Here is a 97,994-nt window from a genome sequence, read left to right as displayed (position 1 = left end):
CACCGCTCCCGCCGGCAAGCCGTGCTGCTACGGGGCGATGAGTTAGCGGAGCAGGCACAAAAAAGCCCGTCACATGGACGGGCTTTTCGGTCGGGCAGGGCGCCTGTCAGTGCGTGCGGGCCACTGCGAACTCGCTCAGTTCGATCAGCGCGTCGCGGTATTCGCTGGCTGGCAGGGCGTCGAGGCAGGCGATGGCGCGGGCAGCGTAGTCGCGGGCCAGCTTGGCGGTGTAGTCCAGCGAGCCGGACTGCTCGACCGCCTCACGGATGCTCTCCAGATCTTCCAGGCCGCCTTTCTGAATCGCCTTGCGCACCAGCGCCGCCTGTTCGGCCGTGCCTTCACGCATGGTGTAGATCAGCGGCAGGGTCGGTTTGCCTTCTGCCAGGTCGTCACCGATGTTCTTGCCCATGGTCTCGGCGTCGCCGCGGTAGTCCAGCAGATCATCGACCAGCTGGAACGCGATACCCAGGTGATCGCCAAAGGTGCGCAGGGCTTCGCTCTGCACATCGTTGGCCTGGGCCAGGGCGGCGGCGCTGTGGGTCGAGGCTTCGAACAGCATGGCTGTCTTGCCGCGAATCACTTCCATGTAGGTTTCTTCGGTGGTGCTGGCGTCGCGCACCTTGGACAGCTGCAGCACTTCGCCTTCGGCAATCACGCGGGTGGCCTTGGACAGGATCTTCATGACCGGCATCGAGCCCAGCTCGACCATCATCTCGAAGGAGCGAGAGTAGAGGAAGTCACCGACCAGCACGCTTGGCGCGTTGCCCCACATGGCGTTGGCGGTCGAGCGGCCACGGCGCATGCCGGACATGTCGACGACGTCGTCGTGCAGCAGGGTCGCGGTGTGCAAAAATTCGATGGTCGCCGCCAGCAGGCGCAGATCGTCGCCGCCATGGCCCAGTGCCTTGCCGCACAGCAGCACGAGCAGGGGACGCAGGCGTTTGCCACCGGCGGAGGTGATGTAGTCGCCGATTTTGGAGACCAGCGGCACGCGCGACGTCAGCTGCTTCTTGATAATGTGGTCGACGGCTGTAAAGTCGTCAGCCACAGCGCGATAGAAGGCTTGAGGTTGCATCTGCAAGGCGTGCTCCATAAGGGTTGCGCGGCATGCTAGGTGGCAGGCCCCACCCTGTCAAGGCGTGACGTAAGGCCCCTTGCAAGGCGTTCGCCGCTTGCGTACAATCGCGCACCCTAACTTTCCTGGGCAGCACCTGCCTTACGCAATTGCATGACCGGCCTTTCCAGCCCCATGCAGCCATGCCAGCCGATACTCTTCTTATAAAGAGCTGGGTGAGCAGGATTTTCGGAGATATACCATGTCGTACGCAGTAATCGTTACTGGTGGCAAGCAGTACAAAGTCGCCCCAGGTGAATACCTGAAAATTGAAAAACTGGAAGTCGCCACCGGCGAAACCGTTACCTTTGACCGCGTTCTGTTGGTTGCCAACGGTGACGACGTCAACATCGGTGCTCCAGTTGTCGCCGGCGCTACCGTTGTGGCTGAAGTGATCTCCCAAGGTCGTCACGATAAAGTCCGCATCATCAAGTTCCGCCGTCGTAAGCACCACATGAAGCGTATGGGCCACCGCCAGTGGTTCACCGAGATCAAAATCACCGGTATCCAGGCCTGATTTTTCAGCCTGATACCCTAATAGGAGTATTGAACTCATGGCACACAAAAAAGCTGGTGGTAGTACCCGTAACGGTCGCGACTCAGAAGCCAAACGCCTTGGCGTGAAGATGTATGGCGGCCAGGTAATCGTTCCGGGCAACATCATCGTGCGTCAGCGCGGCACCCAATTCCACGCTGGCTACGGCGTTGGCATGGGCAAGGATCACACCCTGTTCGCTAAAGTCGAAGGCGTGATCAAGTTCCAGGTTAAAGGCGCCTTCGGTCGTCGCTATGTAAGCATCGTGCCAAAGACTGAAGTCGCGGCATAATCTTGCTTTAGCAACAAAAGGCCCTGTCGTTGACAGGGCTTTTTTGTTTGTAGCAGTCTTGGTTTGGTGAGTCTCTTGCAAAGCTGTTTGTGTGGGCCGTTGTGGTGTGAGGCGCTGGTTTCTGATCGGTATCGCAACGCTCATCTTTGCAAGAGCCTTATGAATTTATGTTGTTTGCTCGTCTTTGTGACGGGAGGCGTGCGTTATGAAATTTGTTGATGAAGTATCCATTCGGGTGAAGGCCGGTGACGGCGGCAACGGTTGCATGAGCTTCCGTCGCGAAAAATTCATCGAAAACGGTGGTCCCAACGGCGGTGATGGTGGTGATGGCGGCTCGATCTACATGGTCGCCGACGAAAACCTCAACACCCTGGTCGACTACCGCTACACCCGCCACTTCGATGCCGAGCGCGGTTCCAACGGTGGCAGCACCGATTGCACCGGCCGCAAGGGTGAAGACCTGGTGCTGCGCGTGCCGGTCGGTACCACGGTGATCGACGCCAGCACCCAGGAAATCATCGGTGACCTGACCAAGGCCGGTCAGCGCCTGATGGTGGTGCAGGGTGGTTGGCACGGTCTGGGCAACACCCGTTTCAAATCCAGTACCAACCGTGCGCCGCGCCAGACTACGCCAGGCAAGCCGGGCGAGCAGCGTGACCTGAAGCTTGAAATGAAAGTGCTGGCCGACGTTGGTCTGCTGGGTTTGCCGAATGCTGGCAAGAGCACCTTCATCCGTTCGGTTTCGGCCGCCAAGCCAAAGGTTGCGGACTATCCGTTCACCACGCTGGTGCCAAACCTGGGCGTGGTCAGCGTCGATCGCTGGAAGAGCTTCGTCATCGCCGACATTCCCGGCCTGATCGAAGGCGCATCCGATGGCGCAGGCCTGGGCATTCGCTTCCTCAAGCACCTGGCGCGTACGCGTCTGTTGCTGCACCTCGTCGACATGGCGCCGCTTGATGAAAGCGATCCGGCCGATGCCGCCGAAGTGATCGTCAACGAGCTGCTCAAGTTCAGCCCGGCGCTGACTGATCGTGATCGCTGGTTGGTCCTGAACAAGTGCGACATGCTGCCGGAAGAAGAGCATGAAGCGATCAAGCAGCGGATTGTCGAGCGTCTGAACTGGGAAGGTCCGGTCTATATGATCTCGGCGATTTCCAAGCTGGGCACCGAGCGCATCAGCCACGACATCATGCGTTACCTGGAGGATCGTGCCGATCGCCTGGCTAATGACCCGGCCTACGCCGAAGAGCTGGCCGAGCTGGATCAGCGCATCGAAGACGAAGCCCGTGCCCAGTTGCAGGCGCTGGACGATGCCCGTGCCCTGCGTCGCAGCGGCGTGAAGAGCGTGCATGACATCGGCGATGACGATGATTGGGATGAAGATGATGTGGACGATGAAGATGGTCCGGAAATCATTTACGTCCGTGAGTGATCGAGTGAAGTAAACTACAGCGCCGCTCCCAGAGCGGCGTTTTAGTATCTTGGATTTGTACTTTCTGGCTTAAGGTTGAAAGATCATGCGGAGCAAGGTGACAGGTGCCCAGCGTTGGGTTGTGAAGATCGGAAGTGCGCTGCTGACGGCGGACGGCAAGGGTCTTGATCGCAACGCGATGGGTGTTTGGGTCGAGCAGATGGTGGCGCTGCATGAGGCGGGCGTCGAACTGGTTCTGGTTTCTTCCGGTGCGGTGGCCGCCGGTATGAGTCGACTGGGCTGGGCTGCGCGACCGAGTGCCATGCATGAGCTTCAGGCGGCGGCGGCGATTGGCCAGATGGGCCTGGTGCAGGCCTGGGAGTCGAGCTTTGCCGAGCATGACCGGCACACCGCGCAAATTCTGCTGACCCACGACGATTTGTCCGACCGCAAGCGCTACCTCAATGCCCGCAGCACCTTGCGCACGTTGGTGGAGCTGGGCGTGGTGCCGGTCATCAACGAAAACGACACGGTGGTCACCGACGAAATCCGTTTTGGTGACAACGACACGCTGGCGGCGCTGGTGGCCAATCTGGTCGAGGCGGACTTGCTGGTGATCCTGACGGACCGCGACGGCATGTTCGACGCCGATCCGCGCAACAACCCCGAGGCGCAGCTTATCTACGAAGCCCGTGCCGATGATCCTGCGCTCGACGCCGTGGCAGGCGGTACCGGTGGTGCGCTGGGGCGCGGCGGCATGCAGACCAAGCTGCGTGCGGCGCGTCTGGCGGCCCGTTCGGGTGCTCACACGGTGATCGTCGGTGGTCGTATCGAGCGCGTGCTGGCACGCCTCAAGGCCGGTGAGCGGCTGGGCACGCTGCTGTCGCCTGAGCGCGGCATGCTGGCGGCGCGCAAGCAATGGCTGGCTGGGCACCTGCAGACGCGCGGCACTCTGGTGCTGGATGACGGTGCGGTCAAGGCGCTGACGGAAAGCAACAAGAGCCTGCTGCCTGTGGGTGTGAAAGTGGTTCAGGGCAGTTTCCGTCGCGGCGAGATGGTGGTGTGCGTGGCAGCGGATGGTCGCGAGATCGCCCGGGGCTTGAGCAACTACAGTGCCCTCGAGGCGCAGAAGATCATCGGTCAGCCCTCCGACGCCATCGTCAAGGAGTTGGGCTACATGGCCGAGCCCGAGCTTGTGCACCGCGATAACCTGATTCTGGTCTGATCCTTCATATAAGGAAGCTGCAATGCGAATCGTGAAAGGGATAGTGGGCGCGCTGCTGATGCTGCCTTTGCTGGCGTCGGCCGAAGAGATTGGCCAGGTGTCGACGGTGTTCAAGTTCGTCGGCCCCAATGACCGGATCGTGGTCGAGGCGTTCGATGATCCCAAGGTCGATGGCGTGACCTGCTACCTGTCTCGTGCCAAGACGGGCGGCCTCAAGGGTGGGCTGGGTCTGGCGGAAGACCGTGCCGAGGCGTCCATTGCCTGTCGCCAGGTCGGGCCGATTCACTTCAAGGGTGAGTTGAAGGACGGCGACGAAGTGTTCAAGGAGCGCACCTCGCTGGTGTTCAAGACCATGCAGGTGGTGCGTTTCCTGGACAAGAAGCGCAATACGCTGGTGTATCTGGTGTACAGCGACCGCGTGATCGAGGGCAGCCCGCAGAATGCGGTGACAGCGATTCCGATCTTGCCTTGGGCGCCTGCGCCGGCTCCGTGATTGAGTGAGGAGGCTGGGCGAGGGGTTGGCTTGGGATTGTTACCCTGATGCCCTTCGGGCCTTTCGCGGGCAAGCGCGCTCCTACATTTGTTGCAACGTGCCATCGTCTGTTGCAGCGTGCCTCGCTCTTGTAGCAGCACGGCTTGCCGGCGGGAGCGATTTTGAGTCGGCGGTGGTCTTGAGAATGTCCCCGCCGGCAAGCCGTGCTGCTACGGGGATCAAATCGCGGGCAATAAAAAACCGACCCTGAGGTCGGTTTTTTAATAAGCGGTCGCTTAGGCTGCAGCTTGGTTCAGAGCCTTGACGTGACCGTTCAGGCGGCTCTTATGACGAGCGGCCTTGTTCTTGTGGATGATGCCTTTATCGGCCATGCGGTCGATAACTGGCACAGCCAGAACATAAGCGGCTTGCGCTTTGGCAGCGTCTTTAGCGTCGATGGCCTTAACTACGTTCTTGATGTAGGTACGAACCATGGAACGCAGGCTGGCGTTGTGGCTGCGACGCTTCTCAGCCTGTTTTGCACGTTTTTTGGCGGAAGGTGAGTTGGCCACCGTCGAGCTCCTCGAAAGACTTGGGAAATAGCTAACAAAATAGGCCGCGAATCATGCCGATGAGTTTGATGCTTGTCAAGGGCGGATGATGCGTTCCGCTGAGTGGTCGCCGTGTGATGCCAGGGTTGTTTCATTCCGGCGTACGACCTGTAAACTCGCGGGTTTTGGCTCAGTGCTGTTTTGCGGCGCGGAGTATCGCATAAATGGACAGCGCTTACGCGCATCCTTTGGTCGGGCGCACACACTTTAGATGAATCTACTCAAATCGCTTGCCGCCGTAAGCTCTATCACGATGCTTTCGCGGGTCCTGGGTTTTATCCGCGACACGATCATCGCCCGGGCTTTCGGGGCTGGAATGGCAACGGATGCCTTCTTCATCGCATTCAAGCTGCCCAACCTGCTGCGCCGGATTTTCGCCGAGGGCGCCTTCTCCCAGGCCTTCGTGCCGATCCTGGCCGAATATAAAAGCCAGCAGGGCGAGGAAGCCACCCGCACCTTTGTCGCTTATGTCACCGGCCTGCTGACGCTGGCCCTGGCGCTGGTCACGGTACTGGGCATCGTCTTCGCGCCGTGGGTGATCTGGGCCACCGCGCCGGGCTTTGCCGACACGCCGGAAAAATTCCAGCTGACCTCCGACCTGCTGCGCGTCACCTTTCCTTATATATTGCTCATCTCGCTGTCATCGCTGGCGGGGGCGATCCTCAACACCTGGAACCGCTTTTCGGTGCCGGCCTTCGTGCCGACGCTGCTCAACCTGTCGATGATTGTGTTCGCGCTGTTCCTCACGCCGTATTTCCATCCACCGGTCATGGCCCTGGGCTGGGCGGTGCTGGCGGGCGGTCTGCTGCAATTGCTCTATCAACTGCCGCATTTGAAGAAGATCGGCATGCTGGTCCTGCCACGCCTCAATCTTCGCGATACCGGTGTGTGGCGGGTGATGAAACAGATGCTGCCTGCCATGCTCGGCGTGTCGGTGAGCCAGATTTCGCTGATCATCAACACCATCTTTGCCTCCTTTCTGGTGGCAGGCTCGGTGTCCTGGATGTACTACGCCGACCGCCTGATGGAATTGCCATCCGGTGTGCTGGGTGTCGCGCTGGGCACGATCCTGCTGCCGATCCTGTCGAAAACCTACGCCAACAAGGACCGCCACGAATATTCGCGCATCCTCGATTGGGGGCTGCGCCTGTGTTTCGTGCTGGTGCTGCCCTGTACGCTGGCGCTGGGGCTCCTGGCCGAGCCGTTGACCGTGTCGTTGTTCCAGTACGGCAAGTTCGACGGCCATGACGCACTCATGACCCAGCGTGCATTGATTGGTTACGCGGTGGGGCTGTTGGGTATCATTGTGGTCAAGGTGCTCGCGCCCGGCTTCTACGCGCAGCAGAACATCCGCACCCCGGTGAAGATCGCAATCTTCACCCTGGTGGTGACTCAGGCGTTCAACGTGCTGTTCGTGTTCGGCATCCACCTGGCCCACGCGGGCCTGGCGCTGGCGATCAGCATGGGGGCCTGCCTCAATGGCCTGCTGCTGTTCTGGCAGTTGCGCAAGCAGGACCTGTTCCAGCCGCAGCCGGGCTGGCCGGTGTTCCTCGTCAAGCTGCTGGTCGCCGTGTCGGTGATGTCGGCGGTGCTGCTGGGCTTGATGCATGTCATGCCGGCCTGGTCGGATGGTCAGATGCTCGACCGCTTCCTTCGTCTGGGCGGGTTGGTTATCGCCGGTGTCGTTGCGTATTTCGGCATGTTGCTGTTGCTGGGCTTCCGCCTGAAAGACTTCGCCCGCAAGGCGATCCTGTAGGATCAGTCGTCGGTTTATGCCGGTTAACGTCGATTGTTGCGTTTTGCCTGGGTGTGTCGCCTGTCGTTGAGGGCGGTGTGTGGTTATAATCGGCCACTTTATGAGCAAGAAGCGCGTTATGCAGCTGGTTCGAGGTCTTCACAACCTGCGCCCCCAGCATCGGGGCTGCGTCGCCACCATTGGCAACTTCGACGGGGTTCACCGTGGCCACCAGGCTATCCTGGCGCGTCTGCGTGAGCGTGCCGTCGAGCTGGGCCTGCCCAGTTGCGTGGTGATTTTCGAGCCGCAACCGCGCGAGTTCTTTGCCCCCGAGACGGCGCCAGCGCGTCTGGCGCGCCTGCGCGACAAGCTGGATCTGCTGGCGGGCGAGGGCGTCGACCTGGTGCTGTGCCTGGCGTTCAACCAGCGCCTGAGCAAGCTCTCCGCCGCCGAGTTCGTCGACACCGTACTGGTCGACGGCCTGGGCGTGAAGCATCTGGAGGTCGGTGACGATTTCCGTTTCGGCTGTGACCGGATCGGCGATTTCGACTTCCTGCAAAAGGTCGGCGCCGAAAAAGGCTTCACCGTGGAAGCGGCACAGACCGTCGAAATCGACGGCGTGCGCGTCAGCAGCACCAAGGTGCGAAATGCCCTGGCCGCCGCAGACTTCACCCTGGCCGAGCATCTGCTGGGCCGTCCGTTCGAGATATCCGGCCGTGTGCTGCACGGTCAGAAGCTGGCGCGACAGTTGGGCACGCCCACTGCCAACGTGCAGCTCAAGCGTCGTCGCGTGCCCCTGACCGGTGTCTACCTGGTCAGCGCCGAGATCGACGGCAAGGTCTGGCCAGGCGTCGCCAACATCGGCGTGCGACCGACCGTGGCGGGGGATGGACGCCCGCACCTTGAAATACATCTTCTGGATTTTGCCGGTGATATCTATGGCCGGCGTTTGACGGTGGTCTTCCACCAAAAGCTGCGCGATGAGCAGCGTTTTGCCTCCCTGGAGGCGCTCAAGACGGCGATCGATGCGGATGTCGCTGCCGCCCGTGCCCATTGGGGCATGGTCAACCGCTAATTTAGAGCCTGAAATGACCGACTACAAAGCCACGCTTAATCTTCCGGACACCGCCTTCCCGATGAAGGCCGGCCTGCCCCAGCGCGAGCCGCAAACTCTGCAGCGCTGGGACAGCATTGGCCTGTACCAGAAGCTGCGCGAAATTGGCAAGGATCGTCCAAAGTTCGTCCTGCACGACGGTCCTCCGTACGCCAACGGCAATATCCACATCGGTCATGCGGTCAACAAGATTCTCAAGGACATGATCGTGCGCTCCAAGACCCTCTCGGGCTTCGACGCACCTTATGTTCCGGGCTGGGACTGCCACGGCCTGCCGATCGAGCACAAGGTCGAGGTCACTCACGGCAAGAACCTGCCTGCCGACAAGACCCGCGAGCTGTGCCGCGCCTACGCCGCCGAGCAGATCGAAGGCCAGAAGGCCGAGTTCATTCGCCTGGGCGTCCTGGGTGACTGGGCCAACCCGTACCGCACCATGGACTTCGCCAACGAAGCCGGGGAAATCCGTGCGCTGGCCGAAATGGTCAAGAACGGTTTCGTGTTCAAGGGCCTCAAGCCTGTGAACTGGTGCTTCGACTGCGGCTCGGCCCTGGCTGAAGCGGAAGTCGAGTACCAGGACAAGAAATCCTCGACCATCGACGTCGCCTTCCCGGTGGCCGATGCCGACAAGCTTGCTGCCGCCTTCGGCCTGCCGAGCCTGGCCAAGCCTGCCGCCATCGTGATCTGGACCACCACCCCGTGGACCATCCCGGCCAACCAGGCGCTCAACGTTCACCCTGAATTCAAGTACGCGCTGGTCGATACCGGCGAGCGCCTGCTGGTGCTTGCCGAAGAGCTGGTAGAATCCTGCCTCAAGCGCTGGAACCTCGAAGGCACCGTGCTGGCCACCGCGCCAGGTGCGGCCCTTGAGCTGGTCAACTTCAGCCACCCGTTCTACGAGCGCCTGTCGCCGGTGTATCTGGCCGAGTACGTCGAACTGGGCGCGGGCACCGGCGTGGTTCACTCCGCGCCTGCCTACGGCGAGGACGACTTCTCGACCTGCAAACGCTACGGCATGGTCAACGACGACATCCTGACCCCGGTGCAGAGCAACGGCGTCTATGCGCAGTCGCTGGAGTTCTTCGGCGGCCAGTTCATCTGGAAGGCCAACCCGGCCATCGTCGAGAAGCTGCAGGAAGTCGGCGCGCTGTTGCACACCGAAACCATTTCCCACAGCTACATGCACTGCTGGCGCCACAAGACTCCACTGATCTACCGCGCCACCGCGCAGTGGTTCGTGGGCATGGACCGCCAGGCGGCCTCGGGCGCCACCCTGCGCGAAACCGCGGTCAAGGCCATCGAGGACACCAAGTTCGTACCGGCCTGGGGCCAGGCGCGCCTGCACTCGATGATCGCCAACCGTCCTGACTGGTGCATCTCCCGTCAGCGCAACTGGGGCGTGCCGATCCCGTTCTTCCTGGACAAGGCAACCGGCGAGCTGCACCCGCGCACCGTCGAGCTGATGGAAGAAGTCGCCAAGCGTGTCGAGAACGAAGGCATCGAAGCCTGGTTCAAGATGGACGCCGCCGAACTGCTGGGCGATGAAGCCGCGCAGTACGACAAGATCTCCGACACCCTGGACGTCTGGTTCGACTCGGGCACCACCCACTGGCACGTGCTGCGCGGATCGCACCCGATGGGCCACGAGAGCGGCCCACGCGCGGACCTGTACCTGGAAGGTTCGGACCAGCACCGCGGCTGGTTCCACTCCTCGTTGCTGACTGGCAGCGCGATCGATGGCCATGCGCCGTACCGCGAGCTGCTGACCCACGGCTTCACCGTGGACGAGAACGGCCGCAAGATGTCCAAGTCGCTGGGCAACGTCATCGCCCCGCAGAAGGTCAACGACACCCTGGGCGCCGACATCATGCGCCTGTGGGTTTCGGCCACCGACTATTCGGGCGAGATGGCTGTCTCCGAGACCATCCTGCAGCGCAGCGCCGACGCTTACCGCCGCATTCGCAACACCGCGCGTTTCCTGCTCTCCAACCTGAGCGGCTTCAACCCGGCCACTGACATCCTGCCTGCCGACGAAATGCTGGCACTGGACCGTTGGGCGGTGGATCGCGCCCTGCTGCTGCAGCGCGAGCTGGAAGAGCACTACGGCGAATACCGTTTCTGGAACGTCTACTCCAAGGTGCACAACTTCTGCGTGCAGGAGCTGGGCGGCTTCTACCTGGACATCATCAAGGACCGCCAGTACACCACTGCGGCCAACAGCAAGGCCCGCCGTTCGTGCCAGACCGCGCTGTTCCACATCTCCGAAGCGCTGGTGCGCTGGATCGCTCCGATCCTGGCCTTCACCGCCGACGAGCTGTGGCAGTTCATGCCGGGCGAGCGCAACGAGTCGGTCATGCTCAACACCTGGTACGAAGGCCTGAGCGAGCTGCCGGAAGGCTTCGAACTGGACCGCGCCTACTGGGAGCGGATCATGGCGGTCAAGACGTCGGTCAACAAGGAACTGGAAAACCAGCGCGCAGCGAAAGCCATCGGTGGCAACCTGCAAGCCGAAGTGACCCTGTACGCCGAGAACGACCTGACCCTGGACCTGAACAAGCTGGGCGACGAGTTGCGCTTCGTGCTGATCACCTCCAAGGCCAGCGTGGCGCCGTTCGTCGATGCCCCGGCCGATGCCGTGGTCACCGAGGTGGCGGGCCTGAAACTCAAGGTGGTCAAGTCCGGCTACGCCAAGTGCGGCCGTTGCTGGCACTTCCGCGAGGACGTAGGCGTGCACGCCGAGCATCCGGAAATCTGCGGTCGTTGTGTCGACAACATCAGCGGTGCGGGCGAGGTTCGTCACTATGCCTAATGCGTCGGCTGGCCGTATGGGCCGTTTGAGCTGGCTGTGGTTGAGCGTGCTGGTGCTGATCATCGATCAGGCCAGCAAGTACTACTTCGAGAACTCGCTGAGCCTGTACCAACAGATCGTGGTCATCCCCAGCTATTTCAGCTGGACGCTGGCCTACAACACCGGCGCTGCCTTCAGCTTCCTGGCTGACAGCTCCGGCTGGCAGCGCTGGCTGTTCGCCCTGATCGCCGTGGTGGTCAGTGCGGTACTGGTGGTCTGGCTCAAGCGCCTGGGGCGCAACGAGACCTGGCTGGCCGTCGCCCTGGCCCTGGTGCTGGGCGGCGCGCTGGGCAATCTGTACGACCGCATCGCAATCGGTCACGTCATCGACTTCGTGTTGGTGCACTGGGATAACCGCTGGTACTTCCCGGCCTTCAACTTTGCCGACAGTGCCATCACTGTAGGCGCGATCATGCTTGCCCTGGACATGTTCAAGAGCAAGAAAACCGGAGAACCCGTTCATGACTGAACACGCTATTGAAGAAGTCCGCATCGGTCAGAACACGGAAGTTACCCTGCACTTCGCTTTGCATCTGGAAAACGGCGACACTGTAGACAGCACCTTCGACAAGGCCCCGGCCACGTTCAAGGTGGGTGACGGCAGCCTGTTGCCGGGCTTCGAAGCCCTGCTGTTCGGCTTCAAGGCCGGCGACAAGCGCACCCTGCAGGTCCCGCCAGAGAACGCCTTTGGCCAGCCCAACCCGCAGAACGTGCAGATCATGCCGCGTTCGCAGTTCCAGAACATGGATCTGGCCGAAGGCCTGCTGGTGATCTTCAACGATGCGGCCAATACCGAGCTGCCGGGCGTGGTGAAGGCGTTTGACGACGATCAGGTGACCGTCGACTTCAACCATCCGCTGTCGGGCAAGACGTTGACGTTCGAAGTGGAAATCTTCGAGGTCAAATCGCTGTAACCGACCAGGCAGATGACCTGTAGGAGTGAGCTTGCTCGCGATGACTGAGCATCATTCAACACCTATGTTGAAGGAAAGGTCCTCATCGCGAGCAAGCTCACTCCTACAATTGTTTTTATCGTTTTCGCTATTTCTTGCGCGCAAGACACGAGGCACATCATGCAAATCAAACTCGCCAACCCACGTGGCTTCTGCGCCGGGGTGGACCGTGCGATCGAAATCGTCAATCGCGCGCTGGAAGTGTTTGGCCCGCCGATCTACGTGCGCCATGAAGTGGTTCATAACAAATTCGTCGTCGAAGACCTGCGCAGCCGTGGCGCGATCTTCGTCGAAGAGCTCGACCAGGTGCCGGACGACGTCATCGTCATTTTCAGCGCCCACGGAGTGTCCCAGGCCGTGCGCAGCGAAGCGGCAGGCCGTGGCCTGAAAGTCTTCGACGCCACTTGCCCACTGGTCACCAAGGTTCACATCGAGGTTGCCCGTTACAGCCGCGATGGTCGCGAATGCATCCTGATCGGCCATGAAGGCCACCCGGAAGTCGAAGGCACCATGGGCCAGTACGACGCCAGCAATGGCGGCGCGATCTATCTGGTCGAGGATGAAGAAGACGTTGCCAACCTCAAGGTGCAAAACCCCGAGAAGCTCGCCTTCGTGACCCAGACCACGCTGTCCATGGACGACACCAGCCGCGTGATCGACGCCCTGCGTTCTCGTTTCCCGGCCATCGGCGGGCCGCGCAAGGACGACATCTGCTACGCCACGCAAAACCGTCAGGATGCCGTGAAACAGCTGGCTGACGAGTGCGACGTGGTGCTGGTGGTCGGCAGCCCCAACAGCTCCAACTCCAACCGCCTGCGCGAGCTGGCCGAGCGCATGGCGACCCCGGCCTACCTGATCGATGGCGCCGAAGACATGCAGCGCAGCTGGTTCGACGGCGTCGAGCGGATCGGCATCACCGCAGGGGCTTCCGCACCTGAGGTGCTGGTGCGCGGCGTGATTCAGCAACTGCAAGCCTGGGGTGCCACGGGCGCTGACGAGCTGGCAGGGCGCGAAGAGAACATCACCTTCTCGATGCCCAAGGAACTGCGCGTCAAGCAGGTCCAGTAAGCGCAACGCCAGCGGGCTCAGGTGCAGGGCTCGCTGCTGAAGCCCTCGTCGCGCAGGATGATCCGGCCGGTGACGGCGATCACCACCTGGTAATGGCTGGCGGGCGAATCATCGCGACACACCGCCAGCGTGCCGTTGGCACTTTCCAGCGGCCTTCCGGCGCGGTCGAAACCTACCCGCTCGGCCACCTTGCTGTTGCCTATCACCTTCACGTTCCGGTGGCCGCTGAACTCGGCCAGCAGGTACTCGGCATCGCCCGGCAACTGCTGGCGTCGGTTGTCTACGAACACGCTCCAGCCCTTGCTCCAGTTGCCGTCGTTTGCCTGCACCACCACCGGCTGATTGCGCAGGATGGCCTCGGCGCGGGCCATGCGCAGGCTGCTGGTGAGCTGCTGCGCGGTGTCCTGGCGTCGCTGTGAATCGATGAACGCCCCAAGGCTCGGCGCGGCCAGGGCGGCCACGATGCCGAGCAGCGCAAGCCCGGCCAGCAACTCCAGCAGCGTCAGTCCGTCTTGCCTCATGTTTCAGCCCTCCCTTGCCTCAGCGCGCCCTAGAAGACTCCTGTTGCGAGGGATAGACAATCTCCGGATTGTCAGCCGGTGTGTCCGCAAGCTGCGGTTACACACCCGTCGGGCAGGACGTCGCGGATCGGCTTCAATGGTCACTGCACAGGGACTTGCGGAGGTGAGCGATGGGGGCAGGAGCAGGGCAGGCGGGGGCAACCCTGATCGAAGTGATGGTCGCATTGCTGGTGCTCGGTGTCGGCATTCTGGGCGTGGCGTTGTTGCAACTCAATGCGCTGAAACACTCCGACAGCGCGATGCGCAGCACCCAGGTGAGCTTCGTTGCCCAGGACTTGCTGGAGCGGGTTCGCGCCAACCCCGACGGCCATTATGCGCTGGCATCCCTCAGCCAGGCGCCGTCTGCCGCCAGCCTTGAAAGTCCACGAGACCAGGACCTGTTCGACTTCGCCGATCAGTTGCGGCGCATGGCCGGCAGTAACGTTCAGGCGTCCATCGCCGTGGCCGGCAGCCGAGTGACGGTCACCGTGGACTGGAACGACTCAAGGGCCCAGGGCTCCGAGGGTTATACCCGCACATTGTCCCTGAGCAGCCTGGTCAAACCGCTGTGGGGTGTCCAGCCTTGAAGCGCGTAACCCGCGGCTTCGGCTTGGTCGAAATCATGCTGGCGCTGTTGCTGGGGCTGGTGATTTCGCTGGCCCTGATGCAAATCTTCATCACCTCCCGCAGTACCTTCCTGAGCCAGGCGGCGTCGGCCAGCCTGCAGGAGGACGCCCGGTTCGTGCTGGCCAAGATGATTCAGGAGGTGCGTCTGGCCGGTGCGTTCGGCTGCCTGGCCAGCGTGCGGGACGAGAGCACTGGCGCAGCGTTCTCGGCGGCCTTTCGCTCACCGGTTCAGTGGGATGCACCCCAAGGCGCGTTGACGCTCAACACCACTGCACCCGCCGACAGCGGTTCGTGGCACAACTGGGAAATCCACACCGATTGCACGTCCACGGCCACTGCCTGGACACGAGGGCGAGCGCCGAAACCTGCCGAAGGCGAGAACGTGCTGGCGATTCATCAACAGGTCTACCGATTCAATCAAGCCGCTGGCGAGCTGACCCTCAACGGCCAGCCGCTGATCAGCAACGTGGGTGCGTTCGAGGTGCTGTTCGGTGTCGCCAGCGCCGCCGACGCACCGGGCATTGCCCGCTACACCGCGCAACCCGACCACGCGTTGATTCGCAGCGTGCGCCTGGCATTGACGCTGCTCGACCCCGCTGACCGCACCCGGGAGCAGACCTTCAGCGTCGTCGCCGCCATTCGTAACCGTACCGGTTGAGGAGAGCGCAGATGAATGCTGAACGAGGCGCGGTGCTGATCGCCGCCCTGGCATTTCTGGTGCTGGTGACTTTGCTTGCCACCTCATCGATGCAAAACGCCACCCTGCAGGAGAAGGTGGCGGGCAGCCTGCAACGACGCAACCTGGCGTTGCAGGCGGCCGAGACGGTTTTGAGAACCGGTGAAGCGCAGGTGGCCGCCCCCGGCTTTCTCCTGCCCCAGTGCTCCGGCCCGGTCACCTGCATGCCACCACCGGAGGCCTTGACGCTTTCAGGCGCTGGCAGCGGTGGAGGTTCAGGTGTGAACTGGCTGGCGGGCGCGGGTGGGCTCTACGGCATCCAGCACCTCGGGCAAACCGAAGATCCGGCCCATGGCAACGGAACTGCTTCGCTCTATCGGATCACGGCGGTGGTGATACAGGGCAGCTCTCGCACGGTGCTTGAGAGCATCCACACCGCCGAGCGGCGGATCATGTGGCGACAACGGCAATGAGGAGGCAGGGAGATGGCAGCCAGCAACAGGGGATTCTCGATGATCGAACTGCTGATCGCCGTGGCGATCGTCGCGATTCTCGCCGGCGTCGCCTATCCGGCGTACACCGAGTATTCGAAGAAAGCCCGCCGCTCGGAAATCGCGGCGCTGCTGGTTGAAGAGGCACAAAGGCTGGAGCGTTTCCATTCACGCGCAGCCCAGTACGCAGATGTCATCGGGCCGCCCGCGCACAGGCATGAGGTCACGGCTGGCAACGGCTTCTACGCCATCGAGGCCGAGCGCTCCGAAGACAGATTCGTGCTGGTGGCGACGCCTTCAGCCAGCGCGCTCATGGCAGGGGATCGCTGCGGCGCGTTCGTGCTGGAGAACACTGGCAAGCGCGACAACCTTGGGATGTCGGGTGATGCCAGTGTCCAGCAATGCTGGGGGCGATAAGGCCGCCCGGTCATTTCCAGCAGGTGGTGGTGCTCGGGTCCGGAGTCTTGGCGCCTGCCTGATTGAGGGTGTAGGTGCCGCAGCTGTCGCTGGCCTGGTTGCCCTGGGGGGTGCTGGTGAGGGTATAGCTGGTGGTGTCACTGGTGATCGTCAGCGTATACCGGCCGGTGGTGGACGCAGCAGCCGTGCCGATCTTGGTCAGGTCCGAGCCTACGTCGTATTTGTTGTTCTGCGCGTAGAAGCGCTCCATGCGGGCCGCGGCGTCGTTGAGCTGTGCAATGGCCTCGGAGCGATAGCCGCGTTTTACATAGTTGGTGTACGACGGGTAGGCGACCGCCGCGAGGATACCGATGATCGCGACGGTGACCATCAGTTCGATGAGGGTAAAGCCACGCTGTGGCCGTTCAAGATTGTGCATGCCTGCCACCTTATGGATAGGGAATGGAGCGCCAGGTCTGGCGCCCGTTGAATTTCAAGCCTGTGTTGACTTTGATCGGGTTGTTGCTGCCCCCAACGCCACCACCGCCACCACTGGAGTCGGTCAGATACTTGTCGCCGGTGACCGTGCTGATATCGGTGCCGCCACCGGCAATGGCCATGCCGCTGACCACGTTGTTGGTGCCGTTGCCATCGGTGTAGTTGTCGGCGCTTGAGATCGTGCCGTTGCGGCGCAGGTTGAAGACCGTGAAGGTGGTTCGCCCGCCGGTGCCCGGGTCCAGGCCATAGACCCAGCCTGTCACGCCCGGGCTGCAGACGTCGGTGCTGGGCGTACGGGTCGTCGCGAATAATACGCCGCCACTGATCGTCAGTGGGTCCACCAGACGCTCGCCGAGCAGGCTGCCACCCACCGAGAAGTTGATATACCAGCCTGACTTGCTGGTCCAGTCCACGGTGTTGGTGCTGACCAGCCTGATGGTGCTGGTCGATGTGCCGAAGCTGGCATTGTTGACCTGGGAAGTGATGGTCTGCTGCTGCAGGCTCGCCCTGCTGAGCACTGGCGTGGAGCTTGCCGTTTGCGCTGCGGTCTGTTTGTCCCAGATACCGTATAGCGTCTGCAGGTCGGTACTGGTCTTGTCGGCCGAGGCGAAGTAGCGCCCGGTGCCGAAAATCACCAGGATGCCTGCCGCTGTCGGGTGCGCCCTGACCGAAGGGGCCGCAGTGATGGACTGGGCCGCCGAGCCTGCGGTGTCACTGACCGTGGCGGTATACAGCGGCTTGTTGGCGAATGCGACCTTGAAGCTGGCGGCGGTAGTGTCAGCGGTCAGCGATGAGCCGATCAGGTCGAACCGCCACATGTTGCCCAGCAGGTCGCCGGCATAGACGTAGTCGGCGATGCCGTCGGCGTTGGCGTCCAGGATGGTCGGGGACGACAGGCCGTTGTTGCCGGTAACCGAGGTGGTCAGCTTGCTGATGACCGCGCCCGTCGCGGCATTGAGCACGAACAGTGAGGCGTTGCCGTTGTTGCCGTTGTACCCGTTGCCAAAAATGACCCCCCAATCACCGGTGTGCAGTTTGACGATCTTCGGAATCGAGAAGGTCGAACCCAGATCGACGTCGTTCTGCGAGGTGAACTCCCACAACAGGCTGACGCTGTCGGGGTTGGTGATGTCCAGCGCAAAGACTTCACGCCCGCCTGCGCCCAGCGTGCCGACCAGGATAGTGCGCCATCCGGTGCCGATGAAAACGTCCGCGACCACCGGCGTGCTGTCCACGAAGTAGCGGTGCAGCGAGGAGTTGGAGTTGTAGTCCTTGTTGGTCAGGGCGCTGAGGTTGGAGATGACGGCCGAGGGTATGAACGCGAACTTCTCGACCCCTGTCGCGGTGTCGAACCCGTGCAGCATCCCGTCGTTGGCGCCGACATAGACCTGCCCGCGGCGGGTGCTCTGGGCGGTGGTGAACGCTGCGTAGGTGCCCGGCGTGCCATTGAGCGTGTCGGCAACGTTGGCGTCGTAGAGGGCGGTATCGACCACCACCGGCGAGGAGTTCACCAGGTCACCGATCAGCGAGGCGCGGCGTCGGAAGTTCGAAGTCGCCTTGCTGGTGTCGCCCTTGATGAAGTCCACCTGATCGGACGTCAGGGTGGTCTGCAGGGCAACACCGGCGAAGGTCCGGGTGCCGAGGTTGGTGAATGTGAACGGCAGCAGTGCGTTGCCAGCCTGGTTCGCCATCTGGATGTTGCGCTGGTTCCAGAGCGGCATCTGCGCCGAGGCGGACCAGTTCTGCACCGTGCTGCCGGTCGGGTTGGTGGAAGTGAACGTGGTGGTGGTCTTGATGAGGTCACCGCTCCAGGTCGCCACGTTCAGGCTGTTGAGGTAGGTCGACGCCGAACTGCTGGTGCCCAGCGCCGGGACTACCGACGGGGTCGAAACCGAGCTGTTGGCCTGCAGGATCTGGTTGAACGCGGAGGACAATTGATCCTTCAGGGTCGCAGCGTTGCTGACCAGGAAGTAGTTGTTGGGCGTTCCGCTGTTGTTCGAATCCCACTGTCCGCTGACCGGCACGCTAGTGCTGGTGTTGCTCGAGTCACCGAAGCCGCCCCACTTGGCCGCATACCACAGTGGATCATTGAGGTTGGTCACCGAGCGTGTGGAGGATGGGGTAAAGATGCGCGTGTGCGAGGTGCTGCCGTTGACCTGGGTGCTGCCTGACTTCATGCCGGGCAGCAGGGGGCAGGTCACGCCGATGCACGAGCCTGGCGCCTGGGAACCTGGGGTGTCGAACGAATAGCGGGTGTTGCCGTTGCCGCCCCCCGTCACTTCCAGATAGATGCCGTCGGCCGTGGTGCCGGAAATCGTGTAGCCCATGTGCGATTCGAAGCCGGCCACCGAATACACGGTCTCCGAGGTCACGCTGAGGGTGGCGGTAGCGCCGGAGCCGATGACGGACACCGTGTACAGCACGATGGCGTCCATGTCGTAGTCGCCGCCCTGGCCGCTGTCGTCGTAAACCACGCGGAATACCGCCTGGGCGCGGCCGCCGTTGACCGTGTTGTCGGTCGGCTGCCCCGGCATGTTGTACATCGAGTCGATGTAGAAACCGGTGAGCTGTTCGTTGGTGTCGTTGTTGGTCACCTTGCCGAAGGGCAGCAGGGTGATGGTGCCGTTGCCGACCGGCATCTGGATGCGTGGCAGGGTCGACGACAGGGCGATGGAGAACGTCTGGACTTTCTGGTTGCCCAGCGAGGTGATCGGGTTGGTGTTGGCAAAATACGCCACGGAGCCTGCGTTGAAGGTGCCTTGCTTGGTCGCTTCCTCCGGAAGCCCGCGAATGTTGCCCAGGCTCGAAGCCACCTTGGCGGTCGGCGCAGTATCGCTGACGGTCGGGGTCTGGCCGATGTTGATGTTCTTGTTGCCGGCGCCGACGTCGGTGTTCCAGATCGTCTGCCCCTGGGTCTGTGCGCTGTAGCCGTTCAACGCGGTCGGTACGGGCGGGGAGGCGGCGGTGCTGTAGGCGCTGCCGGGCAAGTCGGAGTCGTAGCTTGGGTTCACGTCGCTGAACAACGTCTGGAAGGGCTTGGAGCAGCTTGGGTAGGTCGGGTTCGTGGCGTTGGCATCGGGGGTGGACGAATAGGGGTTGGTCCAGCTGGTCAGGCTGCTCAATGCCAGGTTGGTGTCACCCAGGCCTGCGGCGTAGCTGGCAGTCGGATTCGTCTCGCCGCTGAAATAGCGCAGGGTCTCGAACATCATCTCGGCCAGCGGGTTGCCCCACGACTGGCAGGAGCCGTTGGTGATCGAGTTGCCCTGGCTGGTGCAGCCGGTGTTGGTGAGGGTCAGACCGTCGAGGGTACCGACGATGCCGGTCCTGAAGTTCAGCGCGTTGCGCGTGATGAACACGCCGGTGGACGCGTTGATCTCGTTGGCGAAGCTGCTGATCGCCTTGCGCAGCACGCCGCCTTGCAGGTTGTTCTGGTAGGTGCCGGTCATCAGCCCGAAGTACATCTGGTTACCTTCACCGAAGTCGTGAAGGATGCCGGTTGGCTTGTATTTCCCGTTGGGGTAGAGCTTGCAGTTGCTTTCCAGAAAGTTGGTCTTGCACGCCTGCACGCGGACGATGTAATCGGTGGGCGTGACGGCGATGTCCCTGAAGGAGGTGTTGGTGGCCGTGGAGCCGCCCTGCACGGACTCGCGGGACACCCAGCCGAAAATCCGCACGTTGGCGATGTTGGGCAGCACCCGCAGCAGCGGGCCGACCAGCGTCGACTGCGTGTTGTTGGCGAACAGTGTGCGGTTGCCGGCAGCGGGGTTGGAGAATGGGGTGTAGTCGGACAGGTCGTATCCGTCCACGGTGCGGCTGGTGTATTCCTTGCCCCAGGTGTGCGCGTCGGTCGGGATGTAGGCCCGCTCCAGGATCGTCGAGTCGTTGTCGGTGCTGCGATAGCCGCCGTAGAGCACTTTGCGCAAGGCATCGGCGCGGGAAGTGGTCAGGTAGTTCAGGTAGTCGCCGCTCCAGTTGCCGCTGCAAGTCTTGTTGGTGGCCGCAGCAGTGGCGGTGAAGTAGCTGCCGTTATGGGTGTAGCAGGTGTTGGAGTCGAAATAGCCCAGGTAGGTGATCGAAGGCTTGTAGCGAATGTCGATGGAGCCGTCGCCGTCCAGGTCGGAGGCGTCGTTGTAGGCCGGGAAGAACAGCTTGTGGTCGCGCCCGACCACCAGCATGTTCAAGGGCGGCACCGAGTTGTTGACGAACAGAGGCAGTTGCGCCGGAACCTGGCTCACGGCTGCCTGCGCCGCCGGGAAGGGCAGCAGGCAAGCGAGGGCAACGATGAAACTGCTGAGCGTGTTGGGCTTATTCATGGTCGGTCGCTGTCGGTGTGCACTCATGAGTCGGATACGGCAAAAATGCTGCGCAGGATCACCCGCTGGGTCACGTTATCGCTGGTGCAGAGTACCGTGGAGGCGCAGGCGGTGATTTCGTAGTAACGCTGCCCGCAGGGCTTTTTCGTCAATCCACAGCCGTCCTGGGCCGGGCCATCGATGAACTTGAGGTCGGTGACGTACCACTGCACCTGCACTTCGTAGCCGTTCACGGTATTCAGATAGGCGTTGTTGGCTGCCGTGAACGCGGCCGGATAGTCACCATTGACCGCAACAGCAGGCTTGGCCATGCACGGCTTGTTCGTGTTGCCGGCCATGGCGGTGCACTCCCATGACTCGATGCTTTGCTCACCGATACGCAACGCGGCCTCTGCGGCGTTGGTCAGTGTCTTCTGCTGCTTGAGGTTGCCGGTGATGCGTGACTCCAGCGAAACCCCGCGCATGCTGGAGACGGCCAGCAGGGTGATGATCAGCAGCATCATGATGGCTACGAGCAGTGTCGCGCCTTTTTGTCCGCGGGCAGGGGAGTGGAAAGGGTGTGCGAGTGCGCGGCTCATGGCATCTGATTCCTGACCATAATGGTGCCCTGGACGATCTGGTAGATACTGCTCACGTCGTTATAGGTGGTGCCGTAGCGCGTGTTCCAGTCCGCCAGCGCAGGTGAAATCTGCGCGGTCGAGTCCCGGATGGTTGCGGTACCCGGGCTTTGCATCAACGCGCTGTAGCGCACCGCGCCAATGGGCGCGTTGGCGTCGGGAGTGCTGCTGAAAGTGCTGACGGTCTTCTCGAGTGTGCCGGTGCCGTATTCGAAACGCAGGTCGCGAACGCCGGTCACCAGTTGCTGTGTCGTTGTGCCGTTGGTGCAGGTGATGGAGTTGGTGCTGGAGTCGAAGGTTATCTTTTCGACAATCTTGGGACGTGAGGCGACGTTCTCGGGCTTTACCGAATAGGGAGTGAGGATGCTGTCCTGATCGGCAGAGGCCAGCGCGGTGCCCTGGCAATTGACGTCGCGTTTGCCGGTCGCCTGGTACTGGATGCACAGTGAGGTCGCGGAGACTGCCGCCACCGAGCTGCCTTCATTGAACGAGCAGTTGGCCAGCGTCGTGGTGTCCCTCGGAATGAGGACGCCCAGGTTGCTGCGATAGCCCGCCTTGAGCAACTCCTGGCTGAGGAGCGCCAGGGTGAACCTGCCGTTTTCCTGGTTGCCCACCTGGCCCTGTTGAAACAGATAGCTGCGCTGGTTGCTGATGAAGATCTGAGTGACGCCCAGGATCAGGAACAGCCCGATCACCATCGCCACCATCAACTCGATGAGAGACAGGCCGCGCTGGCGGCTGCGCATCACGGCTGCATTCATTGGACTCGGGTCCTCAATCGGTAGGTACAGATGCCGGGAGTCGTGGCATTGTTGCCGTTCAGACATTCCGCCGCGCTCTTCACGGTCCAGGCCACCTGAATCTCCAGGTCGGTATTAGTGGTGTTGGTGGTGGCGCAGGAACTGGTGCCTTCATCCCCGGGGATGAGGCTGCGGCAGATGAAGAAGCTGCTGCTGGCCAGCAGCGCACCCGCACCGGGCAATGCCGCGCTGGCCCTTTGTGCCCAGCAGCCGATCTGATCGCTCACCGCCGTCGGCGTCGGAATGCAGGCAACGCTCGGAGTGGTGAAGGATGCGCCCGGCGCCTTGAGGCAGGAATTCGCGGTGCCGCAGTCCTGGGGCGCGCTGCGAATGATCTCCACCAGATCGTCCACCAGCATGATCGCGGTATTGCGCTGTACCGAGTCCTGGGTGTACGGGATTGCCTTGCTTTGCAGGGCCACCATGCCCAATACGCCAATCACGATGATGATCAGGCTCACCAGCACTTCGATCATGCTGAAGCCCTGGCAACGCTGGCGGTTGAAGGTCTTCATCAGCACCCCGATGGCCGTGTCGTGGCAGGCGCGGTCACGCGGCCGCTGGACTGCAGGTTGATGAATTGGGTGGTGACGCCGGCATCGTTCGGGTAGCTGATCTGAAAGCACGCCGACGCCGACGCCGTACCGGTCGGGGAAAAGGCGACGCTGCCGACGGATGTGGTGACCGCGATGCCTGATTGCAGGCCTGAGCTGCCCACCTGGCGCAGGTTCGCGCCGCTGGACGTGATGTTGACGGTGATGTTGCCGGTCCAGTTGGTGCTGGTGGCGCCCGGGGCCTGGATGGTCACGGACGTGCCGCGGGTCACGGCCTCTGCGCGGGCGTACTGGAGTAGATCGTAGAGTTCGTCCGAGGCTGCCCGTACGTTCATGCGGTGCAGCATGGAGGTCAGGCTGGGCATGGCGAAGGCCGCAAAGATGCCCACGATCACCACGACCAAGATCAGCTCGATCAGGGTAAACCCGCCGCTATTGCCCCCGGAAGGACCTTGCCAGCTGCGACGCGAATGCAGGCGCGTAAGACCAGAGCTGAAACCCATCAAGGAAATTCCATTTTTCGTTTGAAATATGGTGATACTACTCAGGTTGAAAGTCGCTATGTAGTGGATGTCCGGGGCTATTCGCCGGATCAGCGGCATGGTACTGATTTTTGACGGTAATGGAGTCGGTTTGTCCGCAGGAAGTCGGGCAGTGGCCGGCGATTGTTTCCTCTTGATGATCGGGTTCTGCATGTCCAGGCAACACGTGGTAATCGTCGGTGGTGGCGTCATTGGTCTGCTGACGGCCTTCAATCTCGCGGCAAAGGTTCAGAGCGTGGTGTTGCTCGACCGTTCCGGTGTCGGTCAGGAGTCTTCCTGGGCGGGCGGCGGTATCGTTTCACCGCTTTATCCCTGGCGCTACAACCCGGCGGTCACGGCGCTGGCGCATTGGTCCCAGGATTTCTATCCGCAGTTGGGCGAGCGTCTGCTCGATGCCACGGGGATCGATCCGGAAGTCCACCGTACCGGTTTGTACTGGCTGGATCTGGACGACGAACAGCAGGCGCTGGAATGGGCTGCACGGGTCGGGCGGCCGCTGGCCTCTGTGGATATCTCGGCGGTCTACGACGCAGTGCCGGTGATGGGCGGCGGTTTTACCCGGGCGATTCACATGGCCGACATCGCCAACGTGCGCAACCCGCGACTGGTCAAATCCCTGAAGGCGGCACTGCTGGCGCTGCCTAACGTGACCCTTCACGAGCAGTGCGAAGTCAGTGATTTCGTGCGCGATGGCGACAGGATCATCGGCGTAAGCACACCGCAAGGCGACATCCTGGGTGACAGCGTAGTGCTGGCTGCCGGTGCCTGGAGCGGTGATCTGCTCGCCAGGCTCGGGCTGCAATTGCCGGTTGAGCCGGTCAAGGGCCAGATGATTCTGTACAAATGCGCATCCGACTTTCTCCCCAGCATGATCCTCGCCAAGGGCCGATACGCGATTCCTCGCCGTGACGGCCACATTCTGATCGGCAGCACGCTGGAGCACGAAGGCTACGACAAGACCCCCACAGATGTGGCGCTGCAAAGCCTGAAAGCGTCGGCAGTGGAACTGATCCCGGCCCTGGCCGATGCCGAGGTGGTCGGGCACTGGGCAGGGCTGCGCCCGGGGTCCCCGGATGGCATTCCGTTCATCGGCCCGGTGCCGGGGCATGACGGGCTGTGGCTCAACTGCGGGCATTTCCGCAACGGCCTGGTGCTGGCGCCGGCGTCGTGCCAGTTGCTGACGGATTTGCTGGTGGGCGACGTGCCGATCATCGATCCGGCGCCGTATGCGCCAGCGCTCGCAGCCCTTGGCCAACAAACGGTCGAGACCCCGTAGCAGTCCGGCTTGCCGGCGTCAGCGATCTTGAGAACGCTCCCGCCGGCAAGCCGGACTGCTACGGGATTGCTATGTGATTGTGAGTATTGTCCGGCTCAGAACTGTGGGAGCGGGCTTGCCCGCGAAGTTGGCGGATCAAGCGCTACCAAAGCGCCAGACGTGACGCTTTCGCGGGCAAGCCCGCTCCCACAAGTCAATCGGTCCAGCCCACGGACTGCTAGGGGCCCTTTGGAAACTACTCCAACCCCAACTTCTTCAACCGATAGCGCATCGACCTGAACGTCAGGCTCAACCGTTGCGCGGCTGCCGTGCGGTTCCAGCGGGTCTCTTCGAGGGCCTGGAGGATCAGCTTGCGCTCGATGCTCTCCAGGTAATCTTCCAGATTGTCGATGTCGGCCAGGCTCGGGCCGTCCTGTTCGTTGACCGTGACCGGTTCTGCCAGGCGCAGGTCGTCGGCGTTGATCTGGTCGTTTTCGCACAGGGTGTAGGCCCGTTCGAGCATGTTCTCCAGTTCGCGAACGTTGCCGGGAAAGCGGTAGCCCTTGAGCGCCGTCAGTGCCGGCGAGGCAAGGCGGGCAGGGGGCTGGGCGGCGCCTTCGGCCAGGCGGCGCAGGACATTGTTGGCGATTTCCTCGATGTCTTCGCGGCGTTCGCGCAGCGGCGGCACGCGCAGTTCGATGACGTTGAGGCGGTAATACAGATCCTGTCGGAAGCGCTGGGCCGCGACTTCGACGCTCAGGTCCTTGTGGGTGGCGCACAACACGCGCACATCGACCACTTGCTCCTGCTGCCCGCCCACCGCGCGGATGGATTTCTCCTGGATGGCGCGCAGCAGTTTCACCTGCATCGCCAGCGGCAGGTCGGCCACTTCATCGAGAAACAACGTACCGCCGTTGGCCGCCTGGAACAGCCCCGGCTTGTCTTCGTGGGCCCCGGTGAAGCTGCCTTTGCGATGGCCGAAGAATTCGCTTTCCATCAGTTCCGTAGGAATCGCGCCGCAGTTGACCGGCACGAATGGCTTGTCGATCCGCGGGCCTTGTTCGTGGATCAGCCTGGCGACCAGTTCCTTGCCGCTGCCTGACTCGCCGCTGATGTAGATCGGCGCCTGGCTGCGCGCCAGCTTGCCGATCTGCTTGCGCAAGGCCTGCATGGGCGGTGAATTGCCGAGCAGGCGGTTGTCGATGCTGTTTTCGTTGGACGGCGCCATGTGCAGGCGCAGCGCGCTGCCGACCAGCTCGCGCAGGCGACCCAGGTCCACGGGCTTGGTGAGGAAGTCGAAGGCACCGGCTTTCAGGGCATGGATCGCTGTGTCGAGGCTGCCGTGCGCGGTGATCATCGCCACCGGCACCTGGGTGTGGCGCTTCTGGATGTGCTGCACCAGTTCCAGGCCGTTGCCGTCTGGCAGGCGCATGTCGGTCAGGCACAGGTCGAAGGGTTCGCGGGCGAGCCAGTCTTGAGCTTCCTTGACGTTGCGCGCACTGCGAGTGTCCAGCTTCATCCGCCCCAGAGTGATCTCCAGTAATTCGCGAATGTCCGGCTCATCGTCGACGATCAGGATCTTTTGCCGTTGGCTCATCTTCAACTCAATTTGAACGGATGGGCGAAGGTGATCCGCATACAGCTTCCGCCACCTTCCCGTGGTGTGTAGTCCAGGTTCGCCTGATTGCTTTCGCACAGTTCCCGCGAAAGATACAGGCCCAGGCCGGTCCCTTTGCTTTCAGTGGTGAAAAATGGTTCGAAGAGCTTGCTCAGGTGCTCTCTGGCGACACCGGGACCATTATCCAGCACCTCAAGGCTTGGCAGCTCGCTGTGGGGTGCGTGAAACAGTCGCAGCCAGACTTGAGCGCGTGCATGCATCTGACCACTGTAGCGCAAGCCGTTCTGGGTCAGGTTAGTCACGACTTGCACAAGCTGCTCGGCATCCATGCGGGTGGTGAGGGCGCCGGGGCCGATTTCCAGATGCACTGCCTGGTCTTCGGGCAGTCGGGAACGCAAGTCGCTGACGAATCCTTCGAGCCACTGCCTGAGGTCAAGCAGGTGCGGTTCGGTCTGACGTCGGCGGGACAGCTGCAAGACGTTCTCGATCACCAGATTCATCCGTCGCGATTGATCTTGAATGATTTCACTCAGACGCCGGTCGGGACCGGTCAGTTCCTCGGATTCATGGAGCAGCTGGGCCGCGTGGCTGATGGCGCCCAGCGGGTTGCGGATCTCGTGGGCGATGCCGGCGGTCAGCCTGCCCAGGGCCGCGAGCTTGAGTTGCTGGGCCTGCTGGGAGATTTTTGACAGGTCATCAATGAAGATCAGGGTGTGGCGCTGGCTGTCACGGTTCAAGGCAATGAAGCCGGGGCGCAGCACAGGGCCGATTGCCGAAGTGGTAATGCTTCGCGGCGCCATGGACGGGTTGATCTGCCATTGCCGCAGACGCTCGACCAACTGCGGAGAGTAGGGGTCGATGATTTCGCCAAGCAGATGCTCGTGGCCCAGTAGCGCCAAGGCGCTGTGGTTGGCCAGCAGCACCTTGCGCTCGGCGTCGAGTACCAGAATGCCGGTGCGCATGCGCTGCAGGATCAGCGCGTTGAGTTCTTCGAGGTTGTCGACGTCGGCCGCGCGCCGTTCGGCGATGTCTTCGCTGGCCTGCAGCCGGCGCGCCAGTGCCTGCACCAGCAGGGCGGCGGCGAAGCACAGGGCGCCAAGGGACCCGGCCTGGACGAAATGATTGGCCGCTGCAGGCTTGTTGTAGCTGATGAAAAACGTCAGGTAGATGATGCCGATGGCTGAAATCGCGGCGATCAACAGTCCGGTACGTTTGCGCAGCAGCACGTTGCTGATCGCCACCGAGGCCACGATCAGGTTGCCCAGGCCGCTGGGTGCGCCGCCTCCGGCATAGAACAGGGCGCACAGCATGCAGGCGTCGGCCAGCGCCAAAGTGAACAGATGGCCTTGGCGCGTCGGCCGTTCGAGCAGTACGACCACCAGAATGTTGAACACCAGATAGAGCCAGCAGCCGGTGCGAAACAGTTCGATATCGGCCATTTGCAGCAGTTCGGCATCCAGGCTGCTGGAAATCAGCAGCACCAGCAGAATGCCGATGCTCAGGCGGTAGAGGTGGTAGAGCCGCAGGATACGCTGGGCCTGCGCCGTGACCAGCGACAGGGTTTCAGCGGTCACGTGCTGCCGGGCCCTGTAGCCGGTGGGCTTCGGTGCAGTACCACTGTTCGTTCTGGCTCAGCGCGCGGTCACGGGGCAGGTGCACGCCGCACTGGGCACAGCGCACCATGGGCGCGGCATCGATGGGCGGCGCGGCAGGCCGTGGTCGGGGCGCAGGGCGTTTGGTCACGCGTTTGAAGAACCAGATCGCCAACCAGATCAGGGCGACCCACATAATCAAGCGAATCATGTCTACCAGCTTATTGAGTGAGGATGCCGCAGTTTAGCCAAGGCACTGGCGGGCGCACAGTCGTCTACGGCGCCTTGGCGTGTCAGAAACGAAAAAGAGGTCCCGTAGGACCTCTTTCTCAGTGACTCAGGGGCTGCGACTGAATCAGTCGAACAGGCCGAAGGTCATGTAGCTGAAGATCGAGCGGCTTTTCGGGGTGCCGTCCGCGTCGTCGTTCTTCGGCTCTTCCGTCTGGTTTTCAGGCAGCAGGTCGGCCGGGATGGCGTCCTTGGCGTCCTGGTACTGCTTGATCACGTCCTGGTTGGCGCGGGTTTCTCCCGGCGGCAGCGGCGGACGGCTCTCGATCAGGCCCAGGGTGGCCTTGGACAGCCACGAACGGTTGTCAGGATCCGGGGTACGGGCTTCGAACTTGCCATCGGCCAGTTGCGGGTGATCCGGGTAGTTGGCTTTCAGGACTTGCAGGCTGGTGTCGGCCAGGTCGTCCAGGTGCAGACGCTGATAGCCTTCGACCATGACCGCCAGGCCGTCGCCGACCGATGGGGTTTCCTGGAAGTTTTCCACCACGTAGCGGCCACGGTTCACGGCGGCGACATAGGCCTGACGGGTCAGGTAGTAGTCGGCCACGTGGATTTCATAGGCCGCCAGCAGGTTACGCAGGTAGATCATGCGTTGCTTGGCGTCCGGCGCGTAGCGGCTGTTCGGATAGCGGCTGGTCAGCTGTGCGAACTCGTTGTACGAGTCACGGGCGGCGCCCGGGTCACGCTTGGTCTGGTCCAGCGGCAGGAAGCGCGCAATGATGCCCACGTCCTGGTCGAACGAGGTCAGGCCCTTGAGGTAGTAGGCGTAGTCGACGTTCGGGTGCTGGGGGTGCAGGCGGATGAAACGCTCGGCTGCGGATTTCGCGGCCTCAGGCTCACCGTTCTTGTAGTTGGCGTAGATCAGCTCCAGCTGCGCCTGGTCGGCGTAGCGACCGAACGGATAGCGCGATTCCAGCGCCTTGAGTTTTTCGCTCGCGCTGTTGTAGCTGTTGTTGTCCAGGTCGGCCTGCGCCTGCTGGTACAGCTCGACTTCACTGAGGTTTTCGTCGATGACTTCTTTCTTCGAAGAACAGGCAGCGGTAAGTCCGAGGATGGCTATCAGCAGCAGGTGTTTCACTTGCATGGCGGCTTGCGTCCCTATAACGGCCTGCTGTCTTGCGCAGGACCGTCCTGTTATGATGGGCGCCCCGTGGAACCCCCGGGACAAAAGACGCCGTATTTAACCACAAGCGCACAGCCGAAACCAAAGGCCAGTGCCACCTCCTAGTTTGAGCATGTCTGAGATCATTGAACTTCGCGCAGAGGTGCCGTCCGAATTGGGCGGTCAACGCCTCGACCAGGTCGCCGCCCAACTCTTCGCCGAGCACTCGCGCTCGCGCCTTTCCGCCTGGATCAAAGACGGCCGCCTGACCGTGGACGGAGGCGTTCTGCGCCCGCGTGACATCGTTCATGGCGGTGCCGTTCTGCTTCTGCAGGCCGAGCAGGAAGCTCAGGGAGAGTGGGTGGCGCAGGACATCGAACTGGATATCGTCTATGAAGACGACCAGATTCTGGTCATCAACAAACCGGCCGGGCTGGTCGTGCATCCGGCGGCAGGCCACGCTGATGGCACCCTGCTCAACGCCTTGCTGCACCACGTGCCGGACATCATCAACGTCCCGCGTGCCGGCATCGTGCACCGTCTGGACAAGGACACCACCGGCCTTATGGTGGTGGCCAAGACCATTCAGGCGCAGACCCAACTGGTCACCCAGTTGCAGGCGCGCAGCGTCAGCCGGATCTACGAGTGCATCGTGATCGGCGTGGTGACCGCCGGCGGCAAGATCAACGCGCCGATCGGGCGTCACGGCCAGCAGCGCCAGCGCATGGCGGTAATGGAAGGCGGCAAGCCAGCCGTCAGCCACTATCGCGTGCTGGAGCGTTTCCGCTCCCACACCCATGTGCGGGTCAAGCTGGAAACCGGCCGTACCCACCAGATTCGCGTACACATGGCGCACATCAATTTCCCGCTGGTGGGCGATCCGGCCTACGGCGGCCGCTTCCGCATTCCGCCTGCGGCCAGCGTGACGATGGTCGAATCCTTGAAGAACTTCCCCCGCCAGGCGCTGCACGCGCGCTTCCTGGAGCTGGATCATCCGACGACCGGTCAACGGATGAGCTGGGAGTCGCCGCTGCCGGATGATTTCGTCTGGCTGCTGTCGCTGCTCAAGCAGGATCGCGAGGCGTTCATCGGATGAGTGACTTCGTGACGCAATGGCTGACTCCCGACTGGCCTGCGCCGGTCGGCATCAAGGCGTGCGTCACGACGCGAGCGGGCGGCGTCAGCGTCGCGCCATTCGACAGCTTCAACCTGGGCGATCACGTCGATGACGATCCAGCCGCGGTTGCCCACAACCGTTCGCTGCTGACCTCCCGGCTGAACGTACAGCCCGCCTGGCTGAAACAGGTACACGGCATTGATGTGGTTCAGGCCACGCCGGGCCAGGTAATGCAGGCTGATGCCAGCTGGAGCAAGATCCCGGGCGTTGCCTGCACCATCATGACGGCCGATTGCCTGCCTGCGCTGTTCTGCAATCGCCAGGGCACCCAGGTTGCGGCGGCCCACGCCGGGTGGCGGGGGCTGGCGGCGGGTGTGCTGGAGGCGACGGTGGACAGCTTTGCTGATACTCCTTCGGACATTCTGGTCTGGCTCGGCCCGTCCATCGGTCCGCAAGCCTTTGAAGTCGGCCCGGAAGTGCGCGATGCCTTCATGGCCACCCATCCTGATACGGCAGAAGCCTTTGTGCCGAGCGTCAATGCCGGCAAGTTCATGGCCGATATCTACCAACTGGCGCGTTTGCGCCTGGCAGCCCACGGCGTCACGGCGGTGTACGGCGGCGGCTGGTCGACCTACAACGACGAGCGTTTCTTCTCCTATCGCCGCGGCGCACGCACCGGGCGTTTTGCGTCCTTGGTGTGGATCGAGCAGTAGCCGCACGCCTGGCGTGATCCTGTAGGAGTGAGCTTGCTCGCGATAGCACAAGATCAGTCCCCACAACACTGAATGAACAAACGCCATCGCGAGCAAGCTCACTCCTACAGGGATGCGCGCAAGTTGCGAAGAGGCCATTGCTGCTTCAAATTCCCCGCCAACAAGCTAAATTGATCTCTGTCAAGCACTCACCGCTTGAATCCTGTGCAATCGGCCACATCTAAGGGCTATCTGGCAGGTTTTCTTTATTAAGGTGTGTTCATTGCTCCGGCCTGCCCATTAGGAAGGTGACCAATGCGTATTGACCGTTTAACCAGCAAATTACAGCTCGCTTTATCTGATTCCCAATCCCTGGCGGTGGGCATGGACCATCCCGCCATCGAGCCTGCGCACCTGATGCAGGCGCTGCTCGAACAGCAGGGTGGTTCGATCAAACCCCTGCTGCTGCAGGTCGGCTTCGACATCAACAGCCTGCGCAAGGCGTTGAGCAAGGAGCTGGACCAACTGCCGAAAATTCAAAACCCTACCGGCGACGTCAACATGTCGCAGGATCTGGCGCGCCTGCTCAACCAGGCCGACCGTCTGGCCCAGCAGAAGGGCGACCAGTTCATCTCCAGCGAGCTGGTGTTGCTAGCCGCCATGGACGAGAACAGCAAGCTGGGCAAGCTGCTGCTCGGTCAGGGCGTGAGCAAGAAGGCGCTGGAAAACGCCATCAGCAACCTTCGCGGCGGCGATGCGGTCAACGACCCGAACGCCGAAGAGTCACGCCAGGCGCTGGACAAATACACCGTCGACCTGACCAAGCGAGCCGAGGACGGCAAGCTCGACCCGGTGATCGGCCGTGACGACGAGATTCGCCGCACCATCCAGGTGTTGCAGCGTCGGACCAAGAACAACCCGGTACTGATCGGTGAGCCTGGGGTGGGTAAGACCGCCATTGCCGAGGGTCTCGCCCAGCGCATCATCAATGGCGAAGTGCCTGACGGCCTGCGCGGCAAGCGTCTGCTGTCCCTGGACATGGGCGCGCTGATCGCCGGTGCCAAGTTCCGCGGTGAGTTCGAAGAGCGCCTGAAGGCCGTGCTCAACGAGCTGTCCAAGCAGGAAGGCCAGATCATCCTGTTCATCGACGAGCTGCACACAATGGTCGGCGCGGGCAAGGCTGAGGGTTCGATGGACGCCGGCAACATGCTCAAGCCGGCGCTGGCCCGTGGCGAGCTGCATTGCGTGGGCGCCACGACCCTCAACGAATACCGCCAATATATAGAGAAGGATGCGGCCCTCGAGCGGCGCTTCCAGAAAGTGCTGGTGGACGAGCCGAGCGAAGAGGACACCATTGCGATCCTGCGTGGCCTCAAGGAGCGCTACGAGGTCCACCACAAGGTGGCGATCACCGACGGCGCGATCATCGCGGCGGCCAAGCTCAGCCATCGCTACATCACTGACCGGCAACTGCCGGACAAGGCCATCGACCTGATTGACGAAGCCGCCAGCCGCATTCGCATGGAGATCGACTCCAAGCCCGAAGTGCTGGACCGCCTCGAACGCCGTCTGATTCAGCTCAAGGTTGAATCCCAGGCGCTGAAGAAGGAAGACGACGAGCCCGCGATCAAGCGCCTCGAAAAACTCCAGGAAGAAATCATCCGTCTGGAGCGTGAGTACGCCGATCTGGAAGAGATCTGGACTTCGGAAAAAGCCGAGGTCACAGGTTCTGCGCAGATCCAGCAGAAGATTGAACAGTCCCGTCAGGAGCTGGAAGCGGCGCGCCGCCGTGGCGACCTCAATCGCATGGCCGAGCTGCAATACGGGGTGATTCCGGATCTGGAGCGCAGCCTGCAGATGGTCGACCAGCACGGCAAGCCTGAGAACCAGTTGCTGCGCAGCAAGGTGACCGAGGAAGAAATCGCCGAGGTGGTTTCCAAGTGGACCGGCATTCCTGTGTCGAAGATGCTCGAGGGCGAGCGCGACAAGCTGCTGAAGATGGAAAGCCTGCTGCATGAGCGGGTGATCGGGCAGAACGAGGCCGTGGTGGCGGTTTCCAACGCCGTGCGTCGTTCCCGTGCCGGGTTGTCCGACCCGAATCGCCCCAGCGGCTCGTTCATGTTCCTGGGCCCGACCGGCGTGGGCAAGACCGAGCTGTGCAAGGCGCTGGCGGAGTTCCTGTTCGACATCGAAGAGGCGATGGTGCGCATCGACATGTCCGAGTTCATGGAGAAGCATTCCGTGGCACGGCTGATCGGTGCGCCACCGGGCTACGTCGGCTATGAAGAGGGCGGCTACCTGACCGAGGCGGTGCGTCGCAAGCCGTATTCGGTAATCCTGCTGGACGAGGTCGAGAAGGCCCATCCGGACGTCTTCAACATTCTGTTGCAGGTGCTCGAAGATGGTCGCCTGACCGACAGCCACGGCCGCACTGTCGATTTCCGCAACACGGTGATCGTCATGACCTCCAACCTGGGCTCTGCACGCATCCAGGAGCTGGTGGGTGATCGCGAGGCGCAGCGTGCTGCTGTGATGGACGCCCTGACGACGCATTTCCGTCCGGAGTTCATCAACCGGGTCGACGAAGTGGTGATCTTCGAGCCGCTGGGCCATGACCAGATCGCGGGCATTACCGAGATCCAGCTGGGCCGTCTGCGCCAGCGTCTGGCCGAGCGTGACCTGAGCCTTGAACTGGCGCCTGAGGCGCTGGAGAAACTGATCGCGGTGGGTTACGACCCGGTGTATGGCGCACGGCCACTTAAGCGTGCGATCCAGCGCTGGATCGAAAACCCGCTGGCGCAGTTGATCCTGTCGGGCAGCTTCATGCCAGGCACCAGCATCAAGGGCACGGTAGTGGACGACGAGATCGCGTTCGTCTGATTGGCTTCTATATAGAAAGACGAGGGCGCTCCTGATGGGCGCCCTTTTTATTGCCCGCCGGCAAGCCGTGCTGCAACGGACAAGATCTGCGCTTGTCTCGGACCTGTTTTTTGCGGCCAGGAGGCCTTCTCGAAAAAAAGTTGCAAATCATTGGATTAAAAGCAATTTAGAGGGTTGACACCTGTTTCTGGGAATGTAGAATAGCGCGCCTCAGAGACGTGAACGCAGCGATGCAGACAGGTCGAAGAGGCTGAAAATGCAGTAGATTCAGGGCAGTAGGTGCGGGATTCGTTTCGCAAAGAAGTACTGAATTTGTTGTATCGAAGCGCGTCAAACGCTGCATCTGAAATTGAATAGTTCCGTGATAGCTCAGTCGGTAGAGCAAATGACTGTTAATCATTGGGTCCCAGGTTCGAGTCCTGGTCACGGAGCCAATTTCCAGAAGTAGTACCGTCGGGGTATAGCGCAGTCCGGTAGCGCGCCTGCTTTGGGAGCAGGATGTCAGGAGTTCGAATCCCCTTACCCCGACCATTTTTTGGGTCGTTAGCTCAGTTGGTAGAGCAGTTGGCTTTTAACCAATTGGTCGTAGGTTCGAATCCTACACGACCCACCATTTTTGGCCTGGCTTCATCGGGTTGAATCTTAGGGAGTGACGTCAGTTGCGTCACCCGCTTGAAATACGCCCCAAGGGGCGTATTTTTGTAACACCGGGGTATAGCGCAGTCCGGTAGCGCGCCTGCTTTGGGAGCAGGATGTCAGGAGTTCGAATCCCCTTACCCCGACCATTTTCGCCCAGGCTGTATCCGGGTAGAAAACAAGGTCACAGCGCCACTCGCGCTGAGCCAACAAAAAAGGCGTCCTTCGGGGCGCCTTTTTTCGTTTCCGGCTTTTCAATCCCCGCACCCGTTAGCCTTTGCGCCGTTGATGGCGGCACTGCCTGGCATTCTGCCGCTTTTCGCTATATGAAAATATATACAGCGCTAGGTATCATTGGCAGCCATTCGACGGCTTCGCCTGCTTGCGAGGCGTCTATCACGCAGAAAACCTCATCAATGAGACACCACCATGAGGCACAGCAGAAACATCCGCAGCTATCCCTACACCGCCTGGGTGTTGACCCGCAGCTTCGTCGTGCTTGAAGTCGAATTGGTCGGCCCTACGGCGGACGGCCAGAACGACCGCTCCATCAAGGGCAAATGGTACGCACCAGACAGCCTGTTTGATTCCCACGAGGCTGCGGTGGAGGCAGGGCGCTCGCGCATCGAGCAGGCACGCGCGGAAATCGCCAGGAAGTCCGCAGTGCTGGAAGAGAAGAGCGCGTTGCTCGACCGATTGTCTGGGCGGTGAGCGCAGGGTTTCTGCGCTCACCTGGTCAATCTGCGGTTTATTGCGCCTTGGGGGCGTCGCCCCAATAGGCTTCGATCTGGTTCTTCAGGTCACCGGGGATAGGTGCGAAGTCCAGCGCCCGTGCGTGATCCTGACCGCTTTCCAAAGTCCAGCGGAAAAAGTCCTGCACGGTTTTCTGACGATCGGCGTTCTTGGGCTGCTTGTACATCACGATGAACGTCGCGGCGGTGATGGGGTAGGCGTTGTCGCCCGGCGCGTTGAGCATCGACAGGTCGAAATCCTTGGCGCTTTTCCAGTCGGCCGTGGCGGCAGCGGCCTGGAAGCTTTCAGTGCTCGGCGCAACGAAGTGCCCGGCGGCGTTCTGCAACAGGCCGAAGTTCAGGCCCTGCTGTTTGATGTAGGCGTATTCGACGTAGCCAATGGAGTTCGGCATCTTCTTCACGTAGGACGCCACGCCCTCACTGCCTTTGCTGCCGATGCCCACCGGCCACTTCACCGAAGTGCCCGAGCCCACCTTGCTCTTCCAGTCGTTGCTGACCTTGGACAGGTAGCTCGCCCAGTTGAACGTGGTGCCCGAATCATCCGAGCGGTACACGACGTTGATCTTGTCGGCAGGCAGCTTCATCTCCGGGTTCAGCGCCGCCAGGGCAGGGTCGTTCCACTGGGTGATCTTGCCCAGGTAGATGTCGGCCAGCACCGGGCCGCTGAACTTGAGGCTGCCGGGTTTGATCGACGCCACGTTGATCACCGGCACCACACCGCCAATCACCGACGGGAATTGTTGCAGGCCCAGCGTCTGCAGATCGGCCGAGCGCAGTGGCATGTCGGTGGCGCCGAAGTCCACTGCGCCTTCCTTGATCTGAGCCACGCCAGCGCCTGAACCGATGCTCTGATAGTTCACTTTGACGCCGGTCTTCTGGTCGTAGTCAGTGGCCCACTTGTAGAGCACCGGATAGATGAAGGTGGAGCCCGCGCCGGTCACTTCCTGTGCCGCGCTGGCGCCGTTCATCAGAGAGAGGTTCAGTGCAATGCCAAGGCCGGTAGCCAGCATCAAGCGGGAGCGTTGAAACATGAATGTTTTCCTGTGATCGAACGATTCGGGTGTGATGTCTCAATGGGATCACAGTAAACAGAACGTTTTTATGACAGGAAGTAACCGAGTGCACCCTTCGGGGCGCGGGCCTCTGATCCGTGCGCATTGCCGGCACCCGGTATAGACTCCAGTCAGTCTTTTCAGGACCGGCCCATCGATATATGAAAGCGCCCACTCCTCCATACGAAACAGAGCGCCTCGAAGCGCTTCGCAATCTTGAAATCCTCGACACGCCAGCGGAGGCCTCGCTGGACCGCATCACCCGCCTGGTCGCCCGTGTGCTCGACGTGCCCATTGCCCTGGTTTCGCTGGTGGATGAAGACCGCCAGTGGTTCAAATCCCGCGAAGGGCTGGAGGCCAGCGAGACGCCTCGGGAAATGGCCTTCTGCGCCCACGCCATCCTGCAAACCTCCCCGTTGGTGATACCGGACGCCGCCGAAGACGACCGTTTTCGCGATAACCAGTTGGTGACCGGCGCGCCGCACATCCGCTTCTATGCCGGCGTGCCGATCCGCACCAGCAAGGGCTTTGCCGTGGGCACCCTGTGCGCCATCGACGAGCGGCCCCGGCAACTGACCCAGGAAGAAATCGACACCCTGCGTGACCTGGCCGACATCGTCAGCCGCGAGGTGCAACTGCGGGAAAACCTGATGCTGGCGCGCAGGCAGCGCAACCGCTCCGAGGCGCTGTTCCGCGCCAGTGAGGCCGGCTATCGCTCGATGTTCGAACTGGCGTCGGTGGGCATCGCCCTGGTCGCGCCCGATGGTGGCTGGATCAACGTCAACCGCGCGCTGTGCGAAATCATCGGCTACAGCGCAGCGGAGCTTGAACTGCTGACTTTTCAGGACATCACCCACCCCGACGACCTGAACACCGACATGGAGCATCTGCAGCAGTTGATCGACAGCAAGATCGATCATTACCAGATGGAAAAGCGCTACCTGCGCAAGGACGGCAATTCGGTGTGGGTCAACCTGAGCGTGACCAAGAAGCTGTCAGGCGAAGGGGATCTGGAATACTTCATCTCCATCATCCAGAACATTCAGGCGCGCAAGGAGCTCGAGCAGGAAGCCCGGCATGATGCGCTCACCGGGCTGTACAACCGCCGTGCGCTGGAGGCGCTGCTGCCGATCGCCCAGGCCCGTGCCGACCGCTCGATGCTGCAAATGGCGCTGATGTTCATCGATCTGGATGGTTTCAAAGGGATCAACGACACCTACGGCCACGATGCGGGGGATGACTTGCTGCGTACCATCGCCGTGCGCCTGCAAAGCTGCGTGCGACGGACCGACAGCCTGGTGCGTCTGGCGGGAGACGAGTTCATCGTGATTCTCGAAGGGATCGTGCCGGGTGCGGATGAAGCGCGGGAAGTCGCGAAGAAACTGCTGGCGGCCATTGGCGAGCCGATCATCATCAAGGGCGACGTGATCCGCAGCAATGCCAGCGTGGGGTTCGCGATGTACGAACCCGGCTCCGGCAAGGAGCAGGACGAACTGATGCGCGAGGCCGACCGGTGGATGTACAAGGCCAAGCATCTGGGCAAAGGGCGGGTAATGCCGTAGTTCGCCTGCATGAATACCTGTGGGAGCGGGCTTGCCCGCGAAGGCAATGGCACTCACTGCATCGTGGCCGGCTGACTTGACGCAATCGCGGGCAAGCCCGCTCCCACAGGGATGTTGCACTGGCCCCGTAGCAGCACGGCTTGCCGGCGGGAGCGATTTCGAAGGCGCCCCCGCCGGCAAGCCGTGCTGCTACCCAAGCATCTATATCAGTGCAGCTTCATCCGCGGCTCGGTGCCGCGTCCGATCCGGCTGCCGAGCATCAGCATCAAGGTGCGGAACGTGCCGTACAACGCCATCTGGTGCATGCGGTACAGCGAGACGTAGAACATCCGCGCCAGCCAGCCCTCGAGCATGACGCTGCCGGTCAGGTTGCCCATCAGGTTACCCACCGCCGAGAACTTCGACAGCGAAATCAGCGAGCCGTAGTCCTTGTAGCTGTACTCCGGCAACTCGCCGCCCTCGATCCGCAGCTTCAGCGATTTCACCAGCAGGGACGCCTGTTGGTGCGCGGCCTGGGCCCGTGGTGGCACGTTGCGGTCGGTGCCTTTTTGCGGGCAGGCGGCGCAATCGCCGAAGGCGAAGATGTTGTCATCGCGAGTGGTTTGCAGCGTCGGGCGCACCTGCAACTGATTGATGCGGTTGGTCTCAAGCCCGGCGATGCCTTCCAGAAACGCCGGAGCGCGGATACCCGCCGCCCAGACCTTCAGCGTCGCCGGAATCAACTGGCCGGTGTTGGTGACCAGGCCTTCAGCCGTCACTTCGCTGACCGCCGAGTTGGTCAGCACCGTGACCCCCAGCTTCTCCAGGGTCTTGTGCACTGGCCCGCCAATACGCTCAGGCAGCGCTGGCAACACGCGAGGGCCCGCTTCGATCACAGTGATGCGCAGGTTCTCGGGCTTGATCTGGCCCAGCCCGTAGGCGGCCAGTTCGTGGGCGGCGTTGTGCAGTTCGGCGGCAAGCTCGACCCCGGTCGCACCGGCGCCGACGATGGCCACGTTGATTTCTTCAGTGGCCGCCAGCTCGCTTGCGTGGGCGCGCAGGTAGCGATTGAGCAGTTGCTGATGGAAGCGCTCGGCCTGCTTGCGCGTGTCCAGGAACAGGCAGTGTTCGGCCGCACCCTTGGTGCCGAAATCATTGGTGGTGCTGCCGACCGAAATCACCAGCGAGTCGTAATCCAGGCTGCGCGCCGGAACCAGTTCGTCGCCGTTTTCATCCAGCGTGGCCGCCAGGTGGATCTGCTTGTGCTCGCGATCCAGCCCCGTCATGCGGCCCAACTGGAACTGGAAATGATTCCACTTGGCCTGCGCCACGTAGTTCAGCTCGTCCTCGTAGGAGTTGAGCGAACCTGCGGCCACTTCGTGCAGCAGCGGTTTCCAGATGTGCGTCAGATTGGCGTCCACCAGCGTGACGCTGGCCGTGCCTTTCTTGCCCAGGGTTTTACCCAGGCGGGTAGCCAGCTCCAGACCACCAGCGCCTCCGCCGACGATCACGATACGATGAGTCATGGGGATATCTCATAAGGCTTAAGGAATTCTCTTTGGGCGCAATCTGCGCGAGCGCAAGGCAGCTCATAGCGTCAGATAGCTCAGCAGGCGGCTCAGCAAGCCCAGCCCGATCACCACCGCAAGCACCACCACAAGGAGCAGCCAGGGCCGAAAAGGCCGGCGCTCGACTTGGTGCTGGGGCGCGCGAAGGTACTCTTCGACACGCTTTTGGTCTTCGGGGTTCAGGCGGCTTGTCATATGAGCCTCGTCATGAACAATTGACCGACGTCAAACGCTGGCGTCGTGCAAAGCATTACATTCGTTGACGCCCTGCTGCGGCTTTTCGATACAGCAGATTTCGCGTCGGATTCCGCTTTGTAACATTCGCACGGGAAATCCGCCATCACAGGCTGATGCCCACATCGAACACCACGCTGCGCCCCAGGTTGGTCCGCAGAAAATCCGGTGCATCGGGGTGGGCGAACAGCACGCGGGCGAAGGTCGGCCCCACCAGCGACAGCGAACGCCAGCCCTGGCGCAGGTACTCGGTGGGCGGGGGGAAATGGCTGTTCAGGTCCAGCACTTCGCGCTTGAGGCTGGCGAAGGCGATGATGTCCAGCTCGCTCAGGTCCAGGCCGCGTTCCTTGTAGTTGTGGGCCTTCTTGCGCAGGGTCGGGCCCAGGCGCCGCAACAGGTCCGAGGCCGGAATACGCTTGGGCTTGGCCTCGCGGCGTACCAATTGACTCAGGGAAAACGCACTGCGCCGACGCTGCAGCTCTTCGCGCCATTCGTCGTTGAGCCTGCGACCCTCATCGAGCACGAAGAACACCTCGAAACAGGCATCGCGAAACAACACGTCCGGGGGTTCCTGGCCGGCTGGCAGGAAGTCTTCGTTGCGATGAGGGATGTTCAGGCCCTGCAGCAAACGCTGGCACACCCAGCGCTCGCGCTCCCATTTACGCGCGTTGGACAGGAAGGTGTTGGCCTGCTCGGCCTGGATCGTCAACAGACGCAGGTAATCGGAGTCATCCATGAGGAAGAGCTTAGCGCTCTGGCGTGAAGATGGAACCTAAATTCAGCACATCCCTGTAGGAGTGAGCTTGCTCGCGATAGCGGTGGGTCAGCAAGCATCGATGTGTCTGACACACCGCAATCGCGAGCAAGCTCACTCCTACAGGTCCGTGTTCGTGATTTACAGGTCGCGTTGCTTGCGGAATTGCCCAGGTGGCATCCCGTGGGCGTGGCGAAAGCGCCTGGAGAAGTAGGCCTCATCGGCAAATCCGCACAACCTTGCGACCTCTCCCACAGGCTTGCTGCCATTGAGCAGCAGCGTGCGCGCCAGGTGCATGCGTCGCTCCAGCACCAGTTCGCTGAAGGTCTTGCCCACTTCCTTGCTCAGCCAGTGGGTCAGGTAATTGGGGGAGAGAAACGCCGCAGACGCGGCTTTCTTCAGGCTCAAATCCGGGTCACTGAGGTTCTTGCGCACGTACTCGGACATCCGCCCCAGGGCGTCACGCCGGCTGCGCTCGGCGGCATTGTCGTCGGCCATGAGTTTGATCGGTTCGGCATAGAGTTCGCAGACCGTGCCGATCAATTGCAACAGGCAACCCTTGAGGATTTCCCGAGTGCCGAACTGGCGGTTCTGATCGAGTCTGCGCATGCGGTCGAGCAAGCGCTCGATTTCGGCGAATTGCTCGGCGTCCAGGGTGAAGTCCAGATGCTCCTGAAAGCGAAACGGCGACAGCTCCGGCGCCAGCGCGATGGCGACGTCTTCCAGATCCAGCGGGTCGCACTGCAACTGCGGCAGCAGGAAAGTCTGGGCAAAGTTGATGAGCAGGAAGTTGCCTTCCGGCGGATGAGGGATCAGATGCAGTTTGTGCGGCAGGATGAACGCCAGCGTATTGCGCGGAAAGGGCCGAACCACGCCGCCGATGTGCTGCACCGTATCGCCGCCCAGGTTGATCTGGATCTGAAAATACTCATGGCGATGGGGCGCGGTTTCCGGCTTGCCTTCGGTCTTGCCACGGATGTAGAAGTCCGGGCGCTCGCTGCGTTGCTGCATGCCATAGGTGGGGGCGCGGGTCGCTGAATCCATCGTGCGGTTCCTCGTTGTTCTGGATGCATTGTCGGTTGTCCTATGACTTCCTTCAAACCTTTCTTTTGACACCGTCAGGATTTTCTGTCCAAAAAATCCACTTTCACCTAAGCCACTAAAAACGGCTCTAGCACGGTGTTTGCGAGCGAAATTTCAAGCTTTCAGCCGCGCTTTGTCCTTCAGAAATTTCTTGGACAAACAATAAGCCGCCATCTCTGAAATTTAAAAACGTTCTAAGCGGCGTCTTGTTTAAAACCAGTCGTACGATAAGTTAAAGGGGCGCTTCATCACTCGATTCCAATAAAAACAACGAGGAATTCTCATGTCGAGCAACCCTGACATTCAGGCGATGGATGCGGTCGTGGCCGCTCCAAAAGCCGCCGCTCCCGCCCGCCCGACCACCCACCGGCGCTGGTTCATGCTCTCGCTGCTGCTGATCGCGACGATCATCAACTATGTGGACCGGGTCAACATCTCCATCGCCGCGCCATTCATGGCCAAGGACCTGGGACTGGATAAGGTCCAGATGGGCCTGATCTTCTCCGCATTCGCCTGGACCTACGCCTTCGCCCTGGTGCCCGCAGGATTTATCGCCGACCGCTTCGGATCGCGCCTGACCTATGGTGTGTCGCTGATTTCCTGGTCGGCGGTCACCGTGTGCCAAGGGCTGGCGGGCGGCTTTGCCTCGCTGTTTGGTCTTCGTCTGGCCGTTGGCGCGATGGAAGCGCCTGCATTTCCGGCCAACAGCCGCGCGGTGACGGTCTGGTTTCCGGCCCGTGAGCGGGGCATGGCCAGCAGTATCTACGTCTGCGGCCAGTACCTGGGCACGGCGTTGTTTACTGGCCTGTTGCTGTGGCTGGCGACGACCTACGACTGGCGCCACGTGTTCTATAGCACCGGTATCGTCGGCATCCTGTTTGGTATCGCCTGGCTTTACCTGTACCGCGATCCGCTGAACTGCAAGAAGGTCAGCAAGGAGGAACTCGAATACATCGAGGCGGGCGGCGGCCTGGTCAAAAGCAGCCAGGACAAGAACAAATTCAAATGGGCGCAGATCGCCGAGCTGTTTCAATATCGTCAGGTCTGGGCTATCTGCATCGGCAAATTCGCCAATACCTCGGTGCTGTATTTCTTCCTGACGTGGTTCCCCACCTACCTGATCGAAGAGCGTCATCTGACCATGGTCAAAGTCGGCATCTTCGCGGTGTTGCCATTCATCGGCGCCACGGTGGGGGTGTTGTTGGCGGGTATCGTGTCCGACTGGCTGATCCGGCGCGGTGTTTCGCTGTCCTTCGCTCGCAAATTGCCGCTGGTGGTGGGCTCGGCGCTGGGCATGTCGATCATGCTGGTGAACTTCACCGACTCCAACACGGTGTGCATCGCGCTGTTGACCATTGCATTCTTCGCGCAAGGCATCGCTTCGGCTTCGTGGGCCGCAGTGTCTGAAATCGCCCCGAAACAGCTGATCGGCCTGACCGGTGGCGTCACCAGCCTGGCAGCGAACATTGGCGGCATCGTCACCCCCATCGTCATCGGTCAGATCCTGCATGTAACCGGTGGTTTCGCCTGGGCGTTCTGGTTCATCGGCGGTCTGGCGTGCATGGGTTCGCTGTCGTATTCACTGCTGCTGGGGCGCATTTATCGCATTGAATTGAAGGCTCGCTGAGTCTTGAGAATGTGTGTGTGACTTTCTGCCGAATTGGGCAAAGGCGTACGTGAGTGCGCCTTTTTTCTGCCCTCGACATTGAGTTTTTTAGTCCAGCGCGAACACGGTTTTGTCCAACTTTCACCCGTTTGCATCCCGTAGTCTCTGGATGAAACGGGCCCCCAAGGAACACCCATGAACAACTTCGTATTCGAACCCCTGCGCACTTCCAGCCTGCCGGTTGCCGACAGCGACGCGCGCTTTCCCGTTGCCCGGGTGTTTTGCCTGGGGCGCAACTATCACTGGGGCGATTCGCTGAATGCCGCCCGGGAAGTGCCGGCGTTTTTCATGAAGCCTGCCACTTCGGTGATCGATGCCACCGGAGAGCTGGGGTTTCCCTCCCAGACCGACCAGTTCTGCCATGAAATCGAACTGGTGGTGGCCATCGGCAAAGACGGGTTTCAGATCAGTGAAGCCCAAGCCCTTGAACACGTCTGGGGCTATGCCGCAGGCCTGGACCTGACCCGCCGTGATCTGCAGATGGCGGCCAAGGCGGTTGGCAACCCGTGGGAGCCGGCCAAGGCGTTCGACGGCTCCGCGCCGATCACCCCAATCCGCTCGGTGCAAGTCCATGGCCATCCGCGGCAAGGCGCGATCTGGCTCAGCGTCAACGGCGTCGAGCGCCAGCGTTCGGACCTTGAAAGCCAGATCTGGTCGGTGGCCGAGATCGTCAGCCAGCTCTCTCATTCGGTCGGCCTGCGCGCGGGCGACCTGGTCATGACCGGCACGCCGCCTGGCGTCGCGTCCCTGCAAGAGGGCGACGTCATCCAGGGCGGTATCGACGGTATTGGCACATTCGAAGTTCGGGTCGGCAGCCGTCGCGCAGCCTGACCCATTCCCACAGGCAAAAGGAGAACAACAATGACAGAACAATCTCTCTCGAAAATCGCTCTGGTCACCGGCGCAGGCAGCGGTATCGGTCGTGCCGTGGCGTTGGGCCTCCTGGAAGACGGCTACAAGGTAGTGGTAACCGGGCGTCGCATCGAGCCGCTGGAAGAGCTGGTCGCACTGGCTCGCGAGCAGGGCGGCGAGGCGCTGGCGGTGTCCACCGATGTTCGCGATCCGGCCAGTGTCGACCGCCTGTTTGCGACCATCGAGGAGGTCTACGGCCGGCTCGATGTGGTGTTCAACAACGCAGGCGTCAATGCCCCTGCGGTGCCGATGGACGAGCTGCCGGTGGAAAAGTGGCTGAGCGTGATCGACACCAACGTCACCGGGGTTTTCCTGTGCAGCCGTGGCGCCTTCGGCCTGATGCGCAAGCAGTCGCCTCAGGGTGGCCGGATCATCAACAACGGTTCGATTTCGGCCCACGTGCCTCGTCCGTTCACCGCGCCTTATACCGCCAGCAAACACGCCGTGCTGGGCCTGACCAAAAGCCTGGCGCTGGATGGCCGCGAGTTCAATATCGCCTGCAGCCAGATCGACATCGGCAACGCGCTCACCGAGCTGTCGGTGCGCATGACCAAAGGCGTGCGCCAGGCCAACGGCACGACCGCGGTCGAGCCTATGATCGACGTCAAGCACATCGCCGATGCCGTGCGTTACATCTCGGCGCTGCCGCTGTCGGCCAACGTCCTGAACATGACCGTGATGGCCACCAACATGCCTTTCGTGGGCCGTGGCTGAACCTGTCTGAACCGATATGAGCGAGGCATCGATGAAACCAGAAATCCTGCAACTGAGCCCCATTCTGATCCCGGAAGTCAACGCGCGCCTGAACGAGCTGTACACCGTGCGCCCGTACTTCCAGCAGACCGACAAAGCTGCCTACCTGCGTGAGCATGGCGCCAACATTCGTGGTGTGGTCACTGGCGGACACACTGGCATCACTCGTGCTGTCATGGAGCAACTGCCCAAGGTGGAAGTGATCGCGGTCAACGGCGTTGGCACTGATGCGGTCGATCTGGCCTATGCCCGGGACCGTGGCATCCGCGTGACTGCCACCATCGGCGCGCTCACCGAAGACGTCGCCGACCTTGCCATCGGCTTGCTGATCTCGGCCTGCCGCGGCCTGGGCACGGGCGACCGATATGTGCGCTCAGGGGAGTGGGCCAGAACGTCGACGCCGCTGGTGCCGCTGCCTCTGGCAAGGCAGTTCAGCGGCATGCGCGTGGGCATCGTCGGGCTGGGCCGGGTAGGGCGCGCAGTCGCCACTCGCGCCGCGGCGTTCGGCTGCCCGATCAGCTACACCGACCTCAACGAAATGAGCGACGTACCCTACACCTTCGTCAGCGATCTGGTGGAACTGGCTCGTCAAAGCGACGCGCTGATCGTCGCGGCGGCGGCTGACAAGGCCAAGGGCATCATCAACGCCAATGTGCTCGCGGCGTTGGGGACTGAGGGTTACCTGATCAACGTGGCCCGTGGCAGCCTGGTCAACGAGCCCGCGCTGATCGCAGCTCTTGAGTCCGGGTCGATTGCCGGTGCGGGACTGGACGTATTCGTCGACGAGCCCCACGTGCCAGAGGCATTGTTCGGGCTGGAAACGGTCATCCTGCAACCCCACCGCGCCAGCGCAACCGTGCAGACGCGCACGCGTATGGGCCACATGGTGCTCGCCAGCCTGGCAGCGGTATTGAACGGCCAGGAGCCCGTCGGCGCCGTCGCGTGAAACGCCGACCCGTAGCAGTCCGGCTTGCCGGCGGGGGCGCCCTCAAGATCGCTATCGCCGGCAAGCCGGACTGCTACGGGATTTGTGGGGTACTGGATAGGGTCAGAATCCCGCCGACCCCAACGCCAATTCCTCGACCAGAAAATCAATGAACGCGCGGGTTTTCATCGGCACACGGCGTGCCGACGGATATACCGCGTTCACCGAAATCGCCGGCGCCTGCCATTCGCACAACACCGGCTTGAGCCGGCCATCGGCCACAGCCCTTTCGACGATGAAGTTGGGCAGCAGCGCGATGCCCATCCCCGACACTGCCGCTTGCGCGAGGATATCCCCGTTGTTGGCGTGAAGCGGGCCGCTGACCGTCACGCGCTGGGTTTCCTTGCCGTTGCACAGTTGCAGGCTGATGCCGCTTTGCAGGTAGCCGTAGCTGAGGAACTGATGGCTGGCCAGGTCCTTGGGCGACTGCGGCGTGCCGTGCCTGGCCAGATACTCCGGCGAGGCAACCATCACCCGTGGCGCCGGTGCCAGGGAGCGGGCCACCATGGAAGAGTCGGGCAGGCTGGCAATCCGGATGGTGACATCAAACCCGCCTTTCACCGGATCGACCTGCTGGTCACTGAGCACAATCTGCAGCTCGACATTGGGATGCAATTCGTTGAAGCGCGGCAGCAACGGCCCCAGCCGGCTCAGGCCAAACGACATCGGCGCGTTGACGCGCAGCACGCCGCGGATCTCGCCCATTCCGGTGCGGGCGCGCTGTTCGGCTTCGTCCAGCGAGGCGATGACATCACGACAGGCGTCGTAGTACTCGGCGCCGGCTTCGGTGAGATGCAGGCTGCGTGTAGTACGTTGCAACAATTGCACGCCGATGGCTTCTTCCAGCGCCTGGATCTGTTTGCTGACTTTCGAGCGGGGCACGTCCAGTGCGCGGGCGGCTGCGGCGAAACCGTTGGCGCCCACCGTGGCGACGAACGCGCGCATGCATTCGATGCGATCCATAGATGTCTCTTGGCTGGAAACAATGAGCGCCAAGTCTATGGATTCATACTCAAAAATGAAACTGGCCAAGGTAAGGCTTTGCGCCACTACACACATCTGCTTACAGCTGCGAGGGTGAATAAACCGAGGTTTTGCGGTGTTATCGGGTTTGACACGCAGGCTTTTTCAAAAGGTGTAGGCTGCCCTTAATCCGAACCCATAAAAAGAAGTCGTCGCCATGATCGGAGCACAAGTTCTCACCCCCGAAACCATGATCCTGGGCTGGATGCTCTACCTTCCCCTCATTGCATGGGCGCTGTGGCGTTGTCCGTGGGTCGAACTGATCACCGACACCCGTCGCCAGCACGTGTTCTTCGGTACGGTGTTCGCCCTGTTTCTGCTCTGGTTGCTGCGCCGCGACTTCGACACCGGCGTGTCTTATCACTTCATCGGCATGACGGCCGTGACCCTGCTGCTGAACTGGCCGCTGGCGATTGTCGGTGGGTTGATGGCCCAGTTGGGCATGCTGTCGATGGGGCATCAGGACATGGCGTCGATGGGCGTCAACGGCCTGCTGCTGGTGGGCATTCCGGTCATGGTGACCGAAGCCTGCTGCCTGTTGGTCGAGCGCGCCCAGCCCAAGAGTCCTTTTACCTACATCTTCTGTTCCGGATTCTTCGCCGCAGCGCTGACCGCGCTGCTCTGTCTGCTGCTGGCGATGGGTTTACTATGGGTGGGTGGATTGTTCGCCATGCCGGAGTGGCTGGGGGACTTCATCGGCTACCTGTGGCTGATCATCTTCCCCGAGGCGTTCATCAACGGCGTGATCGTGACGGCGTTGGTGGTGTTCTGCCCCGAGTGGCTGGAAACCTTCAACCGCTCGCGGTATCTGTCCGAACCCTGGGTCGATGACGGTGACACCTGACGGCAACGCATCAGGTGCCACGCCCGGTCAATGCTGACGCGGGTCCAGTTCACCCGAAAACAGCTCGTCCTCGGCATCCGGCGCGACCGGAATCGCATGCTCTTCAGCAGCCCAGGCGCCCAGGTCGATCAGCTTGCAACGGTCGGAACAGAACGGCCGGAACTTGCTCGCTGGCGTCCATTCCACAGGCGCTCCGCAGGTTGGGCAATTGACGGTCATTGGTTGGCTCATCATTGGCCTCCACGCAAAGTTAGATAAAAGTGATGCAGGCGCTCGACCTCGCTTTTCAGCCACGCAGGGTCACGGTCATTGACGATGACATCGTCAGCCTGGCTCAGGCGATGCTCGCGGGTGGTCTGGGCCTTGAGGATCGCCCGGACCTGCTCTTCGTTGGTCTTGTCGCGCAGCACCGTGCGCTCGATTTGCAACGCCTCTGGCACATCGATCACCAGCACTCGCTGAACCATCTGGTGCTGAGTGGTTTCCAGCAACAGCGGCGACACCAGGATCGCATAGGGTGATTCGGCGCGGGCCAGGTAGTCGCGAATCTCTTCGCGAATCAACGGATGCAGCAAGCCCTCGAGCCAGGCCCGCTGCTGCGGGTCCTTGAAGATCAGCTCGCGCAAGGCCGCCCGGTTCAGCCTGCCATCGGCCTGCAGTACGCCCGCGCCGAAGTGCTCGGCGATCCGTGCCAGGGCAGGGCGCCCGGGCTCGACCACCCAACGCGCGGCGTTGTCGGCATCGACCAGGTGTACGCCCAAATCGACGAAACACTGCGCAGCGGCGCTCTTGCCACTGCCAATGCCGCCCGTCAGGCCCAGAATCCAGGGATTTGTTGCGTGAGAGGTCATCTGAAACCGGCGATCTGCAAATACGAAGTGGTTATTTGAGCACCCCAGAGCAATGCGATCCAGCCCGCAATGGCCAGATAAGGCCCGAAGGGGATCGGCGTGCTGGTCTGGACATTGCGAACGCGCAGCAAAATCAGCCCCAGCACCGCCCCGACAATCGACGACAACATGATCGTCAGCGGCAGGATCTGCCAGCCACCCCAGGCGCCGAGCATGGCCAGCAGCTTGAAGTCGCCGTAACCCATGCCGTCCTTGCCGGTGAGCAGCTTGAACACCCAGAACACCGCCCACAGCACCAGATAACCCGCCACCGCGCCCCACAGCGCGTCAGTCAGGGTCGCGAACAGGCCGAACCCATTGACGATCAGCCCCAGCCACAGCAGTGGCAGTACGATGGCGTCGGGCAGCAACTGATGGTCGGCGTCGATCAGGCTCATCGACAGCAACCCCCAACTCAACACCAGCACCGCACCCGCCTGCCAGCCAAAACCGAAATGCCAGGCCACGAACGCCGACATCACCCCGCATGCCAGCTCTACCAGCGGATAACGCTTGCTGATAGGCGCCTTGCAGCTCGAGCACTTGCCGCCCAGGAACAGATAGCTCACCACCGGCAGGTTTTCCCATGCGCGGATCCTGTGCGAACAGTGCGGGCAGCGGGAGTGGGGGAGGATCAGGTTGAAGGTTTCTGCCTGCGGTTCAGGCGGCAGCTCCAGCACTTCACGCGCCTGGATCTTCCAGTCACGCAGCATCATCTTCGGCAGGCGGTAAACCACCACGTTGAGGAAACTGCCCACGAGCAGGCCCAAAACCAGGGTGCATAAAACAAAGGCCAGCGGGGAGCTGGCCAGGAGTTCGGGGAGGGACATGGCTAGACGACGTTTCCGAGCTGGAAGATGGGGAGGTACATGGCGATAACGAGGCCGCCGACGACAACGCCCAGAACGGCCATGATCATCGGTTCCATCAGGCTGGTGAGACTGTCGACCATGGTGTCGACTTCTTCCTCGTAATAGGTCGCGACCTTGTCGAGCATGGAGTCCAGTGCACCTGACTCTTCGCCAATGGCCGTCATCTGCACTGCAAGCATCGGGAAGACGCCGGTGCTGCGCATGGAAAAGTTGAGCTGCATGCCGGTGGAGACGTCCTGTTTGACCTTCTGTACGGCGTTGCGGAATACCACGTTGCCGGTGGCCCCGGCCACCGAATCCAGTGCGTCGACCAATGGCACGCCGGCGGCAAACGTTGTGGCAAGTGTCCGCGCGTACCGCGCCACCGCCGACTTGTAGAGCAGAGGACCGATCACCGGGATCTTCAGCATCATCCGGTCCATTCGGTCGCGAAACTTCGCTGAGCCTTTATAGGCCCGCTTGAATGCGACGATCGCAATCACTACCGCAAGAATAAAGATGTACCAGTAGCTCTGTACCGCTTCGGACAGGCCAATGACCATCAGCGTAAAGGCCGGCAGTTTCGCGCCAAATCCGGCAAAGACGGACTGGAACTGTGGGACCACCTTGATCAACAGAATGCCGGTCACGATGAAGGCGACGACGACGACCGCAATCGGGTAGGTCATGGCCTTCTTGATCTTCGACTTCAGCGATTCGGTCTTTTCCTTGTAGGTCGCCACGCGATCGAGCAACGACTCCAGGGCACCGGCCTGCTCACCCGCATCGACCAGGTTGCAGAACAGATCGTCGAAGTATTGCGGCTTCTGGCGCAGCGCAGTGGCGAAACTGTGTCCCGCTGCCACTTCCTGTTTGATGTCATCGACCAGCTTGCGCATGTTCGGGTTCGCCGAGCCCTCGCTGATGATGTCGAAGGACTGCAGCAACGGCACGCCGGCTTTCATCATGGTCGCCATCTGGCGGCTGAAAAACGCGATATCCAGCGGTTTGATCTTTTTGCCGGAACCGAACAGCGAGGCGGTTTTCTTTCTGACTTTGGTCGGGTTGATACCCTGCTTGCGCAACTGTGCCTTGATCAGCGCCGGGTTGTGGCCGGTCAGTTCCCCGGTCACTTTGGTGCCTTTCTTGTCCAGGCCTTCCCAAGTGTAGGTGCCGACTTTTACTGCTTTGGTCGCCATGCTCAGTCCTTGGTGACGCGGTTGATTTCCTCAAGGCTGGTAACGCCTTGCATGGCCTTCATCAGGCCTGAGGTGCGCAGGTCATTGAACCCATCCTTGCGCATTTGCTCGGAAATCTCGATGGAGTTGCCTTCTTCCATAATAACCCGCTCGAGTGCCGGGGTGCTTTTCACCACTTCGTAGATACCCACGCGGCCTTTGTAGCCTGCGTTGCATTGTTCACAGCCCACGGGAGAGTAAAGCTTGAACGAGCCGATTTTCGACTCGGGGAAACCTTCTGCAATCAACGTGTCCTTGGGAATGTCGACTTCTTTCTTGCAATGCGGGCAGAGCTTGCGGGCCAGACGCTGGGCGATGATCAGGTTGATGGCCGTCGCGATGTTGAACGCCGCCACGCCCATGTGGTGCAGGCGGGTCAGGGTTTCGGCTGCGCTGTTGGTGTGCAGGGTCGAGAGCACCATGTGGCCAGTCTGCGAGGCCTTGATCGCGATCTCGGCGGTTTCCAGGTCACGAATCTCACCGACCATGATCACGTCCGGGTCCTGACGCAGAAACGCGCGCAGCGCCTGGGAAAAGTCCATGCCCTGGCGCGGATTGACGTTGACCTGGTTGATGCCCTCAAGGTTTATCTCCACCGGGTCTTCCGCGGTCGAGATGTTGATGTCGGGGGTATTCAGGATGTTCAGGCCCGTATACAGGGACACGGTTTTGCCGGAACCCGTGGGCCCGGTCACCAGAATCATGCCTTGCGGCTTGCTCAGTGCGTCCAGATAAAGGGCCTTCTGCTCAGGCTCGTAGCCCAGGGCATCGATGCCCATCTGGGCACTGGTGGGGTCAAGAATACGCATGACGATCTTCTCGCCCCACAGCGTCGGCAGGGTGTTGATCCGGAAGTCGATCGAGCGGTTCTTGGATATGCGCAGCTTGATCCGGCCGTCCTGAGGTTTGCGGCGCTCGGAAATATCCAGCCCGGCCATGACTTTCAGGCGCGCCGCGATACGGCCCGCCAGTTGGGTAGGCGGCTTGGCGACTTCGTGGAGAATCCCGTCCGTGCGCAGGCGCACGCGAAAGATCTTTTCGTAGGGTTCGAAGTGCAGGTCCGAAGAGCCCAGGCGAATGGCGTCCATGAGCATCTTGTTGACGAAGCGCACCACCGGGGCATCGTCGGCGTCCTGCCCGCCAATGGAGTTCTCCTTGGTTTCATCGACCGTCTCGATTTCAAGACCCAGGTCGACATCCGCCAACTCGCCCATTCCGGTATGGGTATCGAAAAACTTGTCGATGGCGGCGGTGAGTTTGTCGTCCTCGACCAGAATGGCTTCGGTATTGAGCCCGGTGCTGAACTGGATGTCGGTAATGGCCTGGTGGTTGGTCGGGTCCGATACACCGACGAACAACTTGTTGCCACGGCGCCACAGGGGCAGGGCGGAGTGCTGGCGAACCAGTTTCTCGCTCACCAGCCCTTTTGGCTGGCTTTCTTTATCCAGGGTATTGAGGTCGAGAAACGGCAGGCCGAATTGCTCTGACGCAAGTTCGGCCAGAGTCAGACTTTTGACCAGCTTGTTCTGAACCAGATAATTGACCAGCGAAACCTTGTCGCGCCGTGCCTGCTGGTAGGCCTGTTGGGCAGATTTTTCATTGAGCAGTTCGGCCTGGACGAGTTGTTTCGCCAAACCGGTTAAGACGACATCAGTCATTACAGCCACCAGACACAGACATTGGACCGTTTATAGCCTAGTCGGGCGGTGCTGCCAAATGTGCGCTTCAAGAGTGACAATATTTGTCACTATTTGCCGCCGGCAGCCGGGCAAGAGCATTCAATCAGCGGCAAGGCGCATTAAAAACGTTGTTGTGGAAGTTGGCACGGCGTATGCGTCTATGCTCATGACGCAGCACCAAATTGACGATCGGAGATGTACGTTATGCAATCACAAAAAGGTTTTACCCTTATCGAACTGATGATCGTGGTTGCGATCATCGGTATTCTCGCCGCTGTTGCCATCCCGGCTTACCAAAACTATACCCTGCGCGCGCAGGCCTCTGCACTTCTCGCAGGGCTGGATTCGGCGAAATTGGGTGTGGCAGAAAACTTCTCGAACGGTCTGCAGTCCACCGCGCTGTGCAACAACATGACCCTGGCGACTGGCCAGACTTGCGCTAGCGGCACGCTGACCGCTAGCCGTACTAACCCGACTGTCAGCGTGACTCTGCAGCCAGTCATACCTACGCCTACTGCAACTAGCACCGGCCAAAGCATCACCTGGTCGTGTACTGCTTCCCCTGTAGCTGCTGCACCAAGTGCCTGCACCGGCTCTTGATCGGTTTCTGGATCTAGAAAAGGCGCCTCGTGCGCCTTTTTTTATTACATCCCTACGAGTGTCTGCGACTTGAAAGACGGCGCCATCTATAAAAATACAGGGCTAGCCATCATTGCAGCCCTGATCTTTACGCCCATCGTCTTCTCCCATTTTTATGATCACGACTGGCAGCGGTTATTCCAGGTAGGCGTTGCGTGTCTTGCGGTTGTGTTCTTGCTGGTGAGCGCCGACAGGCGTGCAGCCGTTCCCGCTGAATGCCGGTGGGGCCTGGGCCTGATTGTCGCCCTGGCGTTTCTTTCGTGCGTGCTGAGTGCCAAGCCTTACTGGGCGTTTTGTGAAGTCGCGTTGGCATTCGCCTGTTGCGCCATCGCCTTGTACGTGGCGCAGGCTCGCCGACAGGCACAGGCTTCGCTCGATCATGCGTTCGTGTGTTTCGTCATTGCGCTTTGCGCCCTCAAAGTCTTGCAGTTCTTTTCTTCCACCCTGGCCGGTTACGTGACCTCTACCGGTACACTTGATCTCGACCTGCTTATCGAAGGCTTTTCCAACAGGAGGTTCTACGGTCAGTTCCAGACGATGACGCTGCCCCTGTTGGCTCTCCCTTTATTGTTGCCGGGCCTCAAGCGCCCCATCAGGCACTCGATTTTCGCCTTGCTTGCCTGTTGGTGGCTGATCGCGATTGTTGGCGGTACGCGGGGAACCTGGCTGGGCATGGCTGTCGCGGCGGCAGTGATTTCAAAGTGCGGCCTCAGTGGTCGCCAATGGGTGCGGTGGCAGATACTGGCGGCCTTGGCAGGTCTCTGCCTCTATGGGTTGCTGTTCAGCCTGCTGTCCGACCTTCTGCATGTGAAGCTCGTCAACTCTGCCGGTGGTCGCCTCACGGTGACGCTGTCTGCACGCGAGATCATCTGGGATCAGGCCTGGGAAATGATCAAGAGCCGGCCGATTCTGGGGTTTGGGCCGATGCACTTTGCCAACAGTCATAACCTGGTTGGGGCGCATCCGCACCAGGCCATCCTGCAATGGGCAAGTGAATGGGGCGTTCCCTCCACATTGCTGGTGGGCGGGCTGGGGTTTCGTGGCATATGGGCAACCATCCGGCTGGCAAGAGAGCGGGCTGCCTCCCACGAAAAGGCAGACCTGTTGCGCATTTGCCTGCTCGCGAGCCTGCTGGGTGCCCTGACCCAATCGATGGTCGATGGCGTTATCGTCATGCCTTATTCTCAGATCTGGCTGGCGATCGTGGTCGGATGGCTGATTGGCCTCCACCGAGGGGCTATCGAACGCGGTCCGGGGCTTGCATGGCTGCGTCAGGGCTGGATGGCCATGATGGTGCTCTCCATCGGCTTGCTGGTGTTTGAAGTGGCCCGCGACTTTCCGAACCTTGACGCGCGCAGCGCCGAGTTTGATCGCGATTTGGGGGGAACCCATCTGCCTCGCTTCTGGCGGCAGGGGGTGATCGCCACCAAGGCTGACTTACCATTGCCGCCGCATTAGAGTCCTGATAGTTTTCTTCTCACCCGCCGAAATAGCTCAGTCGGTAGAGCAGCGCACTCGTAACGCGAAGGTCGCAGGTTCGATTCCTGTTTTCGGCACCATCTCATCTTTTGCCACTCCCCCGGCCGTTGCGGCTGTCTCGCTCGTCAAAGGAATTGAACCGCAAGGCTATGGATATCATCGGTGCTCTTGTTGAAGTAGCCAAGGTGTTGAGCCTGGTCAATATGGAGGCCGGCACTTACGGACCGCCGACCTGGCCGAGACGGCACAAGACCTTTCTTCGGGTCGTGTCATTGCTCATTGCGGTCCCGCTCCTGCTGCTCATGCTCCCGTTTTCGGGAATCCTGATCGCGGGCGGGATTTATCTGTTTTGTGTGCTGATCGTTCTGCTGCTCAAAGGCGAAAGCAAGCCTTCACCCGGCATGCGCTTCTGTGGTTTTTGCAGCGGCGAGACGGCGCTGGACACCGCCCGATGCGCGCATTGTTTCAGCTACGAAGCGGTGGGTAATCCTGTGGCTGGCGCGGCTGCGCGTGTCGAGTGCTGGGGTGTGGATGTGTTTTGCAAGGCGCAGACACGTGGCAACGTGGTGGGCAAGATCAAAGCCATGGGCCTTTCGGTGATGGAGGAGGGGCTGGTCAAGGTCACGGTCGGACCCTTCAACTCCCAGTGGGAGGCCAGCAAGGCGGTGAAGGCGTTGCGTCGTGCTCACGGTATGGAAGGGTATGTCATCTGGACGACCGTGCCTGAGTAAATGACAACCCCGGCAGGGCGTGGGCCGCTCTGCAATAAGCCTATGCGTTGCTGTTTCATTGCCGCTGCGCCCGCGCCGCGGGTACACTCGGCGCCCTCATTCACCGCGACCCGCTTGGCAGTCTGCCTTGCCGTCCTCATCTGCAAGACAAGCGATGCTTACCAATCAGAAATATCGGGCCGACATTGACGGCTTGCGGGCAATTGCCGTTCTTTCCGTTGTCATCTATCACGCGTTTCCCGCATTGCTGCCCGGCGGCTTCATAGGCGTTGACGTTTTCTTCGTGATTTCGGGTTACTTGATTACCGGCATCTTGCTCAAGGAACTCGAGTCCGGGACTTTCAGCATCTTCAAGTTCTACCTGCGAAGGATCCGGCGGATCTTCCCGGCGCTGTTGCTGGTGCTGGCGGCCTGTCTGATCGTTGGCTGGTATGTGTTGTTCGACGATGAGTTGAAGGCGCTCGGCAAGCATGTGTTTGCCGGGGCCGGTTTCATTTCCAACATTGCCCTTTGGCGCGAAGTTGGATATTTCGATACCGCCGCTGAATCCAAACCGTTGCTTCACTTGTGGAGCCTGGGGATCGAAGAGCAGTTCTACCTGTTCTGGCCGATCGCCCTGTGGGTGGGCTTTCGGTGCAGGAAAGTGGCGGTCTGGGGTTTCGCGCTCCTGATCGCGTTGTCGCTTTATGCGAGTGCCGTGAAGGTCAGCACCGATCCGACGGCCGCGTTCTATTCACCGCTCATCAGGTTCTGGGAGCTTGCGCTGGGCGGCGCCCTTGCCTATCTGCATGCAGGCAAGGGGATGAGTGCCCATCGTCTGCGCTGGACCCAGGAGGTCAGCGCTGTCGGCGGGATGCTGTTGCTGGCTGCGGGGCTGGTGCTGATCGACAAAACCCGATCCTTCCCGGGCCTGTGGGCGCTGTTGCCCGTGGGTGCGTCGCTGCTGTTGATCGGGCCTGGCCGGAACTCCTGGATCAACCGGCAAATCCTGTCGAACAGGCTGGCGGTGTGGGTCGGTTTGATCAGCTTTCCGCTGTACCTGTGGCATTGGCCGATCATGTCGTTCTCGACCATCGTCTCCAGCCAGTTCGCCGAGCCCTGGTATCGCGCAGGCGCGGTGGCGCTGTCTGTGGTGCTGGCGTGGATCACCTACAAGGTCGTGGAAACTCCGGTGCGCAAGTCCCGGACCAACACCAACGCCGCAGTGCTGGCGGTCATGATGGTGATGGTGGCAGCGCTGGGGATTTCGGTATTCAGGGGTACGCTGTTCAATCTGCGGCAAGTGAGCCCGATGGCCCAGGACATGGGGCATGCCAGGTTCTTCGATTACATGAAGGCCAACTTCTACCCCTGTGCGGATGAAGGCGTGCGGGCGCAATCTGAGACTTATGAAATCTACACCCGCTGCATGCAGTCCAGGGCAGGCAAGGACGTTGATGTCGCGATCATTGGCGACAGTCATGGGGAACATCTGTTTGTCGGCCTGGCAAAAGCCATGGACCAGCACACGATCGCTTACTACATCCAGTCGAGTCCGCCTTATCTGAGCAATCCGCGATTCAAATACATTTTTGATTTCGTGAAAGATCACCCCTCGATCAAGAAAGTCCTGATCACCATGCACTGGATTCAGCGGATCGATGAGATTCCGGCAGGATCGACTCTGGAAGCCGAAGTGTATTCAACGGTGGAATATCTGGAGTCGTTGGGCAAAGAGGTTTACCTGGTCGATGACGTCCCGAGGTTCCCCTTCGGCCCTCAAGACTGTGTGAGCCGGGTGGGTACCACTACCCGTCATTGCTCGATTCCGTTCGCGCAGGCCAGCAAGGAACTCGATGCCTACAAAGCCCAACTGGTCGATGTGGCCAAGCGGGATGTGCGCGTGAAATACATTCCGGTGAGCCAGTACCTGTGCAATGCCGATGACTGCACGATGGTCAAGGATGCGCAGTTGCTCTACCGGGACAATAACCATCTGAACGTGCACGGCTCGTCCATGGTCGGCAAGTTGATCGTGCGCGACAACCCGGAGTTGTTGTCTGGGTTTGACGGAAGTTGATCGCGCATTCCCATTGAAGAAAAACCCGCTACGGCGGGTTTTTCGTTTTCAGGCTCAACCCGTGCCGGTCAGATGCTCAACCGCATCGACAGGTCCACCGCCTTCACATCCTTGGTCAGCGTTCCGATCGAGATGTAGTCCACGCCCGTTTCGGCAATGGTGCGCAACGTCGCATCGGTGACGCCGCCGCTGGCTTCGAGTTTGGCGCGGCCAGCGGTGAGGCGTACGGCTTCGCGCATGTCGTCCAGGGACAGCTCGTCGAGCATGATGATGTCGGCGCCGCCGTCCAGGGCCTGTTTCAGTTCGTCCAGGCTTTCGACTTCCACTTCCACCGGCTTGCCGGGGGCGATCTTGTGGGCTGCGGTGATGGCCTGGGCGATGCCGCCGCAGGCTGCGATGTGGTTTTCCTTGATCAGGAAGGCGTCGAACAGGCCGATGCGGTGGTTATGGCAGCCGCCGCAGGTGACGGCGTATTTCTGCGCCAGGCGAAGGCCGGGAAGGGTCTTGCGGGTATCCAGGAGCTTGACCTGGGTGTCGGCGACCATGTCAGCGTAATGCTGCGAGCGAGTGGCGACGCCCGAGAGCAACTGCAGGAAGTTCAGCGCGCTGCGCTCGCCGGTGAGCAGGGAGCGTGCAGGGCCTTCGAGGTGGAACAGAGGCTGGTTGGGCTGGACACGGTCACCGTCGGCGACTTGCCAATGCACGGCCACGCGCTGATCGAGCTGGCGGAACACACTGTCGACCCAGGCGGTGCCGGCGATCACGGCGGCGTCGCGGGAGATCACGGTGGCCTTGGCCAGGCGCTCGGCGGGGATCAGTTGCGCGGTGATGTCACCACTGCCGATGTCTTCGAGCAACGCACGGCGTACGTTAGCTTCGATTTCTGCGGTCAGTGCGGCAAGACGAAAATTCGGCATATCGGACTCCACTTACTAAGTCGCCGGAGTATAAGGCAGTCGTCTGTACCAACCCACCCACGCTGGAACATCCATTTGAGGGGATGTGCTGCATTTTGTCGGTTTTTTCCCGTTTCATGCGACAGAACGCGATTTCCGCGGTCTATCCCTGCACGTGCCGCTCCGTCTGGGCCTACGCTTGTAGCAGCGATGCATTTTGGGGACCCGGACCACGAGACCGCTGGCGAGCGGAAGGCATTTCAAAGATAATTCGCCCCGCAGTTGATGTCATAGCCTTGACGTCATAGTTTTGACGTATGCCGTAATATCCCAGGGACTACACACTCGCGATCCGTCCAGATGGAGCCTGCCTCCAACTGGTCTCAGGTTGTGGCGCAAGCAGTGGCTGTTGTAAGTGATGGTTGATGAATGGAGTCCTTGATGCAGAACGACAGTAAAGTGGTGCCGTTGAGCAAGACGAGCTCCGATCATTCGGGTGCCTCGCCTGTCGCTCGGCTGCCCGTCGTTTTGCTGCAGGTGCGCGACAAGGCCGCCCAGCAGCTCAAGGAAAGCCTTCAGACCCTCTTCGACAACGCCGATGACACCCTCTTCGAGATGGCGGATCGGGCGCGCAACAACGCCGAGCAGAGCATCTTCTTCGAAGCCATGCGCGACTTGCGCCTGAAGCGAAAGAGTATCGAGCGCAATTTCCTCGACAAATTCTTCGAATCCTTCCTGCGCCTTGGCCAGTACGAGATCGCCGAGCCGATCCTCAGCGACCCCGTTTCCTTCGACAAGCTGGCGCTGGTTCACAACGATGACCTGGAGCGCACGGTTGCCGTGGACAGCATGGTCACCAAGGTCATGAACCGTGACGGTGTCGCGCTGGGCCAGTTGACCACGCGCCTGAACGAGTTGATTCCCCAGAGCCTGACCGACGAAACCAACCCCCTGGGGCCGACCCTGCTGTGTGATTTCTTCTTGCAGGCCGGACGCAATCTGGGCGTCGAGATCAAGGTCAAGCTGATCATTCTCAAGCTCTTCGAAAAGTACGCGCTGAGCAATGCCGATCAGCTTTACGAAGAAGCCAATTACCTTTTGATTTCCGCCGGTGTGTTGCCGGATCTGAAAGTGTTGCCGTCGCGCCGCTCTACCGATCGTTCGGCAGACGCAGCGCCCGCAACCGAAGCCCAGCGCGCCGACAGCGCTGCGCTGGTGCAGGCCGCCGAGAAGCTCGACAAGAGCGTGCAGGAAGTCTTCGGCGCCTTGCAGGAGCTGCTGGTGCATGTGCGCGGCAACCTCACGCCGCGCCCGGACAGCGTCACTGAAGCACGGCCGATTTCCAGTCAGGACCTGCTGCGCCTGCTGTCCCATCTGCAGCAATACGTGCCTCGCGCCGAAACCCCGGATGACTTCGACCTGCGCGCGCAGCTCGAGCAGCTCATCGGTCGCGTGAGCGCGCGCAGCGGCAAGTTCCGCACCGTCGGTGCAACGGATGAAGACGTCATCAACCTCATCTCGATGCTGTTCGAGTTCATCCTCGACGACCGTAACCTGCCATCTTCCCTGCGCGCGCTGATTGGCCGGTTGCAGATTCCGATGCTCAAGGTCGCGGTGATCGACAAGAGTTTCTTCAGCCGTGGCAGCCACCCTGCGCGGCGCCTGCTCAACGAGATCGCTTCGGCAGCGCTCGGTTGGGGAGGGCGCGACGACAGCCAGCGCGATTCGCTGTACTCGCGCATCGATCAGATCGTGCAGCGGTTGCTGCATGACTTCGTCGACGATCCGGCGATCTTCACCGAATTGCTGGTGGATTTCCTGGCGTTCACCAGCGATGAGCGCCGTCGCAGTGAGCTGCTGGAGCAACGCACCCGCGATGCCGAAGAGGGCCGTGCCCTGGCCGAGCTTGCGCGTCAGCAGGTGCAACAGGCGCTCAATGATCGCCTGCTGGGCCGCACGCTCCCTGAAGTGGTTGTGCGCCTGCTGCAGGAGGCCTGGAGCAAGGTGCTGCTGCTGACCTGCCTCAAGCATGGCGAGCAGTCGGCCGAGTGGAAGTCGGGGCTGCAGGCCATGGATGATCTGATCTGGAGCGTCGAGCCCCACGAGGAGCCCGAGGCCCGTCAGCGCTTGCTGGAACTGGTGCCGGGCCTGCTCAAGTCGCTGCGCGATGGTCTGAGCAGCGCGGCGTTCGATCCGTTTGCCACCAGCGAGTTTTTCAGCCAGCTCGAAGCGCTGCATGTGCAGGCGTTCAACAACGTTGCGCGAGCGCCACAGGCCGAGACGGCGCAGGAGCCCGCTGACGGCCCGTCGATGATGGCGGTGGTGGAAGAAATCGTGCTGGTTGCGCCAGGTGAGCAGGTGATGCGCGAGCCTTCGTTGAACTTGCCGGACGACGATGCCGGGCTGCAACAAGTCGATACCCTGCGCCTGGGCAGTTGGGTCGAGATCCAGGAAGACGAAGACCACAAGCTGCGCTGCAAGCTGGCGGCGATTGTCGAGCCGAGCGGGCGTTATGTGTTCGTCAACCGCACGGGCATGAAAGTGCTGGAAAAAACCCGCATGGGCCTGGCCGTCGAATTCCGTCGCGGCACTATCCGCGTGCTGGACGATTCGCTGCTGTTCGACCGCGCCCTTGAATCGGTGCTGGGCAACCTGCGCAAGCTCAAAGGCTAAAACCCCTGTAGCAGCAGGGCTTGCCCGCGGGGCGATCTCAAGTACGCCCCCGCCGGCAAGCCGTGCTGCTACGGGTTGTTTACTTGTTCTTGGATCGCATGAACACCTCAATCCCCTGTAGGAGCGCGCTTGCCCGCGACGGCGGTCTTACCGGCGCCCCCACCGGCAAGCCGTGCTGCTACGTGTGGATCGGGTTTGCAACATCGGATCACCATTGCCCGCCACATCTCGCTCCATCGCGGGCATACTGGTCGCTGTCGATTCACGCTTTAAGGACCCTCCATGCGATTGGACCCTGCCACGGGCTGGTGTCACGGCGCGCATCCGTGCCCTTCGCCCAATTTCAATGACCGCCCCGAGGCGGAAATCTCGCTGCTGGTGATCCATAACATCAGCCTGCCGCCCGCGCAGTTCAAGACCGGCAAGGTGCAGGAGTTTTTCCGGAATCACCTGGACGTCACCGAACACCCCTACTTTGAAGGCATCGCCGAGCTACGGGTTTCCGCACATTTCCTGATCGAACGTGATGGCGAGCTGACCCAGTTCGTCTCCTGTCTGGACCGTGCCTGGCATGCCGGGGTCTCGGTGTTCGAGGGGCGCGAGACGTGCAACGATTTCTCCATCGGCATCGAGCTGGAAGGCACCGATGACCAGCCCTTCACCGACGCGCAATACGATGCGCTGATCGCCCTGACCCGGCAGTTGCAGGCCGCCTGGCCCGCGATCACCAACCAGCGCATCTGCGGGCACAGCGACATCGCCCCGGGACGCAAGACCGATCCGGGTCCATGCTTTGACTGGGCACGGTTTCGTTCGGCTTTACAGGATTGAATCAAGGAGCAGGTGATGAGTTTTCTGGTGTTGCTGTTGGCAGTGTGGATCGAGAAGTTTTCCGCCCTGCGCCAGCGTGTTCAGCGTGACGCTCCTTGGCTGTACCAACTGAGCCGGCTGGAGTCGAACCCAGGTACGGCAAAGCGGCCGTGGTGGATACTGTCCCTGATCGTGCTGCTGCCGTTGCTGGTGCTAGCCCTGGTGCTGTGGATCGTCGGCTCCGTGGCCTATGGCTGGCTGGCGCTGCCGATTCACCTGCTGGTGCTGATCTACAGCCTGGGACGCGGGGACATCAAGGCCAATCTGGGATCATTCCGCGATGCCTGCCGGCGTGGTGATCAGGAAGCGGCCGTGCTGGTCGCCGAGCGTGACCTGGGCGTGCAGGCCGAGAACGAAGAGCAACTGCTCGGCGGTGCGCAAACCTACTTGCTGTGGCAGGTGTATCAGGGCTTCTTTGCCGTGATTTTCTGGTATTTCCTCCTGGGCCCGGTCGCGGCCTTGGCCTATCGCCTGCTGGCACTGGCCGCTGAGCATGGCAGGACTGCGCCGCTGGTGGAGCGCGCCATGCAACTGCGCCATGCATTCGATTGGGTGCCGGTGCGCCTGCTCGCCGCAAGCTTTGCCCTGGTGGGCAATTTCGTCGCGGTCAGCCGGGTGATGCTCGGTGAGTTGCTCAACTGGAACATCAGCGCCTCGCAGCTGATTACCAAGGTGGGCTGCGTGGCCGGCGAGGTTCCGGCGCCGGTTGTCGGCGTCGAAGGTGTGAACAGTCTGGATGTCTTGTGGGAATTGCTGATTCGCGCGGCCATCGTCTGGTACGCCGGTTTTGCGTTGTGTACCTTGTTTGTCTGACTGCCAGCCGAGGAGATGTGCATGCCCCCGAAGATCGAGCGAATCCTGATCACCAACGACGACGGCATCGACGCCCCGGGCCTTGAGGTACTGGAAGCCGTGGCCCGTGAGCTGGCCGATGAAGTGTGGGTAGTGGCACCGGATCAGGATCAGAGCGGCATTTCCCACGCCCTGAGCCTGCACCATCCGCTACGGGTGAAGGCCCGTGGCGAGCGGCGCTTTTCGGTGTCCGGTACGCCAGCCGACTGCGTGGCCATCGGTGTGCGCGAGCTGATGAAGCAGCCGCCGCAACTGCTGCTGTCGGGCATCAACAAGGGGGCGAACCTGGGCGTCGAAACCATGTTTTCCGGCACCGTCGGTGCGGCCATGGCCGGCTTGCTGATGGGCATTCCCTCGATTGCCCTCAGCCAGTTCTTCAGCCGCCGCGATGCGGTGAAGTGGGGCACGGCCCGTGCGCTGGCGCCCGACGTGATTCGCAAGGTCCTTGGCATGCAATGGGCAGGGGACGTGTGCCTGAACATCAACTTTCCGGATGTCGAACCCGAGCAGGCCGGACCGCTGCAGATCACCCGGCAGGGCATCGGCCGCATGGACGGCCTGAACATCACCCAGCGCACCGACATGCGCGAGCAGGGTTATTACTGGCTGAATATCGACCGCCACGACCGCCCGGACTTCGATGACAGCGAAACTTGGGTCGTGACCCATGGCGGGGTCTCTGTGACGCCATTGCGCTTCGAGCGCACCGATATGAGTGTATTCGAACGGATGAAAAACAATCTGACCGAATGACCCGTTAATATCCGGCTAGTGTCTCTGCAAGTTGATTAAGTGGCGCTTTGACAGTATTCAGCGCGCCACTCATTTCTTGATTAGTGAGAAACATTTGCTATAGCTAAAAGCCTCTCACTTCATCCAGCAGAGGCAACGGAATGTCAGTCGCAAAGAAAATGAGCGTGGGACAACTGACAATGTTGACGGCCGTCAACATGTTGGGTTCCGGCATTGTGTTGTTGCCAACCAAACTCGCCGAAGTCGGCGGTATCTCGATCCTCTCCTGGCTGATAACGGCCACCGGCTCGCTGGCGCTGGCCTACGCCTTTGCCCGCTGCGGCATGCTCAGCCGCAAGACAGGCGGCATGGGCGGCTATGCCGAATACACCTTTGGCAAGTCCGGGAACTACATCACCAACTACACCTATGGCCTGTCGTTATTGATCGCCAACGTGGCGATCAGTATTACGGCGGTGGGTTATATCCAGACGCTATTTGGCCTCAAGCTTGATTCGTTGCAAGTAGGCCTGGCCACTATCGCCCTGTTGTGGATTACCACATTCGCCAACTTCGGCGGTGCCAGTATTACCGGCCGGATCGGCTCAGTCACCGTATGGGGCGTCATTGCACCGGTGGTTCTGGTGTCCACCATCGGCTGGTTCTGGTTCGACAGCAGCGTGTACGCCGCTGGCTGGAACCCCCACGACAAAAGCTGGTTCGAAGCGGCCGGGGCCTCGGTGGCGATCACCCTGTGGGCATTTCTAGGGCTGGAGTCGGCGTGCGCCAACGGCGATGCGGTGGAAAATCCCGAGAAGAACGTGCCCATCGCGGTACTGGGCGGCACCCTGGGCGCGGCGGTGATCTACATCGTGTCCACCAACGTGATCGCCGGCATCGTCGACAACGCCGAACTGGTGTCCTCCACTGCACCCTTCGGCCTGGTGTTCGCCAAGATGTTCACGCCCATGGTCGGCAACATCGTCATGGGGCTGATGGTGCTGGCGTGCATCGGTTCGCTGCTTGGCTGGCAATTCACCGTGGCGCAGGTGTTCAAGAGTTCGGCGGACACCGGCTACTTCCTGCCGATCTTCGCCAAGGCCAACAAGCATGGCGTGCCGATCATCAGCATGCTGATCCTGCTGGCGATGCAGACCGCCATGGCCCTGCTGACCATCAGCCCCGACCTTGCCAAACAGTTCGACACCCTGGTCAACCTCGCGGTGGTGACCAACCTGGTGCCGTACATCCTGTCCATGGCGACCCTGATGACCCTGCAGAAGGTGTCCAACGTTCCGCCTGACAAGGCACTCATCACCAACATCGTGGCCTACATCGCGGCGGCTTACAGCTATCTGGCGCTCTACAGTTCGGGCGAGCAGGCGCTGATGCTCGGCGGCGTGGCGACCATCGTCGGCTACACGCTGTTCGGCTTCGTCAACACTCGCCTGATCAAACTGGAGGCACTCAACAACAGCGTTCCGACCCAGACCGTCGCGGCGCAGCACCTCACTGCGGACCCTATCCCCGTGAATAACCTGCCTCTCAACAGCGTGAATCAGGCCACCTTGGAGACCCACCCATGACGGAATACAGACACCTGCTCGGCATGCTGGCGCTGCTGGTCTGCAACCAGCCGGACAAACGCAGCGTCTTTGGCCGGGCGCTGATCCAGCTCATCAGTGACGTCGAAGAACGCTCCATCAGCGTGTTGACCTCGGAAAGCCTGAGCGACGCCAAGTCGATCCTGAGCACTGACCCGGCCGTCCAGTGCGTGCTGCTGAGCTGGGAGATGGACACCAGCGAAGACCACCAGGAATGCATCGACCTGCTCACCGCGCTGCGCGAACGCAACACCCGCGTCCCGGTGTTCCTCATCAGCGACCGCAGCACCGCCTCCAGCGTGCCGCTGATCGTCATGCAGCACGCCGATGACTTCATCTGGCTGCCCGAAGACACCAGCCGCTTCCTGAGCGGGCGGATCATGGCCGCCATCGAGCGTTATCGTCAGGCGGTGTTGCCGCCGATGTTCGGCGCGCTGCTCAAGTTTGCCCGCAGTTACGAATATTCCTGGCACACGCCGGGGCACGCCGGTGGTACGGCGTTTCTGAAGAGCACGGCGGGGCGCGCCTTCTACGAATTCTTCGGGGAAAACCTGTTGCGCTCGGACCTGTCGATTTCCGTCGGCGAACTGGGCTCGCTGCTCGACCACAGCGGCCCCATCGGCCAGGGCGAGCGCTATGCGGCCAAGGTGTTTGGCGCCCATCGCACCTACTACGTGACCAACGGCTCGTCGATGTCCAACCGGGTGATTCTGATGGCCAGCGTCACGCGGGACCAGATCGCCCTGTGCGATCGCAACTGCCACAAGTCCGCCGAGCATGCGATGACCCTCTCGGGGGCGATTCCGACCTACCTCGTGCCCACGCGCAACCGCTTCGGCATCATCGGCCCGATCCTGCCGCAGACCTTGAGCGCCGAGGGCGTGAAGGCGGCCATCGCCAACAACCCGCTGGTCAAGAGCCACATCGACCCGACACCGGTGCACGCCATCGTCACCAACTCCACCTACGACGGCCTGACCTACAACGTCACCCGCGTCGAACAGCTGCTGGGGCAGAGCGTTGACCGCCTGCATTTCGACGAGGCCTGGTACGGCTACGCACGCTTCAACCCGTTGTACAAGGATCGCTTCGCGATGCATGGCAGCCCGGACGATCACGATGCGTCCAAGCCCACGGTGTTCGCCACCCAGTCCACCCACAAGCTGCTGGCGGCGTTGTCCCAGGCTTCGATGATTCACGTGCGCAACGGGCGCAACCCGATCCCTCACGGTCGCTTCAACGAGTCGTTCATGATGCACGCCTCGACATCGCCCAACTACGCGATCATGGCCTCATGCGATGTGAGTTCGGCGATGATGGAATCGCCCAGCGGGCAGATTCTGACCAATGAATCCATCGAGGAAGCGATTGCCTTTCGCCAGGTCATCTCGCGCATGCAGAGCGAAATGCTCAGCAATGACGACTGGTTCTTCTCCTGCTGGCAGCCGCCGAGTGTGCAGGTGGGCGCGACCTCGCTGCCGTTCCATGAGGTCGATCCGGCCAGGCTCAAGAGCGATCCCAACTGCTGGGTACTGCACCCGAACGAAGTCTGGCACGGCTTCGGCGACATCGAAGACAGCTACTGCATGCTCGACCCGATCAAGGTGTCGATCCTCAGCCCCGGCATGGGCGACGACGGCAACCTGCTCGACTTCGGCATCCCGGCCTGCGTGCTCAGCGCCTACCTGGGGCGCCAGGGCATTGTCGTGGAGAAAACCACGGACTTCACCATCCTGTTCCTGTTCTCCATCGGCATCACCAAAGGCAAATGGGGCACGCTGGTCAACGCCCTGCTGGACTTCAAGCGCGACTATGACCTGAACCTCGAACTGGAACTGTGCCTGCCCGACCTGCTGACCGCCAACCAGGTGCGCTATGCGGGGATGGGCTTGAAGGATTTGTCCCAGGACATCTTCGCCGCCATGAAGAAAACCCGGACCACCGCAGCCATGGCCCAGGCGTTCGGCACCCTGCCCAAGGCCGAATTCAGCCCGGTGGAGGCGTACGAAAAACTGGTCAAGAACGAGGTCGAGCAGGTCACGCTGGAAGAGGCTGCCGGGCGCATTGCGGCCACTGGCATCGTGCCCTATCCGCCAGGCATTCCGCTGTTGATGCCGGGTGAAAACGCAGGGCCTGCGGATGGGCCGTTGTTGGCGTATCTGAGGGCGCTGGAGAGCTTCGACCGGTCATTCCCGGGGTTCACCCATGACACCCACGGGATCGAGAACGAGGCGGGGGTTTATCGGTTGTTGGTCTTGAAGTGATTCAACCGTAGCAGCACGGCTTGCCGGCGGGGGCGTCCGCAAGATCGCCCCCGCCGGCAAGCCGTGCTGCTACGGGGGCCTGGGGTGTAATTGACTCGCGTCAATTACCCTGAATCTTCTGCAACGCCTGCTGCGTCAATGCCACGCACTCCCTGGCACCATCGTCATTGTGCCGGGCATAGGCCGATTCTGCGCGGTGGACGGTGGTGTCGACGTCGCTCTTCACGGCATCGCTCAAATTGGGCCGGGCGACTTTTGCATCTCGGACTTTGCTCAGGTTCATCTGGCATTGGTTGCTGTCGTCATTGGCAGACGCCGCGAAGGGCAGGGCGAAAGCGGTCAGGAGCAGGCCGGTGAGCAGGGCGTGTTTCATAGGATTTTCCGCAGAAAGTAGGTAAGTGGCTCGCTATCTGTACGAACCTGCTGCATCAGACAGCGGATTTCGCATTTCTGCAAACCCCCGGCGATGAAAGTCCTGCCTGCTTTTCCATCGGCCTACGGTGCTGCTGCGCTACCATGGCGCGGCACACGACGCCAGACACCGAGCCGTATCGATGGACATTGACCTCGCCCGTACCTTTCTCGAAATCGTCCGCCTGGGCAGCCTCATGGCGGCCGCCGAACAGCTGCACGTTACCCAGACTGCCATCACGGCCAGGGTGCAGAAGCTGGAAAGTCATCTGAACTGCAAGCTGTTCGTGCGCAATCGGACCGGCGCCCGGCTGACCCCGGACGGCGAGGCGTTCATCCTGTTCGCCAACCAGTTGGTCCAGACCTGGGACGCCGCGCGGCGCGACCTGCCGCTGCCCGACGGTTATCACCACGTGCTGCGTATCGGCGCGCAGATGAGCCTGTGCAACCCGCTGCTGCTTAGTTGGGTGCGCGAGATCAAGCGAGTGATCCCGGACCACGCGCTGCACGCCGAGGTCAAGGATGACGACGTGCTGATGAAGGATGTCGAACGCGGCGTGCTGGATGCAGCCCTGGTGTATCAACCGGCCTACTGGCCCGGGGTGCAGGTCGAGGAGTTGCTCGAAGAGAAACTGATTCTGGTGCAGGTGGTGGGTCGGCCCGAGCCCTATGTCTACATCGACTGGGGTCCGGCGTTTCGTCGGCAACACGACGATGCCATGCCGGAAAGATCCAAGGCCGCCGTAGCCTTCAACCTGGGGCCGTTCGCCTTGCAGTACATCCTCGACAATGGCGGCTCCGGTTACTTTCGCACGCGAGTGGTGCAGTCCTACCTGGATCGCGGAATTGTCGAGCGGGTGCCGATGGCGCCGGAGTTCAGCTATCCGACTTATCTGATTTACTCGCGGGACAATCCCTCACCCACGCTGCAACCGGCGTGTGACCTGCTGCGCGATATCGTCAAGCAAGAGGGCGACTGGTCCCAGCGCTGGGATCCGCTCATTTGAAATAGAAGACCCGTAGCAGTCCGGCTTGCCGGCGACAGCGATCTCAAATACGCCCCCGCCGGCAAGCCGTGCTGCTACGGTCCCGCGTCCCCCGCCAATCCGTAGCAGCCGGGCTTGCCCGCGGGGGCGATCTTGAGGGCGCCGACGCCGGCAAGCCGCGGTGAAGCTTCAATCCACCAGGCTGATGATTCCGACCACCTTGCGCTCGGCGTCGAGCACCGGCAGGTATTTGCTGCCTTGCTTGCTCAGCAGCTTCATCGCATCGGCCATCGAGTGCTCGAGGGACAGACTGGGCGCGGTGCGGGAAATGACCTGCCGTGTGTCGATGTCAGTGCGGTTGCGGTGCTGGGCGATGTCTTCAGCCTTGTGCAGGATGCTTTCAAGATCAGCGCGGGACACATCGACAAACGATCCGACCTCATCCAGCGCCTTGTCCAGATCCTCGCTGCTGAAACTCCCCGGCACAGGCGCGCCAGCCTGCGCAGGCTCGATCACCTGAGCCGCAACGGCCGGCTTGGCCTGCGCCCTGGGGTAGCGCATGCGGGTCAGGTTGTTGTAGACCAGAGCGAACAGCAACAGGCAACCGGCGTTGAACATCACCGGCAACAACACGTGCAGGCCAAGGGCCGAGAGATCGTGTTTCGACACGACAATGCTGATGGCAATCGCAGCACCCGGCGGATGCAGGCAGCGCAATATGCACATGACCACGATCGAGGACAGCACCGCGACACTGGCCGCCGCGACTGTATTGCCGAGCATGTGCACACTCGCCAGGGCGACCAGTGCAGCGATCAGATAACTGCCGATGATCGACCACGGCTGGGCCAGCGCGCCGGTCGATACAGCGAACAACAGCACCGCCGACGCACCCAGTGGGCCGAGCAGATGCAGCGTGGCATCGGTGCCGAACAACTGCTGGCTCAACAGGGCGCTGAGCAGGATACCCAGGCACGCGCCGATGGCCGCGCGGGACCATTCAGCAGGGTGGGTATTGAGTGAATGAGGGATGAAACTGCGCAAAAGCGTTTTCAATCGAATCTTCCAGGGCGAAAAAAGGAGCTCGTCTCAAACGACTGAGCTCCTGCACAGGGAGGGCATGTGCCAAGTGTTTCAAAACAGCAGTGCGACAGTGGAAAGCTGTTGCGGCAACTTTCCGGTCACATTTGAAGCACGGCGATTGTGGTCAGAAACACGCTGTGAGGCAAATTCAAATTAATGCAGTCATCCATCAATAATTTTGCACTGAACGGCCGTCCCACGGATTTTTGGCGATCCAGGCGAAGAAATTTTGAATTACAGACTGCGGGCCTGGGCCGATGGCCGGCCCCTTCTGGCAGGACGTGCGTCTTCGACTTCCAGCAGGTGCATGGCCAGCGCGTCAGTCAGAAAACGGAACTGATCGTTGAAGCCCACCACCTCGTTACTGAAGTGCTGTTCCGCGGCCGGCATCATGAAGGCGTCGAAGCGTTTGTCCTCGATCAGGCTGTGACGGTTTTTGCGGACGACGACATGTTGTGAGTAATAGTTAGTGCCAAAGTTGGGAAAACTAACGTGCAGGGTGACGTCTCGGGCCATGTCGAATGCTCCGCAAAAAACAGAAAGTAGAAGGGTAAAAGGTGCTGATAAGTTTCAGCTACTTGGGCGGCTGATAAGTAATCAGCGAGCCCGTGCCATGACACGATGGCTGGTTTCGTCTGCGGTGACTGGCACCGGAGTCAGAGCGAAAAGTTTGAGGGCCACGACATAGCTGGTCAGCGCTGTCAGTGACAAGCAAGTCAGAAGATGAATAACCATTTTTCCTGCCCTCGGTTCGTGTCTGGGTGTGAGGTGATAGTACGCCCATGGATTTTGAGCGGAAGGCAATCGGCGGAATGTTGGTTATCGATGGGAATGATGGTTGCGCAGGATGTTGATCGTGCCCACGCTCTGCGTGGGCATGCAGCCCAGGGCGCTCCGCGTCCAGCGACGCGGAGCGTCGCAGGAGCCGTTACCACGCGGCGCATGGGAACGATCAGAAGAGGCTGCGCCAATCAGGCGCGGATGCTCTCGGCGTAGCGATACGACGCCAGGCACGCCAGCGCCAGGCCGCTGAGGGCCACCAGGCCGCCCACCAGGCCGATATTGGCGATGCCCAACTGGCTGATGACCATGCTGCCCAGCAGCGCGCCGCCGCCGATGCCGATGTTGTAGATCCCCGAGAACAGCGACATCGCGACATCCGTGGCGTCTGGCGCCAGGGCCAATACCTTGGCCTGCATCACCAGGCCAAAGCAGATGATCGCCATGCCCCACACCACGCTCAGGATCGAAATCCACGAGCTGCTCCCCGACAGCGGCAGCAGCAGGGTCAGGCACACCGTCAGCGCGCCAATGGCGGCGATCAGCAGGCCGCGTGGATAGCGGTTGTTGAAGCGACTGAACGCCACCGAGCCCAGCAGGCCGGCGCCACCGAACAGCAACAGGATAACGGTGGTCATTTCACCGCTCATCTTCGCCACGACCTGCACGAAAGGTTCGATGTAGCTGTAGGCCGTGAACTGCGCGGTGATGACCAGTGCAGTCAGTACGTACACCGTCACCAGCGCCGGACGCTTGAACAGCATCGGCAGACTGCGCAGCGACCCCGAATTCTGGCTGGGCAGCAGCGGCAGCGATTTGATCAGAATCAGCACCGTCAGCCCCGACACGACGGCGATGGCGAGGAATGTCGTCCGCCAGCCCAGCGCCTCACCCAGCACCCGGCCCAGAGGGATACCCAGCACCATGGCCATGGACGTACCGGTGGCCAGCAGCCCCAGTGCCTGCACCTGCTTGCCCGCCGGCGCCACACGCACTGCAAGGGAGGCGGTGATCGACCAGAACACCGCATGGGCCAGGGCGATGCCCACCCGGCTGACCAGCAGCATTCCGAAGCTCGACGCCACGCTGGACATCACGTGGCTGGCAATGAACAGCAGGAACACGAAGGTCAGCAGCTTGCGCCGCTCGATGTTGCGCGTCATCAGCATCATCGGCAACGACGCCAGCGACACGATCCAGGCGTATACCGTGAGCATCAGGCCCACTTGCGCGGTGGTCATGTCGAAACTGTGGCCAATGGCGCTGAGCAGCCCCACCGGCACGAATTCGGTGGTGTTGAAGATGAAGGCCGCCAGGGCCAGCGCGATCACGCTGAGCCAACTTCCAGTGCGAGCATCGGTAGTGTTCATGTAAAAAGCGCAAACCTCGGGCAAACATCGAAAAGCAGGATCGAGCCCCAGCCCATGAAAACGCCGACAAGCAGAAACGCCGCACGAGGCTCATGGCCTGGGCGGTGTAGGCAGTCAGCAAGCTATTATGGGTATGGGGACGAGCGAATGAGGCGAATTCTACGCCGTTGTTATCGTTGTCACAACCGAGCCGCCCTGCGTCAAAAGCGCTCAGCGCGGCTTGTGGATAACTTGACGTTTTCTTGAGGTTGCTCTTAGCTGAATTAAATAAGGAAGTTAATTCGGTGCACGGCCTATAACGGGCGCCGGTTTCGAACGGATGCAACCCTCCCGGGCCATGCCCGCAGGAGTATTTCTGATGAAACGGCCCCTACGGGCTAGTGTCAGCAATATTCTCTATCTGTCTTGCGTATCTATGCTGTTATTGCCAGCCACGGAGATTAAGGCGGCCTGCACACTGATTGCCGGTGCAGGTAATGACAACTATGTCTGCGACAGCGGTACCAGCCCCGGCCTGACCGATTTGCTGGGCAACAATACCCTCACTTTTCCCGTCGGCGGCACCGGCGTCATCAACGGCAATGTGCTGTTTGGCGCGGGCGCCATCGTGCTGCAGATGGACTCGGGTTCCATTCGCGGCTCCATCGACCTGGGCGACGGTGGCAACGTCATCCGCATCGGCGGCGGGACCATCACCGGTGCGGTGATCCAGGGCAACGACATCGACAACTTCCTGATGACCGGCGGCACGATCCAGTCGCTGGCCCAGAGCGGCGGCCGCGATGTGTTCTCCATGACCGGCGGCACGATCATCGGCGCCTTCGAAGATGGTGATGTCGCGGCCATGAGCGGCGGCACCATCGGCCGCGTCGACATGAAACTCGACGACAACATCTTCGACCTGTCTGGCGGGCGCATCATCGGCAACCTGGTCGCAGGCTTTGGCCGCGACACGATCAGGGTGTCCGGTGGCAGCATCGGCGGCAACCTCAGCGTCAGCGGGGGCGATGACCGGGTGACGGTCACCGGCGGCATCATCAGCGGGCAGATTCGCGCCAGCACCGGCAACGACATTTTCGTCTGGGACGGCGGCGGGCAAATCCAGTCCGCTGTATTGATGGGCGACGGCAACGACACTGCGCAAATCGCCCGCCTGACCGAGAGCGCCCTGAGCCCGACACCAGCAATCGATGGCGGCCTGGGCGCTGACACCCTGACCTTCATCGACACCTCGTCTGCCACTGCGGCGCGCTACATCGGTTGGGAAACCGTCAACCTCGCCAGCGGCTCGCGTTTCGATCTGGCCGACGATTTTTTCCTGGGTGACAGCGCCAGCAACACCGGTACCTTCAACATCGACGCCAGCAGCACCCTGGCCGCCACCCAAGGCGCGATCCGCCCCTACACCGCCGGGCAACTGGCGACACTCAACAACGCCGGGGTGATCGACCTGACTTCCGGCAGCACAGTCGCAAGCGACACCCTCAGCGTCTACGGCAACTACGTCGGCAACAACGGCCAGTTGCGGGTACAGACCGAACTGGGCGGCGACGGCTCGCCCAGCGACCGCTTGGTGGTGTCCCAGGGGGCCATCAGCGGCAACACCCAACTGGCTGTGACCAACCTAGGCGGCCTGGGCGGGCTGACCCGGTCCGACGGCATCGAAGTGGTCCAGGCCCTCAACGGCGCCACCAGCACCAGCGACGCTTTTGCCCTGCGAGGCTCGCTGTCTGCCGGCGCCTACGAGTACTACCTGTTCAAGGGCGGCGTGAGCGCAGGCACGGAAAACAACTGGTACCTGCGTTCATCGGTGGTCGCCGTGCCCGCACCAGTCGAGCCGCCCGCGCCACCGGTGGTCGTCCCGCCGGTGGCGAGCCCGCCCATCGTTGCCGCCGCACCCACCGTCAGCCCCGACGAACCCCCGGTCGAGCCACCCACCGCGACGCCGGTCGCCCCGGCGGATCCTCCGGCGGCGCCTACGCAACCCGACACCCCGGCAGCCACGTCGCCCATCCCGGCCGTCAGCTCGCCGCCCGTTCCACAGGCTGTCGCGGGCGCCGACCCGATTCCACTCTATCGCCTCGAAGTACCGGTCTACTCCGTCGTCGTGCCCGCCGCCCAACTCATGACACTCACGGCACTCGGCACCTTTCACGAGCGCCAGGGCGATCAAAGCCTGCTCGGCGAAACCGGCGCCGTTCCCGCAGGCTGGGCGCGGATCTACGGCGGCGATATGAAGAAAAGCTGGTCAGGCACCGTCTCTCCGCGCCTCGACGCCTCCAACCAGGGCTACCAGATCGGTCACGACCTCTACAGCGTCACCACCGAAAGCGGCCAGACCCAACGCATCGGCCTGTTCGTCGGCCAAAGCCGCCTGCGCGGCGACGTCGACGGATTCGCCGAAGGCTTCCAGCACCGCAAGGCCGGCCACCTGAAACTCAACGGCGACCACTACGGCGCCTACTGGACCCTCGTCGATCCTCAGGGCTGGTACCTCGACGCCGTCGCCATGGGCACACGCCTGGACGGCAGCAACCGCTCGGATCGCGGCGTCAAACTCGACACCGAAGGCCACGCCATCACCCTGTCCCTTGAAGGCGGCTACCCGATCCCGGTCTCCGAGCATTGGGTGGTTGAACCGCAAGCCCAGCTCATCCACCAACGCATCGACCTCGACAAACAGAACGACGGCATCTCCGACGTCTCCTTCGACTCACAGCCCTACAGGACTGGACGACTCGGCGCACGGCTAAAAGGGCGATATCTGATCGACAACCTGCCAATCGAACCCTACCTGCGGACCAACCTCTGGCACAGCTTCGGCGGCAAAGACACCACCACCTACAACGGCCTGGACCGGATCAAGACCGAGCACGAGGCGTCGTCGATGGATGTGGGCATGGGGGTGGTGGCGAAGGTGTCGGGGAATGTGAGTGTGTATGTGACGGCGGACTATGCGGCGAATCTGGACAGCGAGGCGCTGGAAGGGGTGAGCGGGACGCTGGGGGTGAGGGTGAGTTGGTGAGCGTACAGGGCGCGCTGCCGTCCTCGCGGGCGACGCGCAAACACCGCCTTACTGCTTGACCACCGGGTAGCAGGCGTCGCCCCAGAGGGTGTCGGGGTTGTCGAGCATCAGCAGGATAATCAGCGGCACCAGCTTGCCGAGCAGGCTGGAGCAGTCGCGCAACTGGGAACGGTTGACGCTGCCCTCCCAGGTCGCCCCGCCGTGCATCACCTGATTACGCAAGGTGTAGATGCGGTTGAACATCACGCCCAGCACCTTGGCCGTGTCGCGGTTGGCCAGCGCGGTCTGTGCGTTGCGCTTGCCGCTGCGCAGGCGCTCTTCCCACGCGGCCTCGGTGATCTTGCCGTTCTGGAAATCCCAGAAACTCTGGAACACATAAGGGTTGTCCAGCAGGGCGCGAATGCTTCCCGGGAATTCCGACCACACCAGTTTCTCGATCAGGTGTTCGCTGTCCAGCACGCAGAGCTTTTGCAGAAACGCCTTGAACGACTCCTGCTCGGACAGCCGATGCTGCTCGTCGATGTCGGTCGCATAGGCCGCGTTGAAAGCGATCCACAGGAAGATGAAACGGCCATCGACGTCTTCTGCCTGCTCGGCGCGGTTAAGCCAGCTCAGGGCTCGATGCACGCGCAGGGCGAGGTTGGGGTGGTGCGCATCGCGCTCGTTGCGGTGGCGGGTTTTGAGCGACTGGTAATCCATTCCGGGAAGATTCCTTAAACGCAGAAGTGTCTAGCCGTATCGGCCGTAGACCGCCGCGCTTGAGCCGTCGCGGGCATCCATGGCGGTACGTGGCTGGGTAAGGTGTGGCCAGATGCTACTGTGTTTAATGCCGACGATCCATCTGCGATTCGACAGCTACCGCAGTTTGCGCACGACACAAAATGACGCGCCACTGCGAATAATGGCACTCATCGAATGATGAATCAGAAGGCTGTCCGAATGAGCCCTGCCAAGAAAGTGTTCCAGATGCTGGACACGCTGTTGCCTGATCCCCAGGCCATGCGTTTTATCGATTCCACCCGGGCACCCGCTGCCAGCCCGAACATTGGCATGCCGTCGTTGCGCGTCTTCAGGCCGGCCACGTGCGACACATTCACCTACCACAGGCTGCAAGCGCCCAGCCCGCTGGCAACCATGACCGACCCTGCGCTGCTGGGCTTTTTGTACCGTTCGTTGCGCGATGACGCGCTCGCTTCCGATCCCGACGCCCTCAACGATCTGGGCTGGCTGTGGATCAACGGCAGCCGCACGCCACAGGACACCGTGCTGGCGCGACGCCTGTTCAAACTCGCCTACGTGCTGGGCTCGGCCGAAGCCGCGTTCAACCTGGCAGAGCAGGCCCTTCACGGGCAAGGCATGCGGGTGGATCAGGACTTGGCCGTCAGCTACTACGAACAGGCCTACGAGCGCGGCATCGTCCAGGCAGCGCGGGCCCTGGGGCGACTGCACGAGCAGGGCGTGGCAGGGCAAGCGCCGGATTGTCGCCAGGCGTTGCAGTGGTATCGACGGGCTGCTGAACATGCATTCGTGACAGGAGAGAAATGCTATGGGTATTGAGGCTTGGCTGACGCTGGCCATGCTATGCGTGATTCTGGCGCTGCTGTCGGCGTTGTACCTGCAATGCCGCAAGTGCTGGCGCCTGCTGACGCATTGGCAGGACACCCCGTTCGGCGGCAAGACGCGGCCGGGCAGGCATGCCGAGGAAAACCGCGAACTGAAATCGGCGCTGCGAGCCCACAAGGCGCACGTCGCCCAGTTGCAGCGCAAGGTAGAAGTGCTTCAGGCCCTCGTGCCTGCTGCCTGACACAATTGAATTGACCATCCCCGCGTGGCGGCCACGCGGGACAAAGGAGCGATGAGATGCCCGTAAGACCCCAACCCTTTACCTTCACCTGCGACAGTTGCGGCTGGAAGAAAACCATTGCACCCCGCAGCGACGCCCTGGGCCCAGGCGAATGGTGCGACCGTTGCGAACGCTGCGGCAGCACGTCTTTGAGCTTCAAGACCGCAGGCGTGATCGACCGCACCCTGGCCCAGTGGTTTGCACGGCTGCGTCGATAGGCAGCCTGCCGATGCCGCGCAATCATCCGCGCGGCACCAGGATTACAGCGAGGCCGCCTCGACGGCCTCATCGGCATAGGCCGCCGCTGCACGGCGCAGGGTGTCGCCCACGTGCCGGCGCAAGTCCGCCGGCTCCTGCACCACCAATGCGTCACCCAACGACAGAATCCACCACTGCAACTGCCAGGTATTGCTCACCGTCGCCTGCAACTCGAAACCATTGGCCAGCGCCTCCAGCGTCATGTCCGCGCTCAACGGCGTCTCCCGGATCAGACGCGCCTGATGCTCACTTACCCAGGCCTTGAAACGAATCTTCTCCGGCTTGCCGAACTGCAGCGCATCACTGTCCAGATAGCCCTGCAACTCGAACGAATCCAGGCCCTGACACGGCGTGTCCAGCGCCGTGACCGCACGAAAGCGATGCACCGCAAACTGACGAATGTCAGTGTAAGGCGCAGCCGTGGCAATGAGGTAAGTGATCAACCCGCGCTGCACGATTGCCAGCGGGTTGAGCGTCAACTCGCTTTCTTTATTGGTGTGCGCCGAATAGTACTGACAGTGCAGCTGCTGCTCGCTGATCACCGCATGCTGCAACGCCTCCAGAATATCGGCACGAATCTCCGGCGCCCGCAGATTGAAATCCGGCCGCACACTTGCGACCTTGTCCGGCCAGCGCGCCGTAGGGTTACCCTCGCCCAGTCCCTTGAGCTTCTGCCGGGCGTGCTCGAAACGCGGCTCCAGCACACTCAACATACTGCCCGGCAACAACGGCCGCACCGCATCCTCCACCAACGCCAGACTCACCGCCTCCGTCAGCGTGATCCCCTGCAACTCCACGCTCACACCCGGCTGCCAATACCAGCCAAACGGCGTACCACCGTCATTGCACTGCAACGGAAACACCGACGACAAATCCCGCAAATCCCGCTCGACACTGCGCCGACTGATCGAATAACCGGCGGCAGTCAGGCGAGCCAGCAACTCGGTGACCGTGATGCCAGGGGAACGCTTGGGGAGGTGCTGCAACAGCTCCCACTGGCGGCTTAGGGCGGTGTGGATTTTGGCTGAGGGCACAAAATTCTTCCTTTCAATTCTGGTGTCATATCGATTGGATCAACTCATTGGGCGCCCGCTGCATCCAGCGGCGGGCGCCTTGTGAGGTCAGTTCAGTCTCTTGAACTCTGCATCGATGGCTTCCGCTTCGACGCGCCATGCCTGGAAGCGCTGCTGACGGACACGGCTGTCATCCACATTGCTTTGCAGTTCTTGGCGGCGCGTGTTGAGCAGCAGGTAATCCGGGAAGAACTCCTCCTTGAAGCGCTCCGAGTTCACGAGGGCAAGAAAGTCCTGACGCTGCTGTTCGAAGTTGGCGATCATGGTCGTGACCGCTTTCTTGAAGGCTTCCTCGCGCTTGTATTGCTCCCAGCTGTCCCAGGCTTCGAGGGCCACACCGAGGAAGGCCAGCGCGCCATTGGCGCCATTGGCGAACTTCACCGCGCCCCACGGCTTGAATTTCAGGTATTTGCCGATATCCATCCCCACGGTCTTGGCAATGGTTGTCAGGCCATCGCGTGCGGCCAGTACCGTGGTGTTGTTGATGAAGTTGCCTTTGAGCACGTGGTTGATGCCCTGCTTGCCCAAAGCTTTGACGGTGGTGTTGAAGTGGTTGACCTCGCTGTCGAAGCCCACTTGCATCTTCTCGACCTCAAGGGTGATCGACTGGGTCTGGCGGCTGAATTCATTCTGCAGGCGGGTGGACAGGATGATGCCTTCAGCTCCGACCTCGCGCTCGAAGAAGTCCCCGAATGTTTCCAAGCTGCAACCCTTGGCCTGCAGGATCAGGTCGGAGAAATAGCGGGTGGCGAAGTCACGAAGGCTGATCCGCGCCTCTTCGATTTGCTGCCCGGTTGCTGTCAGTTGCTTGCCCAAGCGAGCGTTGAGCTCATCGAGCCTGCCGACCTCCAGAGACACCTTCTGATCGTTCTCGATGGCAACGGGAAGCTGGTTGCTCAGTACGTCGCGAATCACGCTGGCGCGCATGTCGTTGACCAACGCGGCGCTGCCACCGTTCTGCTGGATCTTGCCTGTGGTAGCGGTTTGAAGCGTGGCGATATGGGACAGTGCCTTGAATTCTTCCAGGTTGCCCAACCAGTGTTCTACGCCCAGGTCGAAGGGGTTGGCGGCGACGGCGACAATGGACAGATCCGCTGCTTCCTGGTCAGTCAGCGCAATCTGTTCGCGAAGGCGGCCTGCCACGTTTTCGCGTTTGACCTTCAGGTTCGCCAGGTAGTCCTGCTCGTCTTCGACGTCGGCCACTTCGTCGAAACGGCTGAGCACGAACACAGTACGCGGCAGCAGATCCAGCGTGCGGAACAACCAGGTCAGGTCATCCTTGTGGCTTTCCTTGACGGGGTTGGTCGAGTTCATCACGTAAAGCACCAGGTGAGATTCACTCACGTACTTTTTGGTGATGTCCTTGTACTTCTCGATGGCGTGGGTTTCGGCGTTTTCCTGTTCCTTGAAGCCGAACAGGCCGGGAGTATCGATCAACACGAAGTCTTCGCCGACTTCGTAGATTTTTACCTCGTTGGAGGACTCTTGATGGCTGATCTTCATGCTGGATCTGTCCAGCTTTTCCATCCAGGCCGCCGCAATCGAAGTCTTGCCTTCAGAGAAGCCGCCAATCAGCGCGACCTTGAGCTTCTGACCAGACACGCTGCTGATGACGTTCTGCAGTTTGCTGCTCAGTGCAGGGTCAATCGCTACGCCGGCCTGCGCACCCTGCCCGAGGAAGTTCTGCAGCCTGTCCAGCAGGGTCAGTGCATTTGCCTGTTGGTCCTTGAACGTCTTGAGAGTGTTTTCCATTACAGATTTCCTGCGAGTTCGATTTGGCGGGAGAGGGTTGTCAGGCGGTTGGTCGACCGCGACAAGGTGGTCACCTGGTTGGCAGCCTGTTTGGCAGGCGCTTCAAGCGCCAGGTCGAGCTGGTCGATAGTCTTCTGCATTTCGCTCAGGGCGCTCTCCAGGCTTTCGCGCAGCATGTCGCGCAGTTGCTCGGTGGCGCTGCGCAGGTTCTTATCAAGGGCCTGGCGTTGCTGGGACATCTTGTAGTCCGTGCTGAGGGCACTCCAGAGTGCCTTGCCGATGGAGATCAGCGCCCCCAGGATCGATGCCCCGGCAAGCCACAGGCTGGCGCCGCCGGTGAACGGCGCTGCGGCAATACCCACAAGGCTGGCCAGCAGCGTCGCTACCTTGATGCCGTTGTCGATTTTGATGTTGAGGTTGAATGGCTGGTTGAATCGCATGCTGCCCAGCTTGCCGTAGCTTGAAGTCAACTCCTGGGCGTGTTTTTCAAACCGGCTGAGAATATCCTCGGCTGCTTTCTGGAACTTGCCGACCTCCAGGTTCACTGCCACCGGCAGTTGCTTGCTGAGGTGGCGCTGCTGAGTTTCCAGTTGCTCGGTCAGGGCACTTTTGAATGCGTCGTTGCTGATGTCTGTTTCGATGCGTGCGTACATGTCGTTACGCACCTTGCTCGCGAAGTTGTCGATCAAGGTTTCGCCACAGGACTCCAGGCGTTTTTTCAGTGCGCCGAAGCTGCTGGTCAGCTGGCTCTTGGCGCTTTGCTCTTCCTGAGAAAGCTTTTCCGACAGCGCATTCAGGGTTTGCTGGACGCCTGAGAGCGTCTGGGTGGTGTGGTTGAGTGCGTCGTTGGCCTTGTTGAAGTTGGCCCGAATAATCTTGGCTTTGCCGTTCTGAATCAGTTGGCGGCCCAGTAGATCCAGGAAGGGACGCAGGCGGGATTTCTCCAGCAATTCGTGGGCCCCGAAGTCCTCGAGCACTTTGCTGCGACGCTTGGCGTTCTGCGAACCCGGCGCGAGGTGATCGGTCGAGGCGAGAAACGCAGGAAGCGCGCTCAGCGGAAACACATTCTGGTAGTGCTTGCCGAGTTGCTCACTCATCTTCTGGTCAAGCCCGGCAAGGCTGGCGGTTTCGTCGTCGGACACCAGCGGGCGGTCAGTCAGTGAGTGTTTGGGATTGGTGATCTTCTTGTTGAAGATGGTCCACACCTCGGTTTGCGCGCCCAGGTGTTGCTTGATCTTTTCCAGCGTGCCCTGGTGCTTGCCGTCACCGGTTTGTGGCGGTGCTGCCTGGTTGGTGACATAGAACACCGCGTGAGCGGTCTGAACGGCACGTTCTATCTGGTCGAGCACCAGGCCTTCCTTGCCCTCGATACCGGGTACATCCAGCAGCGCGAAGGGTTGGCCGTCCAGTTCGAATTCATAGCGCTGGGTTGTACGGGTGTAGTCAGCCCTGCCGTCACCGATGATCTCACCGTCAGCATGAACCTGTAGCTCTCCCAGCAACTGCGCCAATTGAGTCTCGTGTACCAGACGCTGCTCAGTGAGCGTTCGCTGTTGCTGAGTCGCCTGCGCCTGTTGCGCGGAAAGCGCCGCACAGGCTTCGTCCCGCCTGGTCGCGATCTCGCTCACCTGCCGCTCCATCGCAATACGTTCCTGCTCGGCCTTCGTCTGTTCGACGTCCAGCGTTGCGGCAGCACTGTCCCGCGCAGTGGTGGTCTGTGTAAGGGATGCGGTGGCCTCATTCAACTGAAGCTCTTCCGGCATCTTTTTGAAAAGACCCAACAGCATCTGCCAGAGCGAAGCGTTGCTCTTGCGTGTCGCCAGCAGCGTATGCAGGCGAGTGACGGCGGCGAGGGCGTCCTTGTGTGATTGCTCGTGTTGCGCAAGCGCACCGCCAAACCGCTGCTTGACCTCACTGGATCGGGCGTTCGCCTGCTCCAGCGCGCTCTGGGCCTCTTTGAAAGGCTGCTCGAACTGCAACACCGTCGCGCTCAGTTGCTGCGTCAGTTCTTCAAGTCGCGCTTCGACTTGTTCAATGTTCTGTTGCAGCCCCTGCAGGGTCTCCTCAGTCAGCCCGTACTGGTCACGCAGCTTGCGAAACGCTTCCTGGCTCGCCCGCTTGCCAGGCTCCTGAAGCAGAATGCGCAAGGTCTCAATGAGCGTCGACTTACCCGCGCCGGTCTCACCATAGAATGCAATGGTGAAGGTGTTCCACTCAGCGTTCTTCTCAAGTTCCGCGAGCCGATCGAACAGCATTGCCCGATGCTCGGTAAGCCGCCTTAGCGCCTCCTCCCGAGCCTGATTCAAGGCTTCATCGTCCGAGGGATGTCTCAGTTCACCGATAATGAGTGCCAGCTCGTCGTTGATCTGCTGGTAAACATCACGTGGGCTCTTCAGTTCGAGTTTCATGTCGTGTTCTTCGGCGGGTTGTTCGGGCGTCAGCGGTGGCAAGAGCGCGTCCGCAGGTGTTTGAGCAGGCTCGGACGAGCCGGGAGCGTGGACTTTGAAGCGGGTGTTGGTCAGCACTTCGGGTAGCCGCGGCCAGTAATCGGTGTGGCCGAACTCGTTCATCTCGATACTTTCGAAATGCTCGACCTCGTTACGACCCATGCAGGTTTCCCCCCAGTTCAGCAGCAGGGTCCTGTCCGTTTTCGAATAAGCATTGATCAGTCGGCCCTTGAAGCTCTCACGCAATTGGCGAGCTTCGCTGGCTGTGACCTCAACGGCAGCCGCCATCAGCAGTACATCGTTGATCGCCAACTGTTTGGACGAAAAGCTTTTCAGGCTGCTGATGACCAACCGACCGCCAAGGGAGTGGCCGATCAGGTTGATGGTCTTGATCTGCGGATGGTTGGTTTCGAGATAGGCCTGCAACTGATCGAACAGCACCTTCCCCATGCTCTCTGCCCGCAAGCGCGCATCGCCGAAGTTGCCCATCCGGTCCTTCGCGACAGCCCCCACCAGCCCCAGAGAGTCCAGGGGCGACCGCATCATCGTCATGCCAAAATTCAGGCTCGCTGCTCCAAGCTTCAGAGCAGAAGCCTTGTCCAGACGCAGAATGTGATTCGACGGCCAGAACGCAAAAATATTGGTGTAGTGCTTGAGCTGCTCAGGGATCTTGCCGAGCAGAGACTGCTTGTCCTCATCGCTATGCCCGGCGCTGTAACCATGAATGAAAACGTTGGCTTCAGTGGTGTCCGGTCCGGCGAATGGCGAGGTTTGAAACTGAAAAGGGTGAGGCATGGATTCTCCTTGTCCACGGTCATGCCGTCGCGAGGCTTGGCTGCCAGACTTAATCGCGCGGGTGCTTGGGGAGCGGAGGCAATAGAGCAGGTCCCTGGGGACCGTGATTGCGGGCGGGCATAGCTACGTCCTTGTGCTGTTTTGGGGGAGTGGGCTTGTTGGCGTCACTTCTATGACTAATCTAACCCAAGAATGTGGCAAGTTGCCACGTGTTGGGAATGGATGCCGCCGTGCAAGAGTGTCAGCGGCCTGGGCAGGGCTTGGCATTGCGAAGGGCGCAAAGATCGCGAGCGAGCCCAGAGTGTCCTGCTATTCGACACAGGCGTTCGCGCTGAACCCCTTGTAAGCCTCGCACCACGCCGACTTGAGCAGCCCCTTGCAGCGATCGTCATGTACCGCCCGAAACGCCGCGACGTTTTCCGCTGTCATCTTTCCTGGCATCTCCTGGCGCAACTCATCGAATTTTTTTGTCAGCAGACCCTGAGTCTGAGGGTTATCCCCAACCTGCCGGACAAACGCATAAGCCGCCTTCGACGCCTGCTTGCTGGAAATGTCCGCGTGATCGCCGTCTACCGAGAGCAGTAGGTAGTAGGCTGAGCAGGTAATGCGGTCATCGTCGGCTGCGTGGGCTTGTTGGAGGAGGGCAAACGAAGAAAATAGCGCGAGGGCGGGCATCCAGAAACGCATACGAGCTGATATCCATTGAGGTGAAAATGACATAACCGCACGGAGGCTGGTGAGGTGTAGGCCGCCGCGAGGGTTCTTGGTTGTGAGACAGGTGCTTGGTGGAGCAGTCGCTCGTAGGGGGTATCGGCTGGAGGGTGGTTTTGCTTAGGGATTGGATGAGGGCGGGGTAACGGAGAGTCGAGTGATGTGAAGAAGTTGAGAGCCTTTCTAGAGTTCTTGGGTCGGGGCTTGGACCATTCATTCGGTTCAGCGAAAACTCGTTCTCCACTCGTGTAGCAAAGCCATCGGGCTTGCTGCCCAGTCAGATGTTATCCACCGCGAGTTCTTGGATGCCCATGGGTTGGGTCTTGTGGTGTTTTTTCATCCTGGTCGGGTACTTGGCCCATTCTTGCATTCAACTCAACACCCCCCAAGCTGAAGCTGGCGCCGATCCGGTTCCGCTTTATCGTCTCGAAATACTGGGTTACTCCCTCGTCATGCCGGCAGGCTGGGCGCGGATGTGCGGCGGCGAGATGAAGAAAAGCTGGTCAGGCACCGTGCCTCCGCGCCTCGACGCCTCCAACCAGGGCAGCCAGATCGGCCACGACCTCTACAGCGCCACCACCGAAAGCGGCCAGACCCAACGCATGGCCTGTTCGTCGGCCAAAGCCGCCTGCGAGGCGACGTCGACGGATTCGCCGAAGGTTTCCAGCACCGCAAGGCCGGCCACATCAAACTCAACGGCGACCACTTCGGCGCCTACTGAACCCTCGTCGATCCTCAAGGCTGGTACCTCGACGCCGTCGCCATGGGCACACGCCTGGACGGCAGCAACCGCTCGGATCGCGGCATCAAACTAGACACCGAAGGGCATGCCTTGAGTCTGTCGCTTGAAGGTGGATATCCGATTCCGGTATCGGAGCGTTGGGTGGTTGAGCCGCAGGTTCAGGTGGTTCATCAGCGTTTTGAGCTCGACAAACAGAATGACGGGATTTCCGATGTTTCGTTCGATTCGCAGCCTTACTGGACAGGGCGACTGGGTGGGCGGGTCAAAGGGCGGTATCTGCTTGATGGCATGCCTGTAGAGCCGTATGTGCGTACGAACGTCTGGCATACGCTTGGAGGTAAGGACACCACGACCTACAACGGGCTGGACCGGATCAAGACCGAGCACAAGGCGTCTTCGATGGAGGTGGGGATGGGGATGGTGGCGAAGGTTTCGGAGGGGGTGGGTGGGGTAGTGGCGTTTTGGTGAGTTGGCGATCTATAGTTGGACGGTTACCAAAAGAAGCCGATGTGTTTTGCAGTTAAACATGGAGGTGATTGCTGGCAAAGGCGATAGTTGTTCTTTGATGTCGTCTAGTTATTGATGTTGGGCGAGTTCAAAGGTTTTTCTAATGACGTGCCGAGATGCTTGGAGTGCTTGTGATCTAGCGCTTTTGGATCATCAGTTGCTAACAGCAGTGCATGCGGAGTGTCAGCGAGCGTTTGTCCCGCGTTCCACTCTTTACTACTGGGAACCCTTTTTGGAGCTTTGAAGGCGGGTTGAATTTAACTCCTTGTAGTCGAGAAAATGTGACATTTTAAGTGAAGATCCCTACAAGCACGCCAACAAGCGCTCATTTCTGAGCGCTTGAAATGTTGTGGTGTGCTGATTGTTTTAGGTTGAGTTAGCTCTCAAAAGTGAATTGTGGTTGTTTGTGATAGGACTCAAGGTTTACATGTTCACCGTTGAGTATTCTTTCATGAATGTTTTTGAGTTCTTCTGTATTGCAGTTCTTGTCAAGGAATCTAAAAGCGGATGCCGCGACGTACTCTGGAAACATTTCAAAGCTGTACCAATTTCTCCCGTTTGTCTCTGCAACTTGTCCTGTAGTGTTGGACCCTCCAAATATGTCAACTACTAAGTCGCCAGGCTCTGTGAGCATTTTTATAAAAAACTCTGGTAGTTTTGCTGGGAATCTAGCAGGATGCCCCTTTAGTCCAAGTGTTTTACATGCGGATAAATACGAGCCGTTAGACTCTGAATTTGGAATCTGCAACAGATTTGGAGGTATGGCGCCACCGTTGTCTTTGCCAAAGCTAGTGCCAATGTCATGGCCTGAGGGGCGAGTTTTCGCTGTGTAAAACTTCTCGGGATCCTCAATTAGTTTTTTCATTCGATCGCTGTAGGGGGCAAGTACTTTTGTGATGTCCGATTTTGGCCATTCTGTTTTGCTGAACCACCAAACCGTGTTCACGGCATCTTTTACTCTGAGCTTACGCTTGTTGACCCACTCAATGGGGCTCGGCAGTTTGGAGGGGTTAAACCAATAAAAATCTTCTGCCAGAAAGTATCCGAGCTCATCAACCATTCGAATTAGTACTCGAAAGTTATATAGCGTTCTTACCGGAACACCTTTCATGTAAGCGCCGCCGAAGTCTACTACAAAGCTTCCGTCATCTTTCAGCTTTTGGTGAACTAGACGTGCGAATCCTAAGAACCAGTCAATATATTCATGCTGATCTAAGTTTCCGTACTCCTTTTTTCGCTGTAAGGCGAATGGTGGGCTCGTCATCACTAGGCTAACACTTTTGTCGGGAAGCTTGGTTAAAAGCTCCATGGAGTCGCCAATGAACATCGATCCATTCGCAGTGGAATATGCCGGTGTCACGTCATGCATCATAAAAAGCTACTCATAGTCTGTAGATTCATTGTCATCAGCGCTGGATTATCCCTTGTATGACCAAAAACATAAAGCCCTCATCGACGAGGCGTCTGTTTGCATCGAACCTGAGAAAAATGAGAGAGACCTTAGGTCTGTCACAGGAGGCTTTGGCTGACGCGGCCGGGCTTCACAGGACATACGTAGGCTCTGTAGAGCGTGGCGAGCGAAATATTTCGATTGATAATATTGAGAGACTTTCAATCGCTTTAGGGGTGTGTCCGTCAAAACTTTTGGAGGAGGTGGGTGGTGAAGTTGGTTCCGCACGTTGATTTGGCAGAGTTGGAAAGTTTGTGGCCTTCTATTCAAAAATACCAGAGTTTAGCGAACCGGCATGGTATTGATGATGTGTTTCAGGATAATGGTGGCAAATTACTACAGGTCTTATTAAGCCTCGGTCTGAGAGTGTTGCCCGGTCGTGAAGGCAATGATGCGGTAGATGCGCATGGACAAGAGTATGAGTTGAAGTCGGCGAACTCTGAGCTGGTGGTTAGTTTTTCTACGCATCATCACATGAATCCAACAATCATTGATAAATACAGAAAGGTTCCTTGGATTTTTGCGGTTTATAAGCATATTGCCATTCAGGCTATTTATATTCTAATGCCAGATCGGTTGGAGTACTATTTTTCTAAATGGGAAAATAAATGGCATGATGAGGGCGGTAAAGATATAAATAATCCCAAGATTCCAATTCCTTATGTGATTGAGCACGGAGAGCTATTGTATGGGACTGCCCCCTTACCTCCTTTCGGCAAGCGTAAGCGTGTGACGCCACCAGATGCAGCAGGTTTCGAAGCAGACGAGCTCTAAGGGCGAGAGTATGGTGCGGCTAGATCATGGTCGCATCATGCACGCTCTTTAACGAAGATTTGGTGAGGTGTGTCGTTATTGGATTTTTTTATTTTGGATTAAACTTATTAGTATTTTTCTAGATTGCTTCAGTTTTATCTAGTAAACAAAGCATTTTAAGTGGTGTCAGGTCTTTTATAGAGAAAGTACTTGATATTTTAACCCTGGACTCATATTGTCCGTGCATCTATTCCTCATGTTATGCGCGGTAGGGTGAAGCATCTCGCGTGGCAACGATTGACTATGCGCTGTAAGCCTGTCACTACTCCCAGTGAGCGGGAATCCTGATGTCGTACCTTTTGGCCACGGCCTTTAGCGTTGAGAGGATCTCTGCATGCCTTACTTTTTCACTGCTTAGCCAAGCGCTTCGTTTATCTAGCAGGTCTTTCAACTCGTTGAGATTGTAAATGCCAATGCGATGGAAATTACCCCAGCTCGGTGTACCGAAGAGATTGTAGATGACTATGGTCGCGTCGCGCTCGCTGGCAAGACGTTTCTCGCCGTTTAGCTTGGCAGCCGCGGCTTCAGCTTCGTCCCGATCTTCATAAGTGTTAAGCAGTATCATCAATACTCGGGTGCCGTCAGTCTGTGTGGAATTCTGCCTAGAGCCAGCAGGGTGAGCTAGCTAAACTGTTGTAGGGTACCGCTGATCAAGTTTTTTCGATAGCTCAAGCGGCACTTATACCCCGAATCGAGACCGTCACCCTTCGCTCCATCAGCTTTGTGTCCTCATTGATCGTTCATTCGCAGCAAGAGCGGCAGGTTCGGGTATTAGCGGCTGGCTTCTAAGCCGATGAGAAAGGCGGGTTTTCGCTGGTTATCGTTGCCGGCCGTTAATCGCCGACATGCCCTGCTTTCGGAGACTCTTACTGCTGGGGGCTAGAGGGTGGCACTACCGGCAACACGAATCAAGCCTGGCGCGCGGCGATAGCATCATAAAGGGCATTGTGGTTTAGCTCTGTGCTCTCGGTGCTCAAATTTTGCCCCTAGCGCTGGCACACGGCATCATTGAGTCGGAATTTCGCGACCCTGAATGTGCTTACCTGGGACTTCGAGCACCAGTACGCAAGCACGATTCCTTACAAGGTCGCGGTGAGGGTTGTGGTTTTTATGAATCGAGAGGCGTTGTGGGCTATCCTCGCGGGGCCCGGAACGAACCAAGCTCTTCTGTAGCAGCAAGCAGCATGGGCAGCGCGCCGCCCGCCCTATTGCCCAGTAGGACGCTGAATCTCGATCACGTAACGCTCCACGACCGTAACCTCGTTGGACGAGCGCTTCTTCTGCTGATGTGCTGTTCGATCATCGCTTACACATTGTGAATTTACAGGACGCTTGTTGCGGGATCGCTAGTGGTCGTATGCATAAGTGCCCTACTTTCGCGAAGCCCTCGCCCCTGTTGTCGAATTTTGATGTAGGTGCAGAGTGGGGGGGGCGGAAGTGGAGCCTATTGCGGGGAAACTTCATTTAGAGCATGTCGAGGATTTCGTTCACACAAGCGACCCCCATTGCTACAGTCACGCCCCAACTCTATTGAAAGAATGAGTACTAGCATGCCCGCAATGTGGATGATCCGAGGTGACGGCGGCCGTCTGTATGACGATTTCAGAGATCGCAAGCTCGCAGCAATTGGCTGGGCTCAATTAGTCCTTGAAGCCAAACCTGGCGTTTCGCGGAAGGCGTTGATTCAGGCCTACAAAGACTGTGAACCGGGGATAAAAGACGGGACTGCCATATCAGGTGCTTCACAGGTTTACCGTTTTGTTAACGAAATCAAAATAGGCGATGCAGTCGTTACATATTCTCCAGCGAACCGGACCTATTTGGTCGGTCATTTCACGGGAGCGTGCGAGACGGACCTCGATCTGGGAGATGACGGAATGTCTTTTACCAGGTCTGTTGAGTGGTACCCGCAGGAGGTTGACCGCGACAAGCTTACGAGCGCGAGCAGGAACAGCCTCGGATCTACGTTGACAGTGTTCAACGTTGCTGGAGATGCCCAGAAGGAGTTGTTGGCTCTCGCCACCGGTAAAAGCGTCTCAGTTCCACCGAAAGATCTGATTGAAGATTCAGAAGCTTTGGAAGATCCGTTGAAGGGAGTCCAGGAGATCGCTTTTGAGCGGATCAAGGACCAGATCAATAGTCTGGACTGGGCTGAAATGCAGGAGCTTGTGGCTGGAATCTTGAGGGCTATGGGCTACAAAACGCTCGTCTCGCCTGCTGGCGCTGATCGCGGCAAGGACATCATTGCTTCTCCCGATGGGTTCGGATTTGAGCCTCCGCGCATTGTGGTAGAGGTTAAGCATCGAAATGCTCGGATGGGCAGTAATGAAATCCGCAGCTTTCTGGGCGGCAGACACAAGGATGATCGAGGTCTATACGTGAGTACCGGGGGATTCACCAAGGATGCGTTGTATGAGGGCGAGCGGGCTAATGTCCATTTGACGATGTGGACGCTGGATGAACTGGCGCGCACGTTGATGGCGCATTACCCGGCTACTGACCCGGAAACCAAACGCTTGGTGCCTTTGACCTACTTTTACGTTCCGGCGTGATGCCTGGGTTGCACGGCTGAATATCGTCTTCGCCAGGCTGCACTTGCTAAATCCCACCCACAAAAAAAGCCGTCCAAGGACGGCTTTTTCTATATTTGGTGGAGCCGGGGGGATTTGAACCCCCGTCCGCCAGTACTCCGCTTTCGGGCCTACATGCTTAGCCGTGTCTATTAAGTTAACCCTCAGCGACCCGACGGGCAGGGTGCTTTGGGCGAGCTGTGTAAGTTTTAGCCGATTCGTCCACAGCGTACTGCACGGCGATCCTGTTCTGTATGACAATCATTTCGGGTTTACAGGCATCCCCTGATGATTGCTGGAGCCGAAGCTACCAGAAGGAAGGCTAGCGCCGCTTACGCAGCGAGAGCTTGTTCCCCGTAGGTTTCGTCATTGGCAACTATAGAAAGTTGCAACAGTGGATTTACGACTTCTGTTACCAAGTCGGCATGCCCCTAGAGTTTCATCACCGGCGTCGAATCCTAATCGGCCCCAATTCTGCTGCTCCAGGCAGTCAGGGGACGGAGTCTACCCGAATCAATGGGATACGTCACCTTGTGCGGGATGCGACCTGTGCTGGACAGGTCGAACCCCGTTTGCCGAGGCGAAGATTACTTCGCGCCTTCGCTGCCCGAGCCCATGGTTTTCAGCTCTTGAATGGTCTTGCTGGTTTCAGCGATGCATTTCTTGTCGTCGCCGGCTTTTTGCGCGGCTTCGCCGGCCATCATGGCGCGTTCGACCTCTTCCTTTTTGTCCGGGCTGAGGTTGGTGGCCGACGAGGTGTGAGCGTCCTTGAGGGTTTGCAGGTTGGTGCCGCACAGGTCATCGGCAGCGAATACCGGGGAACCCAACAGTGCAGCGGTCAGAAACAAGCCAGTCAGTGCTGTACGTTTCATGTGTATCTCCTTAAGCCTGTGGACTGGGCATTCAATGGGGCCGATGCCCGGATAGGGAATGACAAGCAGCCATGTGTGGCGCTTAAAGAGATGGACTGTCGGCCGTCGCAGGGGTTCTATTTTTTTCGCGGGTGGTGTGAAAAAGCCATGTTGCGAGATGTGTCGGGGAAATGGGGCGATTGTCGCCCCATTTGGGTGCATCAAGCGGTTCTTGGTCGGGTGACTCTGTCCACGAGATAAACCAGCCCGTGGTAGTCGATGCCGCCGTGTTGGGTGAGGCCGATTTCGCAGGTCCGGCTGGTGGAGATGCCTTCGCTGCAGTACTGCACGGCATCCTTGAGGGTGCGCAGGGAGTGGGCGTTGAGCTCGGGTGTGGTGAAGCCTTTGTCGCCGGCGAAGCCGCAGCAGTGAATGCCTTCCGGGATCACGACGTTGAGGCTGCACATGCGCGCCAGTTCGATCAGCGCCTGGCTTTCGCCCAGGTGCTGGGTGCTGCAGGTGACGTGGACGGCAATGGCTTCCTGTTGCGGGGTGAACACCAGTTTGTCGAGCAGGTGGGTGCGGATGAAGCGGACCGGGTCGTAGAGGTCCAGCCGGGTGTCCTCGAGGTCCTGCACCAAGCGCAGGGTGCAGGGGCTGGTGTCGCAGTAGATGGGGTCCAGGCCGCCGCGGCTGGCTTTGGTCAGCGCCGCGAGCAGTTGCTGGCGTTTTTCTTCGGCCTGTTCGGCGTAGCCTTTTGAGGCGAAGGGTTGGCCGCAGCAGAGGGCGTCCTGGTCTTCGGGGAAGACGACCTGGTAACCGGCTTTTTCCAGCAGGCTGCGGGTTTTGTCCATCAGCGAGGTCTGTTCATGGTCGGCGGCTGCCGGGCCCATGACGCGCGATACGCAGGCTGCGAGGTAGACGACGCGGGGGCGTTGATCTTCAACCGGCGGGGTGAAGCGGATGGCGTTTTCCGCTTGCGGCATGGCCGGGGTCCAGAGGGGCACGCGGCCTGAGGATGCCTTGGTCAGGGCGGCGGAAATCTTCGCCAATCTCGGGGCGCCCAGCAGCATGCGTGCGCCGTTGGCGGCGTGCAGGGTGAAGCGTGCGCCTTTGAGGGCGGTGGTGAAGTGATCGGCCAGCCAGCCTGCGGTCTTGCCGTGGGTGGCTTGCTGGGCGCGCAGTTTTTTCACCAGTTCGCCGGTGTTGATGCCGACCGGGCAGCGCTGCGCGCACAGGCCGGTGGCGGCGCAGGTGTCGATGCCCTGGTAGTGGTAGTCGCGCTCCAGTTCGGTGGTGTCGATGCCGCTGCGTTTTTTGGCCTGGATGTCGCGCCACATGACGATGCGCTGGCGCGGGCTGAGGGTCAGTCCTTTGGACGGACACACCGGCTCACAAAATCCGCACTCGATGCATTTGTCGACGATGGTGTCGGCAGCGGGCATGGGCTTGAGGTGTTTGAGGTGGATCTGCGGGTCTTCGCTGAGCACGACGTCCGGGTTGAGAATGCCGGTGGGGTCGAGCAGGCGTTTGAGTTGCCACATCAATTGATAGGCTTCGCTGCCCCATTCGAGTTCGACGAAGGGCGCCATGTTGCGGCCGGTGCCGTGCTCGGCCTTGAGCGAGCCGTTGAATTCCACCGCGACCAGTTGCGTGACGTCGTCCATGAAGGCCGAGTAGCGGGCGATTTCTTCAGGGTCGTTGAAGCCCTGGGTGAACACGAAGTGCAGGTTACCCTCTAGCGCGTGGCCGAAGAGGATCGCTTCGTCGTAGTGGTGCTTGTCGAATAGTTCGATGAGGCGGCGCACGCCGATGGCCAGTTGCTCGACCGGGAAAGTGACGTCTTCGATGATGACCGTGGTGCCGGTTTCGCGCACGGCGCCGACGGCGGGGAAGGTGTCCTTGCGGATGGCCCAGAGGCGGGCGTTTTCGCCGGGGTCTTCGGTGAAATCGACCTGTTTCTCCACCGGAAAATGCGCGATGGAGGCCATGATTTGTGCCAGTTGTTCGTGCAGCAACGGCTGGGTCGCGGCGCGGGCTTCGATCAGCAGGGCGCAGGCACTTTCCGATAGCTCTCGTACGAAAGCGGGCATGCCGGGCTTGTTCTGCACGGAACGCATGCTGCGCCGGTCGAGCAGTTCGACGGCTGAGACAGGTTGTGTCTTCAACACGGTTACCGCGTTGCAGCAGGTTTCCACGTCGGGGAAGACGATCAGCGCCGAGGCCTTGTTCGGGTGGTCGGGCACGGTGTCGTAGGTCACGGCGCTGATGAAGCCCAGCGTGCCCTCGGAGCCGACCAGCAGGTGGCTCAAGATATCCAGCGGCTCGTCGAAATCGACCAGGGCATTGAGTGACAGCCCGGTGGTGTTTTTCAGACGATATTTGTGGCGAATCTTTGCAGCCAGCTCGGCATTTGCCCGGGTCTTGCGGCCCAGTTGCGCAAGGCTCTCCAGCAGCGCGCCATGGCTTGCGCGAAAGGCGGCGACGCTGGTGGCGTCTTCGGTGTCGATGCGCGTGCCGTCGGCCAGCACCATGCGGATGCCCGCCAGGGTGTGGTAGGTGTTCTGGGCGGTGCCGCAGCACATGCCGCTGGAGTTGTTGGCGACGATGCCGCCGATCTTGGCGGCGTTGATCGAGGCCGGGTCAGGGCCGATCTTGCGTCCAAACGGCGCGAGCCAGGCGTTGGCCTGGGCGCCGATGACGCCGGGTTGCAGGCGGATCTGTTCGCCTTGCCTACGAATTTCGCGGCCGTTCCAGTTGTCGCCCAGCACGATCAGCACCGAGTCGCTGATGGCCTGGCCGGACAGGCTGGTGCCAGCGGCGCGAAAGGTCACCGGGACGCGATCGACGCGGGCGTGCTGCAGCAGCGCGACCACTTCGTCTTCGGATTCGACACGAATCACCAGCTTTGGAATCAGCCGGTAGAAGCTCGCGTCAGTGCCGAAGGCCAGGGTCGAGAGCGGGTCGTCGAAGCGGCGTTCGGCGGGGATCAGGCGTTTCACATCGGCCAGGAAGGAGGCGGGCAGGCTCATGCGGTCTTCCTCTGCAGCCGCGGCATCTGGCGTGCCGCGTGCGTGGTGCGTTATCTGAAGGGGTGGGCGCTCAGGCGCCCAGTTCACGCAGCTCTCGGACGAGGGAGTCGCGGGTGATTTCGCTGATGGATTTGGCGCCTGTCAGCACCATGGCCACGCGCATTTCTTTCTCGAAAAGTTCGAGCAGATGTTTCACGCCGGCTTCGCCATGGGTAGCCAGGGCGTAGATGAAGGCGCGACCGATCATCACGGTGTCGGCGCCCAGGGCAATCATGCGTACCACGTCCAGCCCGCTGCGAATGCCGGAGTCGGCGAGGATCTTGATGTCACCTTTCACGGCGTCGGCAATGGCAGGCAGTGCGCGGGCGCTGGACAGTACGCCGTCGAGCTGGCGGCCGCCGTGGTTGGAGACGACGATGCCGTCAGCGCCGAATTTCACGGCATCGCGGGCGTCGTCAGGGTCCAGGATGCCCTTGATCAGCATCGGGCCGTCCCAGTAGTCGCGAATCCATTCCAGATCTTTCCAGGAAATCGACGGATCGAAATTGTTGCCCAGCCAGGCGATGTAATCGGTCAAACCTGTCGGGCTGCCACGGTAGGCGGAGACGTTGCCCAGGTCATGGGGACGGCCGTTGACGCCGACGTCCCAGGCCCATTGCGGATGAACCATGGATTGCAGCACGCGACGGATCGGGCCGTTGCTGCCGCTCATGCCCGAATGCAGGTCGCGGTAGCGGGCTCCGGGCACTGGCATGTCGACGGTGAACACCAAGGTCTTCACCCCGGCGGCCTTGGCGCGTTCCAGCGCATTGCGCATGAAGCCGCGGTCCTTGAGCACGTACAACTGGAACCACATGGGGCGGTCGATGGCGGGCGCGACTTCTTCAATCGGGCACACCGACACGGTCGACAAGGTAAACGGAATGCCTTTGCTGGCTGCGGCGCGGGCGGCCTGTACTTCGCCGCGACGGGCATACATGCCGCAAAGTCCTACAGGTGCCAGGGCCACGGGCATGCTCAGGGTTTCATTGAACAGCGTGGTTTGCAGGCTCAGTTCCGACATGTTTTTCAGAACGCGCTGACGCAAAGCGATACCAGCGAGGTCGGAAACGTTGTGGCGCAGGGTGTGTTCGGCGTAGGCGCCACCGTCGGCGTAGTGAAACAGGAAAGGCGGCAGCTTGCGCTGTGCAGCGGCGCGGTAGTCGGTTGCGGCGGAAATGATCATGGGGTCTCGCAGCGTTGAATGAGCAGGGCAGCAGCCGGGCGCACGCAGTGGCGCCCGGTGCTCGTCTCTTTAGTGAACCAGCATGCCGGTGAACCAGTACGCCTGGGCGTAGGTGATGCAACCGACGATGGCGGCGAAGAAGATGCTGTGCTTGAGGGTGAAGCGGAACAGATCGGACTCTTTACCCACAAGACCTGTGGCCGCACAGGCGACCGCGATCGATTGCGGGGAAATCATCTTGCCGGTTACGCCGCCGCTGGAGTTGGCGGCCACCATCAGCACGTCGCTGACGCCCACCTGGTGCGCGGTGGTCGCTTGCAGCGAGCCGAACAGGGCGTTGCTCGATGTGTCGGAACCGGTCAGGAACACCCCCAGCCAGCCCAGGAAGGGCGAGAAGAACGGGAACGCAGCGCCCGTACCAGCCAGCACCAGGGCCAGTGTGGTGGACATGCCCGAGTAGTTCATGACGAAGGCGAAGGCCAGCACCATGCCGATGGACACGATAGCCCAGCGCAGTTCGATCAGGGTTTCCTTGAAAGTGGTCAGACCAGTTTTTGCGCCGATGCGCAGTACGATCATCGCCAGAATCGCCGAGACCAGAATCGCGCTGCCCGATGCGGCCAGCAGGTCGAACTTGTACACGGCTGGCATGGCGGTCGGGTTGGCCACGATGGGGGCGGCCTTCATGACCAGTTGATCCAGGTGCGGAACCGGGAAGTTCATGGTCAGGGCTTGCAGCGGGCCGCCAGCGGCGAACAGCGCCTTGAACGGCTTCAGCGTCCAGATCGTGACGATCACGGTCAGGATCAGGAACGGCGACCAGGCCTTGATGATGGTGCCGGCGGAGTACGGGGATTTCTTGGTGGTGCGTGGCTGGCCGAAACCGCCAGGGCCGCCCATCACCACGGCACCGCCGCCTGCGCTGGCCACTTGCATGTCGGCGGCGCGGGCCGGTTGCCAGACTTTCAGGAAGAAGGTCAGGGACACCAGGCTCACCAGTGCCGAGGTAATGTCAGGCAGTTCCGGGCCAATGTAGTTGGAGGTCAGGTATTGCACGATGGCGAAGCTGCCGCCTGCTACCAGCGCTGCGGGCCAGGTCTCCTTCACGCCCTTGACGCCGTCCATCATGAACATCAGCCAGAACGGCACGAACACCGACAGCAGCGGCAGTTGGCGACCGGCCATGGCGCCGATCTTGAAGGCGTCGATGCCCGACACCTGGCCGGCGACGATGATCGGAATCCCCAGGGCGCCGAACGCTACCGGCGCGGTATTGGCGATCAGGCACAGGCCGGCTGCGTACAGCGGGTTCAGCCCCAGGCCTACAAGCAGCGCCGCGGTGATCGCCACCGGCGCACCGAAACCTGCCGCGCCTTCCAGGAAGGCACCGAAGCAGAAGCCGATCAGCAGGACCTGCAAGCGCTGGTCGTCGGTGATCGACATGACGGAGCTTCGAATGATCTCGAACTGGCCGCTCTTGACGGTGAGTTTGTAGAGGAACACCGCCGCGATGATGATCCACGCGATGGGCCACAGGCCGTACAAAAAGCCGTAGATCGCCGAGGCGATGGCCATGTCGGCTGGCATTTTGAACGCGAAGATCGCGATCAGCACGGCAAGCAACAGGGTGATGGTGCCCGCAATGTGTCCTTTGAGCCGAAAGACCGCCAGCGCAAGAAAGAAGAACACGATCGGGATGACTGCAGCGAGCGCCGAAAGGCCCAGGCTGCCCAAGGGTGTGTAGAACTGTTGCCAGGTTTGCATGTAGGAGGCCCCTAGTTGTTTTTGGTTAGGCCCGGTGTCCGTGTCCTGCGTGCGCGGCTCCAGCGGACGACGGCCTGTTGGCCTCTGTCCTGCCGGTGCTGACGAACGAATCGCACAGCTCACCAGCTCAAGCGTTGCGCCGTCGCGAATCGCTTGCGGCGTGTCGTGGGGATAGCCACTCGTCGCCGGCATTCATAAATTGGTAAGACCAATTTACAATGTCTTGTCGCTAGGTTAAAAGCCTTGGTGTTGATGTGTCAATTTCAGGCTCTAGAACTTTTGTAGCAGTTCGTCCGGCTTTTGCCTGAAATGGTGATTCGGATTGCATCTGCCGGGTGAATGTCTGGCCACAATCAGTGAGAATATGCGCCCCCGTTTTTATGTCAGGCGGGGCGGCAGGTGATGTGGAGTGATGGGGTATGGGCTTTGATCAGGTGCGTCAGCGCCGGTTGTCAGACGATATTGTCGAACAGCTCGAACGAATGATTCTCGAGGGCACGCTCAGGGCCGGTGGGCGTTTGCCTGCCGAACGGGCGCTTGCCGAACAGTTCGGCGTGTCGCGCCCGTCCCTGCGCGAGGCCATCCAGAAACTCACCGCCAAGGGGCTGCTGGTCAGTCGCCAGGGCGGGGGCAATTATGTGGTGGAGAACCTGGGTTCGACTTTCAGCGATCCTTTGCTGCATCTGCTGGAAAGCAGTTCCGAGGCGCAGCGCGACCTGCTGGAATTTCGCCACACGCTGGAAGCTTCTTGCGCGTATTACGCAGCGATCCGCGCCACTGATGTGGACCGCATTCGGCTGCGTGAGGCGTTCGATGCCCTGCAGGACTGTTACACCCGGGTCGATGAGGTGAGCCGTGCCGAAGAGGGTGCGGCGGATGCGAACTTCCACCTGGCGATTGCCGAAGCGAGCCACAACGCGGTGTTGCTGCATACCATTCGTGGGTTGTTCGACCTGTTGCGGCGCAATGTGGTGACCAACATCGGGGGTATGTATCAGCAGCGCTCGGAAACGCGTGACATGCTGATCAGTCAGCACCGTGAGTTGTACCTGGCGATCATCGAAGGCCGGGCCGACGACGCCCGCGAGGTGTCCAGCCGTCATTTGCTGTATGTGCAGGAAGTGCTGGAAGAAGTGCGCCAGCAGGTGCAGCGAACGGCCCGTGCCGAGCGGCGTAACGGGATTTAAGAAAGCACCACGCATCCGTAGCAGCACGGCTTGCCGGCGGGGGCGTCAATGAGATAGATCGGAAGA

87 protein-coding genes, 5 tRNA genes and 1 other RNA gene are annotated in these 97,994 nt (G+C 60.7%); 51 read left to right on the top strand and 42 right to left on the bottom strand.

The genetic code is table 11. The features are described from left to right. Window positions 1-106: 106 nt before the first annotated feature. Window positions 107-1,075 (bottom strand): polyprenyl synthetase family protein, encoded by a 969-nt coding sequence (locus tag NPS29_RS15830; protein ID WP_274133671.1) that lies wholly within the window; start codon window positions 1,073-1,075, stop codon window positions 107-109. Between the two features lie 241 nt (window positions 1,076-1,316). Between NPS29_RS15830 and rplU the strand changes: the two genes are divergently transcribed. From rplU to NPS29_RS15805, 5 genes are all read left to right on the top strand, one after another. Beyond that, window positions 1,317-1,631 (top strand): 50S ribosomal protein L21, encoded by a 315-nt coding sequence (rplU, locus tag NPS29_RS15825; RefSeq protein ID WP_093464734.1) that lies wholly within the window; start codon window positions 1,317-1,319, stop codon window positions 1,629-1,631. A 37-nt stretch (window positions 1,632-1,668) separates the two neighbouring features. Next, entirely contained in the window at window positions 1,669-1,941 is a 273-nt protein-coding gene (gene rpmA / locus NPS29_RS15820; RefSeq protein WP_037015434.1) for a 50S ribosomal protein L27, read from the top strand. Between the two features lie 205 nt (window positions 1,942-2,146). Continuing rightward, window positions 2,147-3,373 (top strand): Obg family GTPase CgtA, encoded by a 1,227-nt coding sequence (cgtA, locus tag NPS29_RS15815; protein ID WP_274133670.1) that lies wholly within the window; start codon window positions 2,147-2,149, stop codon window positions 3,371-3,373. Window positions 3,374-3,458: 85 nt separating this feature from the next. Continuing rightward, window positions 3,459-4,577 (top strand): glutamate 5-kinase, encoded by a 1,119-nt coding sequence (gene proB, locus NPS29_RS15810; protein WP_274133669.1) that lies wholly within the window; start codon window positions 3,459-3,461, stop codon window positions 4,575-4,577. 22 nt (window positions 4,578-4,599) lie between these two features. Beyond that, complete coding sequence (locus tag NPS29_RS15805) at window positions 4,600-5,070, top strand: CreA family protein (RefSeq protein WP_274133668.1); 471 nt, start codon at window positions 4,600-4,602, stop codon at window positions 5,068-5,070. 275 nt (window positions 5,071-5,345) lie between these two features. On the opposite strand, the gene rpsT is transcribed toward NPS29_RS15805, so the two are convergent. Beyond that, window positions 5,346-5,621 carry a 30S ribosomal protein S20 gene (gene rpsT / locus NPS29_RS15800; RefSeq protein WP_108237862.1) on the bottom strand — a complete coding sequence of 92 codons (276 nt, stop codon included), beginning with the start codon at window positions 5,619-5,621 and terminating at the stop codon, window positions 5,346-5,348. 250 nt (window positions 5,622-5,871) lie between these two features. On the opposite strand from rpsT, the gene murJ reads away from it, so the two are divergent. The 6 genes from murJ to ispH all read left to right on the top strand — a co-directional run bounded on the left by murJ (window position 5,872) and on the right by ispH (window position 13,375). Continuing rightward, the gene (gene murJ / locus NPS29_RS15795; protein ID WP_274133667.1) at window positions 5,872-7,416 is read left to right on the top strand and encodes a murein biosynthesis integral membrane protein MurJ; all 1,545 of its coding nucleotides are present in this window, start codon (window positions 5,872-5,874) and stop codon (window positions 7,414-7,416) included. Window positions 7,417-7,534: 118 nt separating this feature from the next. Further along, complete coding sequence (gene ribF / locus NPS29_RS15790; RefSeq protein WP_274133666.1) at window positions 7,535-8,470, top strand: bifunctional riboflavin kinase/FAD synthetase; 936 nt, start codon at window positions 7,535-7,537, stop codon at window positions 8,468-8,470. Window positions 8,471-8,483: 13 nt separating this feature from the next. Next, a complete protein-coding gene (ileS, locus tag NPS29_RS15785; RefSeq protein WP_274133665.1) occupies window positions 8,484-11,315 on the top strand; it encodes an isoleucine--tRNA ligase in 2,832 nt (943 codons plus the stop codon). After that, a complete protein-coding gene (gene lspA / locus NPS29_RS15780) occupies window positions 11,308-11,823 on the top strand; it encodes a signal peptidase II (protein ID WP_274133664.1) in 516 nt (171 codons plus the stop codon). Before ileS ends, lspA begins: the two co-directional genes overlap by 8 nt. Further along, on the top strand, window positions 11,816-12,268 hold the full coding sequence (gene fkpB, locus NPS29_RS15775; protein ID WP_274133663.1) for an FKBP-type peptidyl-prolyl cis-trans isomerase: 453 nt from the start codon (window positions 11,816-11,818) through the stop codon (window positions 12,266-12,268). The genes lspA and fkpB overlap by 8 nt, the downstream gene beginning before the upstream one ends. 159 nt (window positions 12,269-12,427) lie before the next feature. Further along, window positions 12,428-13,375, top strand: a complete 948-nt coding sequence (gene ispH, locus NPS29_RS15770; RefSeq protein ID WP_274133662.1) for a 4-hydroxy-3-methylbut-2-enyl diphosphate reductase — start codon at window positions 12,428-12,430, stop codon at window positions 13,373-13,375. A gap of 17 nt (window positions 13,376-13,392) precedes the next feature. Here the strand turns inward: ispH and NPS29_RS15765 are convergent, their stop codons facing one another. Further along, window positions 13,393-13,896: a GspH/FimT family protein gene (locus tag NPS29_RS15765; RefSeq protein ID WP_274133661.1), complete on the bottom strand. Its 504-nt coding sequence runs from the start codon at window positions 13,894-13,896 to the stop codon at window positions 13,393-13,395. 170 nt (window positions 13,897-14,066) lie between these two features. Here NPS29_RS15765 and pilV (NPS29_RS15760) point away from each other — a divergent pair, with 170 nt between their 5' ends. The 4 genes from pilV (NPS29_RS15760) to NPS29_RS15745 are packed head-to-tail and all read left to right on the top strand — an operon-like array spanning window position 14,067 to window position 16,146. Further along, the gene (gene pilV, locus NPS29_RS15760; protein ID WP_274133660.1) at window positions 14,067-14,522 is read left to right on the top strand and encodes a type IV pilus modification protein PilV; all 456 of its coding nucleotides are present in this window, start codon (window positions 14,067-14,069) and stop codon (window positions 14,520-14,522) included. Continuing rightward, window positions 14,519-15,220, top strand: a complete 702-nt coding sequence (locus NPS29_RS15755; RefSeq protein WP_274133659.1) for a PilW family protein — start codon at window positions 14,519-14,521, stop codon at window positions 15,218-15,220. The genes pilV (NPS29_RS15760) and NPS29_RS15755 overlap by 4 nt, the downstream gene beginning before the upstream one ends. An 11-nt stretch (window positions 15,221-15,231) precedes the next feature. Further along, complete coding sequence (locus tag NPS29_RS15750) at window positions 15,232-15,711, top strand: pilus assembly PilX family protein (RefSeq protein ID WP_274133658.1); 480 nt, start codon at window positions 15,232-15,234, stop codon at window positions 15,709-15,711. 12 nt (window positions 15,712-15,723) lie between these two features. Next, a complete protein-coding gene (locus NPS29_RS15745) occupies window positions 15,724-16,146 on the top strand; it encodes a type IV pilin protein (protein WP_274133657.1) in 423 nt (140 codons plus the stop codon). Window positions 16,147-16,156: 10 nt separating this feature from the next. On the opposite strand, the gene NPS29_RS15740 is transcribed toward NPS29_RS15745, so the two are convergent. The 6 genes from NPS29_RS15740 to NPS29_RS15715 are packed head-to-tail and all read right to left on the bottom strand — an operon-like array spanning window position 16,157 to window position 23,410. Next, window positions 16,157-16,564, bottom strand: coding sequence for a type IV pilin protein (locus NPS29_RS15740; RefSeq protein ID WP_274133656.1), 408 nt, complete (start codon window positions 16,562-16,564; stop codon window positions 16,157-16,159). 10 nt (window positions 16,565-16,574) lie between these two features. Then, the gene (locus NPS29_RS15735; RefSeq protein ID WP_274133655.1) at window positions 16,575-20,936 is read right to left on the bottom strand and encodes a pilus assembly protein; all 4,362 of its coding nucleotides are present in this window, start codon (window positions 20,934-20,936) and stop codon (window positions 16,575-16,577) included. A 23-nt stretch (window positions 20,937-20,959) separates the two neighbouring features. Further along, window positions 20,960-21,514, bottom strand: a complete 555-nt coding sequence (locus NPS29_RS15730; RefSeq protein ID WP_274133654.1) for a pilus assembly PilX family protein — start codon at window positions 21,512-21,514, stop codon at window positions 20,960-20,962. After that, window positions 21,511-22,314 carry a PilW family protein gene (locus NPS29_RS15725; RefSeq protein WP_274133653.1) on the bottom strand — a complete coding sequence of 268 codons (804 nt, stop codon included), beginning with the start codon at window positions 22,312-22,314 and terminating at the stop codon, window positions 21,511-21,513. Before NPS29_RS15725 ends, NPS29_RS15730 begins: the two co-directional genes overlap by 4 nt. Then, window positions 22,311-22,868, bottom strand: coding sequence for a type IV pilus modification protein PilV (gene pilV / locus NPS29_RS15720; RefSeq protein WP_337993895.1), 558 nt, complete (start codon window positions 22,866-22,868; stop codon window positions 22,311-22,313). Before pilV (NPS29_RS15720) ends, NPS29_RS15725 begins: the two co-directional genes overlap by 4 nt. Next, window positions 22,868-23,410, bottom strand: coding sequence for a GspH/FimT family pseudopilin (locus tag NPS29_RS15715; RefSeq protein WP_274133651.1), 543 nt, complete (start codon window positions 23,408-23,410; stop codon window positions 22,868-22,870). The genes pilV (NPS29_RS15720) and NPS29_RS15715 overlap by 1 nt, the downstream gene beginning before the upstream one ends. A 190-nt stretch (window positions 23,411-23,600) precedes the next feature. On the opposite strand from NPS29_RS15715, the gene thiO reads away from it, so the two are divergent. Beyond that, window positions 23,601-24,725 (top strand): glycine oxidase ThiO, encoded by a 1,125-nt coding sequence (thiO, locus tag NPS29_RS15710; protein ID WP_274133650.1) that lies wholly within the window; start codon window positions 23,601-23,603, stop codon window positions 24,723-24,725. Between the two features lie 235 nt (window positions 24,726-24,960). Here the strand turns inward: thiO and NPS29_RS15705 are convergent, their stop codons facing one another. The 4 genes from NPS29_RS15705 to NPS29_RS15690 form a co-directional block, all read right to left on the bottom strand. Beyond that, window positions 24,961-26,301, bottom strand: a complete 1,341-nt coding sequence (locus tag NPS29_RS15705) for a sigma-54-dependent transcriptional regulator (protein ID WP_274133649.1) — start codon at window positions 26,299-26,301, stop codon at window positions 24,961-24,963. Between the two features lie 2 nt (window positions 26,302-26,303). Beyond that, complete coding sequence (locus tag NPS29_RS15700; protein WP_274133648.1) at window positions 26,304-27,896, bottom strand: sensor histidine kinase; 1,593 nt, start codon at window positions 27,894-27,896, stop codon at window positions 26,304-26,306. Then, window positions 27,886-28,125, bottom strand: a complete 240-nt coding sequence (locus NPS29_RS15695; protein WP_274133647.1) for a PP0621 family protein — start codon at window positions 28,123-28,125, stop codon at window positions 27,886-27,888. Before NPS29_RS15695 ends, NPS29_RS15700 begins: the two co-directional genes overlap by 11 nt. Window positions 28,126-28,269: 144 nt before the next feature. Next, entirely contained in the window at window positions 28,270-29,286 is a 1,017-nt protein-coding gene (locus NPS29_RS15690; RefSeq protein ID WP_274133646.1) for an outer membrane protein assembly factor BamD, read from the bottom strand. Between the two features lie 151 nt (window positions 29,287-29,437). On the opposite strand from NPS29_RS15690, the gene rluD reads away from it, so the two are divergent. From rluD to NPS29_RS15650, 8 genes are all read left to right on the top strand, one after another. Then, window positions 29,438-30,400, top strand: coding sequence for a 23S rRNA pseudouridine(1911/1915/1917) synthase RluD (gene rluD, locus NPS29_RS15685; RefSeq protein WP_274133645.1), 963 nt, complete (start codon window positions 29,438-29,440; stop codon window positions 30,398-30,400). An 8-nt stretch (window positions 30,401-30,408) separates the two neighbouring features. Continuing rightward, window positions 30,409-31,134, top strand: a complete 726-nt coding sequence (gene pgeF, locus NPS29_RS15680; RefSeq protein WP_274133674.1) for a peptidoglycan editing factor PgeF — start codon at window positions 30,409-30,411, stop codon at window positions 31,132-31,134. A gap of 294 nt (window positions 31,135-31,428) precedes the next feature. Then, window positions 31,429-33,993 carry an ATP-dependent chaperone ClpB gene (clpB, locus tag NPS29_RS15675; protein WP_274133644.1) on the top strand — a complete coding sequence of 855 codons (2,565 nt, stop codon included), beginning with the start codon at window positions 31,429-31,431 and terminating at the stop codon, window positions 33,991-33,993. A gap of 358 nt (window positions 33,994-34,351) precedes the next feature. After that, window positions 34,352-34,427 (top strand) — tRNA-Asn (locus NPS29_RS15670). Window positions 34,428-34,447: 20 nt separating this feature from the next. Further along, a tRNA-Pro gene (locus tag NPS29_RS15665) sits at window positions 34,448-34,524 on the top strand. 6 nt (window positions 34,525-34,530) lie between these two features. Next, window positions 34,531-34,606, top strand: a tRNA-Lys gene (locus NPS29_RS15660). 95 nt (window positions 34,607-34,701) lie between these two features. After that, window positions 34,702-34,778, top strand: a tRNA-Pro gene (locus NPS29_RS15655). A gap of 280 nt (window positions 34,779-35,058) precedes the next feature. Next, window positions 35,059-35,340 carry a hypothetical protein gene (locus tag NPS29_RS15650; RefSeq protein ID WP_274133643.1) on the top strand — a complete coding sequence of 94 codons (282 nt, stop codon included), beginning with the start codon at window positions 35,059-35,061 and terminating at the stop codon, window positions 35,338-35,340. A 37-nt stretch (window positions 35,341-35,377) separates the two neighbouring features. Here the strand turns inward: NPS29_RS15650 and pstS are convergent, their stop codons facing one another. After that, complete coding sequence (pstS, locus tag NPS29_RS15645) at window positions 35,378-36,412, bottom strand: phosphate ABC transporter substrate-binding protein PstS (protein WP_400781895.1); 1,035 nt, start codon at window positions 36,410-36,412, stop codon at window positions 35,378-35,380. A gap of 182 nt (window positions 36,413-36,594) precedes the next feature. Between pstS and NPS29_RS15640 the strand changes: the two genes are divergently transcribed. Further along, window positions 36,595-37,995 (top strand): diguanylate cyclase domain-containing protein, encoded by a 1,401-nt coding sequence (locus NPS29_RS15640; protein WP_274133642.1) that lies wholly within the window; start codon window positions 36,595-36,597, stop codon window positions 37,993-37,995. Between the two features lie 206 nt (window positions 37,996-38,201). Here NPS29_RS15640 and NPS29_RS15635 read toward each other — a convergent pair whose 3' ends face one another. The 4 genes from NPS29_RS15635 to NPS29_RS15620 form a co-directional block, all read right to left on the bottom strand. Further along, window positions 38,202-39,500, bottom strand: coding sequence for an NAD(P)/FAD-dependent oxidoreductase (locus tag NPS29_RS15635; protein ID WP_274133641.1), 1,299 nt, complete (start codon window positions 39,498-39,500; stop codon window positions 38,202-38,204). Window positions 39,501-39,563: 63 nt separating this feature from the next. Beyond that, window positions 39,564-39,737, bottom strand: coding sequence for a DUF3094 family protein (locus NPS29_RS15630; RefSeq protein ID WP_092407524.1), 174 nt, complete (start codon window positions 39,735-39,737; stop codon window positions 39,564-39,566). A 145-nt stretch (window positions 39,738-39,882) separates the two neighbouring features. Continuing rightward, window positions 39,883-40,512, bottom strand: a complete 630-nt coding sequence (locus tag NPS29_RS15625) for a DUF1780 domain-containing protein (RefSeq protein ID WP_274133640.1) — start codon at window positions 40,510-40,512, stop codon at window positions 39,883-39,885. A gap of 159 nt (window positions 40,513-40,671) precedes the next feature. Beyond that, on the bottom strand, window positions 40,672-41,574 hold the full coding sequence (locus tag NPS29_RS15620; RefSeq protein WP_274133639.1) for a helix-turn-helix transcriptional regulator: 903 nt from the start codon (window positions 41,572-41,574) through the stop codon (window positions 40,672-40,674). Between the two features lie 322 nt (window positions 41,575-41,896). Here NPS29_RS15620 and NPS29_RS15615 point away from each other — a divergent pair, with 322 nt between their 5' ends. The 4 genes from NPS29_RS15615 to NPS29_RS15600 all read left to right on the top strand — a co-directional run bounded on the left by NPS29_RS15615 (window position 41,897) and on the right by NPS29_RS15600 (window position 45,890). Continuing rightward, window positions 41,897-43,240, top strand: coding sequence for an MFS transporter (locus tag NPS29_RS15615; RefSeq protein ID WP_400781893.1), 1,344 nt, complete (start codon window positions 41,897-41,899; stop codon window positions 43,238-43,240). 174 nt (window positions 43,241-43,414) lie between these two features. Beyond that, window positions 43,415-44,110: a fumarylacetoacetate hydrolase family protein gene (locus NPS29_RS15610; protein WP_274133638.1), complete on the top strand. Its 696-nt coding sequence runs from the start codon at window positions 43,415-43,417 to the stop codon at window positions 44,108-44,110. A 30-nt stretch (window positions 44,111-44,140) separates the two neighbouring features. Further along, window positions 44,141-44,905 (top strand): SDR family oxidoreductase, encoded by a 765-nt coding sequence (locus tag NPS29_RS15605; protein WP_274133637.1) that lies wholly within the window; start codon window positions 44,141-44,143, stop codon window positions 44,903-44,905. A 31-nt stretch (window positions 44,906-44,936) separates the two neighbouring features. Further along, a complete protein-coding gene (locus NPS29_RS15600; RefSeq protein WP_274133636.1) occupies window positions 44,937-45,890 on the top strand; it encodes a 2-hydroxyacid dehydrogenase in 954 nt (317 codons plus the stop codon). A gap of 102 nt (window positions 45,891-45,992) precedes the next feature. Here the strand turns inward: NPS29_RS15600 and NPS29_RS15595 are convergent, their stop codons facing one another. Then, window positions 45,993-46,892 carry a LysR family transcriptional regulator gene (locus NPS29_RS15595; RefSeq protein ID WP_274133635.1) on the bottom strand — a complete coding sequence of 300 codons (900 nt, stop codon included), beginning with the start codon at window positions 46,890-46,892 and terminating at the stop codon, window positions 45,993-45,995. A 217-nt stretch (window positions 46,893-47,109) separates the two neighbouring features. Here NPS29_RS15595 and NPS29_RS15590 point away from each other — a divergent pair, with 217 nt between their 5' ends. Next, window positions 47,110-47,796, top strand: coding sequence for an energy-coupling factor ABC transporter permease (locus tag NPS29_RS15590; protein ID WP_274133634.1), 687 nt, complete (start codon window positions 47,110-47,112; stop codon window positions 47,794-47,796). 27 nt (window positions 47,797-47,823) lie between these two features. Here the strand turns inward: NPS29_RS15590 and yacG are convergent, their stop codons facing one another. From yacG to pilB, 5 genes are read right to left on the bottom strand one after another with little or no spacing between them, the layout of a single operon-like run. Further along, window positions 47,824-48,027: a DNA gyrase inhibitor YacG gene (gene yacG / locus NPS29_RS15585; protein ID WP_274133633.1), complete on the bottom strand. Its 204-nt coding sequence runs from the start codon at window positions 48,025-48,027 to the stop codon at window positions 47,824-47,826. Then, window positions 48,027-48,647, bottom strand: a complete 621-nt coding sequence (coaE, locus tag NPS29_RS15580; protein WP_274133632.1) for a dephospho-CoA kinase — start codon at window positions 48,645-48,647, stop codon at window positions 48,027-48,029. The genes yacG and coaE overlap by 1 nt, the downstream gene beginning before the upstream one ends. Next, window positions 48,644-49,516, bottom strand: a complete 873-nt coding sequence (locus NPS29_RS15575; protein WP_274133631.1) for a prepilin peptidase — start codon at window positions 49,514-49,516, stop codon at window positions 48,644-48,646. Before NPS29_RS15575 ends, coaE begins: the two co-directional genes overlap by 4 nt. 2 nt (window positions 49,517-49,518) lie before the next feature. Continuing rightward, window positions 49,519-50,736: a type II secretion system F family protein gene (locus tag NPS29_RS15570; RefSeq protein ID WP_274133630.1), complete on the bottom strand. Its 1,218-nt coding sequence runs from the start codon at window positions 50,734-50,736 to the stop codon at window positions 49,519-49,521. 2 nt (window positions 50,737-50,738) lie between these two features. Next, window positions 50,739-52,433 carry a type IV-A pilus assembly ATPase PilB gene (pilB, locus tag NPS29_RS15565; protein ID WP_274133629.1) on the bottom strand — a complete coding sequence of 565 codons (1,695 nt, stop codon included), beginning with the start codon at window positions 52,431-52,433 and terminating at the stop codon, window positions 50,739-50,741. A 225-nt stretch (window positions 52,434-52,658) separates the two neighbouring features. Between pilB and NPS29_RS15560 the strand changes: the two genes are divergently transcribed. The 5 genes from NPS29_RS15560 (at window position 52,659) to NPS29_RS15540 (ending at window position 57,362) form a co-directional block, all read left to right on the top strand. Continuing rightward, window positions 52,659-53,054: a pilin gene (locus NPS29_RS15560; RefSeq protein ID WP_274133628.1), complete on the top strand. Its 396-nt coding sequence runs from the start codon at window positions 52,659-52,661 to the stop codon at window positions 53,052-53,054. A gap of 69 nt (window positions 53,055-53,123) precedes the next feature. After that, window positions 53,124-54,551, top strand: coding sequence for an O-antigen ligase family protein (locus NPS29_RS15555; protein ID WP_274133627.1), 1,428 nt, complete (start codon window positions 53,124-53,126; stop codon window positions 54,549-54,551). Window positions 54,552-54,576: 25 nt separating this feature from the next. Continuing rightward, a tRNA-Thr gene (locus NPS29_RS15550) sits at window positions 54,577-54,652 on the top strand. A gap of 69 nt (window positions 54,653-54,721) precedes the next feature. Further along, a complete protein-coding gene (locus NPS29_RS15545) occupies window positions 54,722-55,303 on the top strand; it encodes an SPOR domain-containing protein (RefSeq protein WP_274133626.1) in 582 nt (193 codons plus the stop codon). 154 nt (window positions 55,304-55,457) lie between these two features. Then, window positions 55,458-57,362: an acyltransferase family protein gene (locus tag NPS29_RS15540; protein ID WP_274133625.1), complete on the top strand. Its 1,905-nt coding sequence runs from the start codon at window positions 55,458-55,460 to the stop codon at window positions 57,360-57,362. A 68-nt stretch (window positions 57,363-57,430) separates the two neighbouring features. Here NPS29_RS15540 and nadC read toward each other — a convergent pair whose 3' ends face one another. Further along, window positions 57,431-58,279, bottom strand: coding sequence for a carboxylating nicotinate-nucleotide diphosphorylase (gene nadC, locus NPS29_RS15535; protein ID WP_274133624.1), 849 nt, complete (start codon window positions 58,277-58,279; stop codon window positions 57,431-57,433). Window positions 58,280-58,699: 420 nt separating this feature from the next. Here nadC and NPS29_RS15530 point away from each other — a divergent pair, with 420 nt between their 5' ends. The 6 genes from NPS29_RS15530 (at window position 58,700) to NPS29_RS15505 (ending at window position 67,253) form a co-directional block, all read left to right on the top strand. Next, on the top strand, window positions 58,700-60,931 hold the full coding sequence (locus NPS29_RS15530) for a DUF1631 domain-containing protein (RefSeq protein ID WP_274133623.1): 2,232 nt from the start codon (window positions 58,700-58,702) through the stop codon (window positions 60,929-60,931). Between the two features lie 282 nt (window positions 60,932-61,213). Continuing rightward, window positions 61,214-61,762: a 1,6-anhydro-N-acetylmuramyl-L-alanine amidase AmpD gene (gene ampD, locus NPS29_RS15525; protein ID WP_274133622.1), complete on the top strand. Its 549-nt coding sequence runs from the start codon at window positions 61,214-61,216 to the stop codon at window positions 61,760-61,762. Between the two features lie 15 nt (window positions 61,763-61,777). Further along, entirely contained in the window at window positions 61,778-62,614 is an 837-nt protein-coding gene (ampE, locus tag NPS29_RS15520; RefSeq protein WP_274133621.1) for a regulatory signaling modulator protein AmpE, read from the top strand. Between the two features lie 21 nt (window positions 62,615-62,635). After that, window positions 62,636-63,406, top strand: coding sequence for a 5'/3'-nucleotidase SurE (gene surE / locus NPS29_RS15515; RefSeq protein ID WP_274133620.1), 771 nt, complete (start codon window positions 62,636-62,638; stop codon window positions 63,404-63,406). Between the two features lie 140 nt (window positions 63,407-63,546). Further along, window positions 63,547-64,971 (top strand): putrescine-ornithine antiporter, encoded by a 1,425-nt coding sequence (potE, locus tag NPS29_RS15510; RefSeq protein WP_274133619.1) that lies wholly within the window; start codon window positions 63,547-63,549, stop codon window positions 64,969-64,971. Beyond that, on the top strand, window positions 64,968-67,253 hold the full coding sequence (locus NPS29_RS15505) for an Orn/Lys/Arg decarboxylase N-terminal domain-containing protein (protein WP_274133618.1): 2,286 nt from the start codon (window positions 64,968-64,970) through the stop codon (window positions 67,251-67,253). The genes potE and NPS29_RS15505 overlap by 4 nt, the downstream gene beginning before the upstream one ends. Before the next feature lie 100 nt (window positions 67,254-67,353). Here NPS29_RS15505 and NPS29_RS15500 read toward each other — a convergent pair whose 3' ends face one another. Beyond that, window positions 67,354-67,626, bottom strand: a complete 273-nt coding sequence (locus tag NPS29_RS15500; RefSeq protein WP_274133617.1) for a hypothetical protein — start codon at window positions 67,624-67,626, stop codon at window positions 67,354-67,356. Between the two features lie 181 nt (window positions 67,627-67,807). Between NPS29_RS15500 and NPS29_RS15495 the strand changes: the two genes are divergently transcribed. Further along, entirely contained in the window at window positions 67,808-68,671 is an 864-nt protein-coding gene (locus NPS29_RS15495) for a LysR family transcriptional regulator (RefSeq protein WP_274133616.1), read from the top strand. A 168-nt stretch (window positions 68,672-68,839) separates the two neighbouring features. Here NPS29_RS15495 and NPS29_RS15490 read toward each other — a convergent pair whose 3' ends face one another. From NPS29_RS15490 to NPS29_RS15480, 3 genes are all read right to left on the bottom strand, one after another. Next, window positions 68,840-69,706, bottom strand: a complete 867-nt coding sequence (locus NPS29_RS15490) for an HPP family protein (RefSeq protein ID WP_274133615.1) — start codon at window positions 69,704-69,706, stop codon at window positions 68,840-68,842. A gap of 261 nt (window positions 69,707-69,967) precedes the next feature. Then, window positions 69,968-70,249 (bottom strand): hypothetical protein, encoded by a 282-nt coding sequence (locus NPS29_RS15485; protein ID WP_274133614.1) that lies wholly within the window; start codon window positions 70,247-70,249, stop codon window positions 69,968-69,970. Window positions 70,250-70,704: 455 nt separating this feature from the next. Further along, window positions 70,705-71,883 carry a sugar transporter gene (locus tag NPS29_RS15480; protein ID WP_274133613.1) on the bottom strand — a complete coding sequence of 393 codons (1,179 nt, stop codon included), beginning with the start codon at window positions 71,881-71,883 and terminating at the stop codon, window positions 70,705-70,707. Window positions 71,884-72,298: 415 nt separating this feature from the next. Here NPS29_RS15480 and NPS29_RS15475 point away from each other — a divergent pair, with 415 nt between their 5' ends. Beyond that, window positions 72,299-74,908, top strand: a complete 2,610-nt coding sequence (locus NPS29_RS15475; RefSeq protein WP_274133612.1) for an autotransporter outer membrane beta-barrel domain-containing protein — start codon at window positions 72,299-72,301, stop codon at window positions 74,906-74,908. Window positions 74,909-74,956: 48 nt separating this feature from the next. Here the strand turns inward: NPS29_RS15475 and NPS29_RS15470 are convergent, their stop codons facing one another. Beyond that, entirely contained in the window at window positions 74,957-75,607 is a 651-nt protein-coding gene (locus NPS29_RS15470) for a HEPN domain-containing protein (RefSeq protein WP_274133611.1), read from the bottom strand. 240 nt (window positions 75,608-75,847) lie between these two features. Here NPS29_RS15470 and NPS29_RS15465 point away from each other — a divergent pair, with 240 nt between their 5' ends. From NPS29_RS15465 to NPS29_RS15455, 3 genes are read left to right on the top strand one after another with little or no spacing between them, the layout of a single operon-like run. Continuing rightward, on the top strand, window positions 75,848-76,465 hold the full coding sequence (locus NPS29_RS15465) for a tetratricopeptide repeat protein (protein WP_274133610.1): 618 nt from the start codon (window positions 75,848-75,850) through the stop codon (window positions 76,463-76,465). After that, window positions 76,455-76,712, top strand: a complete 258-nt coding sequence (locus NPS29_RS15460) for a hypothetical protein (RefSeq protein WP_274133609.1) — start codon at window positions 76,455-76,457, stop codon at window positions 76,710-76,712. The genes NPS29_RS15465 and NPS29_RS15460 overlap by 11 nt, the downstream gene beginning before the upstream one ends. A gap of 56 nt (window positions 76,713-76,768) precedes the next feature. Further along, on the top strand, window positions 76,769-76,969 hold the full coding sequence (locus tag NPS29_RS15455) for a hypothetical protein (RefSeq protein ID WP_274133608.1): 201 nt from the start codon (window positions 76,769-76,771) through the stop codon (window positions 76,967-76,969). A 42-nt stretch (window positions 76,970-77,011) separates the two neighbouring features. Here NPS29_RS15455 and NPS29_RS15450 read toward each other — a convergent pair whose 3' ends face one another. From NPS29_RS15450 to NPS29_RS15430, 5 genes are all read right to left on the bottom strand, one after another. Then, window positions 77,012-78,043 carry a helix-turn-helix transcriptional regulator gene (locus NPS29_RS15450; protein ID WP_274133607.1) on the bottom strand — a complete coding sequence of 344 codons (1,032 nt, stop codon included), beginning with the start codon at window positions 78,041-78,043 and terminating at the stop codon, window positions 77,012-77,014. 87 nt (window positions 78,044-78,130) lie between these two features. Further along, window positions 78,131-79,834, bottom strand: coding sequence for a LeoA/HP0731 family dynamin-like GTPase (locus NPS29_RS15445; protein ID WP_274133606.1), 1,704 nt, complete (start codon window positions 79,832-79,834; stop codon window positions 78,131-78,133). Further along, window positions 79,834-83,076 carry a DUF726 domain-containing protein gene (locus NPS29_RS15440; protein WP_274133605.1) on the bottom strand — a complete coding sequence of 1,081 codons (3,243 nt, stop codon included), beginning with the start codon at window positions 83,074-83,076 and terminating at the stop codon, window positions 79,834-79,836. Before NPS29_RS15440 ends, NPS29_RS15445 begins: the two co-directional genes overlap by 1 nt. Window positions 83,077-83,385: 309 nt before the next feature. After that, window positions 83,386-83,763 (bottom strand): hypothetical protein, encoded by a 378-nt coding sequence (locus NPS29_RS15435; RefSeq protein ID WP_274133604.1) that lies wholly within the window; start codon window positions 83,761-83,763, stop codon window positions 83,386-83,388. Window positions 83,764-84,352: 589 nt separating this feature from the next. Further along, window positions 84,353-84,526 carry a hypothetical protein gene (locus NPS29_RS15430; protein ID WP_274133603.1) on the bottom strand — a complete coding sequence of 58 codons (174 nt, stop codon included), beginning with the start codon at window positions 84,524-84,526 and terminating at the stop codon, window positions 84,353-84,355. A gap of 24 nt (window positions 84,527-84,550) precedes the next feature. Here NPS29_RS15430 and NPS29_RS15425 point away from each other — a divergent pair, with 24 nt between their 5' ends. Then, window positions 84,551-84,997 (top strand): autotransporter domain-containing protein, encoded by a 447-nt coding sequence (locus tag NPS29_RS15425; RefSeq protein WP_274133602.1) that lies wholly within the window; start codon window positions 84,551-84,553, stop codon window positions 84,995-84,997. A 415-nt stretch (window positions 84,998-85,412) separates the two neighbouring features. Here NPS29_RS15425 and NPS29_RS15420 read toward each other — a convergent pair whose 3' ends face one another. Then, the gene (locus NPS29_RS15420; RefSeq protein ID WP_274133601.1) at window positions 85,413-86,363 is read right to left on the bottom strand and encodes a DNA-methyltransferase; all 951 of its coding nucleotides are present in this window, start codon (window positions 86,361-86,363) and stop codon (window positions 85,413-85,415) included. Window positions 86,364-86,464: 101 nt separating this feature from the next. Between NPS29_RS15420 and NPS29_RS15415 the strand changes: the two genes are divergently transcribed. Then, entirely contained in the window at window positions 86,465-86,719 is a 255-nt protein-coding gene (locus NPS29_RS15415; RefSeq protein ID WP_274133600.1) for a helix-turn-helix domain-containing protein, read from the top strand. After that, window positions 86,697-87,260: a hypothetical protein gene (locus NPS29_RS15410; RefSeq protein WP_274133599.1), complete on the top strand. Its 564-nt coding sequence runs from the start codon at window positions 86,697-86,699 to the stop codon at window positions 87,258-87,260. Before NPS29_RS15415 ends, NPS29_RS15410 begins: the two co-directional genes overlap by 23 nt. 301 nt (window positions 87,261-87,561) lie before the next feature. Here NPS29_RS15410 and NPS29_RS15405 read toward each other — a convergent pair whose 3' ends face one another. Beyond that, window positions 87,562-87,864 (bottom strand): hypothetical protein, encoded by a 303-nt coding sequence (locus tag NPS29_RS15405; protein ID WP_274133598.1) that lies wholly within the window; start codon window positions 87,862-87,864, stop codon window positions 87,562-87,564. A gap of 985 nt (window positions 87,865-88,849) precedes the next feature. Here NPS29_RS15405 and NPS29_RS15400 point away from each other — a divergent pair. Continuing rightward, the gene (locus NPS29_RS15400) at window positions 88,850-89,851 is read left to right on the top strand and encodes a restriction endonuclease (RefSeq protein WP_274133597.1); all 1,002 of its coding nucleotides are present in this window, start codon (window positions 88,850-88,852) and stop codon (window positions 89,849-89,851) included. A 96-nt stretch (window positions 89,852-89,947) separates the two neighbouring features. Here the strand turns inward: NPS29_RS15400 and ssrA are convergent. The 5 genes from ssrA to NPS29_RS15375 all read right to left on the bottom strand — a co-directional run bounded on the left by ssrA (window position 89,948) and on the right by NPS29_RS15375 (window position 96,741). Beyond that, window positions 89,948-90,339: a transfer-messenger RNA gene (gene ssrA, locus NPS29_RS15395) on the bottom strand. Between the two features lie 117 nt (window positions 90,340-90,456). Further along, the gene (locus NPS29_RS15390) at window positions 90,457-90,741 is read right to left on the bottom strand and encodes a hypothetical protein (RefSeq protein ID WP_274133596.1); all 285 of its coding nucleotides are present in this window, start codon (window positions 90,739-90,741) and stop codon (window positions 90,457-90,459) included. Window positions 90,742-90,941: 200 nt separating this feature from the next. Beyond that, on the bottom strand, window positions 90,942-93,752 hold the full coding sequence (locus tag NPS29_RS15385) for an FAD-binding and (Fe-S)-binding domain-containing protein (RefSeq protein ID WP_274133595.1): 2,811 nt from the start codon (window positions 93,750-93,752) through the stop codon (window positions 90,942-90,944). 70 nt (window positions 93,753-93,822) lie between these two features. Beyond that, window positions 93,823-94,977 carry an FMN-dependent L-lactate dehydrogenase LldD gene (gene lldD / locus NPS29_RS15380; RefSeq protein ID WP_274133594.1) on the bottom strand — a complete coding sequence of 385 codons (1,155 nt, stop codon included), beginning with the start codon at window positions 94,975-94,977 and terminating at the stop codon, window positions 93,823-93,825. Window positions 94,978-95,046: 69 nt separating this feature from the next. Beyond that, entirely contained in the window at window positions 95,047-96,741 is a 1,695-nt protein-coding gene (locus tag NPS29_RS15375) for a lactate permease LctP family transporter (RefSeq protein ID WP_274133593.1), read from the bottom strand. 419 nt (window positions 96,742-97,160) lie between these two features. Here NPS29_RS15375 and NPS29_RS15370 point away from each other — a divergent pair, with 419 nt between their 5' ends. Then, window positions 97,161-97,928: a GntR family transcriptional regulator gene (locus NPS29_RS15370; RefSeq protein ID WP_274133592.1), complete on the top strand. Its 768-nt coding sequence runs from the start codon at window positions 97,161-97,163 to the stop codon at window positions 97,926-97,928. The last annotated feature ends 66 nt before the right edge of the window (window positions 97,929-97,994 follow it).

This window comes from Pseudomonas putida (assembly GCF_028682175.1).
Taxonomy (GTDB): domain Bacteria; phylum Pseudomonadota; class Gammaproteobacteria; order Pseudomonadales; family Pseudomonadaceae; genus Aquipseudomonas; species Aquipseudomonas putida_AD.
The sequence above is the reverse complement of the archived record's forward strand: the minus strand, read 5'-3'. Positions and strand labels throughout refer to the sequence as shown.

Coding starts and splice junctions, on each gene's coding strand:
- NPS29_RS15690 (WP_274133646.1), bottom strand. CDS start 29,286: ATGCAAGTGAAACACCTGCTGCTGATAGCCATCCTCGGACTTACCGCT.
- rplU (WP_093464734.1), top strand. CDS start 1,317: ATGTCGTACGCAGTAATCGTTACTGGTGGCAAGCAGTACAAAGTCGCC.
- NPS29_RS15405 (WP_274133598.1), bottom strand. CDS start 87,864: ATGATACTGCTTAACACTTATGAAGATCGGGACGAAGCTGAAGCCGCG.
- NPS29_RS15375 (WP_274133593.1), bottom strand. CDS start 96,741: ATGCAAACCTGGCAACAGTTCTACACACCCTTGGGCAGCCTGGGCCTT.
- NPS29_RS15605 (WP_274133637.1), top strand. CDS start 44,141: ATGACAGAACAATCTCTCTCGAAAATCGCTCTGGTCACCGGCGCAGGC.
- NPS29_RS15460 (WP_274133609.1), top strand. CDS start 76,455: ATGGGTATTGAGGCTTGGCTGACGCTGGCCATGCTATGCGTGATTCTG.
- NPS29_RS15470 (WP_274133611.1), bottom strand. CDS start 75,607: ATGGATTACCAGTCGCTCAAAACCCGCCACCGCAACGAGCGCGATGCG.
- NPS29_RS15415 (WP_274133600.1), top strand. CDS start 86,465: ATGACCAAAAACATAAAGCCCTCATCGACGAGGCGTCTGTTTGCATCG.
- NPS29_RS15475 (WP_274133612.1), top strand. CDS start 72,299: ATGCTGTTATTGCCAGCCACGGAGATTAAGGCGGCCTGCACACTGATT.
- NPS29_RS15420 (WP_274133601.1), bottom strand. CDS start 86,363: ATGTTCATTGGCGACTCCATGGAGCTTTTAACCAAGCTTCCCGACAAA.
- NPS29_RS15745 (WP_274133657.1), top strand. CDS start 15,724: ATGGCAGCCAGCAACAGGGGATTCTCGATGATCGAACTGCTGATCGCC.
- ampD (WP_274133622.1), top strand. CDS start 61,214: ATGCGATTGGACCCTGCCACGGGCTGGTGTCACGGCGCGCATCCGTGC.
- rpmA (WP_037015434.1), top strand. CDS start 1,669: ATGGCACACAAAAAAGCTGGTGGTAGTACCCGTAACGGTCGCGACTCA.
- thiO (WP_274133650.1), top strand. CDS start 23,601: ATGTCCAGGCAACACGTGGTAATCGTCGGTGGTGGCGTCATTGGTCTG.
- NPS29_RS15725 (WP_274133653.1), bottom strand. CDS start 22,314: ATGAATGCAGCCGTGATGCGCAGCCGCCAGCGCGGCCTGTCTCTCATC.
- murJ (WP_274133667.1), top strand. CDS start 5,872: ATGAATCTACTCAAATCGCTTGCCGCCGTAAGCTCTATCACGATGCTT.
- NPS29_RS15495 (WP_274133616.1), top strand. CDS start 67,808: ATGGACATTGACCTCGCCCGTACCTTTCTCGAAATCGTCCGCCTGGGC.
- ampE (WP_274133621.1), top strand. CDS start 61,778: ATGAGTTTTCTGGTGTTGCTGTTGGCAGTGTGGATCGAGAAGTTTTCC.
- NPS29_RS15445 (WP_274133606.1), bottom strand. CDS start 79,834: ATGGAAAACACTCTCAAGACGTTCAAGGACCAACAGGCAAATGCACTG.
- NPS29_RS15400 (WP_274133597.1), top strand. CDS start 88,850: ATGCCCGCAATGTGGATGATCCGAGGTGACGGCGGCCGTCTGTATGAC.
- fkpB (WP_274133663.1), top strand. CDS start 11,816: ATGACTGAACACGCTATTGAAGAAGTCCGCATCGGTCAGAACACGGAA.
- NPS29_RS15735 (WP_274133655.1), bottom strand. CDS start 20,936: ATGAATAAGCCCAACACGCTCAGCAGTTTCATCGTTGCCCTCGCTTGC.
- clpB (WP_274133644.1), top strand. CDS start 31,429: ATGCGTATTGACCGTTTAACCAGCAAATTACAGCTCGCTTTATCTGAT.
- NPS29_RS15615 (WP_400781893.1), top strand. CDS start 41,897: ATGTCGAGCAACCCTGACATTCAGGCGATGGATGCGGTCGTGGCCGCT.
- NPS29_RS15750 (WP_274133658.1), top strand. CDS start 15,232: ATGAATGCTGAACGAGGCGCGGTGCTGATCGCCGCCCTGGCATTTCTG.
- NPS29_RS15455 (WP_274133608.1), top strand. CDS start 76,769: ATGCCCGTAAGACCCCAACCCTTTACCTTCACCTGCGACAGTTGCGGC.
- NPS29_RS15505 (WP_274133618.1), top strand. CDS start 64,968: ATGACGGAATACAGACACCTGCTCGGCATGCTGGCGCTGCTGGTCTGC.
- NPS29_RS15485 (WP_274133614.1), bottom strand. CDS start 70,249: ATGGCCCGAGACGTCACCCTGCACGTTAGTTTTCCCAACTTTGGCACT.
- lldD (WP_274133594.1), bottom strand. CDS start 94,977: ATGATCATTTCCGCCGCAACCGACTACCGCGCCGCTGCACAGCGCAAG.
- ileS (WP_274133665.1), top strand. CDS start 8,484: ATGACCGACTACAAAGCCACGCTTAATCTTCCGGACACCGCCTTCCCG.
- NPS29_RS15570 (WP_274133630.1), bottom strand. CDS start 50,736: ATGGCGACCAAAGCAGTAAAAGTCGGCACCTACACTTGGGAAGGCCTG.
- NPS29_RS15480 (WP_274133613.1), bottom strand. CDS start 71,883: ATGAACACTACCGATGCTCGCACTGGAAGTTGGCTCAGCGTGATCGCG.
- lspA (WP_274133664.1), top strand. CDS start 11,308: ATGCCTAATGCGTCGGCTGGCCGTATGGGCCGTTTGAGCTGGCTGTGG.
- NPS29_RS15630 (WP_092407524.1), bottom strand. CDS start 39,737: ATGACAAGCCGCCTGAACCCCGAAGACCAAAAGCGTGTCGAAGAGTAC.
- NPS29_RS15705 (WP_274133649.1), bottom strand. CDS start 26,301: ATGAGCCAACGGCAAAAGATCCTGATCGTCGACGATGAGCCGGACATT.
- NPS29_RS15385 (WP_274133595.1), bottom strand. CDS start 93,752: ATGAGCCTGCCCGCCTCCTTCCTGGCCGATGTGAAACGCCTGATCCCC.
- pstS (WP_400781895.1), bottom strand. CDS start 36,412: ATGTTTCAACGCTCCCGCTTGATGCTGGCTACCGGCCTTGGCATTGCA.
- NPS29_RS15600 (WP_274133636.1), top strand. CDS start 44,937: ATGAAACCAGAAATCCTGCAACTGAGCCCCATTCTGATCCCGGAAGTC.
- NPS29_RS15575 (WP_274133631.1), bottom strand. CDS start 49,516: ATGTCCCTCCCCGAACTCCTGGCCAGCTCCCCGCTGGCCTTTGTTTTA.
- NPS29_RS15650 (WP_274133643.1), top strand. CDS start 35,059: ATGAGGCACAGCAGAAACATCCGCAGCTATCCCTACACCGCCTGGGTG.
- NPS29_RS15435 (WP_274133604.1), bottom strand. CDS start 83,763: ATGCGTTTCTGGATGCCCGCCCTCGCGCTATTTTCTTCGTTTGCCCTC.
- NPS29_RS15625 (WP_274133640.1), bottom strand. CDS start 40,512: ATGGATGACTCCGATTACCTGCGTCTGTTGACGATCCAGGCCGAGCAG.
- pilV (WP_337993895.1), bottom strand. CDS start 22,868: ATGAAGACCTTCAACCGCCAGCGTTGCCAGGGCTTCAGCATGATCGAA.
- NPS29_RS15640 (WP_274133642.1), top strand. CDS start 36,595: ATGAAAGCGCCCACTCCTCCATACGAAACAGAGCGCCTCGAAGCGCTT.
- pilV (WP_274133660.1), top strand. CDS start 14,067: ATGGGGGCAGGAGCAGGGCAGGCGGGGGCAACCCTGATCGAAGTGATG.
- surE (WP_274133620.1), top strand. CDS start 62,636: ATGCCCCCGAAGATCGAGCGAATCCTGATCACCAACGACGACGGCATC.
- NPS29_RS15425 (WP_274133602.1), top strand. CDS start 84,551: ATGGGCACACGCCTGGACGGCAGCAACCGCTCGGATCGCGGCATCAAA.
- NPS29_RS15390 (WP_274133596.1), bottom strand. CDS start 90,741: ATGAAACGTACAGCACTGACTGGCTTGTTTCTGACCGCTGCACTGTTG.
- proB (WP_274133669.1), top strand. CDS start 3,459: ATGCGGAGCAAGGTGACAGGTGCCCAGCGTTGGGTTGTGAAGATCGGA.
- NPS29_RS15805 (WP_274133668.1), top strand. CDS start 4,600: ATGCGAATCGTGAAAGGGATAGTGGGCGCGCTGCTGATGCTGCCTTTG.
- NPS29_RS15560 (WP_274133628.1), top strand. CDS start 52,659: ATGCAATCACAAAAAGGTTTTACCCTTATCGAACTGATGATCGTGGTT.
- NPS29_RS15590 (WP_274133634.1), top strand. CDS start 47,110: ATGATCGGAGCACAAGTTCTCACCCCCGAAACCATGATCCTGGGCTGG.
- NPS29_RS15465 (WP_274133610.1), top strand. CDS start 75,848: ATGAGCCCTGCCAAGAAAGTGTTCCAGATGCTGGACACGCTGTTGCCT.
- NPS29_RS15695 (WP_274133647.1), bottom strand. CDS start 28,125: ATGATTCGCTTGATTATGTGGGTCGCCCTGATCTGGTTGGCGATCTGG.
- NPS29_RS15620 (WP_274133639.1), bottom strand. CDS start 41,574: ATGGATTCAGCGACCCGCGCCCCCACCTATGGCATGCAGCAACGCAGC.
- NPS29_RS15540 (WP_274133625.1), top strand. CDS start 55,458: ATGCTTACCAATCAGAAATATCGGGCCGACATTGACGGCTTGCGGGCA.
- NPS29_RS15730 (WP_274133654.1), bottom strand. CDS start 21,514: ATGAGCCGCGCACTCGCACACCCTTTCCACTCCCCTGCCCGCGGACAA.
- pilB (WP_274133629.1), bottom strand. CDS start 52,433: ATGACTGATGTCGTCTTAACCGGTTTGGCGAAACAACTCGTCCAGGCC.
- NPS29_RS15595 (WP_274133635.1), bottom strand. CDS start 46,892: ATGGATCGCATCGAATGCATGCGCGCGTTCGTCGCCACGGTGGGCGCC.
- cgtA (WP_274133670.1), top strand. CDS start 2,147: ATGAAATTTGTTGATGAAGTATCCATTCGGGTGAAGGCCGGTGACGGC.
- coaE (WP_274133632.1), bottom strand. CDS start 48,647: ATGACCTCTCACGCAACAAATCCCTGGATTCTGGGCCTGACGGGCGGC.
- NPS29_RS15530 (WP_274133623.1), top strand. CDS start 58,700: ATGCAGAACGACAGTAAAGTGGTGCCGTTGAGCAAGACGAGCTCCGAT.
- potE (WP_274133619.1), top strand. CDS start 63,547: ATGTCAGTCGCAAAGAAAATGAGCGTGGGACAACTGACAATGTTGACG.
- NPS29_RS15440 (WP_274133605.1), bottom strand. CDS start 83,076: ATGCCTCACCCTTTTCAGTTTCAAACCTCGCCATTCGCCGGACCGGAC.
- NPS29_RS15635 (WP_274133641.1), bottom strand. CDS start 39,500: ATGACTCATCGTATCGTGATCGTCGGCGGAGGCGCTGGTGGTCTGGAG.
- NPS29_RS15370 (WP_274133592.1), top strand. CDS start 97,161: ATGGGCTTTGATCAGGTGCGTCAGCGCCGGTTGTCAGACGATATTGTC.
- NPS29_RS15740 (WP_274133656.1), bottom strand. CDS start 16,564: ATGCACAATCTTGAACGGCCACAGCGTGGCTTTACCCTCATCGAACTG.
- NPS29_RS15830 (WP_274133671.1), bottom strand. CDS start 1,075: ATGCAACCTCAAGCCTTCTATCGCGCTGTGGCTGACGACTTTACAGCC.
- ispH (WP_274133662.1), top strand. CDS start 12,428: ATGCAAATCAAACTCGCCAACCCACGTGGCTTCTGCGCCGGGGTGGAC.
- NPS29_RS15500 (WP_274133617.1), bottom strand. CDS start 67,626: ATGAAACACGCCCTGCTCACCGGCCTGCTCCTGACCGCTTTCGCCCTG.
- NPS29_RS15765 (WP_274133661.1), bottom strand. CDS start 13,896: ATGAGGCAAGACGGACTGACGCTGCTGGAGTTGCTGGCCGGGCTTGCG.
- nadC (WP_274133624.1), bottom strand. CDS start 58,279: ATGCCGAATTTTCGTCTTGCCGCACTGACCGCAGAAATCGAAGCTAAC.
- NPS29_RS15715 (WP_274133651.1), bottom strand. CDS start 23,410: ATGGGTTTCAGCTCTGGTCTTACGCGCCTGCATTCGCGTCGCAGCTGG.
- rluD (WP_274133645.1), top strand. CDS start 29,438: ATGTCTGAGATCATTGAACTTCGCGCAGAGGTGCCGTCCGAATTGGGC.
- yacG (WP_274133633.1), bottom strand. CDS start 48,027: ATGAGCCAACCAATGACCGTCAATTGCCCAACCTGCGGAGCGCCTGTG.
- ribF (WP_274133666.1), top strand. CDS start 7,535: ATGCAGCTGGTTCGAGGTCTTCACAACCTGCGCCCCCAGCATCGGGGC.
- NPS29_RS15545 (WP_274133626.1), top strand. CDS start 54,722: ATGGATATCATCGGTGCTCTTGTTGAAGTAGCCAAGGTGTTGAGCCTG.
- NPS29_RS15610 (WP_274133638.1), top strand. CDS start 43,415: ATGAACAACTTCGTATTCGAACCCCTGCGCACTTCCAGCCTGCCGGTT.